This window comes from Streptomyces sp. NPDC104367 (assembly GCF_055583825.1).
Window position 1 is genome coordinate 1 of the sequence record NZ_JBVJND010000008.1, and the last position, 115,343, is coordinate 115,343.

Below are 115,343 nucleotides of genomic sequence, written 5' to 3' on the forward strand. Positions count from 1 at the left end.
ACGCCCGGTTACATTCCGAACCCGGAAGCTAAGCCTCACAGCGCCGATGGTACTGCAGGGGGGACCCTGTGGGAGAGTAGGACGCCGCCGAACAAATATTGGGAAAACCCCCGCATCTTTGATGCGGGGGTTTTCTGCGTTTACGGGTCTGTTCATGGAAAAGCGGCAGGCCCGTCGAGCGGGCCTGCCCTGGAAATCAGAGCCGGCCGGCCGCCTTCAGGGCCAGGTAAGCGTCAGCCAACGCGGGTGCGAGATCGTCGGGCGTCGCGTCCACGACCGTCACACCGTGCCGGCGCAGTTGCTCCGCGGTCCGGTGCCGTTCGGTCTGGGCCTGTGCAGCTGCCGCGGCCTCGTACACCGCGTCGGTGTCGCCGCGTGCCGCCGCCATACGGGCGATGTGCGGGTCGGCCACCGAGGCGAGCAGAACCGTGTGGCGCTGGGTCAGTTGCGGGAGCACCGGAAGCAGGCCCTGCTCGACCGGGGCCGCGTCGAGCGTGGTGAACAGGACGATCAGGGAACGGCGGGGAGCCGTACGCAGCGCCGTGCTCGTGAGGCCGCGCGCGTCCGTTTCGACGAGCTCGGGTTCGAGCGTGGCCATCGCGTTCACCAGGGACGGGAGCATGTCGCCCGCGGTGCGGCCCTGGACGAGGGCGCGGACCCGGCGGTCGTAGGCGAGCAGGTCCACGCGGTCGCCCGCGCGTGACGCGAGCGCCGCGAGGAGGAGCGCCGCGTCCATGGAAGCGTCCAGGCGCGGGGCGTCGCCGACTCGGCCTGCGGAGGTGCGGCCGGTGTCGAGGACCAGGAGGATGTGCCGGTCGCGTTCGGGACGCCAGGTGCGGACGGCGACCGTCGACTGCCGTGCCGTCGCGCGCCAGTCGATGGAGCGGGTGTCGTCGCCGGGAACGTACTCGCGCAGGCTGTCGAACTCGGTTCCCTCACCCCGGGTCAGGACGCTGGTGCGGCCGTCGAGTTCACGCAATCGGGCGAGTTTCGACGGCAGGTGCTTCCGGCTGGTGAACGGGGGCAGAACCCTTACGGTCCAGGGCACTTGGTGGCCGCCCTGGCGGGAGAACAGGCCCAGGGGACCGTAGGAGCGGATGGTGACGCGGTCCGCCTGGCGGTCGCCGCGGCGGGTGGGACGCAGCCGGGTCGTGACGCGTCGGCGTTCGCCGGGCGGGACGCTCAGGCGGTGCCGTGCGGCCTCGGTCTCCGTGCCGGGCTGCCAACTGCTGGGCGGCCAGCCGTCCCTGAGCCTGGCTCGGAGGAGGCGCCGGGACGGGTTGCTCACCGTCAGGGTCACGTCGGCGCTCTCGCCGAGGCGGGCGGACGTGTCACCGGAGCGGGCCAGCGCGAGGCGTCGTACCGGGGCCGCCAGGGCGTAGTCGCAGGCACAGGCCAGGGCCAGTGGGCCGTTGAAGGCGAGGATGCCCGTCCAGCTCGGTTCCCAGATGCCGATGGGGATCGATCCGAGGGCCGCGACGAGGGCGGCGCGTCCGGTGAGGGGCATCAGCGGGGGACCGGGACGTGGGCGAGGATCGCGTTGATGACCGAGTCGGCGGTCACGCCCTCCATCTCGGCCTCGGGCCGGAGTTGGACGCGGTGGCGGAGCGTGGGCAGGGCGAGGGCCTTGACGTCGTCGGGGATCACGTAGTCGCGGCCGGTCAGCCAGGCCCAGGCGCGTGCGGTGGCCAGCAGGGCGGTCGCGCCGCGCGGGGAGACGCCGAGGGTGAGGGAGGGCGACTCGCGGGTGGCGCGGCAGATGTCGACCACGTAGGCGGTGATCTCCGGGGAGACGGTCGTCTTGGCGACCGCCGCGCGGGCGGCTTCGAGGTCCGCCGGGCCCGCCACGGGGCGTACGCCGGCGGCGCGCAGGTCGCGCGGGTTGAAGCCCTCGGCGTGGCGGGTGAGGACGTCGATCTCGTCCTGGCGGGAGGGGAGCGGGATCGTCAGTTTGACCAGGAAGCGGTCGAGTTGGGCTTCGGGCAGCGGGTAGGTGCCCTCGTACTCGACGGGGTTCTGGGTGGCGGCGACCAGGAACGGCTCGGGGAGCGGGCGGGGGGTGCCGTCGACCGTGACCTGGCGTTCCTCCATGGCTTCGAGGAGGGACGACTGGGTCTTGGGCGGGGTGCGGTTGATCTCGTCCGCGAGGAGGAGGTTGGTGAAGACCGGGCCGGGCTGGAAGGAGAACTCGGCGGTGCGGGTGTCGTAGACGAGGGAGCCCGTGACGTCGCTCGGCATGAGGTCGGGGGTGAACTGGACTCGCTTGGTGTCCAGTTCGAGCGCGGAGGCGAGGGTGCGGACGAGCAGCGTCTTGGCGACTCCCGGGACCCCTTCGAGCAGGACGTGGCCGCGGCACAGGAGGGCGACGACGAGGCCGGTGACGGCGGGGTCCTGGCCGACCACGGCTTTGGCGATCTCGGCGCGCAGGGCTTCCAGGGAGGCCCGGGCGTCGGCCGGGTTCCCGCTGGTCCCGGCGTTGTCAGTGGTCGGGTCCATCATGGACGGCGTACCTCTCTTTCGAGGGCGTCGAGTTGGTCGGTGAGGGCGATGAGGGCCGAGTCGTCGCCGGGTGGCGGCCCGAAGAGCAGGGCGTGCAGGGACTGTCCGTCGCCGTGCAGGTGGGCGGAGAGGGCGGGGAGCAGGGCCTCGGGCGCGTGCGCCTGGGTGACGGGGACGCCTACGAGGGGGGCGAGGCGGGTGCGGGCGGTGGAGCGGAGCGCGGCGGCCGCGCGGTCGCGGGCGTTGGCCTTGCGGTAGAGGCGGGCGCGGCCTTCGACGGTCTCGGAGGCGCGGATCGCCACGGGGAGTCTCTCGGGCACGAGCGGGCCGAGGCGGCGCGCCCGCCAGCAGGCGGCGAGGGCCGCGGCCAGGAAGAGCTGGAGCGTGCCCCAGAGCCAGCCGGAGGGGAGCAGGTCGAAGAGGCTCTGCTGGTCGTCCGTGCCGGTGGTCGAGGAGTCGGAGAGCGAGGGGAGGTACCAGACCAGATGGGGGCGGGAGCCGAGGAGCTGGAGGGCGAGGGAGGCGTTGCCCTGCTCGTCGAGACGGTCGTTGAGCAGGATGTCGGGCGCGCCGAGGACGACGGTGTCGCCGCCTCCGGAGGCGGCCGGGACGCGGATCAGCGTGGCCAGGCGCTGGCTGGGGTAGCAGGAGTCCGCGTTCAGGTGGGTGGTGGTGTAGCGGATGCCGCCGGTGTCGGCGCTGCCCGCGCGCCGGGCCTCGGCCAGGTCGCAGTGCGGGGCGAGCGTGGACCTGAGGCTGGTGGCGGGGTCGGCGGTGACGCCGGGGACGAGTCGCTCGACGGACGAGCTGCCGGCGGCGACCAGGACGGTGCGGCCGCCCGATCCGGCCGTCGAGGCCCGCAGCCGGGTCTGCTGGCGCGGGGTCAGCAGGTCGGGGACGGCGACGAGCAGCGTGGTGTCGCGGCCGGCCGCGGCGCGGGCCGCGGAGAGGGTGGTGACCACGCGGGTGTCCACGCCCCGGTCGGCGAGGAGTTCGGCGACGGCGCGGCTGCCGTACGGGTCGGCGGAGCGCGGGTCGAGGTCGCCGTGCCTGGCGTCGGAGCGGATGGCGGCGATGGCGACGGCTCCGGCCAGGAGGAGCACCGCGGCCAGGACGATGCCCCGGGTGCGGGTCCACACCTGGCGGCCGGTGGGCGCGGTGGAGGTGGTGGGGGCGGCCGGGAGCGTGGTGCCGGTGGTCATTCGGCGGCTCCCGGGCGGGTGTGGTGGGCGGTGCCGGCCAGGACCGGCTTGGCGCGTTCCAGGTCGCGGTCGAGTTCGGCGACACGGTCGTACGACGTCCGGGTCGCCCTGCGGCCGCCGTACGTGACGTCGTCGAACTCCCGGGCCGCGGCGCGCAGCCGGTCGGTGTGCGCGGGCAGGGCGCGGCCCGCCTCGGCGGCGGCCTCGTCGGCGGTGCGGCCGGGGCGGACGTCGAGCAGGGCGCGTTCCTCTAGGGCGCGGACGATGCCGCGCATGCGTTCCTGGAGGGCCTGGTTCCAGTGGCCCTGGGCGGCGTGGGCCTCGGCGGCCGCGCGGTGTTCGGCGGCGCTGCGGGGGCGGTCGTCGAACAGGGCCGGGGTGGAGACGGGCTGCCGGCGTGGGCTGCCCAGGCGCCACCACAGGGCGGCCAGGACGGCGACGACGGCCAGCACCACGGCGACGAGGCCCAGCGTGCCGCCCGGTGTCGCGGACGCGGCGGCGGAGAACAGGCGGTCGACCCAGTCCAGGACGGCGCTCAGGGCGCGCTGGAACAGTCCGGGGTCGTTCTCGTGGTACATCCGCTTGGACAGTTCGCGCCGGGCCGCCTCGCGCGCGGGGTCGCGTGGGATGGTCACGGGCGGTTCGTCGCCCGATCCGGTCAGCGACAGTAAGCCGGTGCCCTGGGCCCGCAGCAGGCCGTGTACGGCCTCGGCGGCGGTGTGCGGCAGGGCCGTCGGCACCGCTGTGAGAACTCCCCCCGTCAGGCTCACCCCGTCAGCTCCCCGGGACGGGGCCGGGGGTGGCGGTGCCGTGGTCCTCGACGCCGGCGGCGCGGGCCAGTTCGAGGTCGAGGGCCTCGCGGCGGATGCGCTGGTCGATGTAGAGGAGCACGGTGACGCCCGCGTTGATCGGGAAGGTGAGCATGGAGCCGATCACCGCGCCGATCCCGCTGATGACGAGGAACGTCCAGCCGACGTCGCCGCTGGTGTTCTCCAGGAAGCCGGAGAAGCTGTCGCCGCCGAGGAGCGCGGCGAGCACGGTGAAGGGGATGACGGCGAGCGACGAGACGATGTTGGCGATGATCGTGGCCAGGATCTGGATGCCGAAGACCCGCCACCACGAGCCGCGGACCAGCTTGGCGGAGCGGCCGAGGGACTTGATGATGCCCTGCTTCTCCAGCATCAGGGCGGGCGAGGCCAGGGAGAAGCGGATCATCAGCCACACGGCGACGACGAACGCGGCGAGGATGCCGAGGACGAGCAGGCCGGCGATGGCGTCGTCGGGGCCTCCGGCGATCGCGACGACGATGCCGGGGAGTGCGCCGACGAGCAGGACGCCGAACGCGATCAGCCCGGTCAGGACGATGAGGCCGAACAGCCTGACGACCTGCGGGCGGGCGTCGCGCCAGGCCTCGCCGATGGTCACGGACCGGCCGAGGACGGCTCGGCTGGTGACGGTGGTGAGCAGGGCGGTGGCGATGATGGTGCCGACCATGGTGATCAGCAGGACGGCGCCCGAGCTGACCATGACCTCGCCCGCGGCGCGGCTCACCTCGCTGAGGGTGGCGCTGGGGTCGCTGAGGACGTCGGTGGTCTCGGTGTCGTTCAGGACGAGGCCCTGGAGCAGGATCACCGCGACCTCGGTGACGACGGCGACCGTCAGCGAGATGCCGAGGACCGTGCGCCAGTAGGCGCGCATGGTGGAGACGGCGCCGTCGAGGATCTCGCCGACGCCGAGCGGGCGCAGCGGGATCACGCCGGGCTTGGCCGCGGGCGGGGGACCGCCCCAGCCGCCGCCCCAGGCTCCGTATCCGCCGGGCGGGCCGTAGCCGCCGGGGCCACCGGGGCCGCCGTAGCCCCCGCCGGGGGGCCGGCCGCCCCAGCCGGGGCCGGGGGGCGGTGGCGGCGGTGCCTGGCCCGGTGCCGGGGCGCCGGTGGGCGCGGACCACTGGCCGGGTGGCGGCTGCTCCTTCGACCAGTTCGGGCCGGCGCCCTGCGGGTCGGGGCCCGGCTGCTCGGCGGGGACGGGGCGGTCGGCGGGTTCGGACGCGCCGGGTTCCCGCCCGTCGGACGGGGCGGATCCGGGCGAGGCCCAGCCCGGAGTGTCGTTCATCGAAGCTCCTTCACGGTGCCCGTCCGCGGTCGCGGCAGCAGGTTGGCTGCCATCGTGCCATGGGGCCGTCGCCCGGTGACCGGCCGCGGTATGGGCGCTGCACCTTCAATTGTCCGCGGGATACGGGGCAGACTGACCGCATGGCTGATCAGTACGCGCAAACCGGCGAGGACAAGAGGCCGACGGGGATACCTGCCCTGCGATGGGAGGAGCCGCCGGAAGGTCCCGTGGTGGTCCTTCTCGACCAGACCAGACTGCCGGCCGAAGAGGTCGAGCTGGTGTGCACGGACGCGTCGGCGCTGGTGGAGGCGATCCGGTCGCTCGCGGTGCGCGGTGCGCCGTTGCTCGGGATCGCGGGGGCGTACGGGGTCGCGCTCGCCGCCGCGCGGGGCTTCGACGTGGACGAGGCCGCGACGGCGCTGGCGGGTGCCCGGCCCACGGCCGTGAACCTGTCCGTCGGGGTGCGCAGGGCCGTGGCGGCCTACCGGGCCGCGGCGGGCGGGGGAACCGGCACCCGGGCGGCGGCCGCGGCCGCGCTGGACGCGGCGCGGGCGCTGCACCGGGAGGACGCCGAGGCCAGTGTCCGGATGGCCGGGCACGGGCTGGCGCTCCTGGAGGAGCTGCTGCCCGGCGGCGGGCACCGGATCCTCACCCACTGCAACACCGGTTCGCTGGTGTCGGGAGGGGAGGGCACGGCGTTCGCGGTGGCCCTCCGCGCGCACCGGGCGGGGCGGCTGAGGCGGCTCTGGGTGGACGAGACGCGTCCGCTGCTGCAGGGTGCCCGGCTCACGGCGTACGAGGCGGCGCGCAGCGGTATGGCGTACACCCTGCTCACCGACAACGCGGCCGGTTCGCTGTTCGCGGCGGGCGAGGTGGACGCGGTGCTGATCGGGGCGGACCGGATCGCGGCCGACGGGTCGGTGGCGAACAAGGTGGGCAGCTATCCGCTCGCGGTGCTCGCGCGGTACCACCATGTGCCGTTCGTCGTGGTGGCGCCGGTGACGACGGTGGATCCGCAGACACCGGACGGGGCGTCCATCGAGGTGGAGCAGCGCCCGGGGTACGAGGTGACCGAGATCGCGGCGCCGCAGGCTGCGGGAGCGGGGAGCGGGGTTCCGGTGGCACCGCTGGGAACCCAGGCCTACAACCCGGCGTTCGACGTGACGCCGCCCGAGCTGGTGACGGCGATCGTCACCGAGGAGGGTGTCGTCTCGCCGGTCACGGCCGAGGCCCTCGCCGAGCTGTGCGCCAGGTCGCGCCGGGCGGTCACCGGCTGAGGTCCGCGGGCGCCGCAGGCTTCGCAGGTTCCGCAGGCCGGGCCACGTCGGTGACGCAGCGTGTCCGCCGGGTGTCCGAGCGTCCCCCTGGGCTCCGTTCGGCGCGGCGGACTGCCCTCACCGGCGTCAATGTCGGAGGACGGGGCAGACAGTGACCGTCCGGTACGACTAAGGTCACAGGCCGGTGAGCCTGATCACCTGCGCCACCTTCACTGTTATGAGAATGGGATGATGTCGTTTATGAAGGGACGAGTCCTTGTCGTCGACGACGACACCGCACTGGCCGAGATGCTCGGCATCGTGCTGCGTGGTGAAGGTTTTGAGCCGTCTTTCGTAGCCGACGGTGACAAGGCGCTGGCCGCTTTCCGGGAGACCAAGCCCGACCTGGTGCTGCTGGACCTGATGCTGCCCGGCCGGGACGGTATCGAGGTGTGCCGCCTGATCAGGGCGGAGTCCGGGGTGCCGATCGTGATGCTCACGGCGAAGAGCGACACCGTCGACGTGGTCGTGGGCCTGGAGTCGGGCGCCGACGACTACATCGTGAAGCCGTTCAAGCCGAAGGAGCTGGTGGCCCGGATCCGGGCCAGGCTGCGGAGGTCGGAGGAGCCGGCGCCGGAGCAGCTCGCCATAGGTGACCTGGTCATCGACGTGGCCGGGCATTCGGTGAAGCGGGACGGGCAGTCGATCGCGCTGACCCCGCTGGAGTTCGACCTGCTGGTCGCGCTCGCCCGCAAGCCGTGGCAGGTGTTCACGCGTGAGGTGCTCCTGGAGCAGGTCTGGGGCTACCGGCACGCGGCGGACACCCGTCTCGTCAACGTTCACGTCCAGCGGCTGCGCTCCAAGGTCGAGAAGGACCCGGAGCGGCCGGAGATCGTGGTGACCGTCCGTGGTGTCGGATACAAGGCCGGACCCAGCTGACATGTCCGGTGACAGTGCCGCTTCGGCCCCCGGCCGGTCCGGGGACCGTCCGGAGCGGCCTGTCGGCGGGAAGAGGCCCGGTTCGGGCTGGCGGCTGCTCTTCGAGGGCGGTCTGCTCCAGGGCGGCGTCCAGGGCAGCCCGGTGCTGCGCCTGTTCGTGCGCTGGGTGCGGCGGCCGCTGCTGCCGGTCATGCGGCTGTGGCGGCGCAACATCCAGCTCAAGGTCGTCGTCACGACCCTGCTGATGTCGCTGGGCGTCGTACTGCTGCTCGGCTTCGTCGTCATCGGGCAGGTGCGCAACGGCCTGCTGGACGCGAAGGTGAAGGCCTCGCAGAGCCAGGCCACCGGCGGGTTCGCCGTGGCCAAGCAGAAGGCCGACGAGGCCGCGAGCGGCACCGGTGACACCACCGAGACGGCGGACGGGCGGCTGTCGCAGAACCTCACCTCGTGGATGAGCGACCTCGTGGAGTCCCTGTCCAGCGGTGGCCAGGGCGCCTTCGACGTGGTGACGCTGCCCGCGGGCGACAACAACAGCGGCGGCGGCCGAGGCCCGCGTGCCTCCGGCCAGGTCGACCCGACGGCCAGCGTCCCCGACGACCTGCGCACCCGGATCAACGGCAGCACGACGGCCGCGCAGAGCTACACCCGGATCATCTACAAGGACAGCGACAAGGAGTCGCAGCCCGCGCTCGTCATCGGCAAGCAGGTCAACGACCCGAACAACGACCCGTACGAGCTGTACTACCTCTTCCCGCTCACGCAGGAGGAGAAGTCCCTGAGCCTGGTCAAGGGCACGCTGGCGACCGCCGGCCTGTTCGTCGTCGTACTCCTCGGGGCCATCGCCTGGCTCGTCGTACGGCAGGTCGTCACGCCCGTGCGGATGGCGGCCGGGATCGCCGAGCGGCTGTCGGCGGGGCGGCTCCAGGAGCGGATGAAGGTCACCGGCGAGGACGACATCGCGCGTCTGGGCGAGGCCTTCAACAAGATGGCGCAGAACCTCCAGCTCAAGATCCAGCAGCTGGAGGACCTGTCGCGGATGCAGCGCCGGTTCGTGTCCGACGTCTCGCACGAGCTGCGCACGCCGCTGACGACCGTGCGGATGGCGGCCGACGTCATCCACGAGGCCCGCGAGGACTTCGACCCGATCACCGCGCGGTCCGCGGAACTCCTCGCCGACCAGCTGGACCGGTTCGAGTCGCTGCTCGCCGACCTGCTGGAGATCAGCCGCTTCGACGCGGGCGCGGCGGCGCTGGAGGCCGAGCCGATAGACCTCAGGGAGGTCGTGCGGCGGGTGGTCAGCGGGGCCGAGCCGCTCGCGGAGCGCAAGGGCACGCACATACGCGTGGTCGGCGATCTGCAGCCCGTGGTCGCCGAGGCGGACGCCCGGCGCCTGGAGCGGGTGCTGCGCAACCTGGTCGTCAACGCCGTGGAGCACGGCGAGGGCAAGGACGTCGTCGTCAAGCTGGCGTCGGCCGGCGGCGCGGTCGCGGTCGCGGTGCGCGACTACGGGGTCGGGCTCAAGCCCGGCGAGGCGACCCGGGTCTTCAGCCGCTTCTGGCGGGCGGACCCGGCACGCGCGCGTACCACCGGCGGTACGGGACTGGGGCTGTCGATCGCCCTGGAGGACGCGCGGCTGCACGGCGGCTGGCTCCAGGCGTGGGGGGAGCCGGGCGGCGGCTCGCAGTTCCGGCTGACGCTGCCGAGGACCGCGGACGAGCCGTTGCGGGGCTCGCCGATACCCCTGGAGCCCAAGGACTCCCGGCGCAACCGGGGGCTCGACGGCGCCGGTCTGCCCAGTGGCGGCGAGGGCAAGCGGGCGACCGTCCCGGTGCAGCCCGGCGGCCAGACGTCGTCGCTGGCCCCGATGACGCAGCGGCTGCCCGCCGCGACCCCGACCGCCGATCCGACCGCGCTGCCCGGCAACGGCGCGCGCGTGGTGCCCCGGCCCACCGGGGGCGCACGGCGCCAGGAGAGCACGCCCGAGACCGGCACGGCGAACGACGGGAGCGTCGCCGGGCCGGAGGAGTCGAACAAGCCAGGGGAGGCATTTCGTGGGCGCTGACCGCGAGGGGAGCGCCCGGCGCAGACCGGTGCGCGCGGTGGCGTTCGCCGCCTGCGGGGCCGTCCTGCTGACGGGCTGCGCCTCCATGCCGGACAGCGGCGACATGCGGGACGTCGAGTCCACGCCGCGGCAGGACACGCAGGTGCGGGTCTTCGCCATGCCGCCGCAGCAGGACGCCTCGGCCACGGAGATCGTGCAGGGCTTCCTGGAGGCGCTGACCAGCGACGATCCGAACTACGACACGGCGCGCAAGTACCTGACCACGGCCGCCGCGAAGACCTGGCGGCCCGAGTCGCAGGCCACGGTGCTGTCGAACGGGCCGAGCATCCAGACGGACCCGCGCCCGGCCGGCCGCGAGGACACGGACAGCATCACCTACTCGCTCCAGGGCAGCCGGGAGGCGACCGTCGACGCGGAGCAGGCGTACACGCCCGCGGACGGGTCGTACCGCCGGACGGTGCACCTGACGAAGGACGACAAGAGCGGGCAGTGGCGGATCGACTCGCTGCCCCAGGGCGTCGTGATGGGAAAGTCGGACTTCCAGCGCAACTACACGTCCGTCGACAAGTACTACTTCGCCTCGGGCACCTCGGCCGGGGAGACCGGGCAGCCGGTCGCGGTCGCCGATCCGGTGTTCGTGCGCAGCCGGGTGGACCCGACCACGCAGCTGGTGCGTTCGCTGCTCAACGGCCCCACCGCCTGGCTCGGCCCGGTGGTGCGGTCGAGCTTCCCGACCGGCGCGGCGCTGCGGAAGGGCGTGTCCGGGCTGACCCCCGACGACCAGAACCGGCTCACCGTGCCGCTGAACCTCAAGGCCTCCAGGATCGGCCTGAGCAGGTGCAACGAGATGGCGACCCAGCTGCTGTTCACGCTGCGGAACCTGACCCCCACGGTGGACTCGGTCGCCCTGCAGTCCGTCAACGGCACCCGGATGTGCGACGTCGACGAGGACCAGGCCGTGACGACCGCCTGGCGTGCCTCCGACAAGCGGCCCGACTACCTGTACTTCCTCGACAGCAAGCACCGGCTGGTCCGGATGACGACCACCGGCACCGGCACCAGCGCGGTCGCCGTACCCGGCCCCTTCGGCGCGGGCACCAAGGCGCTGCGGTCGGTGGCGGTCGCCCGCGACGAGCGCACCGCGGCCGGGGTCGGCAGCGACGGCAAGTCGCTGTACGTCACCTCGCTCGCGTCGGACGGCGCGCTCGGCGACGCCGTGCTGACCAGTCACGGCGCGAGTGACGCCGACCGTCTGACGGCCCCGAGCTGGGACGCCCGCGGCGATCTGTGGGTGGCCGACCGCGACCCCGACAAGCCGCAGCTGTACATGCTGGCGCAGGGCGTGGGCGAGCCGCTGGCCGTGCAGATCCCCGAGCTGAACGGCCGCGTCGAGGACGTGCGGGTCGCCGCCGACGGGGTGCGGATCGCCCTCGTCGTGGAGAAGGACGGCAAGCAGTCGCTGCTCGTCGGGCGGATCGAGCGCACCAGGTCCGACGACCAGCAGGAGGTCTCGGTCCTCGAACTGCGTTCCGCCACGCCCGGCTCCGAGGAGGTCACCGCGATGTCCTGGGCCGGGGACAGCCGGCTGGTGGTGGTCGGGCGCGAGCAGGGCGGGGTGCAGCAGACGCGGTACGTCCAGGTCGACGGCTCCACGCCGGACGGACCGGCGCCGGCCGCCCTGACCGGTGTGCTGGCGATCGCCGCGTCCGAGGACGACCGGGTGCCGCTGGTCGCCGACTCGCAGGACGACGGGATCGTCCGGCTGCCGTCCGGGGCGCAGTGGCAGAAGGTGATCAAGGACGGCTCCGCGCCGGTCTACCCGGGCTGAGCGCGGCGGTTCCGCGGGCGGCCGCGCTCCGGGCGGCCGTTCTCGCGGCAACCGCTCCCCGGGCGCTGTTCTCCGCTGGGGCGTCGGCTGCTTCATCCATGTGGGTGATGCGCGGTGCGGGGTGGCCGGAGTTGTCCACAGGCGGTTCTCCACAGGGGTGGCCGGTCCGGTCGGGCGTTGGCACAGTGGGCGCATGCGGGGGTGGTGGCAGGACCTCACCGACCTGGTGCTCCCGGCCGAGTGCGGAGGCTGCGGGACGCCTCGCACGGTGCTCTGTGCCGAGTGCCGTGCCGCCCTGAGCGGGGCCGTACCGCGCCGGGTGCGGCCGGTGCCGGAGCCGCCGGGGCTGCCGGCGGTGTACGCGGCGGCGCCGTACGCGGACGAGGTGCGGGCGGCTCTCCTCGGTCACAAGGAGCGCGGCGCGCTGGCGCTCACCGGGGCCCTGGGCGCGGCTCTGGCGGGCGCGGTGCGGGCCGGGCTGCTGGACGGCGGCGGGGACGGCGGCGGGCGGGCCGGCACGCCTGTGCTGCTCGTCCCGGTGCCGTCCGCGCCCTGGGCGGTGCGGGCGCGGGGACACGATCCGGTGCGGCGGACGGCTCTCGCGGCGGCCGCCGGGCTGCGGCGCGGCGGCACGCCGGCCCGGGTAGTGCCGGTGCTGCGGCAGCGGCGGGCGGTGGCCGACCAGACGGGGCTCAACTCGCGCGAGCGGCTGGCCAATCTCGCGGGCGCGCTGGAGGTGACGGAGGCCGGTGTCCCGCTGCTCGCCGGTGGCCGGGTCGTCCTCGTCGACGACCTCGTCACCACGGGCGCCTCGCTGGCGGAGGCGGCGCGTGCGGTACGGGAGGCGACGGGGGCCGCGCGGCCCGGGACGGCGGCAGCCGGAACGGGGGCAGCCGGAACAGGGGCTGTGTATCGGCGCGATGCCTGGGAAGGAAGGGAGGAACGGACGGCCGGAGCGAGGGAACGACAGGCGAAGTGGACACGGGACGCGGCGGGAATCGTCGAGGCGAGCGCTCTCACGTGGCCGATCCGTGCGGCCGTGGTCGCTGCCACGCCGGATTCTTTCGAAAAGAACCGGAACTGACCGTGAAGTTGCGTCGTTGCAGCTAGTGACAGGGTCAATTCACCTGAATGGAGGTACGCATCAGTAGAGGGTGACGACATCCGTCCAGGCGAGATATGTTCGGTTGTGAGGGAAAGCCGCAGGCCATACCTCCCATATCCGAATGCCGTGGCGCGGGTTTTCCGCAATCATCACGGTGCTGGGGTGCAGATCTCGCCCATGGGGGAGGAGGAGGTGAAGTCACCGAGTCCGAGGCTCCGGGGATCACCGGAGTCGGGTGTGCAAAAGGGAGATGCTCCGCCTGTGGAGCGGAGCGATCCGGGAACGGAGTTCTGCGTGGACATCGTCGTCAAGGGCCGCAAGACCGAGGTGCCCGAGCGGTTCCGCAAGCACGTGGCCGAGAAGCTGAAGCTGGAGAAGATCCAGAAGCTCGACGGCAAGGTGATCAGCCTCGACGTCGAGGTGTCCAAGGAGCCCAACCCCCGACAGGCCGACCGTTGCGACCGAGTGGAGATCACGCTCCGCTCCCGCGGTCCGGTGATCCGGGCGGAGGCAGCGGCCAGTGACCCGTACGCGGCACTCGACCTGGCGGCGGAGAAGCTGGACGCGCGGCTGCGCAAGCAGCACGACAAGCGGTACTCGCGACGCGGCGCGCGGCGGATCTCGGCCGCCGAGGTCCCCGACCACGTGCCCGGCGCGGCGACGCTCGACGTGAACGGCACCCCCGTCCACGCCGACGACATGGACGCGGTCCCCACCAAGAAGATGGGCTCCCTGGAGGTCCAGGGCGAAGGCCCCCTCGTCGTCCGCGAGAAGACGCACGTCGCCGCCCCGATGAGCCTCGACCAGGCCCTCTACGAGATGGAACTGGTCGGACACGACTTCTACCTGTTCGTCGACTCCGAGACCAAGGAGCCGAGTGTCGTCTACCGGCGGCACGCGTACGACTACGGCGTGATCCACCTCAACACGGACCCGATGGTCGCCACCCCGGCGCAACCGCCCGCGGCGGGAGGCACGCTGGGCGGCTGACCCGGTCGGCAGACGGCTGAGCCCGTGCCCCTGGAAGCGTGTGTGCGCCCCCAGGGGCACCGGTGTGCGACCACTTCGCGCCCCACTCTGTCACCGCGGTGTCGTCCGGGCATGGAATCATGGCCTCACCGGCCCAACCGGTGGGCCGCTGCCTTGGGTTGGCGATGGCACAGGACCACAGGCCACAGCCTTCAGGGGGAGGAACGATGGCGGACAGCTTCGGACCGATGCGACACGGGGACGCCGACGGCGGCGTCGTCGGCATGGGCCCGGACGCGGGCGGCACCTCACGCGCGGAGCCGATCAGAGTCCTGGTCGTGGACGACCATGCCCTCTTCCGCCGCGGTCTGGAGATCGTGCTGGCGGCCGAGGAGGACATCCAGGTCGTCGGGGAGGCGGGCGACGGCGCCGAGGCCGTGGACAAGGCCGCCGACCTGCTGCCCGACATCGTGCTGATGGACGTCCGCATGCCCAAGCGCGGCGGTATCGAGGCCTGCACCTCCATCAAGGAGGTCGCGCCCAGCGCGAAGATCATCATGCTGACGATCAGCGACGAGGAGGCCGACCTCTACGACGCGATCAAGGCGGGCGCGACCGGATACCTCCTCAAGGAGATCTCGACCGACGAGGTGGCCACCGCCATTCGCGCGGTCGCCGACGGGCAGTCGCAGATCAGCCCGTCCATGGCGTCGAAACTCCTCACCGAGTTCAAGTCGATGATCCAGCGCACCGACGAGCGCCGGCTGGTGCCGGCGCCGCGGCTCACCGACCGCGAGCTCGAAGTGCTGAAACTCGTCGCGACGGGGATGAACAACCGCGATATCGCGAAGGAGCTGTTCATCTCCGAGAACACCGTGAAGAACCACGTGCGCAACATCCTGGAGAAGCTCCAGCTGCACTCCAGGATGGAGGCGGTGGTCTACGCGATGCGGGAGAAGATCCTGGAGATCCGCTGACCCCGGTCAGCGCAGCGCGGCGATCAGGGCGCGGGTCACCTCCCGGACGAGGGGCTCGCGCAGCTCGGGGGCGTCCACCCGCTCCACCCGGACCGTCATGCAGTCCACCCAGCTCGCCGCCTCGACCAGTGCCTCCGCCACCGCCGGGACCGCCTTCGGACCGTCCAGGGTGACCTGCCGGGCCACCAGGACCCCGCCGGCCTCGCGCGCCGGGTCCACCCGCCCCACCAGACGCCCGCCGGCCAGCACCGGCATCGCGAAGTAGCCGTGCACCCGCTTCGGCTTCGGGACGTAGGCCTCCAGGCGGTGGGTGAAACCGAAGATCCGCTCGGTGCGCGCCCGGTCCCAGATCAGGGAGTCGAAGGGCGACAGCAGGGTCGTGCGGTGCCGCCCGCGCGGGGGCGCGGCCAGGGCCGCGGGGTCCGCCCAGGCCGGTTTCGACCAGCCCTCCACCTCCACCGGGACCAGGCCCGAGTCGGCGATCACCGCGTCGACCTGCTCGCCCTTGAGCCGGTGGTAGTCGGCGATGTCCGCGCGCGTGCCCACCCCCAGCGACTGCCCGGCCAGAGCGACCAGGCGGCGCAGGCACTCGGCGTCGTCCAGCTCGTCGTGCAGCAGTTCGGCCGGGACCGCGCGCTCGGCGAGGTCGTACACCCGCTTCCAGCCGCGCCGCTGCACGCACACCACCTCGCCGTACATCAGCGCGCGCTCCACGGCGACCTTGGTGCCGGACCAGTCCCACCACTCGCTGGTCTTCTTCGCGCCGCCCAACTCCGTCGCGGTCAGCGGTCCTTCGGTGCGCAGCTGCTTGATGACCTGGTCGTAGACGCCCTCGGGGAGTTCGTGGCCCCAGTGCGGGCGGCCGCGGTAGGCCCGGCGGCGGAACGCGAAGTGCGGCCACTCCTCGATGGGGAGGATGCAGGCCGCGTGCGACCAGTACTCGAAGGCGTGGGTGTCCTCCCAGTAGGCGGCCTCGACGGTCCTGCGGCCGACCGAGCCGAGGCGGGCGTACGGGATGAGCTCGTGGGAGCGGGCGAGGACCGAGATGGTGTCGAGCTGGACCGCGCCGAGGTGGCGGAGCACACCGCGGACACCCGAACGGCGGTCGGGGGCGCCGAGGAAGCCTTGTGCCCGCAGGGCGATGCGGCGGGCTTCGTCCGCCGAGAGGGCGGTGGTGGGGCGCGGCAGGGTCGTCATGGCCGGGACGATAGACGGTGCCACTGACAGTCCGGCGTGAGCTGCGGACTCATTCCTGCGAGGGGGCCGGCAGATAGGGCGCGGCCGAGGGCAGGCCCAGGTCCGAGGGGAGCAGCGAGCCCACCCAGCAGTCGCGTCGTACGCCCTTGTTGTTGAGGCAGGAGCGCAGGGTGCCCTCGACGGTGAAACCGGCGTGCTCGGCGACCGCGCGGGAGGCGTGGTTGCCGACCTCGGCACGCCATTCGACGCGGTCGATCGACATCCGGGTGAAGGCCCAGTGGGCGGCCGCGAGGGTGGCCTCGGCGGTGTAGCCGTGGCCGCGGTGCTCCTTGGCGGTCCAGAAGCCGACCTCGGCCGCGCCCAGCGAGCGCATGGTCAGGGCGAGCATGCCGGCCAGCGCGCCCGCGGGCACGAAGACGCCGAAGGTGAACATCGAGCCCTCCAGCCAGCCGTCCGGTACCACCTGCTCGGTGAAACTGCGGGCGTGCTCCGGGAGGTAGGGCGAGGGAATCGTCGTCCAGCGCTGGATGTCGGGATCCTGGGCGGCCGCGTACACCGCTTCGGTGTCCTGCGGGCCGACCGTGCGCAGCAGGAGACGGGGGGTGGTGAGCGTGACGGGTTCCATCGGCCGATTCTGCTCGGCCGGGCCCCGGACACGCCATCGGATTCGCGTTCCGTGAGCGCGTGATCACATTTCGCGCAATTCCTCGGTCCGGTGCGGCACTATCCGCGGGCCCCGGCCGTTGTCCCGTGTGAAGCGACAGGCTCCCGGAGCCCCCGGGAAAGAGGCGGAGGGTCCTGGGGTCGACAGGCCTCCCGGGGCGGCCGTGTCCTCGCATACGATGGCCGTTGCTCAGTACGTCAAATGGAAACCGACCGTCCCAGGCCCGACCGGCAAGGAGACAAACCCCCGTGTCCGTCCTCTCGAAGATCATGCGTGCAGGCGAAGGCAAGATCCTGCGCAAGCTGCACCGCATCGCGGACCAGGTCAACTCCATCGAAGAGGACTTCGTCGACCTCTCCGACGCCGAGCTGCGGGCCCTCACCGATGAGTACAAGCAGCGCTACGAAGACGGCGAGACCCTCGACGACCTGCTCCCCGAGGCGTTCGCGACCGTCCGCGAGGCCGCCAAGCGCGTCCTCGGCCAGCGTCACTACGACGTGCAGATCATGGGTGGCGCCGCCCTCCACCTCGGCTACGTCGCCGAGATGAAGACCGGTGAGGGCAAGACCCTCGTCGGCACCCTGCCCGCGTACCTCAACGCGCTGGCCGGCAAGGGCGTCCACCTCATCACGGTCAACGACTACCTGGCCGAGCGCGACTCCGAGATGATGGGCCGCGTCCACAAGTTCCTGGGCCTCGAGGTCGGCTGCATCCTCGCCAACATGACCCCGGCCCAGCGTCGCGAGCAGTACTCGGCCGACATCACGTACGGCACGAACAACGAGTTCGGTTTCGACTACCTGCGCGACAACATGGCGTGGGCCCAGGACGAGCTCGTCCAGCGCGGCCACAACTTCGCCATCGTCGACGAGGTCGACTCCATCCTGGTCGACGAGGCCCGTACGCCGCTGATCATCTCCGGCCCGGCCGACCAGGCCACCAAGTGGTACGGCGACTTCGCCAAGCTGGTCCTGCGCCTGAAGAAGGGCGAGGTGGGCAACCCGCTCAAGGGCCAGGAGGAGACCGGCGACTACGACGTCGACGAGAAGAAGCGCACCGTCGCCATCCACGAGGCCGGTGTCTCCAAGGTCGAGGACTGGCTGGGCATCGACAACCTCTACGAGTCGGTGAACACGCCTCTGGTGGGCTACCTGAACAACGCCATCAAGGCGAAGGAGCTCTTCAAGAAGGACAAGGACTACGTCGTCCTCGACGGCGAGGTCATGATCGTCGACGAGCACACCGGCCGTATCCTCGCCGGCCGCCGCTACAACGAGGGCATGCACCAGGCGATCGAGGCGAAGGAAGGGGTGGACATCAAGGACGAGAACCAGACGCTCGCCACGATCACCCTCCAGAACTTCTTCCGCCTCTACAAGCGCCACGACCACAACGGCAAGGAACAGCCCGGCCTGTCCGGCATGACCGGTACGGCCATGACCGAGGCCGCCGAGTTCCACCAGATCTACAAGCTCGGCGTGGTCCCGATCCCGACGAACAGGCCGATGGTCCGCAAGGACCAGTCGGACCTGATCTACCGCACCGAGGTCGCCAAGTTCGAGGCGGTCGTCGACGACATCGCGGAGAAGCACGAGAAGGGCCAGCCGATCCTGGTCGGCACGACCTCCGTCGAGAAGTCGGAGTACCTCTCGCAGCAGCTCTCCAAGCGCGGTATCCAGCACGAGGTGCTCAACGCCAAGCACCACGAGCGCGAGGCGTCGATCGTCGCGCAGGCCGGCCGCCGGGGCGCTGTGACGGTGGCCACCAACATGGCCGGCCGTGGTACGGACATCAAGCTCGGCGGCAACCCCGAGGACCTCGCCGAGGCGGAGCTGCGCCAGCGCGGCCTCGACCCCGAGGAGCACATCGAGGAGTGGGCGCACGCGCTGCCGGCCGCCCTGGAGAAGGCCCAGCAGGCGGTCAAGGCGGAGTTCGAGGAGGTCAAGGACCTCGGCGGGCTCTACGTCCTCGGCACCGAGCGGCACGAGTCGCGCCGGATCGACAACCAGCTGCGCGGCCGTTCCGGCCGTCAGGGCGACCCCGGTGAGTCCCGTTTCTACCTCTCCCTCGGCGACGACCTGATGCGCCTGTTCAAGGCCCAGATGGTCGAGCGCGTGATGTCCATGGCGAACGTGCCGGACGACGTGCCGATCGAGAACAAGATGGTCACCCGCGCGATCGCCTCCGCGCAGTCGCAGGTGGAGCAGCAGAACTTCGAGACGCGCAAGAACGTCCTGAAGTACGACGAGGTGCTCAACCGCCAGCGCGAGGTCATCTACGGCGAGCGCCGCCGCGTCCTGGAGGGCGAGGACCTCCAGGAGCAGATCCACCACTTCATGGACGACACGATCGACGCCTACGTCGGCGCGGAGACCGCCGAGGGCTTCCCGGAGGACTGGGACCTCGACCGTCTGTGGGGCGCGTTCAAGCAGCTCTACCCGGTCAAGGTCACCATCGACGAGCTGGAGGAGGCGGCCGGCGACCGCGCGGGCCTGACCGCCGAGTACATCTCCGAGTCCATCAAGGACGACGTCCACGAGCAGTACGAGTCGCGCGAGACGCAGCTCGGCTCCGAGATCATGCGTGAGCTGGAGCGCCGGGTCGTGCTGTCGGTCCTGGACCGCAAGTGGCGCGAGCACCTCTACGAGATGGACTACCTCCAGGAGGGCATCGGCCTGCGCGCGATGGCCCAGAAGGACCCGCTGGTCGAGTACCAGCGCGAGGGCTTCGACATGTTCACCGCGATGATGGACGGCATCAAGGAGGAGTCCGTCGGCTACCTGTTCAACCTGGAGGTCCAGGTCGAGCAGCAGGTCGAGGAGGTCCCGGTCGAGGACACCGAGGAGCCCGTGGAGGGCGTCCAGGACGCGGTGCCGGCCCAGGCGGGGTCCCGTCCCGAGATCCGGGCCAAGGGCCTGGAGGCGCCGCAGCGCCGGGGCATGCACTTCTCCGCGGCCACCGTCGACGGCGAGGGCGGCCTGGTCGAGGGCGACTTCATGTACGACGACGAGGAGCCGGCCCGCTCCGAGGCCGACGGCCTCACCCGCGCCGAGCGCCGCAAGCAGGCGAAGGGCAGCCGCCGCCGCCGGAAGTGACGGCGGCACGAACACGGCAACCGCAGGGCCGGCCACCCCCGAAGACGGAGGCGGGCCGGCCCTGCGGCTTCCGCCCACCGACCCCACCCCACCGCCCCGCTCCGCCCACCGACCCCACCGCCACACGACGCTGGCGGGGCGTCGGAAGCGGCTGGCATGTCTCGCCCACCGACCCCACCCCACCTCACCGCCACACGACGCTCCGGCCCCGAGGTCTCCCCGACCGGGGGCACGACCCAGGCCGTAGGCCCGGGCTTGGACCTACGGCCTGGGGCCGGTTTGAGCGGCGGGGCGGCTCGGTCAGTCGGTCTGAGGGCCGCCTGGCCTGCTTGGTGGGCCCGTCAGGGGGTCTGGGGGCTGCGGGGGGCGCCCAGTTCCACCGCGGTGCAGCGCCAGCGGAGGTCGGGGCCCTGTTCGAGGCGGAAGGCCATGGCGCGGAGCTGTTCGCCCGCGGCGATGCGGGCGAAGACCTCCAGGGCGCCGGCGCGGGGGACGTAGTAGCCGATGTCGCGGACGACCGGGTCGGTGCCGCGTGTGCGCAGGGGGCCGCGTTCGGCGAGGCGGGCGAGGTCGTCGTAGGCGGCGCCCGCCGTGTGCCGGAGCATCCAGTGGACCGGTCGGCGGCCGCTCAGGACGGCCAGCAGGCGCTCCGCGAAGAGGTCGGTGGGCCGGGGGCCCGTCGGCGACGCCGGAGGCGCGAGCGGCCTGCGGGACGTGGGCGCGCCGGGGCGGCGGGAGTCGCGGCGGCCGGGCGGGCGGGCGCTCGGGCGGAGCTGGGCGGTCCTGGTCATGACCTTGTTCATGGGGGTCCCCGTTCGGCGGGCCCGGCGGGTACCGGGCGGTAACTTGCGGTTGGGGATCTTGTACGGGGGCGGCGGTGACGGCGGCAAGGCGACGGCGGTCCGTGTCGAGGCCCAGGAGAGTTCACCTATCCGAGTGGTCGGGGGGACCGGAATCCGCCTGGGCGGGCGGCGGCACCGGGTGAATCCGGGGGCGCCGGGTGGACGCCCCCGACGTCACCGCCCGGGACCCGAAAGGGGACGCCCGCACGTATCCTGTAGGCCCTCCGGAAGCGTCCAGGAAAGAGCTGCCAGCCATGCGCGTCTACGTCCCCCTGACCCTCCCCGGACTCGCCGAGGCGCACCGGACGGGCGAGCTGGGGACCGGCCCGTTCGTCGCGTACGCCGTGACGCCCGCGCTGCGCGAGTGGTACCTCTCCGACGACATAGAGGAACTGGAGTACGCGGCGCTCAACCGGGCCGCGCTGGGCTCCCTGCGGCGGCTGGCGGCCGACCCGGGCGCGCAGCGCCGCCGGGTCGTGGTGGCCGTGGACGTACCCGACGGCACGGCCTCTGCCGACCCGGACCGCGGGCTCGACCCGGCCGCGCTCGGCGAGGTCCGGGTGACCGGGACGGTGGCGCTGGCCAGGGCGGCCTCGGTGCACGTCGACTCCGACGACGCTGAGGAGGACGTGACCGCGGCGGCCGGGGCGCTGGCCGCGGCGGACGGCGGGGACGACGACGCGCAGTTCGTCGTGGACGGGGCCGAGGACCACGAACTGCTCTGGTACGCCACGCAGGAGATCCCGAACCTGGTCGGGCTCGGCTGACCCTCTCGACTGCCCCCGGCAGGTTCCTCCGACAGGCCCCCGCACACCCCGGTGGCCGCTGTGACCTGCGGTGATGTCCCGGCTGACTTGATTGTCGGCGGCGGCGGGTAGCGTTTTGGCATGGGGAAGCACGAAAACGCGCACATCGTCTGGGACTGGAACGGGACGCTGTTCCACGACAACGAGGCGATCATCGGGGCGACGAACGCGGCCTCGGCCGAGCTGGGCCTGGCACCGATCACGCTGGAGCAGTACCGCGCGCTGTACTGCGTGCCGGTGCCGAGATTCTACGAGCGGCTGATGGGCCGGGTGCCCACCCAGGCCGAGTGGGAGGCCATGGACGTCATCTTCCACCGGTACTACGCCGAGCACCGGGGCCGGTGCGGGCTGACCGACGGGGCGGCCGAGCTGCTGGCCGGGTGGCGTTCACAGGGGTGCAGCCAGTCGCTGCTGAGCATGTACGTCCACGACGAACTCGTGCCGCTGGTAAGGGGGTTCGGAATCGAGCCGCACTTCGTCCGGGTCGACGGGCGGGTCGGGCCGTCCGGGGGCAGCAAGGCCGAGCACATGGTGCGGCACCTGCGGACGCTGACCGGCGTGGAGCCGGGGCGGACCGTGGTGATCGGGGACGCGGCGGACGACGCGGTGGCCGCGCGGGCGGCGGGGGCCAAGGCGGTGCTCTACACCGGCGGCTCGCACGGCCGGGCGAGCCTGGAGGAGGCCGGCGTACCCGTGGTGGACTCCCTGGCGGAGGCCGTCGAGGAAGCACAGCGGCTGGCCGCCTGAGCCCCGCCGCCACGGACGCCACATCGCCGGCAGAGGTACCGCCGGCCGGGTGGACGGCGGTACGGGGGCGGCGGCGGGAGTGGTGGCGGTGCCGTCGTCCCTGTGCAGAGTGTCAAAGTTCCACCCCCTGTTTTGTACACATACGGCTCATGACGGCCCCCCCTTCGGGAGCGATAGCCTGGTGGCGTGATCAGCGCGATAGTTCGCGGGGGCGCCGTCGCCCCTGCCCTGCGCCCGGTGAGCACGGAGCACCTCCGTGACCGGGCGGCGGTCGCTGGTCTTCTCGGGCGGAGGGCATCGAAGAAAGCCCTGGCAGCGGTGACGCCGAGAGCGACGTCACACCCTCGGGGCGCGTCGAGAATGGCCGAATACCCCCCGCTCATCTCACCTTGCGGCATAGCGTCGAAGACGACCGGACACCCCGGCCGTGGCGTCGAGCCGCAGGGGGAAGATCCCGTACTTCCTTCTACGTCACGCAATGGCGCGCGACAGGAGCCAGAGGACAATGCAGACCAAGCTGGACGAAGCCAAGGCCGAGCTGCTCGATCGGGCCGCCCGGGTAGCTGAGAACAGCCCGGCAGGGGGGCACCTACCGACTGGGACGGCGGGGGAGGCGGACCAGGAGTCCGTGTTCGCGTTCCTCCAGCGCTACTACCTGCACACCGCGCCGGAGGACCTCACCGACCGCGACCCGGTCGACGTCTTCGGCGCCGCCGTCTCGCACTACCGTCTCGCCGAGACCCGCCCGCAGGGCACCGCCAACGTCCGGGTGCACACCCCGACCGTCGAGGAGAACGGGTGGACCTGCAGCCACACCGTGGTGGAGGTCGTCACCGACGACATGCCCTTCCTCGTCGACTCGGTCACCAACGAGCTGACCCGGCAGGGACGCGGCATCCACGTCGTGATCCACCCCCAGTTCGTCGTCCGCCGCGACCTCACCGGCAAGCTCCTCGAGGTGCTGCCCACCCCGGCCCCCGGCGCGGAACTGCCCCACGACACGCACATCGAGTCCTGGATCCACGTCGAGATCGACCGCGAGACCGACCGCTCCGACCTCAAGCAGATCACCGCCGACCTGCTGCGCGTCCTGTCCGACGTCCGTGAGGCCGTAGAGGACTGGGAGAAGATGCGGGAGGCCGCCGTCCGGATCGGCGAGGGCCTCGCCGACGAGCCGGTCCCCGGCGACCTGTCGCGCCCCGAGGTCGACGAGGCCCGCGAGCTGCTGCGCTGGCTGGCCGCCGACCACTTCACCTTCCTCGGCTTCCGCGAGTACCAGCTGCGCGAGGACGACTCGCTGGCCGCCGTGCCCGGCACCGGCCTCGGCATCCTGCGCTCCGACCCGCACCACGCCGTCGACGAGCGCCACCCGGTCAGCCCCTCCTTCGAGCGGCTCCCCGCCGACGCCCGCGCCAAGGCCCGTGAGCACAAGCTCCTCGTCCTGACCAAGGCGAACAGCCGGTCCACCGTGCACCGGCCGTCGTACCTCGACTACATCGGCGTCAAGAAGTTCGACGCGGACGGCAACGTGGTCGGTGAGCGGCGCTTCCTCGGCCTGTTCTCGTCCGCCGCCTACACCGAGTCGGTGCGCCGGGTGCCCGTCATCCGCCGCAAGGTCGACGCAGTCCTGGACCGCGCCGGGTTCTCGCCCAACAGCCACGACGGCCGCGACCTGCTCCAGATCATGGAGACCTACCCGCGCGACGAGCTGTTCCAGACCCCGGTCCCCGAGCTGGAGTCGATCGTCACCAGCGTCCTCTACCTCCAGGAACGCCGCCGGCTCCGCCTCTACCTGCGCCAGGACGAGTACGGCCGCTACTACTCGGCCCTCGTCTACCTGCCCCGCGACCGCTACACCACCGGCGTCCGGCTGCGGATCATCGACATCCTGAAGGAGGAACTCGGCGGCACCAGCGTCGACTTCACGGCCTGGAACACCGAGTCGATCCTGTCCCGGCTGCACTTCGTGGTCCGGGTCCCGCAGGGCACCGAGCTGCCCGAGCTGTCCGACACCGACAAGGACCGCATCGAGGCCCGCCTGGTCGAGGCGGCCCGCTCGTGGGCGGACGCCTTCGCCGAGGCGCTCAACGCCGAGTGCGGCGAGGAGCGCGCGGCCGAGCTGCTGCGCAAGTACACCAGCTCCTTCCCCGAGGGCTACAAGGCCGACCACACCCCGCGCGCGGCGGTCGCCGACCTCGTCCACCTGGAGCGGCTCACCGAGGAGGCGGGCAACGACTTCGCGCTCAGCCTCTACGAGCCGGTGGGCGCCGCCCCCGGCGAGCGCCGCTTCAAGATCTACCGCAAGGGCGCGGCGATCTCCCTGTCGGCCGTGCTGCCGGTCCTCAACCGGCTCGGCGTCGAGGTCATCGACGAGCGGCCGTACGAACTGCGCTGCGCGGACCGGACGACCGCGTGGATCTACGACTTCGGGCTGCGGATGCCGAAGGCGTCCGGCGCCGGCAGCGGCGACTACCTGGGCGACGACGGCCGCGAGCGGTTCCAGGACGCGTTCTCGGCGACCTGGACCGGCCTGGCCGAGAACGACGGCTTCAACGCGCTGGTGCTGAGCGCCGGGCTGAGCTGGCGGCAGGCGATGGTGCTGCGCGCGTACGCCAAGTACCTGCGGCAGGCCGGTTCCACGTTCAGCCAGGACTACATGGAGACCACCCTCCGCAACAACGTCCACACCACGCGGCTGCTGGTCTCCCTGTTCGAGGCGCGGATGTCGCCGGACCGGCAGAAGGCCGGCCTGGAGATCACCGACGCCCTGCTCGAAGAGCTGGACGCGGCGCTCGACCAGGTCGCCTCGCTCGACGAGGACCGCATCCTGCGCTCCTTCCTGACCGTCATCAAGGCGACGCTGCGCACCAACTTCTTCCAGGAGACGGCCGGCGGCAAGCCGCACACCTACGTCTCCATGAAGTTCGACCCGCAGGCCATCCCCGACCTGCCGGCGCCCCGCCCGGCGTTCGAGATCTGGGTGTACTCGCCGCGTGTCGAGGGCGTGCACCTGCGGTTCGGCAAGGTCGCGCGCGGCGGTCTGCGCTGGTCCGACCGGCGCGAGGACTTCCGTACCGAGATCCTCGGCCTGGTCAAGGCGCAGATGGTGAAGAACACCGTCATCGTGCCGGTCGGCGCCAAGGGCGGCTTCGTCGCCAAGCAGCTGCCGGACCCGACCGTGGACCGGGACGCGTGGCTGGCCGAGGGCATCGCCAGCTACCGGACGTTCATCTCGGCGCTGCTCGACATCACCGACAACATGGTGGCCGGCGAGGTCGTGCCGCCGCAGGACGTGGTCCGGCACGACGAGGACGACACCTACCTGGTGGTCGCCGCGGACAAGGGCACGGCGACGTTCTCCGACATCGCCAACGAGGTCGCCGGCAGCTACAACTTCTGGCTCGGCGACGCCTTCGCCTCCGGCGGCAGCGCGGGCTACGACCACAAGGGCATGGGCATCACCGCCCGCGGCGCCTGGGAGTCCGTGAAGCGGCACTTCCGGGAGCTGGGCGTCGACACCCAGACCGAGGACTTCACGGTCGTCGGCATCGGCGACATGTCCGGTGACGTGTTCGGCAACGGCATGCTGCTCAGCGAGCACATCCGCCTGGTCGCCGCCTTCGACCACCGGCACATCTTCATCGACCCGAACCCGGACGCGGCCACCTCCTACGCCGAGCGCCGCCGCCTGTTCGACCTGCCCCGCTCCAGCTGGGGCGACTACGACACGGACCTGCTCTCGGCGGGCGGCGGGATCTTCCCGCGCAGCGCCAAGTCCATCCCGGTCAACAGCCACATCCGCGAGGCCCTCGGCATCGAGGAGAGGGTCGCCAAGGTGACCCCGGCCGACCTGATGAAGGCGATCCTCGCGGCACCGGTCGACCTGCTGTGGAACGGCGGCATCGGCACCTACGTCAAGTCGTCCGCCGAGTCGAACGCGGACGTCGGCGACAAGGCCAACGACGCCATCCGCGTCGACGGCGCCGACCTGCGCGTCAAGGTCGTCGGCGAGGGCGGCAACCTGGGCCTGACCCAGCTCGGCCGGATCGAGTTCGCCCGCCAGGGCGGCAAGATCAACACCGACGCCATCGACAACAGCGCCGGCGTGGACACCTCCGACCACGAGGTGAACATCAAGATCCTGCTCAACGGCGTGGTCGCGGACGGCGACATGACGGTCAAGCAGCGCAACAAGCTGCTCGCCGAGATGACCGACGAGGTCGGTGCCCTGGTGCTGCGCAACAACTACGCGCAGAACGTGGCGATCGCCAACGCGCTCGCCCAGTCCGAGGACATGCTCCACGCCCAGCAGCGCTTCCTGCGCCACCTGGTGCGCGAGGGCCACCTCGACCGGGCGCTGGAGTTCCTGCCCACCGACCGCCAGATCCGCGAGCGCATCAACGCGGGGCACGGCCTGACCGGTCCCGAGACGGCCGTCCTGCTGGCCTACACGAAGATCACGGTCGCCGACGAACTGCTGGCCACCACCCTGCCGGACGACCCGTACCTGAGCAGCCTGCTGCACGCGTACTTCCCGACGGCCCTGCGCGAGCGGTTCTCCGACGCGCTCGCCGGCCACCCGCTGCGCCGGGAGATCACGACCACCGTCCTGGTCAACGACACGGTCAACACGGGCGGTACGACGTATCTGCACCGGCTGCGCGAGGAGACCGGGGCCTCCCTGGAGGAGATCGTCCGGGCGCAGACCGTGGCCCGCGCGATCTTCCGGTCCGCCTCGGTGTGGGACGCGGTCGAGGAGCTGGACAACAAGGCCGGCGCGGCCGTCCAGACCCGGATCCGGCTGCACTCGCGCCGCCTGGTCGAGCGCGGCACCCGCTGGCTGCTCAACAACCGTCCGCAGCCGCTGGAGCTGGCCGAGACCGTCGAGTTCTTCTCGGAGCGGGTCGAGCAGGTCTGGCAGCAGCTGCCCAAGCTGCTGCGCGGCGCGGACCTGGAGTGGTACCAGCACGTGTACGACGAGCTGTCCGCGGCCGGTGTCCCGGACGAGCTGGCGACCCGGGTGGCCGGCTTCTCCTCCGCCTTCCCGGCGCTGGACATCGTGTCGGTGGCCGACCGGATGGGCAAGGAGCCGCTGGACGTCGCCGACGTCTACTACGACCTCGCCGACCGCCTCGGCATCGCCCAGCTGATGGACCGCATCATCGAGCTCCCGCGGGCCGACCGCTGGCAGTCGATGGCCCGCGCCTCCATCCGCGAGGACCTGTACGCGGCCCACGCGATGCTCACCGCGGACGTGCTCGCCGTCGGCAACGGCAGCTCGACCCCCGAGCAGCGCTACCAGGCGTGGGAGCAGAAGAACGCGGCCATCCTCGGCCGGGCCCGGGCCACCCTGGAGGAGATCCGCGGTTCGGACTCCTTCGACCTGGCCAACCTGTCGGTGGCCATGCGGACGATGCGCACGCTGCTGCGGACGCATTCGTAGCCGTAGCGCGTGAAGAACGCCCCGGGCCGGTGCCGGCCCGGGGCGTTCTTTTTCTTACCGATGCCTACCGGGCGCGCGGTGACGGACGCGAGCCGCGCCGTGCAGGGACGGCGCGGCTCGTGGTGGTGGATCCGTGTGGGGCCGGGTCGGCCTGGTCGACCCGGGGCGGCCGGTCAGGAGGGCTGGGCGACGACCTTCGGCTTGGGCTTCGGCTTGGGCTTCGCCTTGTCGGACCTGTCGCCGGTGAAGGCCTCGTACTCCGCGAGGACGTCCTCGGTCGGCCCGTCCATGCGCAGCACCCCGCGCTCCAGCCACAGCACCCGCTCGCAGGTGTCGCGGATGGACTTGTTGTTGTGGCTGACCAGGAAGACCGTGCCCGCGTGCTGGCGCAGTTCGCGGATGCGCTCCTCGGACCGCATCCGGAAGGACGCGTCGCCGGTGGCCAGGGCCTCGTCGATGAGCAGGACGTCGTGGTCCTTGGCGGCGGCGATGGAGAAGCGCAGCCGGGCGCCCATGCCGGAGGAGTACGTCCGCATCGGGAGGGTGATGAAGTCGCCCTTCTCGTTGATGCCGGAGAAGTCGACGATGTCCTGGTAGCGCTCCTTGATCTCCTCGCGGGACATGCCCATGGCGAGGCCGCCGAGGTAGACGTTCTTCTCGCCGGTCAGGTCGCCCATCAGGGCCGCGTTGACGCCGAGGAGAGAGGGCTGGCCGTCGGTGTAGATGGCGCCGTTCTCCACCGGGAGCAGGCCGGCGACGGCCTTCAGCAGCGTGGACTTGCCGGAGCCGTTGGTCCCGATGAGTCCGATCGCCTCACCCTTGTAGGCGACGAAGGAGACGTTCCTGACCGCGTGCACCTTGCGGACGCCCGCCGCGTTCTCGGCCCGCTTCTTGCCGCGCAGCATCCGGTTGAGGGCGGCGGTGGCGGAGCCGCGTCCGGCGCCGGTCCCGTTGACCCGGTAGACGATGTCGACGCGGTCGGCGACGACGGTGGGGATGCGGGTGTCGCTCACGTTCTCAGCCACGGCCGTACGTCTCCTCAGCCTTCCAGAAGTAGATGAAGCCGCCGCCGCCGACGACGACGGCCCAGCCGGTCGCGATGATCCACACGTGGGGCGGGAGCTGGGCGGCGTGGAAGCTGTCGATCATGGAGTAGCGCATCAGGTCGATGTAGACCGCGGCCGGGTTGGCCTTGAGCACCGGCGCGACCCAGCCCGGCAGGTCCTGGTGCTTGCCGGTCAGCTTGTCGATGCTCCACATGACGCCGGAGATGTACATCCAGGTGCGCAGCACGAACGGCATCAGCTGGGAGATGTCCGGTGTCTTGGCGCCCCAGCGGGCCATGATCAGCGACATGCCGGTGTTGAAGGTGAACTGAAGGATCAGCGCCGGGACGGCCAGCAGCCAGGAGGCCGCGACCGGCACCCCGAAGCAGAGCAGGATGACGATCAGCGCGCACATCGAGAACAGCAGCTGCTGGAGCTGCTGGAGGCAGAAGGAGATCGGCAGCGCGGCCCGCGGGAAGTGCAGGGCGCGGACGAGACCGAGGTTGCCGGCGATGGCACGGGTGCCGGTCATGATCGAGCTGGAGGTGAACGTCCAGATGAACACGCCCGTGACCAGGAACGGGATGTAGTCCGGCACGCCCTTCTTGGTGTCCAGCAGCACGCCGAAGATGAAGTAGTACACCGCGGCGTTCAGCAGCGGGGTCATGATCTGCCAGACCTGGCCGAGCTTCGCCTGGGCGTACTGGGCGGTGAGCTTGGCGGTGGCGAAGGCGGTGATGAAGTGGCGCCGCGCCCACAGCTGGCGGACGTACTGCGGCAGGGAGGGACGGGCGCCGCTGACCGAGAGTCCGTGCCGGGCGGCGAGTGCCGCGAGGTCGTCCTCGGCCGTGACCGGAGCCGAAGGCGGTGTGTGGAGAACCTGGGTCACATCCGCTGCTTTCACTCGGGGGGTGGGGGTGCGGCGTCCGGCTGGGCGCCGGGCCCGTCATCCGATGTTTGCTTACGCTTCTCTTCACGTTTTCTTACGTCGGAACGGGACCGTATCGTCGCAACGGGAGCGTAGGCGGAGTGGGCGTCGGAACGCAACCGTTTCGTCGTGACGGATGGATGTGTGCCGTGACACTTCCGACGTCGGGGCGCTACCGATTCGTTGCGGAGGGGGAACCGGGGGAGCCGTGGGGCACGTGTTCGGTACGGCGGCGGCCGGACACCCGTTCAGCGCGGCCCGGCTGCGGCGATCGGGTGGTGATGGGTGGTGATTCGTCGGGACGCAACCGTTTCGTCGTTACGCCCCTATGCTGGGAGCATGACGACGAACGCCGAGGAGTCCCAGACGCGTCCGCGCCGACGAGCCCCCGCCGGGGCCGCCGTCCTGCGTGAGGACGTGACCGAGGCCATCCGGGCCGCCGTCTTCGAGGAGCTCGCGGCGGTCGGCTACGCCAGGATGTCCATCGAGGGCATCGCCCGGCGTGCGGGTGTCGGCAAGACCGCCGTCTACCGCCGCTGGCGCTCCAAGCTGCACCTGGTCCTCGACGTCGTCTCCGCCCTCGCCGTGATGGGCCTGCCGGTCCCCGACACCGGTTCCCTGGAGGGCGACCTGCGGCTGCTGTACGAGGTCACCTCGCGCGCGCTGCGGCACCCGGTCGCCTCGCAGATCATCCCGGACCTCCAGGCCGAGGCGGCCCGCAACCCGGAGATGGCCGAGGCCGTGCAGAAGACGCTCCGGGAGGGCCAGGAGGGCGTCGCCAGCAAGATCATCGAGGCGGCGCGGCAGCGCGGTGAACTCGCCGCGAACCTCGACGAGGACCTGGCCATGGACCTGATCTCCGGGCCGCTGTACTGGCGCTCGGTGGTGATCCGTTCCCCGAAGCTGCCGAAGGGGTACCTGGGATCGCTGGCCCGGGGGACGGCGGAGGCGCTGAAGGCGCTCCGGTGAACCTCCTGGCGGGTGATGTCACAGGCGGGACCGCCGTCTCGTCGTAGGGGGTGCACGCATCCCCTACCGAGGAGTGGACGATGAACCTCGCCCTGTGGATCGCCGCCGGACTGCTCGCGGCGGTGGCCCTGACCGGCGGCGTCACCAAGACGTTCGTGCCGAGGGAGAAGCTGGCCGCTGCGCACGGCGGCGGCTGGACCGGTGAGGCCGGCGACGGCTTCGTGAAGGCGCTCGGCGTCCTGGAACTCCTCGCCGCGGCCGGCCTGGTGCTGCCCGCCGTCGTCGGCGTCGCTCCGGTACTGGTGCCGGTGACCGCCGTCTGCTGGATCCTGCTGATGGTCGGCGCGATGATCACCCACGGCCGGCGCGGCGAGCGGGCGTTCGTGGCGCTGAACCTGGTCTACCTGGTGCTCGCGCTGGTCGTCGCGGTCGGCCGGTTCGGACCCGGGTCCTTCTGAGCCGTGGGCCCAGGGGTGCCGGAGGGGACGGTCAGGGGTATGGGGAACGCCGGGTACACGGACGGCACGGGGCGACACGGGCGACGCTGGGTACACGGACGGCACGGGCGACATGGGGGAGCGGACATGAACAGGACCGAGGAGTTCCAGGAGCTGCGGCCCCTGCTGTTCTCGATCGCCTACCGGATCCTGGGCAGCGTGAGCGAGGCCGAGGACGCGGTCCAGGAGACCTGGCTGCGCTACGAGGGGTCGACGGCGGAGGTCAGGTCGCCCAAGGCGTTCCTGTCGGCCGCGGTGACCCGGATCTCGATCGACGTACTGCGCTCGGCCCGCGTCCGGCGCGAGGCCTACGTCGGCCCGTGGTTCCCCGAGCCGCTGCTCGCCGACCCCTACCAGGACCCGGCCCGGTCGGCCGAGCTGGCCGACTCGGTGTCGATGGCGGCGCTGCTGCTCCTAGAGCGGCTCAGCCCGCTGGAGCGGGCCGTCTTCGTGCTCCGCGAGGTGTTCGACTTCGGCTTTCCCGAGATCGCCTCGGCGGTGGGCCGCTCGGAGTCCGCCTGCCGCCAGCTGGCGGTGCGGGCCCGGCGCCACATGGCCGAGGGCCGCCCCCGCTTCGAGGCGGACCGCACGGAGCGCGACGCGCTGGCCTCCCGCTTCTTCGAAGCACTCCACGCGGGCGACCTGGCCGGTCTCCAGGACCTGCTCGCCGCCGACGTGTCGCTGGTCGGCGACGGCGGCGGCAAGGCCCCGCGGCTGGCCCGCACGGTCGCCGGCGCCCCGAACGTGGCCCGGCTCCTGGCCGCCGTCTTCCCGGTGCTGCCCCGGATCGAGGTCACCTGCGAGCGGCACGAGGTCAACGGGCAGCCGGGCGCCGTCTTCCGCGACCGCGACGGCCGGATCCTCCAGGCCCTCTCCCTCGACATCCTCGACGGCCGGGTCCAGGCGATCCGCCTCGTCCTCAACCCCGACAAACTCACCCACATGGGCCCGGTCGCCGACGCCTGGGCCCTCTCGGAGGAGGTCCGGCAGGCCCGCCGCGGTGCGCGCGGGGAAGGGGAATAGGGCGCTTCAGTGGATCTTCGCGGCGCCCTGGGGCGCCGTGGCGGTGTCCCGAGCGCCCCAAGGCGCCCGCGGCGGTGTCCCGCGGTGCGGGGCGGGTCCGGGGCGGTCAGTTCCTCGCCGCCTCCGGGTGCAGGCGCAGCCAGCCCTCCCAGGCCGAGGTGATCATGTCCTGGACATCGTGCCTGGCCTTCCAGCCGAGTTCCGTCGCGAGGCGGTCGGCGGAGGCGACGACACGGGACGGGTCGCCGGGGCGGCGGGGGGCGACGGCCGGGGGGAGGCCGTAGCCGGTGACGGCGTTGACGCGGTCGATCATCTCGCGGACCGAGACGCCCTCCCCGCGCCCGACGTTGAGGGTCAGGTCGCGGCCCGGCGAGGCCTCCAGGGCGCGGGCCGCGGCCACGTGGGCGTCGGCCAGGTCCGCCACGTGGATGTAGTCGCGGACGCAGGTGCCGTCCGGCGTCGGGTAGTCGTCGCCGAAGATCTGCGGCGGCATGCCGCGGGTGAGCCGTTCGAAGACCATGGGGACGATGTTGGAGACGCCCACGTCGGCCAGCTCGGGGCCGGCCGCGCCCGCCACGTTGAAGTAGCGCAGCGAGGCCGTCGACAGGCCCGTCGCCCGGCCCGTCGCGCGCACCAGCCACTCACCCGCCAGCTTCGTCTCGCCGTACGGCGACATCGGTACGCACGGCGTCTGCTCCGTCACCAGGTCGACGTCCGGCATGCCGTAGACGGCGGCGGAGGAGGAGAACACGAACGACGCGACCCGGGCCCGCGTCACCTCCTCCAGCAGCACCCGCAGGCCCTCGACGTTCTCGTGGTAGTAGTGCAGCGGGAGCTGCACCGACTCGCCCACCTGCTTCTTCGCCGCCAGGTGGACCACCCCGGTCACCTCGTGCTCGGCCAGCACGCGCGCGACGCGCCCGCCGTCCAGCACGGAGCCGGACACCAGCGGTACGTCCTGCGGCAGACGCTCGGCGATGCCGGTGGACAGGTCGTCGTACACCACCGTCCGCTCGCCCGCCTCCGCCATCGCACGTACGACATGCGCCCCGATGTAACCGGCGCCGCCGGTGATCAGCCAGGTCATGAGTGGCCGTCCCCTCGTCAGTTGGCCCGTGGTGTCCGTCAGTCACCTTTCAGTGAAACAGGTGCCGCTGACAAACGAGGACGGGCGAGGTGGCTCCCCGTGACCGAGGGGGTGCGCGGGGTGGTGTGCGGCCGGCGCGTGGCGCGCCACAGGCGGGTGAACGACAGCACGGTGGCGGTGACCAGCAGGCCGTTGCGGGCCAGCATCAGCAGGCAGCCCGTCCAGGTGCAGCCGACGACCTCGCCGTAGAACGTGGGATAGACCACGGCGCTGACCGCCGTGGCCGTGACGACCAGGGCGGCGGCCGGGCGCTGGGTGGTCTGCCGTGAGGTCAGGCAGACGGCGGCCAGACCGAGCAGCCAGATCATGTACTGCGGGCTGATCACCCGGCTGGTGACGGTGAACAGCAGCACCGCGCTCAGCGCCGCGTCGTACGGGGTGGCCTCGGTCCAGCGTCGCGCCCGTACCCGCCACAGCACCAGGAGCGCGAGGGCCGCCGCGGTGAGCGCGAGGGAGGCGGTCGCCACGGCGTGCACGTGCGGGCCGACGAGTTCGATGGCGCCGTACCGGTAGCGGGTCGTCCCCCGCCAGCCGGCGTGCCGCGCGAGGCTGAGCGCGGTGCCGCCGAGCGACTCGATCTGCACGCCCCGGCCGCCCTGCTGGCGCAGGAAGGCCAGCGGGGCGCGGAAGGACAGCAGGAACCCGGCGAGGGTCACCGCGCCGGTCAGGGCCGCGGTGAGCCACGCCGAACGGGTCGGACGGCCGCGCGGGACGCCCAGCAGCACCAGCGCCGGCCACACCTTCACCAGCGCGCCCAGCGCCGCGAGCGCCCCGCACGCGCGCGTGGAGCGCGACAGCGCCAGCAGGGAGAGCACGGCGAAGGCGGTGACCTCCACGTCGTAGCGGGCGAGCGGGAGGTGCAGCAGGAGCGGGAGGCCGCCGGTCCACACCGTCGCGCCCAGCAGGGTGCGGCCGCGGCGGCTGCCCGCGCGCGCGAGCGCCGCCGTGACCAGCGCGTCGGCGGCCAGGGTGAGCGCCACGAACGCCCGGAAGTAGCTGAGCCCCGGCACCAGCCCCGGCGCGAGCAGCACCGCGCCGGCGCCCGGCGGGTACTGCCACAACGTGTCGTGCGCCGGGAACGCGCCGTGCGACAGCACGCCGTACCAGTGGAAGTACAGCCGCCAGACTTCGCGCGCGACCGCTCCGTGTCCCAGGAGTCGCTCGTTGTTGTGGGCGAGGAGCCAGAGCATCAGCGCGCGCGTGGCGATCCAGAGGGCGGCGAGACACAGGAGGCGCGGGAGTCGAACGGACGGGGCGAACGGGACGCGGGGGACCGGGAAGTACGGGCGGCGATTCATCAACGGCGAGCGTAAGCCGCCCGGATGGTGTATCCATGCCGATACGCCGTCAATACCCGGCAAAGGTTGGCTAATCGCAAAAGATCGGGCCGTGGTGAGCATCGGGCCTCTTGTAAGGGCACATCCGCAAGCAACGCGAACAACGCGTACAACGCGAGCGACGGACGCCGTCCGGCCGACTCCGCCGGGCCGGCCGGCGCACCGCGCCCGCCGCGTCGCCGTCGTGGCCGTCCCGGCCGCGGTCATGCTCGCGGTCGGGCTCTGGCGGCTGGACCGCGGCGGCATGTGGCGCGACGAGGCCGTCACCTACCAGGTCGCCCGGCGCACGGTGCCGCAGATCTGGCACCTGCTGCACGGCGTCGACGCGGTGCACGGCCTGTACTACCTGCTGATGCACCTCGTCCTGGCCGCCGATCCCGGCCGGCCCGGCGAGGTCGTCCTGCGGCTGCCCTCGCTGTGCGCGGCGGCCGTCACCGCGGGCCTGGTCGCCGCGCTCGGCGCCCGGCTCGCCCGGCCGCGCGTGGGTCTGTGGGCCGGACTGCTGTACGCGGTCACGCCCCTGGTCGGCCACTACGCGCAGGAGGGCCGCTCCTACGCCCTGGTCGCCGCCGGCGCGACCGGCGCCACGCTGCTCTTCGTCCGGGCGGCGCGGGAGGGCGGCCGGCGGGCCTGGGCGTGGTACGCCGCCGTCCTCGGACTCACCTGCTGGCTGCACGAGTTCGCGGTGCTCCTGCTGCTGGCGCACGCGGGAACTCTCGCGCTGGCCCGTTCGTCGGCAAGGGTGTGGCGGGGGTGGGGCTGCGCGGCCGGGGGCGTGGCGCTGTCGCTGCTGCCGATGGTCGTCGTCTCGCACGCGCAGTCGGCCCAGGTGGCGTGGTTGCGGGAGCCGGACACGGAGACCGCGCAGGAGCTGCTGCGCCAGTACCTCGGGCCGAGTGACGGGGTGTACTGGGTCTGCCTGGCGCTCGCCCTGCTGGGGCTGGCCCGGCTGGTGGGCCGGCGCGGCGAGGTGACCCTCGCGGCGGTCGCCCTGCCGCTCGCGGTGCTGCCGCCGCTGGCGCTGATGCTGGCCTCCCAGCTCACTCCGCTGTACGTCGACCGCTATGTGCTGTACGCGCTCGCCGGGGCGCCGCTGCTCGCCGCGCTCGGGGCGGACCGGGTCGCCGGGGTCCTCGGCCGCCTCTGGTCCCACGGCACGGCGACGGCACCGAGGTCGCCCGCGCTGACCCTGGCCGGGGTGCTGGCGGTCGTCCTCGCCTTCACCCACCAGGTGCCGCTGCTGCGCCAGGACCGGCTGCCGGGCACCCGGCCCGACGACCTCGGCGCGGTCGCCCGGGCCGCGGCGCGGGTGCTGCGGCCCGGCGACCCGGTCCTGTTCCTGCCGGCCCACGCGCGCGGCACCGAGCTCGCGTACCCGGAGGGCTTCAAGGGCGTGCGGGACGTGGCGCTGGCCGAGCCGGGGCCCGCCTCGGGGACGCTGTACGGGCGTGAGGTGGGCGCGGGGACCCTGCGGCGGCGGCTGGCGGGGGCCGACGAGGTGTGGGCGGTGGTGGAGAAGTACGCGCTGGTGAGCGGGTACCGGCCACGGCTGTCGACGGAGCGGGCGAAGGCCGCCGTGCTGAACCAGCAGTTCGTGCTCCGCCAGGAGCTGGTCGTCGACGGGGTCGCGCTGCGGCTGTACGTCCGGCCGGTCCGGGGCGAGGGCGCGCTCTAGCCGGCCGGGCGGGTCCGCCGGGTGTCCGGCGGACCCGGCGCAGCGGCCGGTCTAGCGGGACCCCTCCTCCAGGGCCGCCGCGTCCAGCGTCCCCGTCAGCCGGTCCAGGCGTTCCTTCAGCTCGCGGATCTCGTCCACCTCGAAACCCGTCGCCGCCACGATCCGGCGCGGCACCTCCAGCGCCCGCTCCCGCAGCGCGTCCCCCTCCGCGGTCAGCCGGACCTCCACCGAGCGCTCGTCGCGGGCGCTGCGCTCGCGGCGCACCAGGCCCGCCGCCTCCAGGCGCTTGAGGAGCGGGGAGAGGGTGCCGGAGTCCAGGCGCAGGTGCTCGCCGAGCTTCTTGACCGGCAGGTCGCCCTGTTCCCACAGCACCAGCATCACCAGGTACTGCGGGTAGGTGAGCCCGAGGTCCTTGAGGATCACGCGGTAGACGCCGTTGAAGGCGCGGGACGCGGCGTGCAGGGAGAAGCAGATCTGGCGGTCCAGGCGGAGCCACTCTGGCCCGGGGGCGGGGGTCGGGGTCGTCGCGGTCATGGACCGAGCGTAGCGCTTGCGAGCCATTTAGTTGTGCGCAATTTAATTGTGTGCTCTACTTATGGCCGTGGGGCGGCCGGAACGGGGCCGCCGGCACAACGGACTCCGAGAGGGATGGTCTTCCATGGACGCGCTCTACACCGCAGCCGCCACCGCCACCGGCCGGGAGGGACGGGCGGTCAGCTCGGACGGGCAGCTGGACCTCACGCTGGCGTTCCCGCCCGCGCTGGGCGGCAACGGCCAGGGCACCAACCCCGAGCAGCTCTTCGCCGCCGGTTACGCCGCCTGTTTCGCCAGCGCCCTGGGCGCCATCGGCCGCCAGGCCAAGGTCGACACCGGTGAGATCTCCGTGACCGCCGAGGTCGGCATAGGCAAGGACGAGACCGACGGCGGCTTCGCGCTCAAGGTCACCCTGCGCGTCGAACTCCCGGAGAACCTCGCCGGCGAGACCGGCGAGAAGCTCGTCCACCAGGCCCACGCCTTCTGCCCCTACTCCAAGGCCACCAAGGGCAACATCCCGGTCGACCTCGTCATCGAGTAGTCCGGACCGCCGGGGGCGTGTCCCCCGTCCGGGTGAGCCGCGCCAGCACCTCCCCCGTGCGCCGGCTCCAGTCCACGACCACCGCCTCCCCGGGCAGCCGCTCGCGCCGCGTCAGCAGCAGCCAGCGCGCCCGGGAGCGGTGGTCGTGCCCGTCGCGGCCGTCGCTCAGTTCGATGCCGTAGCCGGGCAGCAGGCGGACGGCGTAGTAGGCGTCCGTGCGCACCGGCTCGCCCGGGCCGATGTGCCGGGCCGCCCAGTCGTACGAGGGCCAGCGCGGCGGCTGCGCGAAGCCCACCGGGTCCACCGAGCGCGGTACGACCGCCCCGGCCTGCGCGGTCAGGAAACCCAGGCAGGCCCCGCAGGCCGCGGCCCAGCCCAGCACCCGCCGCCGAAGCGGCCAGGGGCGCGCCGCCGCCAGCTCCACCGCCAGCGCGCACTGCGGTGCCAGCAGGGCCGGGCCGAGCAGCCCGCCGAGACGGCCGTACGCCATCGCCAGGCACTCCAGGGCGAACAGCAGTACGAGCGGATCGCGCCAGGCGGCGAGCACGGCCGCGGTCTTGCCGACGGCGCGCCCGGCCGCCCCGCGGGCCCGCAGCCACAGCGCCGGCACCCCCAGCGACAGCGCGAGCCAGCACCGGCCGGGCGTCACCCCGTACGGCTGCTGCAGCACGCGCGCGTGCGGTCCGAGGACGACCAGCGCGGCGGCCACCGCGCACAGCAGGGCCCAGCGCCCCCACACCGCGCCCCGCCACCCCCGCTGCCGGCCCGCCGCGAAGGCCACCGCCCCGGCCGTCGCGCCCACCCCGGTCACCGGGTCGACCAGCGCCACCACGCCGTACAGCACCCCGAGCGCCGCGTACCCGGACAGGCCGCGCAGTCCGCTCGGGCCGACGTAGCGCACCCGGCGCGGATCGCTGGCCCGGGTGCCGGTCAGGGCCCAGGCCCAGAGGGCCAGGCCGAGGGCGCACGCGGACGGGTAGCCGAGGCTGCCCGTCAGGGGGAGCAGCGCGACCGAGCCGGTGCCCGGGCCCGGTGCCGTGCCCCACAGGACGGCCGTGAAGGCCAGCGCCAGCACCGGTGCCCAGGGGCGCGGGGTCAGCACCCGCACCAGACGGCCGAGGCCGGTCAGCAGCACCAGCAGGTTCAGCGGGCCGCACACCCGCAGCACCTGCCAGCCGGTCAGCCCGGTCAACCGGGCCAGGGCGCCCTGCGCGAGGACGTAGGGGGAGACGGCGGCGCCCGCCGGGCCCCGCAGCCCCGTCCGCAGCAGCCCTTCCACCGCCGCCGCGTGCTGCCCGGCCTCGCAGCACGGCGGCACCCGCCAGTACGCCAGCGTCATCAGCAGCCAGAACAGCAGGCCGAAGACCTGGTACGGGGTGAACCGCCGGACGCGGCCGCCGCGCAGGGCGGTGGAGCCGCGCCCGGCGGGCCGGACCAGGGTGCCGGCGCTCACCGGCGGGAACGGAGGGGGCGGACCATTTGCCGAGTCTTCCCGTCCGCCACCACGACCTTGCCGCACCGCACCTGATCGAGTGAACCCGCCGGCGTCCGGCCGTCACCGTCCGGCCGTCACCGTCCGGCCGTCACCGTCCGGCCGTCATCGTCCGGCCGTCACCGTCCGGCGCCCACCGTCCGGGGAGCCGCCTGGGCCGGCACCGGCGCCTCCGTCCCCCGGCGCAGCAGCGGTTCGAGCAGCAGTGGTGTCCCCACCACCGGCAGCAGCCATGCCAGCACGATCAGACGGGCGCCCCAGATGTTGATGTCGGGGTGCCCGGCCTGGGTGAGGACGCCGGTGGCCGCCGCGGCCAGCAGGAAGACCCCGAAGGCCGGCCGGCGCACCGCGCCCGCCGCCCCGGCCGCCAGCGCGCCGAGGAACAGCGGCTCCGTCAGCTGCCGGCGCAGCCACTCCACCCAGAAGCCCAGCTCCAGATGGAGGAACTCGCGCCAGGGACGGACCCGGTCGGGACGGGTGTAGTGGCCGGTCAGCAGGTCCTGCATGCTCTCCGCCTCGGACGGGTAGCGCAGCAGCCGGGCCAGCAGCAGCGTGCCGACGACCGCCACGCACCCCGCGACCGCGACCGCCGCCGCCCCGCGGCCGGGCGCCCGGCCCCGCCGGTGCCGCCACAGCGCGACCACCGCCCCCGCGGCGGCCAGGCAGCCGCCCAGGAACAGCGCCTGGGAGTGCTTCACGGCGAACAGCGCGAGCAGCGCGCCCGCCACCAGCGCCGTGCCCGCCCGCGGCCGCCGGTCCAGGGCCAGCGCGCAGCCCCACACCGCCGTCAGGGTCAGCGCCAGCATCAGGCCCTCGGTCATCGGCCGCATCGCGGTCGTGCCCACCGGCAGCACGTAGTACAGGGCCTGCCCGGTCAGCGCGAGCGGCACCGGCACCGACAGCGTCCGCAGGACCAGGAAGACCAGCGCCCCGCCCCCGGCCGCGACCAGCACGCTCGCCAGCCACACCCCCCACGTCACTCCGAACACGGTGACGAAGGGGAGCAGGAACACCGGGTAGCCCGGCCGCACCTCGAAGATCGCCCGCAGCCGGGGGCCGACGAAGGGCACGATGTGGCCGTCCGTCTGCCCGGCCGCCAACCGCCGTTCCACCCGCCGCAGTTCGGCCGAACGGCACTGGGCGAACACCCGCGCCGACGGGCTCGGCGCATGGAAGCGCAGCACGTCCACACCCTGCGCGCGCTCCGCCAGCGAGGCCCTGCCCGCGCACGCCCAGTCGACGGTCTCGGCCGCCGCCTGCCGCTTGCCGGCCCCGCCGAGCGTCAGCGCGTACGACACGTAGTTCTCGGAGTCGGGAGTGTCCCGGCCGGTGACGGCGGCCAGCTGGCACACCGCGAACACGGCGGCCAGCAGCAGCACCAGCACCCGGGCACGCGCTGCGGGCACGGTCGCGGCGGCCGTGGCCGTCCCGCCGCTCATGTCGACGCCAGCAGGTCGCGGGTGCCGGCCGGCCCGGGAACCAGGCCCGGCAGGGACGCCGGCTCGCCCAGGAGCAGGGTCCGTACGACCCGTTCGGCGGCCCGTCCGTCGTCGAACTCGCAGAACCGGGACCGGAAGCCGGCCCGCAGCCGTGCCGACTCCTGGTCCCGCCAGCCGCCCGAGGCGAACAGCCGCGCCAGCTCCCGGTAGGAACGGGACACATGGCCCGGCGCCTCGGCGGTGATGTCGAGATAGGCGCCCCGGCTCGCGGTGTACGACGGCCAGTCGTCGGCGTGCACGACGATCGGCCGGTCGAGGTTGGCGTAGTCGAACATGACGGACGAGTAGTCGGTGACCAGGACGTCCGAGGCCAGCATGACCTCCTCGACGTGCGGCTCGCCGGTCGCGTCGACCACGATCCCGCGCCGGTGCAGTTCCGCGAGGCCGGTGCCGCGGGCGGGACCGGCCGCCAGGGCGGGATGCAGCCGGACCACCAGCGTGTGGCCCGCCCCGAGGTCGGCGGCGAACCGGGCCGGATCGATCCGTTCGACGTGGCCGCCCCGGACGTAGTCGCGGCGGGCCGGGGCGTACAGCACGACGGTGTGGTCGGCCGGGATGCCGTACCGGGCCCGGAAGTCCGTCCGGCCGCCCGCGACGAGCACGTCGTTGCGCGGGCTGCCGGTGCGGGCCGAGGCGAAGTGGCAGGGGTAGGCCCGCTCCCAGACCAGCTCGGAGTGGCGGTTGGCGACCAGGCTGTGGTCCCAGCGGTCGGCCCGGCGCAGCATCTGCGGCACGTCGAAGCCGAGCCGGGCGCCGGGCTTGTCCAGCAGGTCCGCGCCCAGGTACCCGAGCGGGGTGCCCTGGTGGGTGTGGATGTGCACGCTGCCGGGCCGTTTGACCAGGCTCCCGGGCCAGTTGACGTCGTTGACGAAGAACTTCGCGCGGGCGGCGAGCCGCAGGTACCGCGGCGAGTCCAGCAGCACGTGCTCCACGTCCGCGGGCAGCCCCGCCGCCACCTCCGCGTCCCGCACCACCCACACCCCGCGCAGCCCCGGGGCGATCTCCCGGGCCTTGCGGTAGACGGCCGCCGGGTCGCCCAGCAGCCCCTGGTGCGAGGAGGCCGAGTACAGGACCAGGTTCTCGTCCGGCCGGCGCGTCCCGCGCAGCCCGGTCAGCGTCCGCCGGGCCCGGGCTCCCGCGGCCCGGCGCACCCTGAGCGCCTGCCGTCCGCCCTCCCGGCCGGCCCGCGCGGCCTGCCGCCGCAGCAGGTACACCGGGTAGGGGCCGCCCAGCACCCCCAGGACGGCACCCTCGGGGCGCAGCGCCCGGTACAGCTCCGCCGTGCGCCGGAAGAACTCGCCCCTGGCTGCGGGCGGCAGCCGGTCCGGTTTGGCGAGGATGTCCAGGCAGTGCTCGCCCATCTTGCGGTGCAGGTAGGGGCGCCAGCCGTCCAGCTCCGGGCGGGAGTCGACGAACGCGAAGACCCGCCTGTACTGGTCGTGGATGTCGAAGTGCTTGCGGCTGGTGGTGGACAGGATGTTGCCCTGGCGGCGCTGGCGGTAGTTCAGGCAGATCCGGTCGAGCGTGGCGATCCGGTCCGCGCTCAGCATGACCGGGAACGTCCAGGGGGTGTCCTCGTAGTAGCCCGGCGGGAACCGGAAGCCGTTCGCCGTCACGAAGTCCCGCCGGTACACCTTGTTCCAGACCACCATCAGCAGGTCCAGGATCTCGGGGTGTCCGGCCGCGGTGAACACCTCCGGGGTGGTGCCGAGGACCTCGGCGAGCGCGTTGCGCCGGGTCCCGCCCCACCAGTAGGTGCGGGCGTAGTCGAAGACCAGCACGTCCGGGTCGCCGCTCTCCGCCAGCCGGTCGGCGATCGCGCGCAGCGCGCCCGGGACGAGGGTGTCGTCGCTGTCGAGGAAGAGGAGGAAGTCGCCCGAGGCGTAGGGGAGTCCGGCGTTGCGGGCGCGGCCCAGGCCGACGTTCTCCGGGAGGTGCAGCACCCGCACCCGCGGGTCGCGGGCCGCGTACTCGTCGAGGATCTCCCCGCAGCCGTCCGGGGAGCGGTCGTCGACCGCGATCACCTCGATGTCGTCGAAGGACTGCTCCAGCACCGAGTCCAGGCACTCGCGCAGGAAGCCCTGCACCTTGAAACAGGGCACGATCAGACTGAACCGGGGCACGCTCAGCTCCTCACCAGGGTCGCGGCCGGGGCGGGCAGCCGCTCCGCGAGCGGGATCACCGCCGGGATCTCCTCGGGCGGACGGCCCAGGAACACCCGCCGTACCACCCGCTCGGCGGCCAGCCCGTCGTCGAACTGGCAGAAGCGGGTGCGGAACGCGGTCCGCAGCCGCCTGGACTCCCGGCCCGCGTAGGAGCCGTCGCGGAAGATCCGGGCCAGTTCCTCCGGGGTGCGGGCGACCGGGCCGGGCGGCTCGGCCATCAGGTCGAAGTAGACGCCCCGGGTCTGCCGGTAGACGTCCCAGTCGTCGGCGTACACGACGATCGGCCGGTCGAGGTTGGCGTAGTCGAACATGATGGACGAGTAGTCGGTGATCAGCGCGTCCGCCGCGAGGCACACCTCCTCGGCGGAGCGGTGCGCGGTGACGTCGATGACCCGGCCGCCGCCCGCGGGCCGGCCCCGGTCGTAGAAGTAGTGCGCGCGCAGGAGTACGACGACGTCCTCGCCGGCCGCCTCGCAGAACGCCTCCAGGTCGAGGCCGGGCTCGAAGCCGGTGTGGTGGTCGCGGTGGGTCGGCGCGTACAGGACCGCCCTGCTGCCGTCCGGGACGCCCAGCAGACGGCGGGCGCGGACCACGTCGTGGGCGGAGGCCGCGTAGTAGATGTCGTTGCGCGGATAGCCGTACTCCAGCGCCTCGTACGAGCCGGGGAAGGCGCGCTCCCACATCTGGGTGGAGTGCCGGTTGGACGAGAGGTTGAAGTCCCAGCGGTCGACACGGCCCAGCAGCTTGGTGAAGCTGCCGGTCTGCGCGGCGACCACCGGGTACGTCGACTGGTCGACGCCCATCTTCTTCAGCGGGGTGCCGTGCTGGGTCTGGAGGTGCACGCTGCCGGGCCGCTTGACGACCCCCTCGGCGAAGTTGGCGTTGTTGACGAGGTACTTGGCGCGGGCCAGCACCTCCCAATAGCGGTGGCTGCCGATCACCGCGTACTCGACGTCCTCGGGCACGGTGTGTTCCTGGCCGGCCTCGACCAGGAACACCGAGCGGATGTGCGGGGCGAGCTGGCGGGCGGCGGCGTGGATCGCGGCCGGGTTGCAGGTGTAGCCGCGCCCCCAGTAGGCGCAGTACACGGCGAGGTTGCGGTCCAGCGGGCGGCGCAGGGCGAGGGCGTAGCGCAGCCGGGTGAGCGGCATGCGCGGGCGGGGCAGCCGTTCGGCCGCCCGCACGGCCACCCGGTTGGCGCCGCGCAGCGCCCGGAACGCGGTGTAGGCGCCCGCCGCCAGGAGCCGGTGCTGGACGCCGAGGCTGCCGCCCGGCATCCGGAACCCGGCCGGCCGGTGCGCGCGGTGCAGCCGCCCGGCCCGCCGGAAGAACGCCCGGTGCCCGGACGGCAGCCGCTCCGGGCGGGACGCCGTCTTCAGCACCGGCCCGAAGAGCTGCTCGAACAGCGGCCGCGCCCGGTCGCCCGGCAGCCCGGCGGCCGCCCGCAGCACCAGCTCCACCTGGTCGAGGAGTCCGTGCTGGTGCGGCCCGGGAAGGTTCGGCCGGCTGCCCTGCCGGCGCAGCCGGTGCCGTACGACCACCGGGCGCAGCACGGCGATCCGCGCGGCGGCGACGGTGGTCAGGCCGCCCCAGCCGACGTCCGTGAAGGGGCCGTCGGGGAAGAGCAGCCCCTGGTCGGTGACGAAGGCACGGCGGTAGGCGGCGCTCCACGCGGGCAGGGCCACCCCGGTCAGCCCGGGTGCCTCGGCCGGGGCGAAGGCACCCTGCGGGGCGCCCGCCAGCAGGGGGCCGGCCGGGGTGCTGGGCTCGCCCTCCCACCAGGGCGTCCGCTCGTGCCCGAAGTACAGCACGTCCACGTCGCCGGTCTCCGCCAGCCGTGCGTCGAGCAGCGCCAGCGCACCCGGGGCCAGTACGTCGTCGCCGTCCAGGAAGAGGAGGTACGTGCCGTTCGCCGCCCGCAGCCCGGTGTTGCGGGCCCCGCTCAGCCCGGCGGAGGGCGGCGAGTGCACCGGGGTCACCCGGGGGTCCCGCCGGGCGTGGCCGGCGGCGACCGAGGCGGCCGGGGCGTCGGGCGCGTCGCAGACCGGGATCAGCTCCAGGTCGCCGAAGGACTGGGCCAGGACCGAGTCCAGCGCCTGGGACAGCCGGCCGGCGACCCCGTGGGAGGGGACGATGATGCTGAAGCGGGGCATGCTGCTCTTTCTCAGGTGTGCACGCGGCCCGGCCGCCCCGCCGGCCGCCAGGTGGACGGCCGGGACGGAGTGGGCCGCGAGGTGTTGGGGGGCATGGAGGAACTCCCTGGAAGGCAAACGGCGGTCAGCGGCTCTCGGTGACGGGCAGATGGCCGGAAGGTTGCGGAACGGTGGCCGGCGGGGAGTCGGCCGGCCCTGCCGCGGCCGAGGGAACGGGGTGCCGTTCGCCCAGCGGGACCACCGGCGGCAGCCCGGCCGGCTCGCCGAGCACCACGTGCCGCACGACCCGCTCGGCGGCGCGCCCGTCGTCGTACCCGCAGAACCGCTCGCGGAACACGGCGCGCAGCTGGGCGGAGCGGGAGCCGCGCCAGCGGCCGGAGGCGAAGACGTCGATCAGTTCGTCCTCGGTGCGGGCCACCGCGCCCGGCGGGGCGGCCCGCAGGTCGAAGTAGGTGCCGCGGGCCGCGTGGTAGGCGTCCCAGTCCTCGGTGTGCACGACGATCGGGCGGTCGAGGTTGGCGTAGTCGAACATGATCGACGAGTAGTCGGTGATCAGCGCGTCCGAGGCGAGGCAGAGCGCCTCCACGCCCGGGTGGCCGCTGACGTCGATCACCCTGGAGCCCGTCCCGAGCGGGCCGTCGTGCCAGTAGTGGGCGCGGGCCAGGATCACGAAGCGCGGGCCGAGGCGGCGCACGATCCGCTCCAGGTCGAGCAGGGGCCGCTGGGTGCGCCGGTAGTCGCGGTGGGTGGGCGCGTACAGGAGTGCGACGGTGTTCTCCGGGATGCCGAGCGAGGCGCGGATCCGGGTCACGTCGGCCGGGGTGGCCTGCTGGAAGACGTCGTTGCGCGGGTACCCGTAGGCGAGGGTCGTGTAGCGGCCGGGGTAGACGCGCTCCCAGGTGAGGGTGGTGTGCCGGTTGGCGGACAGCAGGTAGTCCCACTTGTCGACCCCCGCGAGGAGTTCCCCGAAGTCCGTGTCACCGGCCGCCGCCGGGTGCTCCTGGAGGTCCAGGCCCATGTGCTTGAGCGGGGTGCCGTGCTGGGTCTGCACGAACACCTGGCCGGGGCGCTTGCGCAGCCTGCGGTCGAAGTTGACGTTGTTCACCAGGTACTTGGAGCGGGCCAGCGCCGTCCAGTAGGCGAAGCTGCCCGGACGCAGCCGGCGCGGGCCCGGCGGGATCGTGTGCTGGTGCTCCGGGCGGGCGATCCAGGCGGTGCGGATGTGCGGGGCGTGGCTGCGGAACGCCTCCTCCAGCGCGCCCGGGTTGCAGCCGTGACCGCGGTTCCAGTAGGCGGCGAAGACCGCGCGGTCGGCGCGCAGCGGGAGCCGCAGCTGGACGCGGTAGTGCAGCTGGAGGAGGCCCGAGCGCAGGCCCCGGACGGACTTGACGGCCGCCTTGAGCGCGCGGCGGCGGACCGACACCGCCAGCTGGAGGCCGCGGTAGGTGCGGTGCAGGCCGTGGTGGACCAGACCGTGGCGCAGCCGGGTGCGCCACGGGACCGGGCCGCCCCGGGCGCGGTGCCGGCGGCAGTGGGCACGGGCCCTGCGCAGGAACTCGGCGCGGCTGCCCCGGGGCAGCCGGTCCCGCTTGGTGAACACCGTCGAGAAGTGGTCGGTCATCCGGCGGAACAGCACCGGCCGCCAGCGGGCCAGCGCGGGCCGCTCCTCGATGAACGCGAAGACCCGGTCGTACTGTTCGAAGATGTCGAAGTGCTTGCGGCTGGTGGTGGACAGGATGCTGCCCCGCCGCCGCTGCCGGTAGTGCACACAGACCCGGTCGAGGGTGGCGATCGACCCGGCGGTCATCAGCACCGGGTAGGTCCAGGGGGTGTCCTCGTAGTAGCCGGGCGGGAAGGCGAAGCCGTTCTCCTCGACGAACTCCCGCCGGTACGCCTTGTTCCAGGCCACCATCAGCACCCGCAGCAGACCGGCCCGGTCCTCCAGCCGGAACGGCGCCGGACCCTGCTCGGTCAGCTGCGCGGCCTGCTTGTTGCGCTCGGCCCGGCCGTTCCAGAACGTGCGCGCGTAGTCGTACACCAGGATGTCCGGCTCGCCGGTCTCCTTGATCCGGTCCGCGACCGCCCGCAGCGCGTCCGGTGTGAGGGTGTCGTCGCCGTCCAGGAAGACCAGGTAGTCGCCGCGCGCCAGCGTCGTGCCCGCGTTGCGGGCGCCGCCCAGGCCCCGGTTCTCCGCCAGGTGCACGGGCCGGACCCGCGCGTCACGGGCCGCGTACTCGTCGATGATCGTGCCGCAGGCGTCCGGCGAGCGGTCGTCCACCGCGATCAGTTCGAGGTCGGGGTACGACTGGGAGAGCACCGAGTCCAGGCACTCGGGAAGATACGCCTGGACCTCGTACGCGGGGACAATGACACTGAACCTGGGCAAGGGGCATCCATGGGTCGCTCGGCGCGGGCGTTCTGCCCGGGAACGGCCAATGGAGTGATTTGGTTACGGTTCCGTACGTCATGCGGGTCACGTTCCGCGCACGGGCGCGGTCACTTGACCGCGCCCGCCATCACCCCGGTCACGAACTGCCGCTGGAACGCGAAGAAGACGGCCAGCGGGACGACCATCGAGATGAACGCGCCGGGGGCCAGGACGTCCACGTTGTTGCCGAACTGGCGTACCTGGGTCTGGAGCGCGACCGTGATCGGCTGCGTCCCGGACTTGGTGAACACCAGCGCGACCAGCATGTCGTTCCACACCCACAGGAACTGGAAGATGCCCAGGCTCGCGATGGCCGGTCCGCCGAGCGGCATCACCACCCGCGTGAACAGCCGCAGTTCACCGGCGCCGTCGAGCCGAGCCGCCTCCAGCAGCTCCCGCGGGATCTCCGCGAAGAAGTTCCGCAGCAGGAACACCGCGAACGGCAGCCCGAAGCCGACGTGGAAGAGGACCACCCCGAGGACCGTGCCGAACAGGCCGATCTTCCCGAAGAGTTCGGCGATCGGGATCAGCGCCACCTGGACCGGCACGACCAGCAGGCTGACCACGACCAGGAACCACCAGTCGCGGCCCGGGAACTCCATCCACGCGAACGCGTAACCGGCCAGCGCCCCGATGACCACCACCAGGACCGTCGCCGGGACGGTGATCAGGACCGTGTTCCAGAGGGAGTGGGTGATGTCGCCGTTCTCCAGGAGCTTCGTGTAGCTCTCGAAGGTGAGCTGGGACGGCTTGCCGAGGACGGTCCACCAGCCGCTCGCGCTCATGTCCTCCGGCGAGCGCAGCGAGGAGACGAGCAGTCCGAGCGTCGGCACCAGCCAGAACAGGGCGACGACGATCAGGAAGAACCGCACCAGACCGCTGTTGAGCTTCTCCAGTACCCAGCTCATCGCCGCTCCTCCCGCCGCAGCCGACGGACGTTGAACCACATCACGGGGATCACCAGGAGCAGCAGGAACACCGCGATGGCGCTGGCGATGCCCGGCTGCCCCTCCGAGAAGCCCTTGCGGTACAGCTCCAGGGCGAGCACGTTCGCGTCGTCCTGCGAGGAACCGGGCGCGATGATGTACACCAGGTCGAAGACCTTGAGCACGTTGATCATCAGGGTGACGGTGACCACCGCGAGGACCGGTGCCAGCAGCGGCACGGTGACCTTGCGGAACACCTGCCACTCGGTCGCGCCGTCGACCCGCGCCGCCTCCAGGAGTTCCCGGGGCACACCCGCCAGCCCGGCCGCGATCAGGACCATCGCGAAGCCCGCCCACATCCAGACGTACGACCCGATGACGGCCGGGGTGACCAGCGTCGGGCCGAGCCAGTCGACGCCGCTGTAGGGCTGCCTGAAGTTGCTCGCGGGCAGCCGGAGCCGGGCCCCGTCGGCGGCCGCGGGGAGGGTGAAGGTGCCGTCCGCCGCCGCCTCGGCCGACGCGACCACCTCGCCGTTCCTCACCGCCTCGATCCGCATCCCGTCGTAACCGAGCTCCGACGGGTCGGGGCTGCCGAGCTTGCCGACGCCCTTGCCGCGGGTGAAGTCCTGCCACGTGGTGCCGGTGACCTTCCCCGGGTCGGGCCGGGCCGTCACGGCGCTCTTCGCGCCGTCCGGCATCTGGTCGGGGGCGACCCCGACGAGGGGCAGGAGGACGGTCTGCCCGGTGTGGACGGCGGCCGTGGTGATGAAGCCGCCCTGGTCGGGTTCGAGGGGCGACTCGCGGCCCGGGTGGGCGTTCGGGAACGCGGAGGACCGGGCGAAGGTGTCGTGGACGCCGACCCAGACCGCGTTGGCGACGCCCTTGTCCGGGTCCTGGTCGTAGACGAGCCGGAAGATGATGCCGGCGGCCAGCATCGAGATCGCCATCGGCATGAAGACGACCAGCTTGAACGCCGTTCCCCAGCGCACCCGTTCGGTCAGCACCGCGAAGATCAGGCCGAGCGCGGTGGAGACCGTCGGGGCGAACACCACCCAGATGACGTTGTTCTTCAGGGCGGTGCGGATGCCGTCGTCCGTGAAGATCGCCTTGTAGTTGTCGAAGCCGGCGAAACCGTCGCCGGAGGCGTTGGAGAAGCTGCGGACCAGCGAGTACCCGATCGGGTAGACCACGAGCGCGCCGAGCAGCACCAGGGCGGGCAGGAGGAAGAGCGCCACCACGGACCTGCGGGTGCCGGTCACGCTCCTGCGGCGACGGGGAGCGGCGGGGGCCTCGGCGGCCCCCGCCGTACCGGGTGATGACATCGCCGGGTCAGCTTCCGCTGCCGTAGGCGGCCGCCGCGTCCTTCTCCAGCTTCGCCTGGGTGCCCGCGACGTCCTTCGGGTTCTGCAGGAAGTCCTGGAGGTCCTTCCACTCGCCCTTGCCCGGGGTGCCGCCGAAGGCCTGCGGGGCCTGGTCGGACATGTCGAAGCGGAAGTCGTCGCCGGAGGCGATCAGGGCCTGGGCGATCTTGCGCTGCACCTCGTTCGGGTACGCGGAGTCCGGCACGCTCTTGTTCGGCGAGAGGTAGCCGCCGAGCTTCGCCTGGATCGTCGCCGCGTCCGGGGAGGCCAGGAACTTCGCCAGCGCCTGGGCGCCCTTGGAGTCCTTGAAGACGACCGCCGCGTCACCGCCGGAGACCACGGGCGCGGTCGAGCCCACCGCCGGGAACGGGAACACCTTGGCGTCCGTGCCCACCTTCGCCTTGGTCTCGCCGATGTTGACCTGCACGAAGTCGCCCTCGTAGACCATGGCCGCCTTCGGCTGTTCGCCGCCGGTGAAGGTCTGGGTGACCGAGGCCGGGAACTCCGTCTGCAACGCGCCGGCCGCGTCGCCCGCGACGTACCCCTTCTTGCCCCAGATCTGGGCGAGCGTCGTCAGCGCCTGCTTCACGGACGGGTCGGTCCACTTGATCCTGTGCTGGGCGAGCTGGTCGTACTTCTCCGGGCCCGCCTGGGAGAGGTAGACGTTCTCGAACCAGTCGGTCAGGGTCCAGCCGTCCGCGCCGCCCACCGAGAACGGCGTGACACCCGAGTCGTAGACCGCCTGCGCCGTCGTCAGCAGCTCCTGCCAGGTCTTGGGCTCGGTGGCGCCCGCGTTCTCGAAGACCTTGGCGTTGTACCAGATCAGCGACTTGTTGGCGGCCTTGTAGTAGACGCCGTACTGCTTGCCGCCGACCTTGCCGATGTCCTGCCAGCCCTGCGCGTAGTTCTTCTGCACTTCCTTGACCGTGTCGGCGCTCAGCGGCTTGGCCCAGCCCTTCTGCACCGCCTGCTTGATCGCGCCGGGCTGGGGCAGCAGCGCGATGTCCGGCGGCTGGCCGCCCGCGATCTTCGAGCCGAGGAAGTTGATGATCGGATCCTGCGCGGGCACGAAGGTGACCTTCGCGCCGGTGCGCCTCTCGAACTCCGCGAGCACCTGCTTGAAGTTCTTCTGCTCCTGGCCCGTCCAGACGGCCGCCACCTCCAGGGTGGTTCCGTTCAGCTTCGGGAGGGTCAGGCTGCTCGTCCCGGTGGTGCCGGTGCTGCTGTCGCCGCCGGACTTCTTGTCGCCGCCCCCCGAGCAGGCGGTGAGCGCGAGGGCTCCCGCGAGCAGCGCGGCGAGTGTGGTGGGGGCCCTGTGTGTCCGGATGGTGTTGCTCATGACGCGCATCACTTCCCCGTTCGTCGTTCCTCATTGAACGTCAGAACTCTGTCCCGTGCGCTCCGGTCTACGCGGGCACCGGGCACCCGGCAAGTAGGCCGACAGGTCAGCGCCGGGGATCGTGATCACCTCGTGATCGAAGAACGCCGGCCGGCGGGGGACCGGCCGGACCCCGGGGCGGCCGGTCACAGCAGCGAGGGGACCTCCGCCGCCGAGACCTCGCGGGCCGCCCGCTCCACCGCGCTCGCCAGCAGGGCCAGGTCCGTCGGGCCGTTGCCCAGTTCGCGGACCGGACGGCGGGCCGGGGGGTCGCCCATGCGGTGCCAGTCGAGCGCCACGACCGTCGGGCGCTGGGTCGCGGTGCGGGGGATGCGGCCCGTGACCCGGCCCGCCTGGAACGCGGTGCCGCGGCCGTCCGGCGTGACCAGCCGGCCGCGGCCCGGGGCCGGTTCGTCGGGGCCGCTGGCCGGGGCGTCCAGGGTGACGCGCAGGGTGGCCTGCCGGGCGGGTTCCGTCTCCGCCGTACGGCCGCCGGTGCCGGACGCCGCGATCAGGTGCACGCCGAGCCGCTCGCCCTCCTTGGCCACCGCCTCCAGCGCCCGCATCACGGACCCGGCGGCCGGGCGGCCCGGCGAACCGAGCGCCGGGGAGACCAGGGCGTCGAGGTCGTCGACCACGACCACCAGCCGGGGCAGCGGCGGGGGCGGAGGCGTCTCGGCGCGGGCCCGGGCCGCGGCGCCGCCCGACGGGCGCAGCCGGAGCGTCGAGCTCGGCGGGGCCTCTATGTCCCCGGCACCAGCGGCGGTGCCCCGGCCGCGCTGGGGGACGATACGGCCCGAGATCTCCCGCTGAGCGTGCCAGTCGGTGAAGTCGGAGCGGCCCAGCAGCTCGGCCCGCCGCTTCAGCTCGGCGCTCAGCGACTGCGCGAACTCCCGCATCCGGACCGGGTCGTTCGCGGTCAGGTGGGTCGTGACGTGCGGTATGTCCGTGCAGACCCGCAGGCCCTCGGCGTGCCCGGCGCCGGTGCCGACGCCGTCCCGGCCGTCGACCAGCACCATCCCGAGCCGGTCGGGGCGCTCGGCGGAGGCCAGCGAGGCGACCATCGCCCGCAGCAGCTCCGTACGGCCTGCGCCGGAGGGGCCCTCGATCAGCAGATGCGGTCCCTCGGCGGCCAGGTCGGCGGTGAGCGGGCCGCGCGGTCCGGCGCCGAGCACCGCCCGGGCCCGGCCGCCCAGCGACTCGGCGTCGTCGGCCGCGTCCGCCCAGCGGGCCATCAGCGAGGCCGGGGTGGCGCGGGCCAGCCCCAGCTCGTCCAGCAGCCGGGCGGACTGGGGGAGCGGGGCGGCCACGCGCGCGTGCCGGTCGGCGGCCGGGCCGTCGGGACGCAGCGGGGCCAGCGCCCTCGCGAACCGTTCGGCCCAGGCGGGCGAGACCGCGTCCACCGAGGCGAGGGTGCCGGGGCCGACCGGGCCGGTGGAGACCCGCATGAGGTGCAGCGCCGTCGCCACGTCCCCGCCGAGCAGGGCCACCGCCCCGCACTCCCGGAACGTCGGGGTCACCGCGCACGCCTGCTCGTAGGTCTCCTCGACCGGTCCGGCGGGGGACAGGGGCGCGGTCTCCGCCAGGCAGACGACATGGACGCCGGCCCGCGGGCCGGCGACGGCCAGCCGGGCCACCGCGTCGCGCAGCGCGGAGCCGCCGGGGTCGCCGTCCACGACGACGACCGAGTACGGGCCCGGGAAGCCGCCGTCGCCCGCGGCACCGAGGTCGCCGCGCGCCCAGGACGGGCGGTGGGAGTCCTCCGGGGGCGGGACGTCCGCCGTGCCGGTCAGGGCGGGCCGGTCGGACGGGGTGGCCGGTCTGCGGGGCGCCGCCAGGTCCTCGACCCTGCGCAGCAGCTCCTCCACCCGGGCCGCCGCCTGCTCGCGGTCGTAGGCCAGCAGGAGGCGGCAGTCCTGGCCGTGCCCGGGGCGGACGTGCGGGAGCCAGCCGAGCCAGGACCACTCCGCGGTGCGCTCCTCCAGGGGGCGCGCCCGGTCGGCGCTGATCAGGACGATCTCCAGCAGGTCGGGCGAGTGCAGTGCGGCCAGCTGGGCGAGGACCGCGCGGGCGAGCCCGGCGAGGCGGGTGCGCGGGCCCGCGAGGCCCAGGGCGCCGGCCTCGCGCAGGCCCGCGGTGACCGGGACGGCGGGGAGCAGACCCGAGCCGTCGGGTGTCGGGCGGTCCGCCGTACCGAGGCGGACCGTGAGCGCCTCGGGGTGGCCGGGGCCGCGCTCCCAGAGGCGGGGGCCGGGGCCGAGCGCGGTGAGCAGCAGGGCGGCGGGGTCGGGCCAGGTCTCGGGCTGGGCGGGCGGGTCGGCCTCGGCCGGGCCGCCGTCCTGTGCCGTGGTCTCGCCGTCGGCGGCGGACAGGGGCTCACCGCGTCCGCCGGCCAGCCGCCGGGCCCAGGCGCCGATCCCGCCGCGCCTGCGGGCGCCGGGCAGGGCGGGCGCCTCGGTGCCGCGCAGCGGGGTGCCCTTGCGCCGGGCCGCGGGGGCGGCCGGGTCGTCGAGGTGCGCGGAGGAGGCGTCGCCGGCCGGGTGGCCCGCCGGGGCCGCCCCGGACGGGGCCTGACGCGCCGCGTCCGCGCGAGAGGCCGCCGGCCCACGAGCGGCGGACCCCGGGGCCGCGGAACCGGGCGCGGTGGAGCCGTGAGCGGTGGCGCCGGACGCGGGGGAGCCGTGGGACGAGGAGCCGTGGGACGTGGAGTCGTGGGCGGCCGGGCCGTGCGTGGGGGAGCCTGGCCGCGTGGAGCCGTACCCCGTGGCTCCGTGCGCGGTGGCGCCGGGTTCCGTGGAGCCGTACCCCGTCGTTCCGGGGCCGGTCGAGCCGTACCCGGTCGTCTCGCGCGCGCCGGCGCCGGGGTCCGTGGAGCCGTACCCCGTCGCTCCGGGCCCGGTCGAGCCGTGCGCGGTGGAGCCGTGGCCTGTCGGGCCGTACCCCGTCGTTCCGTGTGCGGTGGTGCCGGGGTCCGTGGAGCCGTACCCCGTGCCGCCCTGCCCTGTCGCTCCGCGGCCGGTGGAGGCGGGGTCTGCCGAGCCGGGGCGGGGGTTCTTGTGGTTCGGGGCGGTGCCCGGGGTGCCGAGGACTCCGGAGCGGCCGGCGTGGGTGTCGCCGGAGCCGCCGCGCGGGCCGGGCATCCCGGCGGCCGTCCCCGCACTGCGGTGGCTCTCGATCCGCGGCGCGTCCCCCTGCGCGGGCACGACCGGCGGCTCGGACCGGCCGGGCCGCCGGTCGCCGGGCGTCCCGCCCGGGTCCGCCCAGCCCGCGGTGCCGTAGGAGTGCCGGGTGCGGCCGGCCGGACCGCCGTCGGTGGGCGCGGCGGCCGCCGGGGCGTCGCCGTAGCCGCCCTGCGGCTCCTCGCCGTCGGCCAGCACCCGCACGCACCCCTCGCCGTCGGGGGCCGTGCCCACCCGGGCCCCCGGCCCCCCGGACGGCGTAAGCCTGAGGGCCGATTCCCCGATGCGCAGCAGGGCGCCCGCGGTGAGGCGGACCGGACGGTCGGTGACGCGGGTGCCGTCCAGGGCGGTGCCGTTGGTGGAGTTCAGGTCGGCGACCGAGACGCGGCCGTCGGCGGCGACGGTGACCGCGCAGTGCAGCCGGGACACGTCCGGGTCGTCGAGCGGGACGTCGGCGTCGGCGGAGCGGCCGATGGTGATCTGGCCGCCGTGCAGCAGGTGCACCCCGCCCGCGTCCGGCCCGGCGACCACGTGCAGCTGGGTCGGGGCGTCGTCCAGCTCGGGATGCGGCTCGGGGGCCGCGGGCGCGCCCAGGGACAGCACGGCGCCGTCGACCAGCGGGGGCTCGCCGAGGACGCGGCGCCGGGCGTCCAGCCGCTCCGCCCCGGCGTACAGCACGACGGGGGCGCCGCTCTGCTCCCGGCCGCCCAGGGTGCCGTCGCCGGTGACCGCGGCGGACAGCGCGGAGGCCACCGCGGCGAGGTCCGTGCCCACCGGCGCCGTCACCAGCACGTCGCGGCTCACGGCCCGGCCCCGCTGCGCGGCAGGGCCCAGCGGGTCTACGACGGTCAGCCGGATCTGCATCGCCGTCAGCGGTCCCTTCTGCGCGGGCGCGGACTTCCCCCCACCACCACTAGCGCGTCGGCCAGTTCAGCTGTCGCACGCATCCTCGCACCTGCCACCGACAACGCGCCCACGACCCGATGGTAAGTGATCTTGATTGGTCGGCTCTGCCCCCAAAAGTGCCTGACCGGTGGCGCGTGGACGATCACTTGAGATCGGTCACGTCCGGCTCCGGCAACCGGTGGACCGAAGCGAGCGTCTTTCCATCGAACGCGTGCGGGAACGCCAACGTATGGGGATACGTCCGGAACGCTTGTCGGCTGCCTGCCGGGCAGGGGAAGGCACAGCCGGACGACACCCGGCCCCGGGTGCCACGGCACTACAGTGGGTCGGACATCAGGGTCGGAGACACCAGCAAGCAGCTTAGGGAGCGCATGACGTGCGGCCGGTAGGCAGCAAGTACCTCCTGGAGGAGCCGCTCGGACGCGGCGCCACCGGTACCGTCTGGCGTGCCCGCCAGCGGGAGACCGCGGGCGCCGAGGCAGCCGTGCCCGGCCAGCCCGGTGAGACCGTCGCGATCAAGGTCCTCAAGGAGGAGCTGGCGAGCGACGCCGACGTCGTGATGCGCTTCCTCCGGGAGCGCTCCGTCCTGCTCCGGCTGACCCACCCGAACATCGTCCGGGTCCGCGACCTGGTCGTCGAGGGCGATCTGCTGGCCCTGGTCATGGACCTGGTCGACGGCCCCGACCTGCACCGCTACCTGCGTGAGAACGGCCCCTTCACGCCCGTCGCCGCCGCGCTGCTCACCGCCCAGGTCGCCGACGCGCTCGCCGCCAGCCACGCCGACGGCGTGGTGCACCGGGACCTCAAGCCCGCCAACGTGCTGCTCGCGCACCACAACGGCCAGATGCACCCGCTGCTGACCGACTTCGGCATCGCCCGCCTCGCCGACTCCCCTGGTCTGACCCGCACCCACGAGTTCGTCGGCACGCCCGCGTACATCGCCCCGGAGTCCGCCGAGGGCCGCCCGCAGACCTCCGCGGTCGACGTCTACGGCGCCGGCATCCTGCTCTACGAGCTGGTCACCGGCCGTCCGCCGTTCTCCGGCGGCAGCGCCCTGGAGGTCCTCCACCAGCACCTCAGCGCCGAGCCGCGCCGCCCCTCGACCGTCCCCGACCCGCTGTGGACGGTCATAGAGCGCTGCCTGCGCAAGAACCCCGCGGACCGGCCCAGCGCCGAGAACCTCGCGCGGGGCCTGCGCGTCGTCGCCGAGGGCGTCGGCGTGCACGCGAACTCCGCGCAGATCGCCGCGGCCGAGGGCGTCGGCGCGCTGCTCGCCCCCGACCCGGCGCCCGCCGCCGTACCGGGCGCGCCCGGGGCCGCCGACCCGACCCAGGTGCTGCCGAACACCGGCGCGCCGGCGGCCGGCTCGCCGATGGGGGCGTACGATCCGAACGCCGCGACCAGCGTCCTGCCGCACACCGGCGGCCCGGTGGGCGCCGCCGACCCGACCGCCGTGCTGCCGAGCACCGGCGCCGCCGACCCGACGGCCGTCATGCCGCCGATGCCCCAGGGGCAGCCGGGCGGCCCGCAGCCCGAGCAGCCGCACCCCTGGCAGACCCAGCTGCGCGCGGCCCGCGACCGCAACGAGCAGACCCAGGTCCAGTACCTCGACCCGAACGAGGACCCGCTGCGCCGCCGCCCGCAGCGCCAGGCGGCCCGCCCGCAGCAGCAGCCGCAGCAGCCCCGCCAGGCGCCCCAGCAGCAGCCCGTACGCCGTCCCCAGCCGCGCGGGCAGGGCGGCCAGGGCGGTCAGCAGGGCGGGTACGGCCGGCCCCAGCAGTACGCGCCGGCGCCCCAGCAGCAGCCCCGGCAGCAGCCGCAGCGCCACGCGCCGCCGGCGGAGCCGCAGCGGGCCCCGCGCGAGCCGCGGCAGCGCAGCGCCAACCCGATGAAGATCCCCGGGCTGGGCTGCCTCAAGGGCTGCCTGTTCATGGTCGTCGTCCTGTTCGTCGCGGGCTGGCTGATCTGGGACCTGACCCCGCTGCACACCTGGGTGGGCCAGGGCAAGGGCTACTGGCACCAGCTGAGCGACATGGTGAGCACGGTCAGCGGCTGGATCTCGGACCTGGGCAACGGTTCGGGCAGCGGAAACTGACCGCGAGTTTGGGGACTTGTCGACATCTGGCGGGTGATTTCCGCCTCCGTGGTGAAGGTTGGCTCATCGGACGCGTACTTTTGTCGGCAACACGCGTCGGTAGGAGCAGTCTTGGCACGGAAGATCGGCAGCCGGTACACCGCCAACCAGATCCTGGGACGGGGCAGCGCCGGCACGGTGTGGCTGGGCGAGGGGCCGGAGGGGCCCGTCGCCATCAAGCTGCTGCGCGAGGATCTCGCGTCCGACGAGGAACTGGTGGGCCGGTTCGTCCAGGAGCGCACCGCGCTGCTGGGCCTGGAGCACCCCAACGTCGTCTCCGTCCGTGACCTCGTCGTCGACGGCAACGACCTCGCGCTCGTCATGGACCTGGTCCGGGGCACCGATCTGCGCACCCGTCTGGACCGGGAGCGGCGGCTGGCGCCCGAGTCGGCCGTCGCGATCGTCGCGGACGTCGCGGACGGACTGGCGGCGGCGCACGCGGCGGGCGTCGTGCACCGGGACGTCAAGCCCGAGAACGTCCTCCTGGACATGCAGGGCCCGCTGGGCCCCGGCGGCTCCCACCCCGCCCTGCTGACCGACTTCGGCGTCGCGAAGCTGATCGACTCCCCGAAGCGGACCCGCGCGACGAAGATCATCGGTACGCCGGACTACCTGGCACCGGAGATCGTGGAGGGCCTGCCGCCCCGCGCCTCCGTGGACATCTACGCGCTCGCGACCGTCCTGTACGAGCTGCTGGCGGGCTTCACCCCCTTCGGCGGCGGCCACCCGGGCGCGGTGCTGCGCCGCCACGTCACGGAGACGGTCGTCCCGCTGCCGGGCATCCCCGAGGAGCTCTGGCAGCTGCTCGTCCAGTGCCTGGCCAAGGCGCCGGCCTCCCGGCTGCGGGCGTCCGAGCTGGCGGCGAGGCTGCGCGAGCAGCTGCCGACGCTGGCGGGCATGCCGGCGCTGGACGTCGACGAGCCGGACGCCGAGGACGGCGCGGCGCCGGACGAGACGGAGGCCCCTGCGGCCGCCCCGGCGGCGGAGGAGCAGCGGGTACGGCGCCGGGGCGCCGTCTCCCTGGTGCCGGGCGCGAAGCCGGACTCCAACCGGGACACGCACACGTCGATGCGGGTGCCGGGCGCGGACGAGCTGGCGGGCGGGGCGCGGGGCACGGCACGGGTGCCGAGGGCGACGGGCGCCCCGAGGCCGGGCTCGGCCCGCAACCGGGCGGCGGCCCGGCGCCGCCGGGTGACGTTCGCGGTGGCGGGCGCCGCGGTGGCCGCGGCGGTGGGCATAGGCGCCTGGTTCGCCACGTCCGGCGACGACGCGCCGCCCCAGGACACCCACAGCACCTCCACCCCCTGACCGCGGTCCCGTCCCCGGGGTGGGTGGGCAGGCGTCCGCCGGCTGAGCGAGCCGTTACGCTGGAGGCGTGGCAGTCGTCGATGTTTCCGAAGAGCTCAAGTCCCTCTCCTCGACCATGGAGTCGATCGAGGCCGTTCTGGACCTCGACAAGCTGAGGGCAGATGTCGCCGTGCTCGAGGAGCAGGCGGCCGCGCCGTCCCTGTGGGACAACCCGGACGAGGCGCAGAAGATCACCAGCAAGCTGAGCCACCTGCAGGCCGAGGTCAGGAAGGCCGAGGCGCTGCGCGGGCGGATCGACGATCTTGCCGTGCTCTTCGAGATGGCCCAGGAGGAGGACGACCCGGACACCCTGGCCGAGGCCGAGTCCGAGCTCACGGCCGTCCGGAAGGCGCTGGACGAGATGGAGGTCCGGACGCTGCTCAGCGGTGAGTACGACGCCCGCGAGGCGCTCGTGAACATCCGCGCCGAGGCCGGTGGCGTCGACGCCGCCGACTTCGCCGAGAAGCTCCAGCGCATGTACCTGCGCTGGGCGGAGCAGCACGGCTACAAGACCGAGGTCTACGAGACGTCGTACGCGGAAGAGGCCGGCATCAAGTCGACCACCTTCGCCGTGCAGGTGCCGTACGCCTACGGCACCCTCTCCGTGGAGCAGGGCACCCACCGGCTGGTGCGGATCTCGCCCTACGACAACCAGGGCCGCCGCCAGACCTCCTTCGCCGGTGTCGAGGTGCTCCCCGTGGTCGAGCAGACCGACCACATCGAGATCGACGAGTCCGAGCTGCGGGTGGACGTCTACCGGTCCTCCGGCCCCGGCGGCCAGGGCGTGAACACCACCGACTCCGCGGTGCGGCTCACCCACATCCCCACCGGCATCGTCGTCTCCTGCCAGAACGAGCGCTCGCAGATCCAGAACAAGGCGACCGCGATGAACGTCCTCCAGGCCAAGCTGCTGGAGCGGCGCCGCCAAGAGGAGCAGGCCAAGATGGACGCCCTCAAGGGCGACGGCGGCAACTCCTGGGGCAACCAGATGCGGTCGTACGTGCTGCACCCGTACCAGATGGTCAAGGACCTGCGCACCGAGCACGAGGTCGGCAACCCCGAGGCCGTCTTCAATGGCGAGATCGACGGCTTCCTGGAGGCCGGAATTCGCTGGCGCAAGCAGCAGGAGAAGTAGTTTTGTCGACTTGCCCATGATGGGCCGCACCATCCGGAACTGCCGCCCCCGAGGCGGCAGTTCTCGTTTGTCTGGGTTTTACGTCACACTCACACACTTCAACTCCCGGCATTCGCCCCGCAACTGGACATCGCGTACGCAACGGCCTTGACGATGCCTTGAAAAATGGGAAGGGTGAAGCGTGGCATGCGTATCTCTGGGGCGCATGTGAACCGGGGGGACTTGGAACTGCCTTGACCGCCCCCGTCGATCACGGTCTGCCCCATGCGCCGCTCCATGACTATCAGCTACTGGGGGTAGCAACCAGATGACCAAGAAGACGCGGATCCGTATCGCGCGGATAGCCGCCGGTGCCGTGATCGCCGCCGGCGCCTCGCTGACGGCCGCCGGCGCGGCCTCCGCTCTCTCCATCGGCGTCGAGGCCGACGAGAGCGGTCTCACGGCCACCGTCAGCACCGACGACGACCCGTCGGACGACCCGACCGAGATCCCGACGGCCTCGGCCGAGCCGACCGAGACGGCGACCGACGAGCCCTCCGAGGAGCCGACCGAGTCGACCGAGCCGACCGACGAGCCCACCCAGCCGACCGACGAGCCCACCGAGCCGACGGACGAGCCCACCACCGACACCCCGACCGACGGCAGCACCGGCTCCAGCGGCAGCGGGGGCAGCACGGGCGGCAACAGCAACACCGACACCGACGGCAACTCGGGCACCTCCGCGCAGGAGGCGGGTACCTCCGCCCTCACCGACACCAGCTCGGACAACACCCAGGCCCAGGGTGGCGGCGACGAGCTCGCCGAGACCGGTGCCGGGCAGACGGCCTTCCTGATCGTCGGTGCCGCCACGATGATCGCCGGCGGTATCGGCTTCCGCATCCTGCCGCGCCTCATGGCCGGCCGGGGCGGCGCCGTCGCCTGACGGCAGGCGACCACGCACGCACGGAGCGTGGTGCACGACATACCGCGAAGGGCCCGGAGCAGTCGCTCCGGGCCCTTCGTCCGCTCGGGAGGGGCGCCGTCGGGTGCCCCGGTGTGAGGTTCGCTACGCGGTCTGGTGCGCCAGCAGCGCCACCGCGGCGATCAGCACCGCCAGCAGGCCGATCAGCGCCATCGGGTTCAGACCGCCGAGGAAGCTCTCCTGCTGAAGACGCTCGCGGCTGGCGCGGCACACATGGCACCGGCCCTCGTTCACGGGCGCCGCACAGTTCGCGCACACCAACCGGTCGTACGTCATGTGCTCGCCCTCCTTGCACCGGCCATTACCAAGACAACGCTCCGCGGAACGAGAACGTTCCCCTCCCACTGTGCCAGGTTCCCCGGGAAAGGGCGCGGCCGTCCGCGGACCTCGGCCCCGCGCGGGCTCCCGGGGCACACCTGCCCGGAATAAAACCGCACAAGCCTCACTCAACCGTGACCGGCGCCTGCGCTTCCTCGCCCGGTTCGCGTATGGTCACGCTCATCTACCCCCGGCGACCCGTGGTGCATCCGTGATCCGATTCGACAATGTCTCCAAGGTCTACCCCAAGCAGACCCGCCCCGCACTCAGGGATGTGTCCCTGGAAGTGGAGAAGGGCGAGTTCGTCTTCCTCGTGGGGTCCTCCGGCTCCGGAAAGTCCACCTTCCTGAGGCTGGTCCTCCGCGAGGAGCGGACCAGCCACGGCCAGGTGCACGTCCTGGGCAAGGACCTCGCACGCCTCTCCAACTGGAAGGTGCCGCAGATGCGCCGCCAGCTGGGGACCGTCTTCCAGGACTTCCGACTGCTGCCGAACAAGACGGTGGCGGAGAACGTGGCCTTCGCGCAGGAGGTCATCGGCAAGTCCAAGGGCGAGATCCGCAAGTCCGTGCCCCAGGTGCTCGACCTCGTCGGCCTCGGCGGCAAGGAGGACCGGATGCCCGGCGAGTTGTCCGGCGGTGAGCAGCAGCGCGTGGCCATCGCGCGCGCCTTCGTGAACCGGCCCAAGCTGCTGATCGCGGACGAGCCGACCGGAAACCTCGACCCGCAGACCTCCGTCGGCATCATGAAGCTGCTCGACCGGATCAACCGGACGGGCACGACCGTACTGATGGCCACGCACGACCAGAACATCGTGGACCAGATGCGCAAGCGCGTCATCGAGTTGGAGCAGGGCCGCCTCGTACGCGACCAGGCCCGCGGCGTCTACGGCTACCAGCACTGAACGCCATCGACCCCGCAGACGTCCACGGAAAGGCATAACCCGACGCCATGCGCGCCCAGTTCGTACTGTCGGAGATCGGTGTCGGTCTCCGCCGCAATCTGACGATGACCTTCGCGGTCGTCGTCTCGGTCGCCCTGTCCCTGGCGCTCTTCGGTGGCTCGCTCCTCATGAGCGACCAGGTCAACACCATGAAGGGCTACTGGTACGACAAGGTCAACGTCTCGATCTTCCTCTGCAACAAGAGCGACGCCGAGTCCGACCCCAACTGCGCCAAGGGCGCGGTCACCGAGGACCAGAAGAAGCAGATCAAGACCGACCTCGGCAAGATGTCGGTGGTCGAGAAGGTCACGTACGAGTCCCAGGACCAGGCGTACAAGCACTACAAGGAGCAGTTCGGCGACTCGCCGCTGGCCGACTCCCTCACGCCGGACCAGATGCAGGAGTCGTACCGGATCAAGCTCAAGGACCCGCAGAAGTACCAGGTGGTCGCGACGGCCTTCGACGGCCGTGACGGGGTCCAGTCCGTGCAGGACCAGAAGGGCATCCTCGACAACCTCTTCGGTCTGCTCAACGGCATGAACTGGGCGGCCCGGAGCGTGATGGCGCTGATGCTGGTCGTCGCGCTGATGCTGATCGTCAACACCGTGCGCGTATCGGCGTTCAGCCGCCGGCGCGAGACCGGCATCATGCGCCTGGTCGGCGCCTCGGGCTTCTACATCCAGGCCCCGTTCATCGCCGAGGCCGCCGTCGCCGGTCTGATCGGCGGCACGGTCGCCTGCGGATTCCTGGTGATCGCCCGCTACTTCATCATCGACCACGGCCTGGCCCTCTCCGAGAAGCTGAACCTGATCAACTTCATCGGGTGGGACGCCGTGTTGGCGAAGCTCCCGCTCATCCTCGCGACGAGCCTCCTGATGCCGGCGCTGGCCGCTTTCTTCGCGCTGCGCAAGTACCTGAAGGTGTGACGCATGCCAAGAGGGCCGTACGGGCAACCGCCCGTGCGGCCCTTTTCGTTGTCCTAGACTCACCGGCATGTCAGGCCGAGAGCTGTTCTGTCAGCCCCGCCGGGTTCGCCGGGCGGCGGCTCTGACGTTGGTGTTCGCAGGACTCCTGGTGACCGGCGCGGCCACCGGCGCGTTCCCCGACCCCGGGCGGACCGACCGGAAGAGCCCGCACGGGACGGCCCGTTCGGCCACCGGGCACGAGGACGTCGCGAAGGCCGCCGCCGAGGCGATGGCCGACGGCAAGTCCCCCATGGAGGCCGCTGAACGCGCCGTCAGCCGCAGCGGGGACCGCTGGGCGGCCGTCTACTCCGAGGGCGAGTACCAGGAGTTCGAGGAGGCGCTCGACGGCCAGTACACCGGCGTCGGGCTGTGGGCCCGGCGCGAGCGGGACGGGCGGATCGAGGTGACCAGGGTGCAGACCGGGTCGCCGGCCGCCGCCGCGGGGGTGCGCAAGGGCGACCGGCTGCGCAGCGTGGACGGCGAGGACGTGGACGGGCGGCCCGTCACCGACGTCGTCTCGTTACTGCGCGGCGACGCCACCGACGCCCGCGCCGGGACGACCGTCACCCTCGGCCTCCAGCGCGGCACGCGCGCGTGGAGCGAGACGGTCCGCCGGGCGCTGCTGTCCACCGACTCGGTGGCCGTCCGCAAACTGCCCGACGGCATCACCGTCATCAGGATCTCCGCCTTCACCAAGGGGTCGGGCGACGTCGTGCGCACCGCGGTCCGCCAGGCCCCCGCCGGCACCGGGATCGTCCTCGACCTGCGCGGCAACTCCGGGGGACTGGTCAGCGAGGCCGTCACCGCCGCCTCCGCCTTCCTCGACGGCGGCCTGGTCGCCACCTACGACGTCGACGGCGCCCAGCGCGCCCTGCACGCCGAAGCCGGCGGCGACACCGAAAGACCCCTGGTCGCGCTGGTCGACGGCGGCACCATGAGCGCGGCCGAGATGCTCACCGGCGCCCTCCAGGACCGCGGCCGCGCGGTCGTCCTCGGCTCCCGCACCTTCGGCAAGGGCTCCGTCCAGATGCCGACCCGGCTGCCCGACGGCTCGGTCGCCGAGCTCACCGTCGGCCACTACCGCACCCCCTCCGGGCACACCGTCGACGGGCGGGGCATCACCCCCGACCTGGAGGTGGGCACCGGCGCGCTGGAGCGGGCCGAGACGGTCCTCAGCGGTCTGGGCGACCCGTCGTGACCGCCTGCTAATCCGCTTCCCTCACACCCCCTCCGTAGTGCGAAAATGGAGGGCACTATGGCCAAGGGAATGTACGTACCGAAAGAGTCCCAGCAGAAGCAGCAGGGGACGGCCGCCAAAGCCAGGGACGGCGAGAAGGGCGGCAAGCGCAAGATCGTCGCGCAGAACAAGAAGGCGCGGCACGACTACGCGATCATCGACACCTTCGAGGCCGGCCTGGTGCTGTCCGGCACCGAGGTGAAGTCGCTGCGTCAGGGCCGGGCCTCGCTGGTCGACGGCTTCGTGCAGATCGACGGGAACGAGGCGTGGCTGCACAACGCCCACATCCCGGAGTACAGCCAGGGCACCTGGACCAACCACTCGGTGCGCCGCAAGCGCAAGCTGCTGCTGCACCGGGAGGAGATCGACAAGCTGGAGGTCAAGGCCCAGGAGACGGGTCACACGATCGTGCCCCTCGCCCTGTACTTCAAGGACGGCCGCGCCAAGGCCGAGATCGCGCTCGCGCGCGGCAAGAAGGAGTACGACAAGCGGCAGACCCTGCGTGAGCAGCAGGACACCCGGGAGGCCGGGCGCGCGATCGCGGCGGCCAAGCGCAGGCAGCGGGGTGTCTAGGGACGCGGGAATGTAGTGGCACCGGCGTGCGTCGGTCACGTACGATGGCACCAACACCGGGGGAAGCCGGTGTGAAGATTGAAAAGTCAACATGGGGATGATCGGTTTCGACAGCGGATGTCGAGGCAGGGGAAGCGTGTCGAGAAAGCGGCCATGATCTCGTAAACCACAGGCCGAAAACAATAATCGCCACTTCCAAGCGCGATTCCTCCCAGCAGGCCTTCGCCCTCGCTGCCTGATCTCAGGTAGCGACAGCGAGCCTCCTATACGGGAGTGTCAGCCCGGGGCTGTTCCCGACCCGGATCCTGGCATCAGCTAGGGGACTAAACCTTGATCCCGGTCACGGGGTGAAGAGGGAAATCTAACAGTGACTGAGCCCGTCGGCGACTTGTTCGCGTGATCGCCGGGGCTGAGAAAATCACAGCGAACTGCACACGGAGAAGCCCTGGTTCCGCACCGTTGGACGCGGGTTCGATTCCCGCCATCTCCACGATCAGAGGAGCCCCGCTCCTCAATCCCATGTGGGCGAAGGCCCCGGCGCTCGGCAAGAGCACCGGGGCCTTCGTCATGCCCCGCCGGCCGGCGCCCTCACGCCGGCCGGGGAGCCGTGCTCTCGCGTTCGGTCAGCCGGGGCGCGAGCAGGGTCGCGTCCGGCACCTCGCCGTCGCCGTCCAGCTTCCGCATCAGCAGCTCCGCCGCCCGTTCGCCGAGCTCCGCGGCCGGCAGGGCCACCGAGGTCACCGGGACCCGGAGCCCCGCCGCCAGTTCGCCGGGGCAGATCGCGGTGACCGAGAGGTCGGTGGGCACACGCAGGCCGAGTTGCTCGAAGGCGTCGATCAACGGCTCCAGGACCGCCTCGTTGTGGACGACGACCCCCGTCAACGCCGGTTGCTCGCGCAGCAGCTGCTCGGCGATCCGGCGGGCCGCCGCCGGGGTCGCCTCGCACGGGTGGACGGAGGACGCCATCGCGTTGCGGTCCGCGGCGGCCGTGAAGCCCTGGACGACCCGCTGGGCGAACGCGGTCTCCCGGACGTACACCTCGGGCGGCGAGCCGACCAGCGCCACCACCCGGTGCCCCAGCCCCGCCAGCCGCTCCACACACAGCTCGCCCGCTGCCCTGAAGTCCAGGTCGACACAGGTCAGGCCCTCGGCGGCGGCCGGGAAGCCGATCAGCACCGACGGCCGTTCCAGCGCCCGCAGCAGCGGCAGCCGGGGGTCGTGGAGCTGGACGTCCATCACGATCAGGGCGTCCACCAGTGCCGTGTCGGCGACCCGGTGCAGCCCCTCCTCGCCCTCCTCCTGGGTCAGCAGCAGCACGTCGTGGTCGTAGCGGCGCGCCGTCGTCACCACCGACACCGCGAACTGCATCACCACCGGCACATGGATGCCGGTGCGCAGCGGGACCACCAGGGCGAGGACGTTGGAGCGGCTGCTGGCCAGGGCGCGGGCGCCGGCGTGCGGACGGTAGCCCAGCTCGCGGATGGACGCCTGGATACGGCGCCGGGTCTCGTCCGAGATCGGGCGCTTGCCGCTGAGCGCGTAGGACACCGTGCTGGGGGAGACCCCCGCGTGCCGCGCCACGTCCGTGATCTTCACCATCAGCCCAGCTCCAGGCAGAGGAACCCGGTGCCGGCGTCCGCGCGCGCCGTCCGCTCCCCGGCCGCCAGGCTCCACGGCGCCGCCGGGTCACCGCACGAGGCCCGCAGGGTGTCGCCCTCGCGCACGACCGTGAAGGTGACGTCCCCGACCGGGACCGTGACCTGCCCGCCCCGCTCCAGGCCGAACACCCGCAGGGTGACCCCGTCGGCGTGGTCGTAGTCGGGCCGGTCCGCCACCGCGCCCACCGGGATCACGGACCCGGGCCGCACCAGCAGCGGCACGCTCAGGAAGTCGTGGCGCTCGCGGGCCCAGCGGGGGCCGGTGACCGTGCGCCCGGTCAGGAAGTGGGTCCAGACCCCCTCGGGGCAGTAGTACGACACCTCTCCCTCGTCGTCGAAGACCGGCGCCACCAGCAGATCCGACCCCACCATGTACTGCCGCTCCAGATGCGCGCACCCCGGGTCGTCCGGGAACTCCAGCACCATCGCCCGCATCATCGGCACCCCCTGGGCGGAAGCGGTGCGCGCGGCCTCGTACAGGTACGGCATCAGGCTCAGCTTCAGCCGGGTGAAGTGCCGCAGCACCGCCACGGACTCCTCGTCGAACAGCCACGGCACCCGGTACGAGGAGGAGCCGTGCAGCCTGCTGTGCGAGGACAGCAGCCCGAAGGCCAGCCACCGCTTGAACAGCGCCGGTGTCGGGGTGCCCTCGAAGCCGCCGATGTCGTGGCTCCAGTAGCCGAAGCCCGACAGGCCCAGCGAGAGGCCGCCGCGCAGCGACTCGGCCATCGACTCGTAGGTGGCCTCGCAGTCGCCGCCCCAGTGCACCGGGAACTTCTGGCTGCCGGTCGTCGCGGACCGGGCGAAGACCACCGCCTCGCCCTCGCCGCGGTGCTTGCGCAGCACCTCGAAGACGGTCCGGTTGTACAGGTAGGTGTAGTAGTTGTGCATCCGCTCCGGGTCCGAGCCGTCGGACCAGGCCACGTCCACCGGGACCCGCTCCCCGAAGTCGGTCTTGAAGCAGTCGACGCCCTGGGCGAGCACGGCCTCCAGCTTGGCCGCGTACCAGTCGCGCGCCGCCGCCGACGTGAAGTCCACCAGCGCCATCCCCGGCTGCCACAGGTCCCACTGCCACACGCTGCCGTCCGGCCGGCGCAGCAGGTGTCCCAGCGCCTTGCCCTCGGCGAACAGCGGGGAGCGCTGGGCGATGTACGGGTTGATCCACACGCACACCCGAAGCCCGCGCTCGTGCAGCCGCCCCAGCATCCCCTCCGGGTCCGGGAAGACCCGCGGGTCCCAGCGGAAGTCGCACCAGTTGAACTCCCGCATCCAGAAGCAGTCGAAGTGGAAGACGGAGAGCGGCAGTTCGCGCTCCCGCATGCCGTCGATGAACGAGGTCACCGTCTTCTCGTCGTACGACGTCGTGAAGGACGTCGACAGCCACAGGCCGAAGGACCAGGCGGGCGGGAGGGCCGGGCGGCCGGTCAGGGCCGTGTACTTGCGCAGGATGTCCTTCGGGGTCGGCCCGTGGATGACGTAGTACGTCAGCTGCTGGGACTCCACGCTGAACTGGACCCGGGACACCGCCTCCGAGCCGACCTCGAACGACACCTTCCCCGGATGGTCGACGAAGACGCCGTAGCCCGCGTCGGTGAGGTAGAACGGCACGTTCTTGTAGGCCTGTTCGGTGGCCGTGCCGCCGTCGGCGTTCCAGACGTCCACGACCTGGCCGTTCTTGACGAGCGGGCCGAACCGCTCGCCGAGACCGTAGACCGAGGTGCCGACGCCGAGGCCGAGTTGCTCGCGCAGGTAGTGGGCGCCGGTGCGGGTGTCCCGCATGATGCCCATGCCCTTGGGCCCGCTGGAGGTCAGGGTGCGGCCGCCGGAGCGGAAGTCGAGTAGCCAGGGCGCGGTCCGGCTCAGCCTGAGCGTCAGCGACCCGGAGGTCAGGGTCGCGTACTCGTCGTCGTACGACACCTGGGAGGCGAAGTCGGCCTTGTGCAGCTCGAACCGCGGGCCGCGGGGCCGCTCGCCCTCGAAGTGGGTGAAGGTGACGCCGATGACGTCGGGCATCGGCGTGTGCGCGCTGATCGTCACGACCGGTCCCTTCAGCAGGTCGCCCCGGTGGCGGATGGGCTGGGTCGGCGCGTGGATCTCCAGCGCGCCCTCCTCGGCCGTGACGTCGAGGACCTCGACCGGGTGGGCCGCGCTGACGCCCTCGCGGAGCAGCCAGTAGCCGTCGGTGAACTTCACTCACGTACCTCCTACTTGACGGCGCCCACGGCGATGCCCCGGGTGAGCGTGCGCTGGAAGACGAGGAAGAAGACGATGGCCGGGAGGACGCCGAGCAGGGCGGCCGCGTTGGTCATCGTGGCGTCCATCAGGCGCTGGCCCTGGAGGACGCCGAGGGCGACGGACACCGTCTGGTTGTCGTTGGAGATCAGCATGACCAGCGGGAGCAGGAACTCGTTCCAGGTCCAGATGAAGAAGAAGACCAGCAGCACGCCGAGGGTCGGACGGCTGACCGGGACGACGATCCGGACCAGGATCTGCCACTTGTTCGCGCCGTCGATCCGGGCCGCCTCCAGGATCTCGCGCGGGAACCCGCCGAGGACCGAGGAGAGCAGGTACGTCCCGAACGCCGACTGGATCACCGTGAACACGATGATCACGCTGAGCCGGGTGTCGTACAGACCCGCCTGCTTGCTCAGGTAGTAGAGCGGGTAGACCAGCGCCTCCTGCGGGAGCATGTTGGCGAGGACGAAGAACGCGAGCACCCAGGTGCGGCCCCGGATCCGGCCGATGCCGATCGCGTACGCGTTGAGGACGGAGAGCACGGTGGCGAGCAGGGCCACCGAGCCGCTGATGACGGCCGAGTTGACCAGCTTCCGGCTGTAGTCGACGCGCTGCCAGAAGCTCTCCAGCCCGTCGAGGTAGAGGCCGTGCGGCAGGCTCAGCGGACCGTTTCGGGAGTACTCCGCCGGGGACTTGACCGCGTTGACCGCCACGATCAGGAACGGGACGACCATGAAGAGGGCGGCGAGGCAGAGGGCGAGGAGGACGGGGTAGCGGCGCAGGGCGGTCATGTGTCCTCCGTGCGGCTCTGCAGCCTCAGTCCGATCAGGGACAGGGCCAGGATGATCACGGTGAGCACCGTGGAGATCGCCGCGCCGTAGCCGACCTGGGTCTTCTCGAAGAACGTGGTGAAGGAGAAGTAGGACGGGACGTCGGTGGCGCCGCCCGGGCCGCCCTTGGTCAGCACGTACACCGCGCCGAAGACCTTGAGCGCGGCGATCGTGCACCAGGTCAGGACGACGTACACCTCGGGGCGGATCTGCGGCAGCGTGATGTGCCAGAAGCGGCGCCACCAGCCGGCGCCGTCCAGCTCGGCCGCCTCGTACAGCTGGGGGTCGACGCGGCCGAGCCCGGCCATGAAGACGACCAGCGGGAAGCCGATCTGCACCCAGACCAGCACGCCCATCACGGTGTACAGGGCGAGGTCGGGGTCGCCGAGCCAGTCCTGCTGCCAGCCGCCCAGCCCGACCGCCTTCAGCAGGGCGTTCAGGGAGCCGTTGTCCGGGGCGAGGATCCAGCTCCAGACGATTCCGGCGACCGCGACCGGCAGCACCTGGGGGAGGTAGAAGCAGGCGCGCAGGACGGCCGCGGTCCGGCTGCCGAAGTGCTTGCCGACGTAGTCGAACAGGGCGGCGGCCAGGACCAGTCCGAGGGCGGTGGGGAGCGCCGCCATCGCGACGACCATGAAGAGGCTGTGCCGGAACGACGCCCAGAACTCCGCGTCGTGCAGCAGCTCGCGGTAGTTGGCGAGGCCGGACCAGTGCGGGCTGCCCACGCCCTGCCAGTCGGTGAAGCCGATGCCGGTGTTCATCAGGAAGGGGACGATCACGACGGCGAGGAACGCGAGGGCGCCGGGCAGCAGGAACAGGGCGTAGGAGTCCCGGGCCCGGCGCGGGCGGTCGGTGGGGCCAGGGCGGCGCCCGTGGTGCGTGGTGCGCCGCCCCTCGAAGGCGACCGTCACTTGGAGCCCTTGTCGTACGCCGACTGGAGGTTGCTCAGATAGGCGTCCGGTTTCTCGCTGCCCGTGATCAGCTTCTGGGTCTCGGAGACGAGGGTGTCGTAGAAGCCGGCGACCGGCCAGTCGGGGTAGAAGGCCAGGCCGTCACGGTCGCTGAGGGTGTTGAAGTCGGCGATGAGCTGCTTGGACTTGGGGTCGGTGACGGCGCTCGGGTCGGCGGCCACCGGGACCCCGCCCTTGTTGCCGAGCAGGTTCTGGATCTTCTTCGACATGGTGATGTCGATGAAGTCGTAGGCCAGCTCCTTGTTCGCGGAGTTCTTCGGGACCACCCAGAGGTTGCCGCCGGAGCCGAGGTTGAGGTCCGAGCCGGGCCACAGGAAGCTGCCCCAGTCGAACTTGGCCTCGGACTGGAAGCGGCCGTACCACCAGCTGCCGGAGAACAGGATCGGCGACTTGCCCTGGATGAAGGAGACCCCGGCCTGCTCGGCGGTCGTCCCGGAGGACGTCTTGGCGATGTAGCCCTTCTTCACCCAGTCGGCGAAGGTGTCGGCCGCGTACGTCCAGGCGCTGTCGTGGAAGTCGACCTTGCCCTTGTACAGCTCGTAGCTGTCGACCCACGAGCGGTCGGCCTTGGAGAGCGCGAGCTGGTAGAGGTACTGCTGGGCCATGTACTCGGAGCCCGCGTTCGCCAGCGGCGTGATCTTGTGCGCGGCGAACTCGGCCATCGCCGCGGTGAGGTCGTCGAACGTCTTCGGCTCGGCGATCCCGTACTTCCGGAACAGGTCCTTGTTGTAATAAACCATCGCGTACTCGGCGTAGTTGGGCACTCCGTACCACTTGCCGGAGCCCATCACGCCCTCGGCGTCGTACTGGCTGGTGGTGCGCACGCCCGCGCTGAGCTTCTTGTCCCAGCCGCGCTTGGCCGCCTCGGCGGTCAGATCGGTGAGCAGGCCCTGCTTGGAGAGCAGGCCGGCCGTCGCGTTGCCCTTGTTGTACTCCATGATGTCGGGGGCGTCGGAGGAGTTCAGGACCATCTGCGCGGTCTTCTGGATCTGTTCGAAGCTCTTCTCCTCGTACTTCACCTTCACGCCCGGGTGGCTGGCCTCGAACTCCTTGATGGCCTCGTTCCAGGCGATGCCCATCGCGCTGGTCGGGCCCTCGTAGTGCCACAGTCGCAGGGTCTTGCCGTCGGACGTGCTGCCGCCCGAGCCGCCGCAGGCGGTCAGCAGCAGCGATCCGGAGATGATCGCCGCGGCGGTCGCCCTGCGCCTTCGTGCCGTCGACATCCAGTGCCTCAACATCCAGTGCCTCCAAGGGAGTCGGATGGATGGTGCTCGTACCGAACCTGGCCGTCCCGCGTCGAATCGGTTCGATGCGAGGCGTCGAAGCGCTTCGACGGGTGAAGGTAGGTGCGGGCTGTGAGGGCGTCAATGGGTGCGGCGGGAATTGGGGCAAGCGATTCGACTGACGGTGTTGACCGCGAGCGCCGTGAGCGCCGCCGCGACCGGGGTGGCGAAGGCGGCCGCCGGCGTCAGGTGCTCGGCCGCCCAGCCGCCGAGTGCGGAGCCCGCCGCGATACCGGTGAGCAGCGCGGTCACGACCAGGCTCATCCCCTCGTTGAGGCGGTCCCCTGGGGTGCGGTCCTGGACCAGGGTCATCGCGGTGACCATGGTCGGGGCGGTCGCCATGCCGGCCGTGAGCAGCGCGGGGGCGAGGGCCCACAGGGTGTGGACGGTGCCGGCGGCGAGCAGCGGCAGGGCCATCAGGGCGGCCATCGCCGACAGGCAGACGGGCAGCCTCCGTTCGGCCGGGCCGCCCGGCCGCACCGCCCCGTACAGCAGGCTCGCGGCGCAGGAGCCGGCCGCCTGGAGGGCGAGCACGGCACCGGCCGCGGAGCGGTGGCCCTGGGCGTCGGCGTAGGCGATGGTGACGACCTCCATCGAGCCGAACACCGCGCCGGTCGCGACGAAGCAGACCAGCAGGGAACCGATGCGCAGCGGTGTCCGCGCGGTGCTCCGGGTGCCCCGCGGCGGCGGCTCGGTCGCCCGCTGCGCGGTGAACAGCAGCGTGCCGGTGAGCAGCAGCACCGCCCCGGCCAGCGTGCCGGCCTCCGGGAAGAAGGTGCCGGTCAGGAACGAGGCCAGCACCGGGCCGAGCATGAAGCACAGCTCGTCGGCGGCCTGTTCGAAGGAGTTCGCGGTGTGCAGGGCGGCCGGATCGTCGCGCAGCAGGTGGGCCCAGCGGGCCCGGGACATGCCGCCGAGGTTGGGGGTGGAGGCGGTGGCCGCGTAGGCCGCGAACAGCGTCCAGTCGGGGGCGCCGTGGCGGACGCAGAGCAGCAGGGCGAGGCTGCCGAGCACGGCGGCGACGGTCGCGGGGACGGCGACCCGGGCCTGCCCGTACCGGTCGACGAGCCGCGCGACGGCGGGCCCGGCCAGCGCCGTCGCCGCGAGACCGGTGGCGGTGACGGCACCGGCGAGGGCGTACGAGCCGCGCGAGCCGGCGATCATCACGACCGCGCTGATGCTGAACATGCCCATGGGGAGGCGGGCCAGCAGGTTCCCGGCGGTGAAGGCGCGGGTGCCGGGGCGGTGGAAGAGCCTGCGGTAGGGGCCGGGCGGGCGGGAGCGGAAGCGGGGGCCGAAGTCGACGATGACGAGGGCGTCGGCGGTGAGCGTGTGCTGGGTGCGCGGAGCGTCGGGCCCGGTCGGTATCGGCATACGCCCCACGGTCGCTCCGGCCGGCCCGCCCGGTCCAACACCTGCCCGGGGCGCATTGACCCGCCGGTGTTGTGAGTCGGGCCGGGGGGGTGTTCTGCGGGCGGTTGGTGCCCACCGGACGGTGCCTTCTAACGGTGCTCGCCGGGCGGTGCCTTCGAGCGGTGCCCACTGGGCGGTGCCTTCGAGCGGTGCTCGCCGGGCGGTGTCCTTCGGTCGGCTTTCGGGCGGTGCGTGTCGGGGGCGTGCGCTGGGCGGTGTCTCTTGGGCGGTGTGTGTCTGGCGGTGGGTGCTGGGCGGTGCGTGTCGGGCGGTGGGTGCTGGGGGGTGTGCGCTGGGCGGTGTGTGTCGGGCGGTGTGCTGGGAGCGGCCGGTGCTCTCCGGCAGGGGGCCTCGGGGCCCGGTCGTGGGTCGGTGGGGTGCGGGTAGGTTCGGGCGGTGTCCGTTTCTCCCGCTCATCTCGACCCCCGGCTGCTCCGCGTCTTCGTCGCCGTCGCCGAGGAACTGCACTTCACCCGCGCCGCCGCCCGGCTGTACGTCGCGCAGCAGGCGCTCAGCCGTGATGTGCGGCGGCTGGAGCGCGAGCTCGGCGCCGAGCTGTTCGTGCGGACCACCCGGCAGGTCACCCTGACCCCCGACGGTGCCCGCCTGCTGCCGTACGCCCGCCGGGTACTGGCCGCCCAGGACGCGCTGCTCGCCGCGTTCGGACAGGCCCGGCCGCTGCTGGTGGACCTCAACTCGCCCGGACTGGAGACCGGCCGCCGGGTGCTGTACCGCGCCCGCGAACTCGCCCCGGACCACGAGCTGATGGCCCGCTACGAGAGCGGGCTCACCCGAGCGGCCGCCGAATTCCTCTCCGGCCGGCTCGACATGTCCTTCGGACGGTTCGCGGGACTGGACCCGGCGCTGCGCTCCGGCCTCGAACACATGCCCGTCAGATTCGAACCCATGGCCGTAATTCTTCCCTCGGACCACCCGCTGGCGGCCCGGGACACGGTGCCGTTGGCCGCGCTGGCGGGCGAGACGGTGTACGCCGGCGCGGGCAACGAGCGCACACTGGAATGGACTGACCTGGCCTTCTGTCTCTTCGAGGGGCGCCGGATCACCGTCGCGCCGCCCCTGCCGCTGGCCGTCGGGGAGGAGGAGTTCCAGCGAGTCATGGCCAAGGACCGGTATCCCGTCCTGGCGGTAGTGGGATTTCCGGCCATACCTGGAAGCGTGTCGCGGCCACTGGTCGATCCGGTCCCGTTGTCCCCCGTGTCGCTCGTGTGGCGAAAGGGGCTGGTCCATCCGGGAGCCGACGCGCTGCGGCGGGCGGCCGCCGAGATCGGGCGGGCGGAAGGGTGGCTTCGACGGCCGGCCGACGGTTGGATTCCGGCCAGCGATCAACAGGTGATGGACGGCCACAAATGACACATCGGAAACACGGCCCCTCCCCGTGCGCTAGCTTCGGGGACCCGGGCACGGAGAGCTGGAGGGGGCGCTCGGAGCGGGTGGGGGCCCGTTCTGTCGACGTGTGCTCGGGTCCGTCGGCGCGCCCGGAACAGTCCCGTGGGGGGATGTACGCGCGTGAAAAATTGGCGAGAAGAGACCCAACCGGAATTGCCCGAGGCCGTCCAGGACGCCCGGGACGTACCGATGGCCGGGGGCGACGAGCAGGAGTACGCCGGGGACGGCCCGGGGGGTGACCGGCCCCGGACGGACGGCTTCGCGGAGACGGAGTTACTGAAGAGCGTCGGTCCGCCGCGTGACCCCTGGAGCGTCGTCGACGACGGGCGCCGGGTGGACCGTGGCACCGCGGGGGGTGGCACCGGGGCCGCCCCGGTCGCCGCCCACGACCCGGCCGAGGTGACCGTCCAGAACGACATCGGCGGCGTACGGCTGCGGCCGCCCGGCACGGTGGACGCCTCCGCCGACGCGCCGCCCGTCTTCGTCGACGAGTCGGGGCGCCGCAGCCGCCGCTTCCGCAGGCTCGGCATGGCCCTCGGCCTCGCCTGCGCGGTCTACGCCGTCGTCATCGTCGTCACCCTGCTGTCCGGCAGCTCCGACGCGCCCTGGCTGCCGGTGCCGGGCCAGAACGACGACAAGCCGGCCGGGAAGGTCGAGAACTCGCCCCGGCCCGCCGACTCCGCCCGGACCTCGGACGACGGCGACACCTCCTCGGCGGCCGGTCCGGTCGCGAGCGACGGTACGACCCCGTCGGCCGGCGCCTCGCCGCAGGCGTCCGGCACCGGCGGGAAGGGCACGGCGAGGCCGAGCACGTCGGCGTCCGCGAAGCCGGCGGCGCCCTCGGGCGTCACGGGGGCCGGTTCCTCGCCGCAGGCCGGTCCGACCGGGGACGCCTCGCCGTCGTCGGCGCCGTCCTCGCCCGCCGCCACGCCCTCGCCGGACTCCTCGCCCTCGGCCTCGCCCAGCGAGTCGCCCGCCCCGACCGGCGGTCCGGGACCGGCCCCGGGCACGGTGGCCGAGGGTCCGGCGAGCCCGCCCGCGGTCGCCGGTGAACCCCGGTCCGCGGCCTCCCGCCCGGGGTCCGCCGCCGTCCGGCCCGTCCTCTGATGGCGCTGAGGACACCCCGGAACCGCCGCCGGCTGTCGATGCGGCTGACGCTGCCCGTGCTGGTCCTCGCCGCGCTGATGGCGATGCTGATGCTGCGCGGCTACGTGCACAGCGAGATTCTCGCCGACCACCGCGTCCGCCCCGAGGCCGCCGCCGACCGCGTCCCCGGGAGGATCCTGGACGGCGGCCCGGTCATCGACACCCGCGGCGGCCGGACGACCTCGCTGCGCATCCCCGACCACCGCCTGGTCCTCACCTTCGACGACGGCCCCGACCCGACCTGGACCCCGAAGGTCCTGGACGTCCTGAAGAAGCACCACGCGCACGCCGTCTTCTTCGTCACCGGCACCATGACCTCCCGCTATCCGCAGCTGGTCCGGCGCATGGTGGCCGAGGGACACGAGGTCGGCGTGCACACCTTCAGCCACCCCGACCTGTCGTACCAGTCGACGAAGCGCATCGACTGGGAGCTGTCCCAGACCCAGCTGGCGATCACGGGCGCGGCCGGCATCCGCACGTCGCTGTTCCGGCCGCCGTACTCCTCCTTCGCCGACGCGATGGACGACCGCTCCTGGCCGGTCACCGAGTACATCGGCAGCCGCGGCTACATCAGCGTCGTCAACGACACGGACAGCGAGGACTGGCGCAAGCCCGGCGTCGGGCAGATCATCCGCAACGCCTCGCCGCACGGCGGCAAGGGCGCGATCGTCCTGATGCACGACTCCGGCGGCGACCGCCACCAGACGGTCCAGGCCCTGGACCGCTTCCTGCCGCTGCTTCAGCGGCGCGGCTACACCTTCGACAACCTCACCGAGGCGCTGAACGCGCCGAGCGCGCTCACCCCGGTCACCGGCCCCGACCTGTGGCAGGGCAGGGCGTGGATCCTGCTGGTCCAGGCGGCGGACGGCATCACCGGCGTCCTGGTGGTCGCCCTGGCGGTGATCGGCGCCTCGGTGCTGGCCCGCTTCGCGCTGATGCTCTGGCTCTCCCTCGTCCACGCCCGCAGGGTCCGCCGCAAGGACTTCGGCTGGGGACCGCCGGTCACCGAACCGGTCTCCGTCCTCGTCCCGGCCTACAACGAGGCCAAGTGCATCGAGAACACGGTCCGTTCACTGACCGCGAGCGAGCACCCCGTCGAGATCCTCGTCGTCGACGACGGCTCGTCGGACGGCACGGCCCGCATCGTGGAGGAACTCGGCCTGCCGAACGTGCGCGTGGTCCGGCAGGTGAACGCGGGCAAGCCGGCCGCGCTCAACCGGGGCCTGGCCAACGCCCGTCACGGCATCGTCGTGATGATGGACGGCGACACGGTCTTCGAACCGGCCACGGTCCGCGAGCTGGTGCAGCCCTTCGGCGACCCGAAGGTCGGCGCGGTGGCCGGCAACGCCAAGGTGGGCAACCGGGATTCGCTGATCGGCGCCTGGCAGCACATCGAGTACGTGATGGGCTTCAACCTCGACCGCCGCATGTACGACGTGCTGCGCTGCATGCCGACGATCCCCGGCGCGGTCGGCGCCTTCCGCCGTACCGCCCTCGAACGGGTCGGCGGCATGAGCGACGACACGCTCGCCGAGGACACCGACGTCACCATGGCACTGCACCGGGACGGCTGGCGGGTGGTGTACGCGGAGAAGGCCCGCGCCTGGACCGAGGCCCCGGAGTCGGTCCAGCAGCTGTGGTCCCAGCGCTACCGCTGGTCGTACGGCACGATGCAGGCGATCTGGAAGCACCGCCGGGCCGTGCTGGACCGGGGCCCGTCCGGCCGCTTCGGCCGCGTCGGCCTCCCGCTGGTGTCGCTCTTCATGGTCCTCGCCCCGCTCCTGGCGCCCCTGATCGACGCGTTCCTCGTCTACGGCATCGTCTTCGGCCCGACCGAGAGGACGATCGGCGCGTGGCTGGGCGTCCTGGCCGTCCAGGCCGTCTGCGCCGCGTACGCCTTCCGCCTGGACCGCGAACGCATGACCCACCTCGTCTCGCTCCCGCTCCAGCAGATCCTCTACCGCCAGCTGATGTACGTCGTCCTGCTCCAGTCCTGGATCACCGCCCTCACCGGCGGCCGCCTGCGCTGGCAGAAGCTGCGGCGCACGGGGGTGGTGGAGGCACCGGGCGGTGTCCCGGCGGCCGGCGGCGAGGGGAGGGCGGCGGGATGACGCACGCCGAGACGAAACCGTCGGCCGGGGCCCCGGCCAGGACGCCGTCCAGGGACCGCTACCTGGACCTGCTGCGTTCCCTGGCCCTGTTCCGGGTGGTCGTGTACCACCTCTTCGGCTGGCCGTGGCTCACGGTCCTCTTCCCCTCCATGGGCGTGATGTTCGCGCTGGCGGGCTCCCTGACGGCGCGCAGCCTGAGCAGCCGTCCGGCGGCGGACGTGATCCGGGGCAGACTCCGCCGCCTCCTCCCGCCGCTCTGGGTGTTCGCCGCGGTCCTGCTGCCGTTGATGCTCGCGGCCGGCTGGCACCCGCTGTCGGACCCGGACCTCGGCGGCGGACTCCCGGGCGCGGCCCAGCTCCTCGACTACCTGGTCCCGGTCGGCGCCCCGCCGTACCCCGAGCACCTCGGCTCGGACTCCGGCCTGTTCGACGCGACCTGGGCACAGGAGGCGGCGGGACCGCTGTGGTACCTGCGCGCCTACCTCTGGTTCGTCGTGCTGTCGCCGCCGCTGCTGTGGGCGTTCCGCAGGGCGCCGCTGCCGACCACGCTGGCCCCCCTCGCCCTGACGGCGCTGCTCGCCACCGGATGGATCTCCATCCCGGGCGAGACGGGCAACGCGGTGTCCGACTTCGCGGTGTACGGCGGCTGCTGGATCCTCGGCATCGCGCACCACGAGGGCGTCCTGGCCAGGGTCCCGCGCTACGCGGCGGTCTCGCTGTCCTTCCTGCTGATGTCGGCGGCGCTGTGGTGGGCGTCGGGCCACCAGGGCCCCGACGGGTGGGACCTCAACGACATCCCTCTCGCGCAGGCGTACTGGTCGTTCGGCGCGGTGGTCCTGCTGCTCCAGTACTCCCCGTCCTGGCAGGAACTCCCGGGCCGACTGCGCCGCTGGGACCGCCTGATCACCCTCTCCAACAACCGCGCGGTGACGATCTACCTCTGGCACAACCTGCTCATCATGGCCACGGTCCCGATCGTCGACCGCGCCTACGACCTCCCCTTCATGGAGTCCGACCGCGCGGCCGCCCTCCTCGACTCCACCTACGCCTTCTGGATGTTCGTGACGGTCTGGCCCCTCATCGCCCTCACCATCCTCACCTTCGGCTGGATCGAGGACGTGGCGGCGAGAAGAGGCCCACGGCTGTGGCCGGACGGGGGCCGGCGGGGGAGGGGGCGCCGACGCGCGTGACCCAGGCGTCGGGCCCTGCACCGCTCCACTGCCGGTCGGCTCAGCCGCGGCGTCGCCGCAGGACCCGCCAGGCATCGCCGATCGCGTCCTGGACGCGATGCCACCAGTACTCCAGTTTGTCGCGCACGGTCACGTACACCCACAGGCGTTTGAACCACGGCGGCAGATCCCGGAAGGGGACGAAGGCCAGCGTGTCCCTGATGGGGTACTCGGCGACTCCGCCGAGTCCCTCGGCCCGCAGAGCCGTGAACAACTCGGGGGTCAAAGCGCCGTTCAGCCGTGCCGCGTGGCCTGTCGCGACGAAGGCGTTCATGCGCTGGAGCCTGTCCGGCAACCGCATCGCCTTCACGATCCGAGGCGACGCCTCCTCCAGCGGACAGTGGAACGCCAGCCCGATCACCGCTATACCGAGATGAGGCTCACCGCGCTCGAACGCGGCATCCCACTCCCCGGGGTCGTCGAAGGCCAGCAGACCCTGGCCGTTCCGCCAGTCCCACTCGGACACCATGCTTGATCTTCCCCTCGCCCGTCACTTGTCGCACTTGGGCGGGAGCACCCGCTGCTTCTTCTTGTTGTCGATCATTCCGGCCCTCACAAGCCTGGTCAGAGCGTTCTCCTTGACACTTTTCGACGGGTAGGAACCCTGCACGTGACCGTGGTAGATCTCCTTGATGATATTGCCGTCCTTGTCGGTGACGTACTCGTGCCGATCCAGAACCACGATCTCGTTGTTGACGTGATCCACGCCGAGCCGCCGGAAGTCGGCTGGGTTGTCAGGGTCGCCCAGGTGGATGGACCGGTCGAGTGCGGCCTGCCCATTGCTCGGGGCGCGGCCGACCTCGCCCTTGGCCGATGAACTGCTGTTTGAGCCGTGCTTGTTGTACGTAGAGTCGTCGTAGATCCGAACCGGCTCGGTGCTGTCGCCCTCCAGACCCAGCGGGTCGGTCCAGCGCAGTGGGTTGTCCACATAGGCGTGGTGGTTCGGAGCGGGGACCAGTCCCAGCGGGTCGGGTGAGAGGTACTGCGCGGTGTCCGGGTCGTAGTACCGGGCCAGGTTGTAGTGCAGGCCGGTCTCGGGGTCGCGGTACTGACCCGGGAACGCCAGCGGGCACAGGCCGTCGTCGTCGGCCAGGGGCCGTCCCCACAGGCTGGTGGCGGCCCGCCAGGCGATCGTGCCGTCCTCGTCGACGAGTTCGCTGGGCGTCCCCACCGAGTCGGTGACGATCGCGTAGAACCGCCTGCTGACCTCGTGCGCGTCGAGGACACCGCGTCGCCCCCGCGTCTGGGCCGCCGCCCGGTGGGTACCCGGGTCCCAGTCCCACGTGTCGGTCTCCACCACACCGTCCCGGAGCGCCTGCTGCTCCGCGAGGTTGGCTCCGTCCCAGGTGAAGGCGGTCTCGTCGACGGCCGAGCCGTCCTCGTGCACCCGCCATTTGGCGGTACGCCGACCGAGGACGTCGTAGCGGTACCGCCATACGCCCCGGTCGGGAGTGGCGGCCTCGACGAGCCGGTCGTCGGCGTCCCAGGCGTAGGTCCAGATCCGCCGCAGCCCGGACAGCGTGCGCCGGATCATGCGGACCACGCGTCCTTGGTCGTCGTGCTCGTACGTGGTGCGGCCCGCCGACGTGATCTTCGTACCGGAGCGTCCGACCGGGCCTTGCGCGTCCTGTCCCGCGGTCCCGGGATGGTTCGCGGTGGTCAGGTTGCCGAGTTCGTCGTACGCGTAGGTCTCGGTCCAGTTCGCGGCGGACACCCGGGTGACGCGGCCGGCCCGGTCCAGGTCGAATCTCCGGCTGCCGGCCAGCCTGTCGTCGACCGAGGTGAGGTGTCCGTCGCTCCGGTAGGTGTAGGAGCGGGCCTGCAGCACGCTGGTGGCATCAGGGCCGGCCGCACCGGTCCCCGAATGGACGACCTGCTCCACCAGGCGGTGTCCGGCGTCCCAGGACTGGGTCAGCGAGGCGGCGCCGGGCAGCCCGCGGGTGGTTTCCCGGCCGGCCGCGTCGTGGGTGAAGGTGAGCTCGCCTGCCGCGGTCACGAGTGAGACGGGCAGCCCCACGGAGTCGTAGGACCACTGCGAGGTGGCGCCGGACGGGGTGGTCCGCCGCACCCTGCGGCCCAGCGGGTCGTACGCACTGGTGACCGTGCGGCCGTCGACGCTTTCGGTGAGCACCCTGCTCACCGCGTCGTAGCCGAAAGCGACCACGCTGTCCGGGCCCGCGGCCTCGACCAGCCGGCCGACCGGGTCGTAGCGCAGGGAGACGACGGCGCCGCCGTCCGTGCGGGTCTCCACCACGCGTCCGGCGTCGTCACGTGTCATCCGGACCGTCTGCCCGATGCCGTTCCTCCGCTCGGTCTGCCGGCCGGTGGGATCGTGGGCGTAGGCGAGCGTCCGGCCGTCGAAGTCCGTCTCGCCGACGAGACGGCCCGCCGCGTCGTACTGGTAGCTCCAGATGTCGCCGAGCGGATTGGTCACGCCGGTCAGTCGTAGTTCGGCGTCGTGGGTGAAGCGGTAGCGGGTGCCGTCCGGATCGGTCCTGGTGCTGGGAAGATCGAACGCGCCGTACTCGAAGGCGGTGGTGGCCCCGCCGCGGTCACGGTGCTCGGTGAGGTTGCCCTGCGGGTCGTACGACCACGTTTCCCGGCCGCCGTCGGCGTGCTCGCGCCACAGCAGCCGGCCCTCCGGGCTCCATCCCTGGCGGAGGGTTCCGCCGACCGGGTCGTCGATCCGGACGATGCGGCCGAACGCGTTCCGGTGCACGGTGACGGTGCTGCCGCGTGGGTCCACCACCCGGACGGGCAGCCCCGCTTCGTCGGTCTCGAAACGGAAGGTGTTGCCGAGCGCGTCGGTCCGTTCGGTCCGGTGCCCGCGCCCGTCATAGGTGTAGCGGCTCACCGCACCGAGCGGATCGGTGCTGGTGAGCAGGTTGCCTCGGCCGTCGTACGTGCACTCCCAACGCGCTCCGTCGGCTTCCGTGACGGCGACGGGCAGACCGTCGTCGCTGTAGGCCACTTCGATGACGGTGCCGTCCGGCCGCTCCATCCGGGTCGGCTGACCTTGGGCGTCAAGAGTGAGGCCGGTGGTGCGGCCCAACTGGTCGGTGCGTGCGAGCAGCCGTCCGAAACGGTCCCACTCGGAAAGCTCGGTGTGCCCGAGCGGGTCGGTCACGGCGACCGGTTGGTAGAGCTCGTTGTAGCGGTACGTCGTGGTCTGGCCGAGCGCGTCCGTGTACCGCGTCTCACGCGCTTCGTCGTCGTACTCCACGGTGCAGGACAGGCTGCCGTCGGCACCCTCGCCCCGGACACAGCGGTCCAGCCCGTCGTAGCCGAAGCGGTAGTGGTAGCCGTTGCGGTCGGTCCACGACGTGATGCGCCCGCCGGGGTCGTAGGCGAGGCTCATGGGCAGCTCGCCCGAGTCGTGGACGCCGGTCAGATCGCCGCAGGAGCTGTAGTCGAAGCGACGCAGGACAGTACCCCCAGGCCCGTCCTCAGGATTGCGCAGGCGCAGCGCGGTGACGCGCCCGCCGGCAGTGTCCACATGGAGGTGGCGGCCGCCCGAGTCACGTACGGCCACCGGTGTGCCGTCGGGATCACGGTCGAAGTCGATCCGGTAGCCGTTGCGGTCCGTCATCGCCGTGAGAAGCAGGGTGAACGGCTCGTCGATCGGTCCGGGCCGTTGCGGCGGGGCGAAATGACGGGTGATGTCGGTGAGCGGGTCGGTGATCCGTACCGGGGCACCGGAAGTGCCGTCCCAGTCCAGCGGCCACCGCGGCCCCTCCGCCGGCAGTACCGACGCCCCGGGTTCCGGCACGGGATAGACGAGGATCATGCCGTCCTCGGTCGCGAAGACGGCGCCTCGGTCGTCCAGCTCCAGACGTTCGTCGAGTGTGCAGGCCCACGACGAGCCGAAGGAGCGGCCCGCGCGGTACGTGGACAGGTGGGTGCGCCGTAGGAGAAGTGGGAGCAGCCCGGACAACTCGACATCGGTCTCGGCCATGTACATCTCGCCGGAGACCATGTCGATGGGGTCGCCGTTGAGGCATCGCCCCTTGCCCGGCTTGCTCTTGGCGAGCGCATCGTCGGCCTCCTTGCGCAGCCCTTTCTTGCCGAGGCTCTCCGCCATGGCCTTGAGGCCGCCCTTGAGGAACTTCATCTCCTTGACGCCCTTGGCGAGTTTGCCGAGCGAGGTGATGCCCTTGCCGCCGGGTATGCAGTCCATGGCGGCGAACGCCACGTCCCACAGGGACGCCTGTCCCTTGGAGTATTTGTAGAGGGTGTCGGCGAGGACGACGAGGGCGGCGATGAGGACGATCGCGCCGAGGACGGGCCCGCCGATGATCATCGCGATGACACCGACGACGGCGACGACGACCTTGCAGACGGTGACGATGGTGTCCCAGTTGTCCTCGAACCAGTGGCCGACGTCCTGCCACCAGTGCCGGTTCGGGATCCCCGCGTCGGATGCCTCGTCGATCTTCCGTTTCGCCTCGCCCGCCGCGTCGTCCCGCATCTTGCGGGCGTCCTCGGCCATCTTCTTCGCCGCGTCCAGCGCGCTCTGCGCGGTCGTGACGTCCGACTGGGCCTTGGTGTGCGCGGACTTGGCGCTCTGAACGTCCCGGGTGGCCGCCCGCACCTTCCCCTCGTCCGGCTTGTCGCCGTCCGATTTGCTGCCGGTGGGGTCGTCCTTGTACTTGTCGGCTTCCTTCGTCGCCCGCGACACCCACGAATCGGCCGAGGAGAGACGCGACTTGGCCGACGACAGATCGGACTGGGCGTCCTTCGCCTTCGCCAGGGCCTTGTCCGCCAGTGCCTGGGCGCGCTCCAGCTTCGGCCAGTAGTCGGCGAGGGCGTCCCCGCACAGCTCGTAGGACTTCTTGAGCTTCTTCAGGTTCTTGGGGACGTCCTTGAACTGGTCCTTGAAGACCTCGGCGGACTTGCCCGCCCACTGGAGCAGGGTGTCCTCGCCGGCCATGCCCCTGACCAGGCGCAGGGCGTCGGAGACGTCGTCGGCGAAGTCGTGGAGCTGCTTGGCGAGGGTACGGACGCGTTGCGGGTCGCCCGGAGTGGGGTCCTTGTCGAGGTCGAGAGGATGCCAGTCCGCCGGTCGGTACCCCGCCATGATTCCGCAACCCCCGTCACGTACTCACCGTCAACAACACCGCTCTCGGGCGAAGCTACAGGTCACTCTTTGCAAGGGCCAAGCCTGTTGCCGTCGGCGGCTGTCGTGATGTCACAGGAGCGCACCAATGCCCGCCGTCAGGGCGTCAGTTGGCGCCGTGATGTCCCGCTTGTCGGTGCTTTGCGTGGGTGGGGTGTGGCCATTCGCTCTGGTGCCGTCGGTGTCCTCCCGGATACCGTATCGGCTGCTTTCGTCGCTATCACCCGCCCCGTCAGGAGCCCACCGTGACCCGCCGTTCCCGCCTGTTCACGACAGCCACCGCCGGTGCGACGGCCGCGCTTCTCCTCGCAGGCTGCGGCGGAGGCGGCAACGACAAGTCCGACTCGAACGGCAAGATCGCGGGTGCGGACACGGGGGCTTCGTCCTCGGCTTCACCGACCGCTTCGGCTTCGGAATCCGGGGCTACGGGACGTCCGAAGATCACCTTCCCGTCCTACGCCACAAATGTTTTCGAGGATCAGAAGTCCGGCGACGGCACGAAGGATGCGGTTCTCGCGGACAGCGCCCTGAGCGTCAATTCCATGGACGATGCGATCTTCCAGGGGAGCACGAGCACGAAGGCCCTGGGCTTCTACAACGCGGACAAGGCCCTTGGTGCCGCGATCACCTATGTACAGGGGTACATCGACAAGGGTGACACCTGGATCGGCAAGACCCGTTACTTCGACCGCAAAGTGACGCTGTCCGGGGCCAAGGACGCCTACGTCACCTACTGCTCCGACGAAAGCAAGTCGTTTCTCAAGAACAAGAAGACCGGCAAGGTGAAGAACACGCCGACGACTGCGGACAGTTACGTGCTGTACCACACCAAGCTCACGAAGAACTCCATGGGTGTTTGGCAGACTACCGACATTGTTTCGAATCGGGGGGACAAGTCATGCCAGCCGTAAGGCAAGTGGCGAGAGGTGCAGCGATCTTCTCGCTTGCGTGGATTTCGGTGTTCGTCTCGCAGACCGCCTACGCCGGTGGGCGAGGTGACGACGGGACCGTGACCACGGAGACGCAGGAGCACGGCGACTCCTCCGACGACGGCACCCTGTCCTCGACAGTCGGCGCCATCGTCTACGACCGTTCCAAGAACGGCTCCGGCGCCTCCGTCGGACCGGTCGCCGCCACCACGTCCTGGACGCCACCGGCCTGCTGGTACGCGCCCAAGTACAGCCCGGCCGCTCTTCAGGCGTATCTGGAACCGATCTGGGCGGCCGACTCGACAGGATATGAGTGGGACGCCGAGCAGCGCGATCGTTACGTCGACGGTCACCCGTACACGGACTTCAACAAGGACAAGACGGGCAAGGGTTACTGGTGGGACTCGTACGTCAACAAGTCCTTCCCGCCCGGCTGGGACAAGTGCGACGAGCCCTATTTCTGGGTGGACACCGGCGACGCCCCGCCCGCCGACATCCCGAACACCATCTCCACCAAGATCCTCGGTGAGCTCGCCTATGACGAGATCCGTGTCCCCACCACCGAGGTGAGCCTGAAGCCCGCTGGGACGACGAAGGTCAATCTGGCCACCTGGGCATGGCTGGACAAGGCGACGTTCAAGCCGGTTTCCGTCACCGCCAGTGTTCCGGTGCTCGGTGTCTCTGCCACGACCACCGCCGAACCCGTCTCCCTCAAGATCGAGCCCGGTACGTCGGACGCGGTCACCTACCCGGCGTCGGGTGTCTGCGCGATCGACAACGGGAGTATCGGCGAGGAGTACACCGCGGGCGACGCGGGCAAGACGCCGCCCTGTGGGGTGAAGTACCTGCGCTCGTCCGGCAGCGGGTCCTATCAGCTGCGGGCCACGATCACCTGGAAGATCAGCTGGACCGGCAGCGACGGGAACGGCGGTGACCTGCCGGACGGTACTTTCGGCCGGCCGCAGGACGTCATCGTGCAGGAGATCCAGTCCGTGAACAGGTGAGGCAGGGAGAGGGTTTGACCTCTTGCTCCCCGCGCCGTCTGTTCGAATCCTTTGCGTCAGTTGGAAGACCGGCAATGCCACATGGGACGCCGCAAGGCACGGTGTCCCTAACCTGATCAGTCAATACTCTCCATCGCGTTCCATACCGAGGCGGAGTCGTACTGGGACACGTGCTCACTCAGGTATGTGTCTGTCTCGGGCAAGAGCGACTCCGAGGCTGTCGGCTGTATCGGAGTGGGCGGCCCGGATTCAGTGCTTGAGTCGTTCCGCGTGGGAGACGAAGCGGGCCCAGGTGGAGGGTGTGACGGTGAGGTGGGCGCCAGTGGTGTCCTTCGAGTCGCGGAGGTGGACGGCGTGGGGTGTGGTTGCCATTTCGACGCAGTTCGAGCCGTCGCCGCTGAAGGTCGACTTGCGCCAGTGGAGTATGTGCATGGGTTGGCTCCTCAGAGGTCCAGAACTCGTCGATTCATGAAGTCGCGTGTGTCGGCCGGTGTGAGCGCACAGGCTTCCATGCGGCCCAGCACGGCTCGGTACTTGCTCAACTGGGCTTCTGCGTCGAGGAACTCGCAGGCGCCGTGATGGGAGTCCAGTTGAACGGTGTCGAGCTGCGCCACGGGACCCTCCACGTAGTCGAAAGACTGACCGGTGGTGGGGAAGTTGTCGACGCCGAAGGGGATCACCCGGATGGTGACGTGGGGAAGTTCGCTCATTTCCAGCAGGTGCTTGAGCTGGCCTCGGGCGACGGCGGGGCCGCCGAAGCCCATCCGGAGCGCGGCCTCATGGATTATCGCGGTGTACGGGGGCGGGTCTGCCCGGTGCAGGATGCCTTGCCGTTTCACCCGATGTGTGAGGCGGTACTCGATCTCGTGCTGACGCATCGGAGGGACCACCGAGCGAAAGAGCGCACGGGCGTGGTCGGTCGTCTGGAGGAGTGCCGGGATGTGGATGAGCAGTGCCACCCGGAGCGCGGAGGCGTGGTGTTCCAACTCGGCCAGGTCGACCAGCGCCACGGGCACATGCTCGCGGTACTCCTCCCACCACCCACGATTGCGTCGGCCTGTCATCGAGGCCAGCGCGTCCATGAGTGCCTCGTCGGAGCAGGCGTAGGAACTCGCCATGGAGCGCAGCCGATCCGCGCTGACGGGCGTGCGGCCTGTCTCGATCATGCTCACGCGTGCTTGATTGACGCCCAGGAGCTCGCCGGCGCCCGTGGCGGTGAGACCGGCTCGTTCTCGCAGTTTGCGCAGTTCCGCACCCAGCCGTCGTTGCCGGAGCGTGGGGCTGTCGGTGGACGGCACGCCGTCTCCTTCCTTGTGTGAGGCGGCCCGGCAGTCCCTCACATGAGTGAACCATGGATGCATCTATGTCTTTTGGTTAGATGCATCTAACCATCTGTCCTACGGTGAGAACACACCGCCCAACTCCTCGCGCCCATAAGCCGGAAGCGCACCTCCCCAGGCAGAGCCACCGCTCGGCGGGGTTGTGGGGCGGACCCGACCCCTCTCTCCCTCGAAGGTTCCCGTGGGCACCGTATCCCTGCCCGACACCTGGGTGTACGCGCTTCGCCTGCCTCATGATCCGCGCGCGGCACGCGTCGCACGTATGACCGTACGGGCGGTGCTGAGCGGTCATGGCAGACCAGAAGTACTGGACGTCGTCGAACTGTTGACGTCCGAGCTGATCGGCAACACCTACCGGCACACGAGTGGCCCGGCCTCTCTCCGGCTGACCGCCCTCGCGGACGGTCGGCTGCGGGTCGGTGTCTGGGACAGTCACCCGCGCATTCCTGCCCCGTTCGGTGAGTCGCCCGGGGACCGCGTCAAGCTCGTCCCGGCGGGAGCCGAAAGGGGCCGTGGGCTGCACCTCGTGCAGGAGTACGCCGACGCATGGGGCGGCTGGACCGTCGGTGACGGCGGCCCACTGGACCGTGGTGCCGGGAAGCTGCTGTGGTTCGAGGTGGGCGGACAGACGACCGAGGGGGCGCGGAAAGCCGTTTCATGACGTCGCGAGTGCGCCCCGCGCCCGTACCTCTCACCCGACCTCCCCCCAGGGTGAGAGCAACGTTCCCTTCCGGTCACCCACAGGCACAGTGCGGAAACGACGCGTCCCTACCTTCGGGCTCAGTCACTCATCCGAAGTCGGAAAGACCGAGTACACGGAGCACCGTGGAGGCGTCATGACAGCCCCAGCCCCTACCTCACGCAGCCGCTGGATCCAGGAGTGGGATCCGGAGGACGACGCGTTCTGGAACGCGACCGGCGAGAAGGTCGCCCGCCGGAACCTGATCTTCTCGGTCCTCTCCGAGCACATCGGGTTCTCGATCTGGACCATGTGGTCCGTGCTGGTGCTGTTCATGGGCCCGGAGTACGGGCTCACCCCGGCCGACAAGTTCCTGCTGACCTCGATGGTCACCCTCGTCGGCGCGGTCGTCCGGGTGCCGTACACCTTCGCCGTCGCGCTCTTCGGCGGCCGCAACTGGACGATCATCTCCGCGGGGCTCCTGCTCGTCCCGACCGTCGCAGCCTTCACCGTGATGGAGCCGGGGACGTCGTTCGGCACGTTCCTGCTCGTCGGGCTGCTGGCCGGCATAGGCGGCGGCAACTTCGCGTCCAGCATGACCAACATCAACGCCTTCTTCCCGCTCCGGAAGAAGGGGTGGGCGCTGGGGCTCAACGCGGGCGGCGGGAACATCGGCGTGCCCGTCATCCAGCTGGTCACCCTCGCGATCATCGGAGCGAGCGGCGGCCCGCGCGTGCTGCTCGGCATCTACATCCCGCTGATCCTCGTCGCCGCCGTCCTCGCCGCGCTCTTCATGGACAACCTCGCCACCGTGAAGAACGACACCGGTGCCGCGATCGACGCCGCGAAGGACGCCCACACCTGGATCATGTCCTTCCTCTACGTCGGCACGTTCGGATCGTTCATCGGGTACGCCTTCGCCTTCGGCCAGGTGCTCCAGGTGCAGTTCGGGCGGACCCCGCTGCAGGCCGCCTACCTCACCTTCATCGGCCCGCTGCTCGGCTCCCTCATCCGGCCCGTCGGCGGCTGGCTCGCCGACCGGTACGGCGGTGCGAAGATCACCCTGTGGAACTACGTCGGCATGGCCGCGGCCACCGGCCTCCTCATCGTCGCCAGCATGCAGAAGTCGCTGCCGCTGTTCGTCACCGTGTTCGTCGTGCTGTTCTCGCTCAGCGGGCTCGGCAACGGGTCGACGTACAAGATGATCCCCGGCATCTTCCAGACCAAGGCCCTCGCCAAGGGGCTGGCCGGGGACGAGGCCGCGGCCTACGGGCGGCGGCTGTCCGGGGCCTCCATGGGGCTCATCGGGGCCGTCGGCGCGCTCGGCGGCGTCGGCATCAACCTCGCCTTCCGGCAGTCGTACCTCTCCTACGGCAGCGGCACCGGAGCCTTCGTGGCCTTCCTCGCCTTCTACGGTCTGTGCTTCGCCGTCACCTGGGCCGTATACCTTCGCCGACCCGCCACGCAGGGGCGGTCCACAGCCGCCACCGAGACAAAGGCGCAGCTCAGCTACGCCGAGGTGTGACGTAACACTGGTGACATCAACCCGAACCGAGCCTGTCACGGACCGTTGACAGGCTCGTTCGGCATGCGGGTCAGCTAGGAGAGCAGCCATGTACGAGCAACAGCAGCGACCGGATCCCGGTCAGCACGGTCCTCTCGCGGGGTTCACCGTGGGGGTCACCGCCGCGCGCCGCGCCGACGAACTCGGGGCCCTGCTCCAGCGCCGGGGGGCCGCCGTGCTGCACGCCCCCGCCCTGCGCATCGTGCCGCTCGCCGACGACGGCGAACTGCTGTCCGCCACCAAGGAGATCATCGACCAGGCGCCGGACGTGGTGGTGGCGACCACCGCCATCGGGTTCCGGGGGTGGGTCGAGGCCGCGGACGGATGGGGCTTCGGCGAGCTGCTGCTGGAGCGGCTGCGCAACGTCGAGCTGCTCGCGCGCGGGCCCAAGGTGAAGGGCGCGATCCGGGCCGCCGGGCTGACCGAGGAGTGGTCGCCGTCCTCCGAGTCGATGGCCGAGGTGCTCGACCGGCTCCTGGAGGAGGGCGTCGAGGGCCGCCGGATCGCCGTACAGCTGCACGGTGAGCCGCTGCCCGGGTTCGTCGAGGCGCTGCGGGCCGCGGGCGGGGAGGTGCTGCCGGTGCCGGTGTACCGGTGGATGCCGCCGGAGGACCTCGGGCCGGTGGACCGGCTGCTGGACGCCGTGGTCTCCCGCTCGCTGGACGCCGTCACCTTCACCAGCGCGCCCGCCGCCGCCTCGCTGCTGTCCCGCGCCGAGCACCGGGGGCTGCGGGACGAACTGCTCGCCGCCCTGAACCACGACGTCGTACCCGCCTGCGTCGGCCCGGTCACCGCGCTGCCGTTGCAGGCCCTCGGCGTGGACACGGTCCAGCCGGAGCGCTTCCGGCTCGGTCCCCTCGTACAGCTGCTGTGCCAGGAACTGCCCTCGCGGGCGCGGGCGTTGCCGGTCGCCGGGCACCGGGTGGAGATCCGGGGGCACGCGGTCCTGGTGGACGGCGCGCTGAAGCCGGTGCCGCCGGCCGGGATGTCCCTGCTGCGCGCGCTCGCACGGCGGCCGGGCTGGGTGGTCGCCCGCGCCGAGCTGCTGCGCGCGCTGCCCGGCGCCGGGCGCGACGAGCACGCCGTGGAGACGGCGATGGCCCGCCTGCGCACCGCCCTGGGCGCGCCGAAGCTGATCCAGACCGTCGTCAAGCGCGGCTACCGCCTCGCCCTGGACCCGGCCGCGGACGCGAAGTACGCGGACCTCTAGCGGGCATCGCCACCTCGGCGGCACGAGGCGCGCCAGCGGGCACTTCCACCTCGGCGGCACGAGGCACGAGGCGCGCCGGTACGCCGACGCGCTCGACCACGACGCGCTCGACCACGTGGAGTCCGTGCGGCGGTTCTTCGGCACCGGGGACGGGCGGTGTGGCTGAGCGGCCGCTACAGCTGCTGTCGGCAGGGGCTGCCCACAACGGCGTACGACGGCGTGGCGGGCGGTTTCCACAGGCATCCACTCGCGTCCGTCGCCTCCCGTCGGTGACCACGCCGTCCCGGTCCGTCAGGTTGAAGTGATCCTGCCACCACTCGGTGGCCGACTCGGTCTCCGGGCCGAACGAGCCGTCGATCTGGTTCTTCCGGAAGGGGTGCAGGTCGCCGTCGTCGTCCTGCCACAGGGCCTTGTCCGCCCACAGGACGGTCTGCCACAGGGCCGTCGCGTTGCTGTCGGTGTAGTCGTCGACGCCGATCTGCTCCTCGCCCTGCCAGTCGTCGGCGGCGGGGCCGTTGCCGTCGATGCCGTGGTACGGCGCCGACGCGGCGCTCGCCACGGGCGCCAGGGCCAGACCACCGGCGCCCAGCAGTACGGCCGCCGCCATCGCGACGACCCGGGTGCGCATGCTCATGTACCTCGTCCTCTCTGAACCGCCGTCCCCCGGCGGGGTCCCCCTGGGGCGGCTCGCCGTGCTTTCGCAGGAGACAGCGTCACGGCCGCGGGCGGGCGGCGGCGAGGCCTGCCGGGGTCCCCGGACCGAACGGGGACGACCCACCCCGCACGCACCGGCGTCCCCGGCGGGCGCGGGCCGGACGGGAACCTCGTGGAACACCGGCACGAGGGCTTCCGGCCGCCCGCCGGGCCGGGCACTGTGAGATGACACGGTTCCCCGGCGGTCCTCCCGTCCAAGGCGGTGACAGGCACATGGCACTGGGTACGGCCACGGCCCCGTACGAGCTGCGTTTCGACGCCGGGCGGATCTGTCTGGATCTGCTCGCCACCACGCATCCCGGCGAACGGCTCGACGCCCTCGAACCGCTGCGGGCCTGGATCACCGGATCGGGACTGGTCCCGCCGGGCACGCCGCTGGCGCACGCCGACGCCGGCTGGCTCGCCGCCTTCCGTGAACTACGGTCACACGCCGCCCAGTTGGTGCACGAGCGCGGCGGCGGCCGGAACACCGCGACGCCGTCACCGTCGTACGGCCCCGCGCTCGCCCGGGTCAACGACCTCGCCCGCGCCGCCGCGCCCCCGGCCCCGCGCGCCGTGCCCGGCGAGGACGGTTTCCTCGTAAGGGAGTTGGCCGGACCTCCGGAGTGCGCCGCGTTGCTCGCGGCGGTCGCCCGGGACGTCGTGGAACTGCTCACCGACCCCGTCGCGCGGGCGGCGATCAGGGAGTGCGAGGGCGACAACTGCCCTCTGGTGTACCTGGACACCTCCCGGGGGCGCCGGCGCCGCTGGTGCTCCAGCGAGGTCTGCGGCAACCGCGAACGGGTCGCCCGGCACCGGCGCCGTGCCGCGCTCGCCCGCGCCTGAATCCTCCCCTCTACCCGCGTCCCGCTCCCCTCTACCCGCGTCCCGCTCGCCTCTCCCCGTGTCCCGCTCGACTTCCGTCCCCTCAACTCCTGTCCCATTCACGGCATCTGTCGGATCTTCATCGAAGCTCCCGCGAAGTGATTTCGACAACACTCCGTTTGGTGACGGCCGCGTACGGGCAGCCCCGGCGCCGTCGACGCTGTGTCGGAAATGTAAAGATCACGCGGTGGGAATGTGTGCTCATGTCCCGGTCGTCATGTCAGATCGCGGAAAAATGCGGGGTCTTGTTGAACGCACCGCGAGCCACTCCCGTACCGGTGGGGGAGCGACCGACTGGGGGAACCCCCGGACACCGGAGGTGGGCGTGCGCAAGGATGCGGCCGTGGCCAATGAACGTGGATCGAGGGCCCGACATCGCATGTCCCAGCCCTCGGAGCCTGATGAGGAGCTGATGCGTGCCCTCTACCGAGAGCACGCCGGACCACTCCTTGCGTATGTCCTTCGGCTGGTCGCCGGTGATCGGCAACGCGCCGAGGACGTCGTGCAAGAGACACTCATCCGTGCCTGGAAGAACGCCGGCCAGCTCAATCGAGCGACCGGATCGGTACGCCCCTGGCTGGTGACGGTCGCTCGCCGCATCGTCATCGACGGTCACCGCAGCCGGCAGGCCCGGCCGCAGGAGGTCGATCCGTCGCCGCTGGAGGTCATCCCCGCGGAGGACGAGATCGACAAGGCGCTGTGGCTGATGACGCTGTCCGACGCGCTCGACGACCTGACCCCGGCCCACCGGGAGGTGCTCGTCGAGACGTACTTCAAGGGGCGTACCGTCAACGAGGCGGCCGAAACGCTGGGTATACCCAGCGGCACCGTGCGTTCGCGGGTGTTCTATGCCCTCAGGTCGATGAAGCTGGCTCTGGAGGAGCGGGGGGTGACGGCGTGATGAGTGTGTACGGGGGGCACGGCGGATTCGGCACAGGTGGTTCGGGTATGTCTGGAGCCATGCAGGAATCTCCGGTGCCCAATGAGCACGAGACTGTCGGCGCGTACGCGCTCGGGATTCTCGACGACGCCGAGGCAACCGCTTTCGAGATCCATCTGGCCGGGTGCGAGTGGTGCGCCCAGCAGCTCGACGAGCTGGCCGGGATGGAACCGATGCTGGCCGCCCTGGCCGACCTGCCCGGCTCCGGGAGCACACCCTCCATCGGCGAGTCCCTGTCCGCCCGGCCCAGCCCGCGGATGGCCGAGAAACTCGTCGTCGAGGTCGCCGAGAAGCGGAAGGTCCGCAGTCGTCGCAGCCTCTTCGGGCTGGCCGCCTCGGTCGTGCTGATCGCCGGCGGCACCGTGGCGGGCGTGGCGCTGAGCGGCTCGGACAGCGGCACCGGCACGGAAGCCGCCATGGGCCCCGCCCAGGCCGCCTTCCAGACGATGTCCGACAAGAAGTCGGCCACGGACCCGACGACGCACGTCAGTGCGACCGTCGCCGTGGAGAAGAAGGACTGGGGCACCCACGCGGTCCTCCAGCTCAAGAACGTCACCGGCCCGAAGAAGTGCTCGCTCATCGCCGTCGGCAAGAACGGCGAGCGCGAGACGGTGACCTCCTGGTCCGTTCCGAACTGGGGATACGGCATCACCGACGCCAAGACGGAGAAGGCCAAGCAGCCTCTCTACGTGCACGGCGGCGCCGCCTTCACCCCCAGCCAGATCGACCACTTCGAGGTCATGACCTTCGACGGCAAGAAGCTCGTCTCGGTCAGCGCGTAGCTTCGGCGGGCCCCCTTCGCGTACGGTTGACGGCTGCCCAGCACGTCAGAAGGGGGCCCGGTGGCCGCTCAGGCTCAGCAATCCGCGGTCGGCTCTCACGGTTCGGAACAGGACTCCGCCCAGGACTCCGTTCGGGACCGTGAGATCAGCGTCGAACAGGTACACCTCGACCGGGTGTACCGACGCCTCGAGGAGAAGATCCACGAGGCGGAATTCCTGATGGACGACGCGGCCAAGCGCGGTCAGGTAGGCACCCCCGGTGCGCTCGCCGAGCGGGACGCGCAGGTCTTCCGGGCGGGGATCCACCTCAACCGGCTCAACAACGAGTTCGAGGACTTCCTCTTCGGCCGGATCGACCTGCTCCTCGGCAAGGACGGCAAGAAGGGCCCGGACGGCGCCTACACCGCCGTCGAGCCCGCCGAGGGCGCGGTCCGCGCCGACAACACCGCCGACATCGCCGAGACCCTGCACATCGGCCGCCTCGGCGTCCTCGACCAGGACTACGCGCCGCTGGTCATCGACTGGCGCGCCCCTGCCGCGGCGCCCTTCTACAGGTCCACTCCGGTGGATCCCGGGCGTGTCGTACGACGCCGGGTCATCCGCTCCAAGGGCCGCCGCGTCCTCGGCGTCGAGGACGACCTGATGCGCCCCGAGCTGACCGCCCTCCTCGACGGCGGCACGCTCCCCGTGATCGGCGACGGCGCCCTGATGGCCGCCCTCGGCCAGGCCCGCAGCCACACCATGCGGGACATCGTCGCCTCCATCCAGGCCGAGCAGGACCTCGTCATCCGCGCCCCCGCCGCCTCCGTCACCTACGTCGAGGGCGGCCCGGGCACCGGGAAGACGGCCGTCGCCCTGCACCGCGCCGCCTACCTGCTCTACCAGGACCGCCGCCGCTACGCGGGCGGCATCCTGATCGTCTCCCCGACCCCGCTCCTGGTGGCGTACACCGAGGGCGTCCTGCCGTCCCTCGGCGAGGAGGGCCAGGTCGCCATCCGCGCCATCGGCTCCCTGGTCGACGGCGTCGAGGCGGACCTCTACGACACCCCGGCCACCGCCCGCGCCAAGGGCTCCTCGCGGATGCTCCGGGTGCTGCGCAAGGCCGCCCGCGGCGCCCTGGAGCTGAACGGCTCACCGGAGCGGCTCCGGGTCGTCGCCTTCGGCCGCCGGCTGGAGCTGGAGGCCGAGGAGCTGAACCGGGTCAGGCACAACGCGCTGGGCGGCACGGCCCCCGTCAATCTGCTGCGCCCCCGCGCCCGCAAGCTGCTGCTGGACGCCCTGTGGCACCGCTCCGGCGCGGCCGGCCGGCACACCGACCCGGAGCTCGCCGCCGAACTGCGCGCCTCCTTCGACGAGGACATCCTCACCGAGGACCCCTTCATCGAGTTCCTCGACGCCTGGTGGCCCGAGCTCACCCCGCGGACCGTCCTGACCGCGATGGCCGACGAGCGCCGGCTCGGCCGCTGGGCCCGCCGCGTCCTCAACCCCGGCGAGGTCCGCAGGGTGGCCCGCTCCCTGAGACGGGACGGCCACACCGTCCACGACATCGCCATGCTCGACGAGCTCCAGGCCATCCTCGGCGCCCCCGCCCGCCCGCGCAGGAAGCGCGAGGCGGACCCGCTGGACCAGCTCACCGGCCTGGAGGAGCTGATGCCGGTGCGCGAGGAGTCCCAGCGCGAGCGCGCCGAACGGCTCGCCCAGGAGCGCGTCGAGTACGCCCACGTCATCGTCGACGAGGCGCAGGACCTCACGCCGATGCAGTGGCGGATGGTCGGACGCCGGGGCCGGCACGCCACCTGGACGGTCGTCGGCGACCCGGCCCAGTCCTCCTGGTCCGACCCCGACGAGGCGGCCGAGGCCCGCGACGAGGCCCTCGGCAGCCGCCCGCGCCGCCGCTTCGAGCTCACCGTGAACTACCGCAACCCCGCGGAGATCGCCGAGCTCGCCGCGAAGGTCCTGGCCCTCGCCATGCCCGGCTCCACGTCCCCGTCGGCCGTCCGCTCCACCGGCGTCCAGCCCCGCTTCACCGTGGTGGGCGACTCGCTGGAGAAGACCGTGCGGGCGGAGGCCGAGCGGCTGCTGGACCTCGTCGACGGCACGGTCGGAGTGGTCGTCGCCATGGACCGGCGCGCGGAGGCCGCCCGCTGGCTCGCCGGACTCGGCGACCGGGTGGTGGCCCTGGGCAGCCTGGAGGCCAAGGGCCTGGAGTACGACGCGACGGTCGTCGTCTCGCCCGCCGAGATCGCCGACGAGTCCCCGGCCGGCCTGCGGGTGCTCTACGTCGCCCTCACCCGGGCCACCCAGCAGCTGACGGTGGTCTCGGGCGAGCGGGACGAACCGGACGCGGCCGGGGTGCCGGACCTGCTGCGGGACTGAGAGCCACCCGTTCGGCGGTTGGTTTCCTGTGAAGTCCGCGGACGGGAATGGCCGTACGGGATCTGTTTGTTAGCCTTGTCGTGACACCGGCCCGATCCAAGCCCCCGGGCCCAACCTTCGTCGCCGAGAGCGACCACTTGCCGCGAGGCGAGCATGGCGGGTCGGTGTCACAAGCGTTCGAGAGGCCCACGTCACCGTGTGACGTGGGCCTCTTCCGCGTGCGAACAATAGGCACGAAACCCGGCCCGGCTAACGCCTACCCGGCGGTAGGTGCGACGATCGGACGGCAAAACCCGCGACACGGTGAAAGCGAAGGAAGTCGGCCATGGCAACGGCGCCCAGCGTCTCCTACTCGATGACCATCCGGCTGGAGGTGCCCGCGAGCGGAACCGCCGTCTCGCAGCTCACCACCGCCGTGGAGTCCTCCGGGGGCTCGGTGACCGGCCTCGACGTCACCGCGTCCGGCCACGAGAAGCTCCGTATCGACGTCACGATCGCGGCCAGCTCGACCGCGCACGCCGACCAGATCGTGGAGCAGCTCCGCCACATCGAGGGCGTCACCCTCGGCAAGGTCTCGGACCGTACCTTCCTGATGCACCTCGGCGGCAAGATCGAGATGCAGTCCAAGCACCCCATCCGCAACCGTGACGACCTCTCCATGATCTACACCCCGGGCGTGGCCCGCGTGTGCATGGCGATCGCGGAGAACCCCGAGGACGCGCGCCGCCTGACCATCAAGCGCAACTCCGTTGCGGTCGTGACGGACGGTTCGGCGGTGCTGGGCCTCGGCAACATCGGCCCCAAGGCCGCCCTCCCCGTCATGGAGGGCAAGGCGGCCCTCTTCAAGCGGTTCGCCGGCATCGACGCCTGGCCGCTGTGCCTCGACACCCAGGACACCGACGCGATCGTCGAGATCGTCAAGGCGATCGCCCCGGGCTTCGCCGGCATCAACCTGGAGGACATCTCCGCGCCCCGCTGCTTCGAGATCGAGGCGCGGCTGCGCGAGGCCCTGGACATCCCCGTCTTCCACGACGACCAGCACGGCACCGCGATCGTCGTGCTCGCCGCGCTGACGAACGCACTTCGCGTCGCGGGCAAGGCGATCGAGAACATCCGGGTCGTCATGTCCGGCGCCGGCGCGGCCGGTACGGCCATCCTCAAGCTGCTGCTCGCGGCCGGCGTCAAGAACGCCGTCGTGGCCGACATCCACGGTGTCGTGCACTCCTCCCGCGAGGACCTGGTCGCCACCCCGGCCGACTCCCCGCTGCGCTGGATCGCCGACAACACCAACCCGGAGAACCTGACGGGCACCCTGAAGGAGGCCGTGCGCGGCGCCGACGTCTTCATCGGCGTCTCCGCCCCGAACGTCATCGACGGCGACGACGTGGCCGCCATGGCCGAGGGCGCCATCGTATTCGCACTCGCGAACCCCGACCCCGAGGTCGACCCGGCGGTCGCCCGCCAGACGGCCGCCGTGGTGGCCACCGGCCGCTCCGACTTCCCGAACCAGATCAACAACGTGCTGGTCTTCCCCGGCGTCTTCCGCGGTCTGCTGGACGCCCAGTCCCGCACGGTCAACACGGACATGATGCTCGCGGCCGCGAAGGCCCTCGCCGACGTGGTCACCGAGGACGAGCTGAACCCGAACTACATCATCCCCAGCGTCTTCAACGAGAAGGTCGCGGGCGCGGTGGCGGGCGCGGTACGCGAAGCGGCGAAGGGCGCCTGAGTAATCCCGGGCAAACGGTTGTGAAACTTGCCACGCTTCGGATCCGGCGCGTCGTGAAACCCCTCCTTCGGCCCAGTCGTAGGGTAGGCGCGGCACGTGGATTGGCGTTCCCGCCGCAGGTGGGGGCAGGATGCGTCCCGGCCCAACATGCGGCTCCGCCGCGTGGCACGCCTCAATGGCAAGAAGAACACGGGAGTAACAACATGAACCGCAGTGAGCTGGTGGCCGCGCTGGCCGACCGTGCCGAGGTGACTCGCAAGGACGCCGACGCCGTGCTGGCCGCGTTCGCCGAGGTCGTCGGCGACATCGTCTCCAAGGGCGACGAGAAGGTCACCATCCCCGGCTTCCTGACCTTCGAGCGCACCCACCGTGCCGCTCGCACCGCGCGCAACCCGCAGACCGGCGAGCCGATCAACATCCCCGCCGGCTACAGCGTGAAGGTCTCCGCGGGCTCGAAGCTGAAGGAAGCCGCCAAGGGCAAGTGACCCTGGCGTCCGTAGGCCACGGGACGGCGTACGGCTCGTAACACCACGATGGGGCGGCCCCTCTCCACAGGGGCCGCCCCATCGTCGTACGGCGGGAACCCGCCGGGCACCCGGCCCGGCGGCGCCGCCACCGGTCAGCCGAGCGCCTTGCCCGGCAGCTCCACCTTGGCGCCGAGCTCGACGAGCTTCTCCATGAAGTTCTCGTAGCCGCGGTTGATGAGGTCGATGCCGTGGACCCGGGACGTGCCCTGGGCCGCGAGGGCGGCGATGAGGTACGAGAAGCCGCCGCGCAGGTCGGGGATGACCAGGTCGGCGCCCTGGAGCTTGGTGGGGCCGGAGACGACCGCGGAGTGCAGGAAGTTGCGCTGGCCGAAGCGGCAGTCGGAGCCGCCCAGGCACTCGCGGTAGAGCTGGATGTGCGCACCCATCTGGTTCAGCGCCGAGGTGAAGCCGAGCCGGGACTCGTAGACCGTCTCGTGGATGATCGAGAGGCCGGTGGCCTGGGTCAGGGCGACCACCAGCGGCTGCTGCCAGTCGGTCTGGAAGCCCGGGTGCACGTCCGTCTCCAGCGCGATGGACTTCAGCTGGCCGCCCGGGTGCCAGAAGCGGATGCCCTCGTCGTCGATCTCGAAGGCACCGCCCACCTTCCGGTAGGTGTTCAGGAACGTCATCATCGAACGCTGCTGGGCGCCCCGGACGTAGATGTCGCCCTCGGTCGCCAGCGCCGCCGACGCCCAGGACGCCGCCTCCAGCCGGTCCGACAGCGCGCGGTGGGTGTAGCCGCCGAGCTTGTCCACGCCGGTGATGCGGATCGTGCGGTCGGTGTCGATCGCGATGATCGCGCCCATCTTCTGCAGCACGCAGATGAGGTCCTCGATCTCCGGCTCGACGGCCGCGTTCGACAACTCCGTGACGCCCTCGGCGAGTACGGCCGTCAGCAGCACCTGCTCGGTGGCGCCGACGGACGGGTAGGGCAGCGCGATCTTCGTACCGCGCAGACCCTTCGGGGCCTCCAGGTACTGGCCGTCCGCGCGCTTCTCGATGGTCGCGCCGAACTGCCGCAGCACGTCGAAGTGGAAGTCGATGGGCCGGCCGCCGATGTCGCAGCCGCCGAGGCCGGGGATGAACGCGTGCCCGAGCCGGTGCAGCAGCGGGCCGCAGAACAGGATCGGGATCCGGCTGGAACCGGCGTGGGCATCGATGTCGGCGACGTTCGCGCTCTCCACGTACGTCGGGTCGAGCACCAGCTCACCGGGCTCCTCGCCCGGGCGCACCGTCACCCCGTGCAGTTGCAGCAGGCCGCGGACGACCCGCACGTCACGGATGTCCGGAACGTTGCGCAGCCGACTGGGCGCACTGCCCAGCAGGGCGGCGACCATGGCCTTCGGTACGAGGTTCTTCGCACCGCGGACCCGGATCTCGCCCTCCAGCGGGGTGCCGCCGTGGACAAGCAGGACATCGTCGTTGACGGTCATGGATCTCGCGTTCCGTGGAGTTGGGCAGGGCCGGAGAGACAGAGTAATCGCCCACCGGCCCCCTGCCGTAAGCCCAAGGACCACCCAGCCGCGTCATAGCTGTGTCACAACACGAACTGTTCGCTGTCGGGTACATGGGGTCACTGCCCGTCACCGTGCGCCGGGGACGCTCCCTTCCGCCCTGAGCTGCATTCACCCGCGGGCCCTGATTGGCTCCCCACGGGAGCGGAAGATGCGGGATCATGTCTGGCATGACCGAGGTGTCCTCGCTCACAGGGCGGCTGCTCGTGGCAACGCCCGCCCTGGCGGACCCGAACTTCGACCGTGCGGTCGTGCTCCTTCTCGACCACGACGAGGAGGGCTCCCTCGGTGTCGTCCTCAACCGGCCCACCCCGGTGGACGTCGGCGACATCCTGGAGGGCTGGGCCTCGCTCGCCGGCGAGCCCGGGGTCGTCTTCCAGGGCGGCCCGGTCTCCCTCGACTCGGCGCTCGGCGTGGCGGTCATCCCCGGCGGCGCGAACGGCGACCGGGCCCCGCTCGGCTGGCGCCGGGTGCACGGCGCGATCGGCCTGGTCGACCTGGAGGCCCCGCCGGAACTGCTCGCCTCGGCCCTCGGCTCGCTGCGGATCTTCGCCGGTTACGCCGGCTGGGGCCCCGGCCAGCTGGAGGACGAACTGGTCGACGGCGCCTGGTACGTCGTCGAGTCCGAGCCCGGCGACGTCTCCTCCCCGTCCCCCGAAAGACTCTGGCGCGAGGTCCTGCGCCGCCAGCGCAGCGAACTCGCGATGGTCGCCACGTACCCGGACGATCCGTCGCTCAACTGATGGATCACCCGTTCGGGTGCCGGTGCGGATGTTCGGGAGCGACGTCGTTCCCGGCCGCACGGCGTCCGTGGTGTGAAGCTCGTGACGCAGGTCAGACTCCTGCCGACGCCGGAACAGGCGGCCGCGCCGGAGACGACCCTGCGTCGCTGCAACGAGGCGGCGCCCTGGGTCAGCGCGGCCGCCTTCGAGGCGGACGTGAAAGAGAACGTTCCGCTGCGGAAGCTGGTCCACGGCGAAGTGAGGGCACGGTGGGGTCTTGGCTCGCGGGCGGCGCAGCACGTGATCAAGAAGACGTGCGACGCCTGCACCACGCTGAAGGCGGGTGTGAGGGCCGGGTGCCTGGGCGGGCCGGGCTCCAGACGGCGCCGGAAGGCTGTGGAGAAGCCGATCGTCTTCCGGGCGGACGGCGCACAACCGTACGACGACCGGATGCTCTCCTGGCAGTTCGACGGCTCCCGCAACATCCGCGCCAGAGCGTGGGAGTTGTGGCGAAGCGGGGCGAGGTCAACCGCCCCTGTCCCGTCGCCGCTGCAGCGGGGTGGGCCTGGACGCAAACACGGTGCCGCGGCCGGCGGCGCCCGTTGTGCAAGCCTGGGAGCCATAGTTCCCGGCGGTTGATTACCCTTGGCGGCATGAGCACTCTTGAGCCCGAGCGCGGGACTGGTACGGGGACCCTCGTAGAACCGACGCCACAGGTGTCCCACGGCGACGGCGACCACGAGCGCTTCGCCCACTACGTCCAGAAGGACAAGATCATGGCGAGCGCCCTCGACGGTACGCCCGTCGTGGCGCTGTGCGGCAAGGTGTGGGTGCCGGGCCGCGACCCGAAGAAGTACCCCGTGTGTCCCATGTGCAAGGAGATCTACGAGTCCATGGGCGCCGGCGGTGACGGCGAGGGCAAGGGCAAGGACAAGTAGCACCGGCCGGGTGCTGCTGGGCTCCGGGCGCGCTTCGGCGTGCTCCGGGGCCTTTGTCGTGTCCGGGTCCTTCGTCGTGTCCGGGCGCCGCGCGGAGCCCGGCGGCATCCGGACATGGAGTGGTCGGGACCTGTTGCCGAAGTGTTCACCCAGTCCCTAACCTCGATGGCGTTGTGCAGGGCGAAATCGTCGTTGCGTATGCTGCAACAAGATGGTGGAGGCTGCGAGGTGTCCACCGCGATCCGGCGGGTGTTCGGGCGGCGGGAATTCGGCCGTCACTTCGCCGGACGGATGTTCCCCGAGGGGGTGTCGTGATCGTTCAGGAGCCCGTCGCCTTTCTCGCCCGGACCGCGGTGACGCGATTCCGGTTCCGCTTCCGGACCGCCCCGCCGATCGTGTTTCCGGCGGCCCGGACAGGGCTTCCCGAAACGCGTGCCGCAGGCGCCGCGGGAGGCCGCGGACAACGCCGGAGCGAGTGGCACGCGCTTTCCCCGGCGGGCCCTTTTCCGGTGCCGCCGGTGTTCTCCGTACTCGTACAGCGACGCCTTGTCCCGGGGCCGGGCGAAGCGGTTAGGAGCTGACGTGACTTCAGGGACGGATCTGATTCCGGCGCCGCGCGCCGTCGACGGGCCGACGGGAAGCGGCGTCCTTTTCGACGAGACCACCACCGTGTGGGCGGAGCCCGGAACGGAAGGCACGGAACGCTGGCTGCGTTCCGCGCTCGGCGCGGCTCTCGGACTGCCGCTGCGGCCCGGCTCCGAGAACGACCGCGACGGCGTACGGCTGCGGCTGGACAGCTCGCTGGCGCCCGAGGCGTACCGGCTCCGCGCGCTCGCCGGCCAGGGCGTCGAGATCCGCGGCGGCGGCCCCGCCGGGGTCTTCTGGGGTGCCCAGACCCTGCGTCAGCTGCTCGGACCGGACGCCTTCCGGCGCGCGCCCCTGCGCCCCGGCACCCGGTACGCGGTCCCGCGGCGGGTCGTCGAGGACGCTCCCCGGTTCGGCTGGCGCGGCCTGATGCTCGACGTGGCCCGGCACTTCATGCCGAAGGAAGGCGTGCTGCGCTATCTCGATCTGATGGCCGCGCACAAACTCAACGTCCTCCACTTCCATCTGACGGACGACCAGGGCTGGCGCGTCCCGATCGAGCGCCACCCGCTCCTCACCGAGGTCGGCTCCTGGCGGGCCCGCACCAAATTCGGCCACCGGGCCTCGCCGTTGTGGGAGGAGAAGCCGCACGGTGGCCACTACACCCGGGACGACATCCGGGAGATCGTCGCCTACGCGGCCGAGCGGCATATCACGGTCGTCCCGGAAATCGACGTACCGGGACACTCGCAGGCCGCCATCGCCGCGTATCCGGAACTCGGCAACACCGACGTCATCGACACCGCCTCCCTGACCGTCTGGGACTCCTGGGGGATCTCTCCGAACGTACTCGCCCCCACTGACAACACCCTGCGCTTCTACGAGGGGGTGTTCGAGGAAGTGCTGGAACTGTTCCCGTCGGTGTTCATTCATGTCGGCGGCGACGAATGCCCGAAGGACCAGTGGCGGGCCTCGCCGGCCGCGCGGGCGCGGATGACGGAACTCGGACTCGCCGACGAGGACGCGCTGCAGTCGTGGTTCATCGGCCACTTCGCCAAGTGGCTCTCCGCGCGCGGGCGCAGGCTGATCGGCTGGGACGAGATCCTGGAGGGCGGGATCGCCGAGGGCGCCGCCGTGTCGTCGTGGCGCGGTTACGGTGGCGGGATCGCGGCCGCGCGGGCCGGGCACGACGTGGTCATGTGCCCCGAGCAGTACGTGTACCTGGACCACCGTCAGGCGGACGGCACCGACGAACCCGTACCGATCGGCTATGTACGCACCCTGGAGGACGTGTACCGGTTCGAGCCCGTTCCGCCGGGGCTGGACGCGTCCCGGGCGCGGCGGGTGCTGGGCACCCAGGCCAACCTCTGGACCGAGGTGATGGAGGACCACGCGCGCGTGGACTACCAGGCCTTTCCCCGGCTCGCCGCCTTCGCGGAGGTCGCCTGGAGCGCCCTGCCGGCCCCGGCGGAACGGGACTTCGCCGGGTTCGAGCGCCGGATGGCCGCCCACTACCGCCGGCTCGACGCCCTGGGCGTCGGTTATCGGCCGCCGTCGGGACCGCTGCCCTGGCAGCGGCGGCCCGGTGTGCCCGGCCGTCCGATCGACGGCCCGCCCCCGAACCGGTAGCCGTCGCGCGCCCCCGAACCGGTGGCCGTCACGAGGCCTCGAACGCGTAAGGGAAAAAGACCTCAAGGGTCACCGAAGAGTGTCAATCGGCATGCACCGGGGATGCGGTACGAAAACGGTCCATGTCGCCGGTGAGGTGGGCGAATGCCTCCTAGCGGACCCGTGCGTTCGAGGCTTGCGAAGATGTGCCAGAGTTGCCACGTCCGCCCTGTGAGCACGTACCGTACGGCCACACAGGTGGGACCAGGTGGGGCAGCGGGAAGGGGCAGCCGGTTTTGACCACGCACGCACCGCAGGCGGCGCAGGCCGTCACGCTGCCCACGACGCTGAACGAGGCCGTGGCGGCCCTCACCGCCATGCCCGCCGCGGTCCCCGTCGCGGGCGGCACCGACCTGATGGCCTCCGTCAACTCCGGGCAGCTCAGGCCCGCGGCGCTGGTCGGCCTCGGCCGGATCAGCGAGATCCGCGGCTGGCAGTACCAGGACGGCAACGCGCTGCTCGGCGCCGGACTCACGCACGCGCGGATGGGCCGCCCCGACTTCGCGGCCCTCATCCCGGCGCTCGCCGCCGCCGCGCGGGCCGCCGGCCCGCCGCACATCCGCAACGCGGGCACCCTGGGCGGCAACATCGCCACGGCCGCGCCCACCGGCGACGCGCTGCCGGTGCTGGCCGCCCTGGAGGCGACGCTGATCATCGCGGGGCCGGGCGGGTCCCGCCGGGAGATCCCGGTGTCGCACCTGCTGGCCGGTGTGGAGATGCTCCGCGCGGGCGAGCTGATCGGCTTCGTGCGGGTGCCGCTGCTGCACGCCCCGCAGGTCTTCCTGAAGGCGACGGGCCGTACCGGACCGGGCCGTTCGGTGGCCTCCGTGGCGCTCGTCCTGGACCCGGCGCGGCGCGGGGTCCGGTGCGCGGTCGGGGCCATAGCGCCGATGCCGCTCAGGCCGCTGGACGCCGAGCAGTGGGTGGCCCGGCTGATCGACTGGGACAACGACCGCGCGCTCGTCCCGGAGGCGCTGCACGCCTTCGGCGAGTACGTCGCGGCCGCCTGCATCCCCGACCCGGTCCCGGAGCCCGACGGTTCCGTGACACCGCTTCCGCCCGCCGTACTGCACCTGCGGCGCACCGTCGCCGCGCTGGCCCGACGAGCACTGGGGAGGGCGCTGTCGTGACCGACGACCAGCACGCGGAGGGCGCGCCCTCGGGCGGCGGCCGCTGGGACCCGCTGCCGCAGGGCGACTACGACGACGGCGCGACCGCGTTCGTGAAGCTCCCCGAGGGCGGCATCGAGGCACTGCTGGCCGGTGACAGTCCGCTGGCCGCGCCCGGACACGGCTACGTGCCGCCGCAGATCGCGGTGGCCCCCGGCACCGAGACCTGGGGCGCGCCGGCCGACGGCGCCCAGTGGCCCGACCCGAACGCGGTCCCCCAGGGGCAGCCGGTCGACGACCGGTTCACGTACAACCCCGCCGCGACGCAGCAGTGGGGGTACGAGGAGCAGCCGCCGGTCGGGCCCGGTCACGATGTCACCGGGCAGTGGTCGATCCCGGTCGCGAGTGGTGACCTTCCGGACGAATCCGGTGAGTTCACCACGTCCGCGCTGATGGAGCAGTGGGGCGGCACACCGCCGTCGACCCTGCCGGGCGGAGCCGCCGCGCCCTGGGCGACCGAGACGCAGGGCTGGGAGCACCCCGGGGAAGCCCCTGGGCAGCCCGCTGAGGCCCCTGCGGGGCACGGTGGCACTCCGGTCGCCGATGCGCCCTCCGGGGCCCCTGGTGCGCCGCCTGCGGCCGGGCGGGTCCCGGCGGACGAAGTGCGCGATCCGGCCGAGACCACCCTGCTCCGCACGATCGGCGAGCCGCTCCGGACCGCCCAACCGGCCCGTCCGGGCGGCGAGTCGGCCGAAGCCGCCGCGCCCGGCGGCCCCGACGGACCCCACGCGGCGCGGCCGCACCCCGCCCCCGAACCGCACCCCGCCCCCGAACCGCAGGCCGCCGACGCCGAGTCCGGCCCCCCGGACGCCCACGAGCCCGGCGACGGGACCGGCGCGGACGGCGTGGAGGCCACGGACCCGGAAGCCGAGCCCGAGCCCGAGCCCGAGGCGGTCGACGACCACCCCCTCGCCTCCTACGTCCTGCGCGTCAACGGCGCCGACCGCCCGGTCACCGACGCCTGGATCGGCGAGTCGCTGCTCTACGTCCTGCGCGAGCGCCTGGGCCTCGCCGGCGCCAAGGACGGCTGCTCGCAGGGCGAATGCGGCGCCTGCAACGTCCAGGTCGACGGCCGCCTGGTCGCCTCCTGCCTGGTCCCCGCGGTCACCGCCGCCGGCAGCGAGGTCCGCACCGTCGAGGGCCTCGCCCAGGACGGCAGCCCCTCCGACGTCCAGCGGGCGCTGGCCAGATGCGGAGCCGTCCAGTGCGGCTTCTGCGTCCCCGGCATGGCGATGACCGTCCACGACCTGCTGGAGGGCAACCCGGCCCCGACCGACCTGGAGGCCCGCCAGGCACTGTGCGGCAACCTCTGCCGCTGCTCCGGCTACCGGGGCGTGCTGGACGCCGTCCAGGAGGTCGTCGCCGAACGCGAGGCGCACGCCGCCGCGGACTCCGAGACGGACGGCGACGAGGCCCGTATCCCCCATCAGGCGGGACCCGGCGCCGGCGGTGTCAACGCGTCGGCGTTCGACTCCCCGGGCACCTTCGGGGCGGGCATCCGGATCCCGCACGAGCAGCAGTACGACCAGGTCCCGCAGGAGCAGCAGTACGACGACCGGTCGTACGGCGGCAACCAGTCGTTCGGGGGCGACCGGACCTTCGGCGGCGACCAGACGTTCGGCGACCAGAACCACGGCTACGACGACCAGTCCTACGGCCCGGACGGAGGCCAGGCGTGACCAACGAGACCGTCGCCACGACCGCCGCCGAGGAGACCGCCGCCCCCGAGCCGCCGCACGGCCTCGGCGTGTCGCTGCCGGCCGCCGACGCGCGCGCGAAGACCGAGGGCACCTTCCCGTACGCGGCCGACCTGTGGGCCGAGGGCCTGCTGTGGGCGGCCGTGCTGCGCTCCCCGCACCCGCACGCGCGCATCGTGTCGATCGACACCAGCCACGCGCGCGAGATGCCCGGAGTGCGGGCCGTCGTCACCCACGAGGACGTGCCCGGCACCCCGCGCCACGGCCGGGGCACCCCGGACCGCCCGGTGTTCGCCTCCGAGGTCGTACGGCACCACGGCGAGCCCATCGCCGCCGTCGCCGCCGACCACCCGGACACCGCGCGGATGGCCGCCGCCGCCGTCATCGTCGAGTACGAGGTGCTCGACCCGGTCATCGACCCCGAGCAGGCGTTCGAGGCCGAACCGCTGCACCCCGACGGCAACCTGATCCGGCACATCCCGCTCCAGCACGGCGACCCGGAGGCGGTCGGCGAGGTCGTCGTCGAGGGCCAGTACCGCATCGGCCGCGCCGACCCCGCCCCCATCGGCGCCGAGGCCGGCCTCGCCGTGCCCCGCCCCGACGGCGGCGTCGAGCTCTACCTGGCCTCCACCGACCCGCACACCGACCGCAACACGGCCGCCGCCTGCTACGGCCTGTCGCTCGAACAAGTGAAGATCGTCGTCACCGGCGTGCCGGGCGCCACCGCCGACCGCGAGGACCAGGGCTTCCAGCTGCCGCTCGGCCTGCTCGCCCTGAAGACCGGCTGCCCGGTCAAACTCACCGCCACCCGCGAGGAGTCCTTCCTCGGCCACGCCCACCGCCACCCGACGCTCCTGCGCTACCGGCACCACGCCGACGCCGAGGGCAGGCTCGTCAAGGTCGAGGCGCAGGTCCTGCTGGACGCGGGCGCCTACGCCGACACCTCCGCGGAGTCCCTGGCCGCCGCCGTCTCCTTCGCCTGCGGCCCGTACGTCGTCCCGAACGCCTTCATCGAGGGCTGGGCCGTACGCACCAACAACCCGCCCTCCGGCCACGTCCGCGGCGAGGGCGCCATGCAGGTCTGCGCCGCCTACGAGGCGCAGATGGACAAACTGGCCAAGAAGCTCGGCCTCGACCCGGCCGAGATCCGCCTGCGCAACGCCCTCGCCACCGGCGACGTCCTGCCCATCGGCCAGACCGTGACCTGCCCGGCACCGGTGGCCGAACTCCTCCAGGCGGTAAGGGACTTCCCGCTCCCGCAGCTGCCCAAGGACACGCCCGAGGACGAGTGGCTGCTGCCCGGCGGACCCGAGGGCGCGGGCGAACCGGGCGCGGTGCGCCGGGGCGTCGGCTACGGCCTCGGCATGGTGCACATGCTCGGCGCGGAGGGCGCCGACGAGGTCTCGACCGCCACGGTCAAGGTCCACGACGGCATCGCGACCGTGCTCTGCGCGGCCGTGGAGACCGGCCAGGGCTTCACCACGCTGGCCCGCCAGATCGTCCAGGAGACCCTCGGCATCGACGAGGTGCACGTGGCGCCCGTCGACACCGACCAGCCCCCGGCCGGCCCCGGCTGCCGCGGCCGCCACACCTGGGTCTCCGGCGGCGCCGTCGAACGCGCGGCGAAGATGGTGCGCACACAACTGCTTCAGCCCCTCGCCCACAAGTTCGGCATGTCCACCGAGCTGCTCCAGATCACCGACGGCAAGATCACGTCGTACGACGGCGTCCTGTCGACCACCGTCACCGAGGCGATGGACGGCAAGGAGCTGTGGGCCACCGCCCAGTGCCGCCCGCATCCGACCGAGGCGCTGGACGCCGACGGCCAGGGCGACGCCTTCGTCGGCCTCGCCTTCTGCGCCATCCGCGCGGTCGTCGACGTCGACATCGAGCTGGGCTCGGTGCGGGTGGTGGAGCTGGCCGTCGCCCAGGACGTCGGCCGGATCCTCAACCCGGCGCAGCTCAACGCCCGTATCGAGGCAGGCGTCACCCAGGGCGTGGGCATCGCGCTGACGGAGAACCTGCGCACCCCGCGCGGTCTCATCCGCCACCCCGACCTCACCGGGTACGCCCTGCCCACCGCCCTGGACGCGCCGGACATCCGGATCGTCAAGCTCGTCGAGGAACGCGACGTGGTCGCGCCCTTCGGCGCCAAGCCGGTCAGCGCGGTGCCGGTGGTGACGTCCCCCGCGGCGATCGCCTCCGCCGTCCGCGCGGCGACCGGCCGCCCGGTCAACCGCCTCCCGATCCGGCCCCAGGCGGCGGTGGTCACCAGCCAGTGACGCTGCGCGGGGTCGTCGTGGTGACGGGCGTGATGGCCGCCGGGAAGTCGACGGTCGCGCAGGCGCTCGCCGAGCGGCTGCCGCGCGCCGCGCACGTCCGCGGGGACGCCTTCCGGCGCATGATCGTCTCGGGCCGGGAGGAGTACACCCCCGGCCCCTCGGCCGAGGCCACGGCCCAACTCCGCCTGCGGCACCGGCTGTCGGCGGCGACGGCGGACGGCTACGCGGAGGCGGGCTTCACGGCGGTAGTCCAGGACGTCCTGCTGGGCCCGGAGCTGCGCGCCTACGTCGACCTGATCCGTACCCGCCCGCTGCACGTCGTGGTCCTGGCGCCGGACCCGGAGACGGTGGCCCGGCGGGAGGCGGGCCGGCCGAAGACGGGTTACGGGGCCTGGACGGTGGCCGGTCTGGACGCGGAACTGAGGCGGCACACCGAGACGTTGGGTCTGTGGCTGGACACATCGGCGCTCACCGTGGAACAGACGGTGGAAGCGATTCTCTCCGGGACGGAACGGACGAGGGTCGCCTGACGTCTCTTCAGCGGGGCGTTGTCAGTGGCGCGGCGTAGTGTTCCGGTCAGTGGGGGACACGGCTTCACCGGACTTTCCGCACGACTTTCCACCCGGCTTGTCATACGACGTGAACTTGCAGAACTCTTCGATCGCGGGGGCAGCGATGAGCACCACCGGCACCACCGGCAGCGGTACGGCGGCTATCACGCTGACCGAGGCCGACCTGGACAGGTACATCACGCACGAACCCACCCGCGTCTGGCTGGCCGGGGCCGCGCTGCCCGACACCGGCGGCCTGCTCACCTTCGAGCCGCTGCGCACGGCCGGCCTGCGCACCCTCGCCGACGTCACGGACGGCCCGTCGCGGCTCGCGGAGGAGCTGAGGGACCGGCTGGTGATCGGGCAGCTGCTGGCCCCGGCGGGGCTGGACCCGGAGTCGATCCTCCTCGACGGCGGCACCGGCGAGATCTCCACCGCCCGTCTGCTGCACCCCGCCGACCCGCGCCCGCTCGCGCCCTCGCTGGAGACGCTGCTGCGGTTCGCCGCGGTCACCGAGGAACTGACGGGCCTGCGCGGCCGGTTCGCGGCCCTCGCCGGGACCTACGGCACCAAGACGGCCACCGAGGCCTCCCGCAGGCTCCTGGACCTCTTCGAGCAGGACACGGCCGGCCGCGTCCCGCCGTACTGGAAGGCGACCGCCCTGATCCGCCCCCTCAGCCTGATCGCGGGCCCCGGCACCGCCTCCGGGCTCACCCTCGACCTGCCGGCCCGGCTGCTGGACCAGGAGTTCGGGCAGGGCCGGGTGGCCCGCTTCGAGGAGGTCGACTTCCCGCCGACGCTCACCCACGAGCCGACCCGCCGCTTCCTGCGCGAGACCGGCCTGCCGGAGGACGCGGTGGTCTTCCACCTCGACCCGGACGCCCCGCTCCCCACCCTCACCGAGTTCTTCACCGACATCCACCCGGGCGGCTTCCCCCTGGACGCCCTCCCGGCCCACGCCGGCCACCTCATACGCCTCGGTCACCTGGTCGAGGACAACAGCCTGGTGGTGGACGGCACCACGGGCGCGGTCCTCAACTTCTCCGAGCCCGAGGCCACGCTCTACCCCCTCAACACCGACATCTCCACGCTCGCCTACACGCTCTGGCTCCTGCACCACGAGCGCACCATCGACGAGCACCTGCACCACGAGCTCACCACCGACGCCTACGACCAGCTCGCCGCGACCATGCTCCACACCCTCGCCGCGATCGACCCCACCCCCACCACCACGGACGCCGACTGGCACTACTGGACGGAGCTGTTCCAGGACGAGGCGGGCGGGGTGCTCTGAGCGGCCCCGCTCACCGCGGCCGCCCGGCCCCACCGTCCCCCTCCCGGCCCGGCTCCGGGCCCGAGGCCGGCTCCGGGCCCGAGTCCGGCTCTGCCTCCCGCTTCCGCTCCGGCTCCCGCTCCGGGCCGCCGCGCGGAATCCGCCTCAGGTCGGTGATCAGCGAGTCCAGCCAGGACACGGACGCGTAGTACAGCAGCGGCGCGCCCGGCGGCTCGGCCGCGGTTCCGTCGGGGGCGGGGGCGATCAGGGGCACCCGTTCCTGCGCCGGGGTGTCCGCGCCGGGATCCAGCGCGGCCGAGACCAGCAGCATCCGCGCCGACACCCGCTCCCCGAGCGTGCCGACCGAGTCCGACGCGGCGGGGCCCAGTGCGGCGGGCGGCGGGTCCAGCAGCCGCGCGGAACCCCACAGGGTGTGGTGGCCGGCCATCAGCGCGGCCTGCCAGTCCACCCCGCGCAGCGCCACCTCCCGGGCCGGGCCGCCGAAGGGCGTCGGCTCGCTCTGGAACTGCGCGTAGGCGGACTCGGCGAGGATCACCGCCCGTTGCAGCGACCGGTGCCCGGACACCCCCGACGGGACGGCGACCGCGCCGCCGCCCGCCACCGAGGCGCTGGTCGCCACCACGATCTCGGCCGCCCTGCGCAGGAGTTCCGCCGCCGCGTGACGCAGCTCGTCATGGGCCCCGCGCGGCCAGGCCAGCAGCCCGAAGACGGCACCGATGGCGCTGCCGACCAGCACGTCCAGCATCCTGACCTCCGCCAGGTGCCAGGTCGGCGGTGCCAGCTGGGCGAAGACCAGGGCCACCAGCACGGTGAACATGCCCTGCGCCCAGCCGACGCCCTTGACCGGCCCGACCGTGAAGGAGAACAGCATCCACACCGGCAGGACCACCGCGTAGACCGTGGTGTCGGTGCCGGCCAGCGTCAGCACGGCGGCGGTGACCACGGCCCCGGCCAGGGTGCCGGCGAGCGCCCGCCGGATGGTGCTCCAGGTCTCGTCCATGGTGGTGCGGGTGAGGGTGAGCGTCGCCAGTGTGGCCCAGAAACCGTGGGGCAGCGTGTCGATGCCGGCCACCAGCCGGGCCGCGGTCAGGGCCAGGGCGATGCGCACCGCGTTCTGGAAGCACACCGACCGGCGCCCGGCGTGCCCCCGCACCCGGTGCCACCACAGGAGCGGCGCCCAGGTCCGCGCGTACCAGAAGCGCCCCCGCGACACGTCCACGACCGCGTGCCGCCCCCGCACCGCCAGCTCGGCCGCCGTGGCCATGGTCGACGCGGCATCCGCGACCTCCAGCACAGCGGCGTGCCTGCGCAGCACGGCGGCCGGGATGCCCGCAGCGAGCCCGCCCGCCCGGCCACCCTCCGCCCGGCCGTCCTCTGTTCGGCCACCCTCCGCCCGGTCGTCTCCCGCCCAGCCGTCTCCCGCCCAGCCGTCTCCCGCCCAGCCGTCCCCCGCCCAGCCGTCCCCCGCCCAGCCGTCCCCCGCCCAGCCGTCCCCCGCCCGGCCGTCTCCCGCCCAGCCGTCCCCCGCCCGGCCGTCTCCCGCCCGGCCGTCCTCCACGCCGCCGTTCCCCGTGCGGCCGTTCCCGGGGGCCGTCGGGTGTCCGGAGAGGGCGGCTAGGTGTGCGCGGGCGGCGACCAGCTCCTCGGCGGCCGCCGAGGCCGGCGGGCCCGCCCTGAGCCGTCCCGCGGTGGCCGCGGCCACCGCGGCCACCGCCCGCAGCACGGCCGCGGCCTCCGGCCGCGGGGCCTCGTCCGATGCTCCCGACAGGTGTCCGAGACGGCTGAGCAGGGTGCGGGCGGCGAGGCCGGTGTGGGCGAGGGCGCGGTCGCGCACCCCGGGTCCGGCCGGCCGCTCCGCCTCCGGCACGTTCAGCGTCCGCAGCGCCCGGCTGTCGTCCATGCCCGCCCGGACGTCCGCCTCGCGCAGCACGTACGGCGGCTCCAGCAGCAGCTCCGCGCACCGCCCGGCGGTCCGCGCGGCGCAGGCGGCCCGCTCCCGGTACGGCGGCGGACCTGGCTCGGGAAAGACCAGCGCCTCGACGACGACGAGGAGCACCAGTCCGGCGGTCGTCCCCACCAGCCGCTCGCCCAGCGTGCCGGGGGCGTACGGCGGGAACGACGGAAGGATGTACAGCAGTTGCAGCCCCGGCGCGGCCCCGGCCAGCCGCGGCCCTCCGATCGCGGAGAAGGTCAGCGCGAAGCCGACGACGAGCATGCCCGCCACGGCGCTCCACGTCCGCACCGACAGGTAGGTGCCGACGATCACCAGCACCCAGCACACCGGGAGCAGCCGCACCACCAGCGCGGCCCGCTGCCGCCCGGTCCCCGGGATCCGGGCGAGCCCGCCCAGGGCGACGGCCGCGAACAGCGCGTAGGTGGCGGCGACGGGCCGGTCGGCCCCGTACCGGAAGAGACAGAACCCGCCGGCGGCGGCCAGCGTCACCCGCACCGCCCGGCGGCCGGGGCCGGCGTACTCGCCAGGAAGACCCCACACCCCTACAGAATCGCCCACCCGCCCGCCCCCGGCACGTCGCCACCGGGCACGGGCTCGCACGTCTCTACCGGTCGAGAGTCGATCCACTCGTGTTCAATAGCGTTCACTTCCGCTCCATAATGAACGCATGCCGTGCTGGTTCGTTCATCCCCCAGAGTGGGGCCGTGATCCTCGGGGAGAACATGTTGTGCGCTCAAACCCCGGGTCGTACCATCACTCTTTCCGCGTGAATCTCCCGGTCGAAGTCACACAGGTAGCAGGGGGCGATGTGGCGCTTGAGATCGAGGCACGTTTCCGTGTCCAGTGCAGCCAATTGGAACTGATCGCGAATCGCCTGGGGCAGGATGGCGCCCTGGGTCTGTACAAGCTCGTTCCCTCCGAAATCAACCCTCACGAGGACACGTACTTCGACACCGACGAGCGCCTTCACTCTCGGGGCTGGTCACTTCGCATACGGCAGCACAAAGACGATGTCGTGGCGACCTTGAAGAGGCCTGTCGATAATGCGAGCGCCGGGAGCGCGGGCGTCGTGACGCGTGAGGAGCTGGAGAATCCGCGCAGCGGAACGTTCCTCGACGTGGTCGAGATGATCGGCTCCGCCCTTGCGGAAGCAGGGGTCATCACTGTCCCTCCGGAGAACATCACCGCGCGTGTTCTGCGCGACGGTGCTTTCGCCGTTCTTCGATCTCTCGGGTTGCGATCCCTTTTCACGGTCGCCACGAACCGTCGCAGCTGGTGTGTGAGATCAGGCGTCAAGGAGATCGCCGAAATCGTGCTCGACCAGTCCGATTACGTCGTCGGAGTGTCCGCGGAGCCCATTCGGGAATGCCGCATGGAGATCGAGCTCGGCAAGGACGGCGAGGAGCGGCATCTGCGTGAACTCGTGCACTCGGCAAGAGATGAATTCGACGTGGAGCCGGCTCATGAGTCGAAGTTCGAGCGCGGGATGGCGCACTATCGAACCGCTCACCTTCGTGACAAACTCGAAGCCAAAGTGAGGGTTGCGAAGAACGACGACTATGTGTCGATAATTCGCCGGATCGATCACGACAAACGATTTCTCTCGGACTACGCCTTCACACGTCTGAGCGTCGACCAGCGCATAGAGGACGTGTACTACGACACTCCGAACCAGGATTTACTCGACGCCGGCTGGTATCTCCGGATCCGCCGCGACCAGGGCAAGCGTCAGGCGACCTTCCGTCGGCTGACCGAGGACGCCAAATACGGGTCGATCCTGCAACAGGAAATCGTGTGCGTCGAGGGGAGCGAATCGTTCGCGGACGGTTGGGCGTCGATCATAGGGTGGCTCCAGGAGAAAGTCCATACGAATTCCTCCGGGCCCATGGCGACATTCGAGGACGTTCAGCACGCGCTCACGAATCTGGGCCTGGCCCCGACTCTGGAGGTCGATGTGCAGAGGTCCGCGTGGATCGTCAAGCGGGTCGATCAGCAGCATGCGAAGACGGTCGGCGCGTCAGGCAACTATGTCGCCAAACTCAAGTACGACAAGGTCACCTTCCGCCGGGCGGGCAGTAAGAACGGACTGCAGAGCTTCGAGTTCGAGGTGACGGGAGTCGAGGACGAGAGCGGCGCGTCCCAGGACCTGCAACTGGACGGCTATCAGTCGTTCCTCCTGTCCTTCGTCGAAGCGTGCACCCACATCACCGGCACCGACGGCGTGCGCTACGAGACCTTCGCCAAGTACTTCCAGGGCATGAGGGATCTCGGGATCATGAAGAGCGAGCCGGAGTGGATGCGTGACGGCCGGCTGGCGCTGCACACCACGCTCGTGCGAGCGCCGTCCGACGAGGCGCGGCAGACCGAGAAGACCA

General features: G+C 72.1%; 85 protein-coding genes, 1 rRNA gene and 1 other RNA gene (1 of these 87 running past the window's edge). 51 read left to right on the top strand and 36 right to left on the bottom strand.

Annotation, left to right across the window (positions count from 1 at the left end; translation table 11 throughout):
• Positions 1–93, top strand: a 5S ribosomal RNA gene (gene rrf, locus ACZ619_RS13810); the annotation flags it as partial.
• Between the two features lie 103 nt (positions 94–196).
• Here rrf and ACZ619_RS13815 read toward each other — a convergent pair.
• From ACZ619_RS13815 to ACZ619_RS13835, 5 genes are read right to left on the bottom strand one after another with little or no spacing between them, the layout of a single operon-like run.
• On the bottom strand, positions 197–1,507 hold the full coding sequence (locus tag ACZ619_RS13815; protein ID WP_469598233.1) for a DUF58 domain-containing protein: 1,311 nt from the start codon (positions 1,505–1,507) through the stop codon (positions 197–199).
• On the bottom strand, positions 1,507–2,496 hold the full coding sequence (locus ACZ619_RS13820) for an AAA family ATPase (protein ID WP_469598740.1): 990 nt from the start codon (positions 2,494–2,496) through the stop codon (positions 1,507–1,509). Before ACZ619_RS13820 ends, ACZ619_RS13815 begins: the two co-directional genes overlap by 1 nt.
• A complete protein-coding gene (locus ACZ619_RS13825) occupies positions 2,496–3,701 on the bottom strand; it encodes a DUF4350 domain-containing protein (protein ID WP_469598236.1) in 1,206 nt (401 codons plus the stop codon). Before ACZ619_RS13825 ends, ACZ619_RS13820 begins: the two co-directional genes overlap by 1 nt.
• Complete coding sequence (locus tag ACZ619_RS13830; RefSeq protein WP_469598238.1) at positions 3,698–4,471, bottom strand: DUF4129 domain-containing protein; 774 nt, start codon at positions 4,469–4,471, stop codon at positions 3,698–3,700. The genes ACZ619_RS13825 and ACZ619_RS13830 overlap by 4 nt, the downstream gene beginning before the upstream one ends.
• 4 nt (positions 4,472–4,475) lie before the next feature.
• Positions 4,476–5,813 carry a DUF7847 domain-containing protein gene (locus ACZ619_RS13835; protein ID WP_469598241.1) on the bottom strand — a complete coding sequence of 446 codons (1,338 nt, stop codon included), beginning with the start codon at positions 5,811–5,813 and terminating at the stop codon, positions 4,476–4,478.
• Positions 5,814–5,953: 140 nt separating this feature from the next.
• On the opposite strand from ACZ619_RS13835, the gene mtnA reads away from it, so the two are divergent.
• The 7 genes from mtnA to ACZ619_RS13870 all read left to right on the top strand — a co-directional run bounded on the left by mtnA (position 5,954) and on the right by ACZ619_RS13870 (position 14,949).
• Positions 5,954–7,090: an S-methyl-5-thioribose-1-phosphate isomerase gene (mtnA, locus tag ACZ619_RS13840; protein WP_469598243.1), complete on the top strand. Its 1,137-nt coding sequence runs from the start codon at positions 5,954–5,956 to the stop codon at positions 7,088–7,090.
• A 228-nt stretch (positions 7,091–7,318) separates the two neighbouring features.
• Positions 7,319–8,008, top strand: coding sequence for a two-component system response regulator MtrA (gene mtrA, locus ACZ619_RS13845; protein WP_015659998.1), 690 nt, complete (start codon positions 7,319–7,321; stop codon positions 8,006–8,008).
• 1 nt (position 8,009) lies between these two features.
• Complete coding sequence (mtrB, locus tag ACZ619_RS13850) at positions 8,010–10,070, top strand: MtrAB system histidine kinase MtrB (RefSeq protein WP_469598246.1); 2,061 nt, start codon at positions 8,010–8,012, stop codon at positions 10,068–10,070.
• Positions 10,060–11,898: an LpqB family beta-propeller domain-containing protein gene (locus ACZ619_RS13855; RefSeq protein WP_469598249.1), complete on the top strand. Its 1,839-nt coding sequence runs from the start codon at positions 10,060–10,062 to the stop codon at positions 11,896–11,898. The genes mtrB and ACZ619_RS13855 overlap by 11 nt, the downstream gene beginning before the upstream one ends.
• A gap of 193 nt (positions 11,899–12,091) precedes the next feature.
• Positions 12,092–12,982, top strand: coding sequence for a ComF family protein (locus ACZ619_RS13860; RefSeq protein ID WP_469598252.1), 891 nt, complete (start codon positions 12,092–12,094; stop codon positions 12,980–12,982).
• A 315-nt stretch (positions 12,983–13,297) separates the two neighbouring features.
• Entirely contained in the window at positions 13,298–13,993 is a 696-nt protein-coding gene (gene hpf / locus ACZ619_RS13865) for a ribosome hibernation-promoting factor, HPF/YfiA family (RefSeq protein WP_469598255.1), read from the top strand.
• A 206-nt stretch (positions 13,994–14,199) separates the two neighbouring features.
• A complete protein-coding gene (locus ACZ619_RS13870) occupies positions 14,200–14,949 on the top strand; it encodes a response regulator (protein WP_469598257.1) in 750 nt (249 codons plus the stop codon).
• Positions 14,950–14,955: 6 nt separating this feature from the next.
• Here ACZ619_RS13870 and ACZ619_RS13875 read toward each other — a convergent pair whose 3' ends face one another.
• Together ACZ619_RS13875 and ACZ619_RS13880 are read right to left on the bottom strand one after the other, a co-directional pair.
• A complete protein-coding gene (locus tag ACZ619_RS13875; protein ID WP_469598260.1) occupies positions 14,956–16,146 on the bottom strand; it encodes a winged helix-turn-helix domain-containing protein in 1,191 nt (396 codons plus the stop codon).
• Positions 16,147–16,195: 49 nt separating this feature from the next.
• Positions 16,196–16,771, bottom strand: coding sequence for a GNAT family N-acetyltransferase (locus ACZ619_RS13880; RefSeq protein ID WP_469598262.1), 576 nt, complete (start codon positions 16,769–16,771; stop codon positions 16,196–16,198).
• Positions 16,772–17,058: 287 nt separating this feature from the next.
• Between ACZ619_RS13880 and secA the strand changes: the two genes are divergently transcribed.
• Positions 17,059–19,905 (top strand): preprotein translocase subunit SecA, encoded by a 2,847-nt coding sequence (gene secA, locus ACZ619_RS13885; protein WP_469598264.1) that lies wholly within the window; start codon positions 17,059–17,061, stop codon positions 19,903–19,905.
• A 341-nt stretch (positions 19,906–20,246) separates the two neighbouring features.
• Here secA and ACZ619_RS13890 read toward each other — a convergent pair whose 3' ends face one another.
• Complete coding sequence (locus ACZ619_RS13890) at positions 20,247–20,708, bottom strand: Rv3235 family protein (RefSeq protein WP_469598266.1); 462 nt, start codon at positions 20,706–20,708, stop codon at positions 20,247–20,249.
• A gap of 293 nt (positions 20,709–21,001) precedes the next feature.
• Between ACZ619_RS13890 and ACZ619_RS13895 the strand changes: the two genes are divergently transcribed.
• The 3 genes from ACZ619_RS13895 to ACZ619_RS13905 all read left to right on the top strand — a co-directional run bounded on the left by ACZ619_RS13895 (position 21,002) and on the right by ACZ619_RS13905 (position 27,743).
• A complete protein-coding gene (locus ACZ619_RS13895; protein WP_469598268.1) occupies positions 21,002–21,514 on the top strand; it encodes a DUF6912 family protein in 513 nt (170 codons plus the stop codon).
• A gap of 120 nt (positions 21,515–21,634) precedes the next feature.
• Entirely contained in the window at positions 21,635–22,300 is a 666-nt protein-coding gene (locus ACZ619_RS13900; protein ID WP_469598270.1) for an HAD family hydrolase, read from the top strand.
• Positions 22,301–22,805: 505 nt separating this feature from the next.
• Positions 22,806–27,743 (top strand): NAD-glutamate dehydrogenase, encoded by a 4,938-nt coding sequence (locus tag ACZ619_RS13905; RefSeq protein ID WP_469598271.1) that lies wholly within the window; start codon positions 22,806–22,808, stop codon positions 27,741–27,743.
• 173 nt (positions 27,744–27,916) lie between these two features.
• On the opposite strand, the gene ACZ619_RS13910 is transcribed toward ACZ619_RS13905, so the two are convergent.
• Positions 27,917–28,768 (bottom strand): ABC transporter ATP-binding protein, encoded by an 852-nt coding sequence (locus ACZ619_RS13910; protein ID WP_469598273.1) that lies wholly within the window; start codon positions 28,766–28,768, stop codon positions 27,917–27,919.
• On the bottom strand, positions 28,761–29,678 hold the full coding sequence (locus ACZ619_RS13915; RefSeq protein ID WP_469598275.1) for an ABC transporter permease: 918 nt from the start codon (positions 29,676–29,678) through the stop codon (positions 28,761–28,763). The genes ACZ619_RS13910 and ACZ619_RS13915 overlap by 8 nt, the downstream gene beginning before the upstream one ends.
• Before the next feature lie 378 nt (positions 29,679–30,056).
• On the opposite strand from ACZ619_RS13915, the gene ACZ619_RS13920 reads away from it, so the two are divergent.
• The 3 genes from ACZ619_RS13920 (at position 30,057) to ACZ619_RS13930 (ending at position 32,206) form a co-directional block, all read left to right on the top strand.
• Positions 30,057–30,686, top strand: coding sequence for a TetR/AcrR family transcriptional regulator (locus ACZ619_RS13920; RefSeq protein ID WP_469598277.1), 630 nt, complete (start codon positions 30,057–30,059; stop codon positions 30,684–30,686).
• Positions 30,687–30,766: 80 nt separating this feature from the next.
• Positions 30,767–31,144: a DoxX family protein gene (locus tag ACZ619_RS13925; protein WP_469598279.1), complete on the top strand. Its 378-nt coding sequence runs from the start codon at positions 30,767–30,769 to the stop codon at positions 31,142–31,144.
• A gap of 126 nt (positions 31,145–31,270) precedes the next feature.
• On the top strand, positions 31,271–32,206 hold the full coding sequence (locus tag ACZ619_RS13930) for an RNA polymerase sigma-70 factor (RefSeq protein ID WP_469598281.1): 936 nt from the start codon (positions 31,271–31,273) through the stop codon (positions 32,204–32,206).
• Between the two features lie 106 nt (positions 32,207–32,312).
• Here the strand turns inward: ACZ619_RS13930 and galE are convergent, their stop codons facing one another.
• Both galE and ACZ619_RS13940 read right to left on the bottom strand, forming a co-directional pair.
• The gene (gene galE, locus ACZ619_RS13935; protein WP_469598283.1) at positions 32,313–33,293 is read right to left on the bottom strand and encodes a UDP-glucose 4-epimerase GalE; all 981 of its coding nucleotides are present in this window, start codon (positions 33,291–33,293) and stop codon (positions 32,313–32,315) included.
• Between the two features lie 38 nt (positions 33,294–33,331).
• On the bottom strand, positions 33,332–34,651 hold the full coding sequence (locus tag ACZ619_RS13940; protein ID WP_469598285.1) for a glycosyltransferase 87 family protein: 1,320 nt from the start codon (positions 34,649–34,651) through the stop codon (positions 33,332–33,334).
• Between the two features lie 223 nt (positions 34,652–34,874).
• Here ACZ619_RS13940 and ACZ619_RS13945 point away from each other — a divergent pair, with 223 nt between their 5' ends.
• A complete protein-coding gene (locus ACZ619_RS13945; protein ID WP_469598287.1) occupies positions 34,875–36,365 on the top strand; it encodes a glycosyltransferase family 39 protein in 1,491 nt (496 codons plus the stop codon).
• Between the two features lie 51 nt (positions 36,366–36,416).
• Here ACZ619_RS13945 and ACZ619_RS13950 read toward each other — a convergent pair whose 3' ends face one another.
• Positions 36,417–36,899, bottom strand: coding sequence for a MarR family winged helix-turn-helix transcriptional regulator (locus ACZ619_RS13950; protein ID WP_469598289.1), 483 nt, complete (start codon positions 36,897–36,899; stop codon positions 36,417–36,419).
• Positions 36,900–37,023: 124 nt separating this feature from the next.
• On the opposite strand from ACZ619_RS13950, the gene ACZ619_RS13955 reads away from it, so the two are divergent.
• Positions 37,024–37,440 (top strand): organic hydroperoxide resistance protein, encoded by a 417-nt coding sequence (locus ACZ619_RS13955; protein WP_469598291.1) that lies wholly within the window; start codon positions 37,024–37,026, stop codon positions 37,438–37,440.
• Here the strand turns inward: ACZ619_RS13955 and ACZ619_RS13960 are convergent.
• From ACZ619_RS13960 to ACZ619_RS14000, 9 genes are all read right to left on the bottom strand, one after another.
• Entirely contained in the window at positions 37,430–38,893 is a 1,464-nt protein-coding gene (locus ACZ619_RS13960; protein WP_469598293.1) for a hypothetical protein, read from the bottom strand. The genes ACZ619_RS13955 and ACZ619_RS13960 overlap by 11 nt on opposite strands.
• 158 nt (positions 38,894–39,051) lie before the next feature.
• Entirely contained in the window at positions 39,052–40,371 is a 1,320-nt protein-coding gene (locus tag ACZ619_RS13965) for a hypothetical protein (protein ID WP_469598295.1), read from the bottom strand.
• The gene (locus ACZ619_RS13970) at positions 40,368–42,554 is read right to left on the bottom strand and encodes a bifunctional glycosyltransferase/CDP-glycerol:glycerophosphate glycerophosphotransferase (RefSeq protein WP_469598297.1); all 2,187 of its coding nucleotides are present in this window, start codon (positions 42,552–42,554) and stop codon (positions 40,368–40,370) included. Before ACZ619_RS13970 ends, ACZ619_RS13965 begins: the two co-directional genes overlap by 4 nt.
• Positions 42,555–42,556: 2 nt before the next feature.
• Positions 42,557–44,749 carry a bifunctional glycosyltransferase/CDP-glycerol:glycerophosphate glycerophosphotransferase gene (locus ACZ619_RS13975; protein WP_469598299.1) on the bottom strand — a complete coding sequence of 731 codons (2,193 nt, stop codon included), beginning with the start codon at positions 44,747–44,749 and terminating at the stop codon, positions 42,557–42,559.
• Between the two features lie 124 nt (positions 44,750–44,873).
• On the bottom strand, positions 44,874–47,135 hold the full coding sequence (locus ACZ619_RS13980; RefSeq protein WP_469598301.1) for a bifunctional glycosyltransferase/CDP-glycerol:glycerophosphate glycerophosphotransferase: 2,262 nt from the start codon (positions 47,133–47,135) through the stop codon (positions 44,874–44,876).
• A gap of 110 nt (positions 47,136–47,245) precedes the next feature.
• Positions 47,246–48,085 carry a carbohydrate ABC transporter permease gene (locus ACZ619_RS13985; protein WP_469598303.1) on the bottom strand — a complete coding sequence of 280 codons (840 nt, stop codon included), beginning with the start codon at positions 48,083–48,085 and terminating at the stop codon, positions 47,246–47,248.
• Complete coding sequence (locus ACZ619_RS13990; RefSeq protein WP_469598305.1) at positions 48,082–49,362, bottom strand: carbohydrate ABC transporter permease; 1,281 nt, start codon at positions 49,360–49,362, stop codon at positions 48,082–48,084. The genes ACZ619_RS13985 and ACZ619_RS13990 overlap by 4 nt, the downstream gene beginning before the upstream one ends.
• 70 nt (positions 49,363–49,432) lie before the next feature.
• The gene (locus tag ACZ619_RS13995; RefSeq protein ID WP_469598307.1) at positions 49,433–50,812 is read right to left on the bottom strand and encodes an ABC transporter substrate-binding protein; all 1,380 of its coding nucleotides are present in this window, start codon (positions 50,810–50,812) and stop codon (positions 49,433–49,435) included.
• Between the two features lie 176 nt (positions 50,813–50,988).
• Positions 50,989–54,885: an FHA domain-containing protein gene (locus ACZ619_RS14000; protein WP_469598309.1), complete on the bottom strand. Its 3,897-nt coding sequence runs from the start codon at positions 54,883–54,885 to the stop codon at positions 50,989–50,991.
• Positions 54,886–55,303: 418 nt separating this feature from the next.
• Between ACZ619_RS14000 and ACZ619_RS14005 the strand changes: the two genes are divergently transcribed.
• From ACZ619_RS14005 to ACZ619_RS14020, 4 genes are all read left to right on the top strand, one after another.
• Entirely contained in the window at positions 55,304–57,022 is a 1,719-nt protein-coding gene (locus tag ACZ619_RS14005; RefSeq protein ID WP_469598311.1) for a serine/threonine-protein kinase, read from the top strand.
• A 111-nt stretch (positions 57,023–57,133) separates the two neighbouring features.
• The gene (locus ACZ619_RS14010) at positions 57,134–58,369 is read left to right on the top strand and encodes a serine/threonine-protein kinase (RefSeq protein ID WP_469598313.1); all 1,236 of its coding nucleotides are present in this window, start codon (positions 57,134–57,136) and stop codon (positions 58,367–58,369) included.
• 67 nt (positions 58,370–58,436) lie between these two features.
• On the top strand, positions 58,437–59,543 hold the full coding sequence (gene prfB, locus ACZ619_RS14015; protein WP_469598315.1) for a peptide chain release factor 2: 1,107 nt from the start codon (positions 58,437–58,439) through the stop codon (positions 59,541–59,543).
• Between the two features lie 307 nt (positions 59,544–59,850).
• Positions 59,851–60,465 (top strand): hypothetical protein, encoded by a 615-nt coding sequence (locus ACZ619_RS14020; RefSeq protein WP_469598317.1) that lies wholly within the window; start codon positions 59,851–59,853, stop codon positions 60,463–60,465.
• Positions 60,466–60,588: 123 nt separating this feature from the next.
• Here the strand turns inward: ACZ619_RS14020 and ACZ619_RS14025 are convergent, their stop codons facing one another.
• Positions 60,589–60,780 (bottom strand): hypothetical protein, encoded by a 192-nt coding sequence (locus tag ACZ619_RS14025; RefSeq protein WP_469598319.1) that lies wholly within the window; start codon positions 60,778–60,780, stop codon positions 60,589–60,591.
• 253 nt (positions 60,781–61,033) lie between these two features.
• Between ACZ619_RS14025 and ftsE the strand changes: the two genes are divergently transcribed.
• From ftsE to ssrA, 5 genes are all read left to right on the top strand, one after another.
• Complete coding sequence (ftsE, locus tag ACZ619_RS14030) at positions 61,034–61,723, top strand: cell division ATP-binding protein FtsE (protein ID WP_020132390.1); 690 nt, start codon at positions 61,034–61,036, stop codon at positions 61,721–61,723.
• A 47-nt stretch (positions 61,724–61,770) separates the two neighbouring features.
• A complete protein-coding gene (gene ftsX / locus ACZ619_RS14035) occupies positions 61,771–62,688 on the top strand; it encodes a permease-like cell division protein FtsX (protein ID WP_469598321.1) in 918 nt (305 codons plus the stop codon).
• A 67-nt stretch (positions 62,689–62,755) separates the two neighbouring features.
• Entirely contained in the window at positions 62,756–63,925 is a 1,170-nt protein-coding gene (locus tag ACZ619_RS14040) for a S41 family peptidase (RefSeq protein ID WP_469598323.1), read from the top strand.
• Between the two features lie 69 nt (positions 63,926–63,994).
• Positions 63,995–64,537: an SsrA-binding protein SmpB gene (smpB, locus tag ACZ619_RS14045; protein ID WP_469598742.1), complete on the top strand. Its 543-nt coding sequence runs from the start codon at positions 63,995–63,997 to the stop codon at positions 64,535–64,537.
• 93 nt (positions 64,538–64,630) lie between these two features.
• Positions 64,631–65,030: a transfer-messenger RNA gene (ssrA, locus tag ACZ619_RS14050) on the top strand.
• Positions 65,031–65,125: 95 nt separating this feature from the next.
• Here ssrA and ACZ619_RS14055 read toward each other — a convergent pair.
• From ACZ619_RS14055 to ACZ619_RS14080, 6 genes are all read right to left on the bottom strand, one after another.
• Positions 65,126–66,136, bottom strand: coding sequence for a LacI family DNA-binding transcriptional regulator (locus ACZ619_RS14055; protein ID WP_469598325.1), 1,011 nt, complete (start codon positions 66,134–66,136; stop codon positions 65,126–65,128).
• Complete coding sequence (yicI, locus tag ACZ619_RS14060; protein WP_469598327.1) at positions 66,136–68,388, bottom strand: alpha-xylosidase; 2,253 nt, start codon at positions 68,386–68,388, stop codon at positions 66,136–66,138. Before yicI ends, ACZ619_RS14055 begins: the two co-directional genes overlap by 1 nt.
• A gap of 11 nt (positions 68,389–68,399) precedes the next feature.
• A complete protein-coding gene (locus tag ACZ619_RS14065) occupies positions 68,400–69,221 on the bottom strand; it encodes a carbohydrate ABC transporter permease (RefSeq protein WP_469598328.1) in 822 nt (273 codons plus the stop codon).
• A complete protein-coding gene (locus tag ACZ619_RS14070) occupies positions 69,218–70,171 on the bottom strand; it encodes a carbohydrate ABC transporter permease (RefSeq protein ID WP_469598330.1) in 954 nt (317 codons plus the stop codon). The genes ACZ619_RS14065 and ACZ619_RS14070 overlap by 4 nt, the downstream gene beginning before the upstream one ends.
• Positions 70,168–71,454 (bottom strand): ABC transporter substrate-binding protein, encoded by a 1,287-nt coding sequence (locus ACZ619_RS14075; RefSeq protein WP_469598332.1) that lies wholly within the window; start codon positions 71,452–71,454, stop codon positions 70,168–70,170. The genes ACZ619_RS14070 and ACZ619_RS14075 overlap by 4 nt, the downstream gene beginning before the upstream one ends.
• A 141-nt stretch (positions 71,455–71,595) precedes the next feature.
• Positions 71,596–72,888, bottom strand: coding sequence for an MFS transporter (locus ACZ619_RS14080; RefSeq protein ID WP_469598334.1), 1,293 nt, complete (start codon positions 72,886–72,888; stop codon positions 71,596–71,598).
• 435 nt (positions 72,889–73,323) lie between these two features.
• On the opposite strand from ACZ619_RS14080, the gene ACZ619_RS14085 reads away from it, so the two are divergent.
• From ACZ619_RS14085 to ACZ619_RS14100, 4 genes are all read left to right on the top strand, one after another.
• On the top strand, positions 73,324–74,298 hold the full coding sequence (locus ACZ619_RS14085) for a LysR family transcriptional regulator (RefSeq protein ID WP_469598336.1): 975 nt from the start codon (positions 73,324–73,326) through the stop codon (positions 74,296–74,298).
• Positions 74,299–74,487: 189 nt separating this feature from the next.
• Positions 74,488–75,441 carry a hypothetical protein gene (locus tag ACZ619_RS14090; RefSeq protein WP_469598338.1) on the top strand — a complete coding sequence of 318 codons (954 nt, stop codon included), beginning with the start codon at positions 74,488–74,490 and terminating at the stop codon, positions 75,439–75,441.
• The gene (locus tag ACZ619_RS14095) at positions 75,441–77,591 is read left to right on the top strand and encodes a glycosyltransferase (protein ID WP_469598340.1); all 2,151 of its coding nucleotides are present in this window, start codon (positions 75,441–75,443) and stop codon (positions 77,589–77,591) included. Before ACZ619_RS14090 ends, ACZ619_RS14095 begins: the two co-directional genes overlap by 1 nt.
• Positions 77,588–78,781 carry an acyltransferase family protein gene (locus ACZ619_RS14100; protein ID WP_469598342.1) on the top strand — a complete coding sequence of 398 codons (1,194 nt, stop codon included), beginning with the start codon at positions 77,588–77,590 and terminating at the stop codon, positions 78,779–78,781. The genes ACZ619_RS14095 and ACZ619_RS14100 overlap by 4 nt, the downstream gene beginning before the upstream one ends.
• A 40-nt stretch (positions 78,782–78,821) precedes the next feature.
• Here the strand turns inward: ACZ619_RS14100 and ACZ619_RS14105 are convergent, their stop codons facing one another.
• Positions 78,822–79,289: a hypothetical protein gene (locus ACZ619_RS14105; protein ID WP_469598343.1), complete on the bottom strand. Its 468-nt coding sequence runs from the start codon at positions 79,287–79,289 to the stop codon at positions 78,822–78,824.
• Between the two features lie 21 nt (positions 79,290–79,310).
• Entirely contained in the window at positions 79,311–83,897 is a 4,587-nt protein-coding gene (locus tag ACZ619_RS14110) for an RHS repeat-associated core domain-containing protein (RefSeq protein WP_469598345.1), read from the bottom strand.
• A gap of 284 nt (positions 83,898–84,181) precedes the next feature.
• Between ACZ619_RS14110 and ACZ619_RS14115 the strand changes: the two genes are divergently transcribed.
• Both ACZ619_RS14115 and ACZ619_RS14120 read left to right on the top strand, forming a co-directional pair.
• A complete protein-coding gene (locus ACZ619_RS14115) occupies positions 84,182–84,847 on the top strand; it encodes a hypothetical protein (protein WP_469598347.1) in 666 nt (221 codons plus the stop codon).
• The gene (locus ACZ619_RS14120; RefSeq protein WP_469598349.1) at positions 84,835–85,869 is read left to right on the top strand and encodes a hypothetical protein; all 1,035 of its coding nucleotides are present in this window, start codon (positions 84,835–84,837) and stop codon (positions 85,867–85,869) included. The genes ACZ619_RS14115 and ACZ619_RS14120 overlap by 13 nt, the downstream gene beginning before the upstream one ends.
• A 249-nt stretch (positions 85,870–86,118) precedes the next feature.
• Here the strand turns inward: ACZ619_RS14120 and ACZ619_RS14125 are convergent, their stop codons facing one another.
• On the bottom strand, positions 86,119–86,301 hold the full coding sequence (locus tag ACZ619_RS14125) for a DUF397 domain-containing protein (RefSeq protein WP_469598351.1): 183 nt from the start codon (positions 86,299–86,301) through the stop codon (positions 86,119–86,121).
• Positions 86,302–86,312: 11 nt separating this feature from the next.
• Positions 86,313–87,167 (bottom strand): helix-turn-helix domain-containing protein, encoded by an 855-nt coding sequence (locus ACZ619_RS14130; RefSeq protein ID WP_469598352.1) that lies wholly within the window; start codon positions 87,165–87,167, stop codon positions 86,313–86,315.
• Positions 87,168–87,390: 223 nt separating this feature from the next.
• Here ACZ619_RS14130 and ACZ619_RS14135 point away from each other — a divergent pair, with 223 nt between their 5' ends.
• From ACZ619_RS14135 to ACZ619_RS14145, 3 genes are all read left to right on the top strand, one after another.
• Positions 87,391–87,870, top strand: a complete 480-nt coding sequence (locus ACZ619_RS14135; protein ID WP_469598354.1) for an ATP-binding protein — start codon at positions 87,391–87,393, stop codon at positions 87,868–87,870.
• Positions 87,871–88,045: 175 nt separating this feature from the next.
• Positions 88,046–89,413, top strand: a complete 1,368-nt coding sequence (locus ACZ619_RS14140) for a nitrate/nitrite transporter (RefSeq protein WP_469598356.1) — start codon at positions 88,046–88,048, stop codon at positions 89,411–89,413.
• Positions 89,414–89,501: 88 nt separating this feature from the next.
• Positions 89,502–90,662 (top strand): uroporphyrinogen-III synthase, encoded by a 1,161-nt coding sequence (locus tag ACZ619_RS14145; protein ID WP_469598358.1) that lies wholly within the window; start codon positions 89,502–89,504, stop codon positions 90,660–90,662.
• Here the strand turns inward: ACZ619_RS14145 and ACZ619_RS14150 are convergent.
• The gene (locus tag ACZ619_RS14150; RefSeq protein ID WP_469598360.1) at positions 90,601–91,296 is read right to left on the bottom strand and encodes a peptidoglycan-binding domain-containing protein; all 696 of its coding nucleotides are present in this window, start codon (positions 91,294–91,296) and stop codon (positions 90,601–90,603) included. The two genes, ACZ619_RS14145 and ACZ619_RS14150, sit on opposite strands and share 62 nt — an antisense overlap.
• A 293-nt stretch (positions 91,297–91,589) precedes the next feature.
• Between ACZ619_RS14150 and ACZ619_RS14155 the strand changes: the two genes are divergently transcribed.
• The 6 genes from ACZ619_RS14155 (at position 91,590) to ACZ619_RS14180 (ending at position 98,552) form a co-directional block, all read left to right on the top strand.
• Complete coding sequence (locus ACZ619_RS14155; protein ID WP_469598362.1) at positions 91,590–92,201, top strand: CGNR zinc finger domain-containing protein; 612 nt, start codon at positions 91,590–91,592, stop codon at positions 92,199–92,201.
• A 418-nt stretch (positions 92,202–92,619) separates the two neighbouring features.
• A complete protein-coding gene (locus tag ACZ619_RS14160; protein ID WP_010039908.1) occupies positions 92,620–93,141 on the top strand; it encodes a sigma-70 family RNA polymerase sigma factor in 522 nt (173 codons plus the stop codon).
• Positions 93,141–93,962 carry an anti-sigma factor family protein gene (locus ACZ619_RS14165; RefSeq protein ID WP_469598364.1) on the top strand — a complete coding sequence of 274 codons (822 nt, stop codon included), beginning with the start codon at positions 93,141–93,143 and terminating at the stop codon, positions 93,960–93,962. Before ACZ619_RS14160 ends, ACZ619_RS14165 begins: the two co-directional genes overlap by 1 nt.
• A gap of 60 nt (positions 93,963–94,022) precedes the next feature.
• Positions 94,023–96,338, top strand: coding sequence for a HelD family protein (locus ACZ619_RS14170; protein ID WP_469598366.1), 2,316 nt, complete (start codon positions 94,023–94,025; stop codon positions 96,336–96,338).
• A gap of 325 nt (positions 96,339–96,663) precedes the next feature.
• Positions 96,664–98,067, top strand: coding sequence for an NAD-dependent malic enzyme (locus ACZ619_RS14175; RefSeq protein ID WP_469598368.1), 1,404 nt, complete (start codon positions 96,664–96,666; stop codon positions 98,065–98,067).
• A gap of 203 nt (positions 98,068–98,270) precedes the next feature.
• Positions 98,271–98,552 (top strand): HU family DNA-binding protein, encoded by a 282-nt coding sequence (locus ACZ619_RS14180; protein ID WP_067001509.1) that lies wholly within the window; start codon positions 98,271–98,273, stop codon positions 98,550–98,552.
• Between the two features lie 134 nt (positions 98,553–98,686).
• Here the strand turns inward: ACZ619_RS14180 and murA are convergent, their stop codons facing one another.
• On the bottom strand, positions 98,687–100,027 hold the full coding sequence (gene murA / locus ACZ619_RS14185) for a UDP-N-acetylglucosamine 1-carboxyvinyltransferase (RefSeq protein WP_469598370.1): 1,341 nt from the start codon (positions 100,025–100,027) through the stop codon (positions 98,687–98,689).
• A 251-nt stretch (positions 100,028–100,278) separates the two neighbouring features.
• On the opposite strand from murA, the gene ACZ619_RS14190 reads away from it, so the two are divergent.
• The 9 genes from ACZ619_RS14190 (at position 100,279) to ACZ619_RS14230 (ending at position 111,014) form a co-directional block, all read left to right on the top strand.
• Complete coding sequence (locus ACZ619_RS14190) at positions 100,279–100,851, top strand: YqgE/AlgH family protein (protein WP_469598372.1); 573 nt, start codon at positions 100,279–100,281, stop codon at positions 100,849–100,851.
• 72 nt (positions 100,852–100,923) lie between these two features.
• Positions 100,924–101,469, top strand: coding sequence for a hypothetical protein (locus ACZ619_RS14195; protein WP_469598374.1), 546 nt, complete (start codon positions 100,924–100,926; stop codon positions 101,467–101,469).
• Positions 101,470–101,483: 14 nt separating this feature from the next.
• On the top strand, positions 101,484–101,768 hold the full coding sequence (locus ACZ619_RS14200; protein ID WP_469598376.1) for a DUF3039 domain-containing protein: 285 nt from the start codon (positions 101,484–101,486) through the stop codon (positions 101,766–101,768).
• A gap of 582 nt (positions 101,769–102,350) precedes the next feature.
• Complete coding sequence (locus tag ACZ619_RS14205) at positions 102,351–103,982, top strand: beta-N-acetylhexosaminidase (protein WP_469598378.1); 1,632 nt, start codon at positions 102,351–102,353, stop codon at positions 103,980–103,982.
• Positions 103,983–104,257: 275 nt separating this feature from the next.
• The gene (locus ACZ619_RS14210) at positions 104,258–105,151 is read left to right on the top strand and encodes an FAD binding domain-containing protein (protein WP_469598380.1); all 894 of its coding nucleotides are present in this window, start codon (positions 104,258–104,260) and stop codon (positions 105,149–105,151) included.
• Complete coding sequence (locus tag ACZ619_RS14215) at positions 105,148–106,869, top strand: (2Fe-2S)-binding protein (RefSeq protein WP_469598382.1); 1,722 nt, start codon at positions 105,148–105,150, stop codon at positions 106,867–106,869. Before ACZ619_RS14210 ends, ACZ619_RS14215 begins: the two co-directional genes overlap by 4 nt.
• Positions 106,866–109,169: a xanthine dehydrogenase family protein molybdopterin-binding subunit gene (locus tag ACZ619_RS14220; protein WP_469598384.1), complete on the top strand. Its 2,304-nt coding sequence runs from the start codon at positions 106,866–106,868 to the stop codon at positions 109,167–109,169. The genes ACZ619_RS14215 and ACZ619_RS14220 overlap by 4 nt, the downstream gene beginning before the upstream one ends.
• Positions 109,170–109,171: 2 nt before the next feature.
• Entirely contained in the window at positions 109,172–109,699 is a 528-nt protein-coding gene (locus ACZ619_RS14225) for an AAA family ATPase (protein WP_469598744.1), read from the top strand.
• A 145-nt stretch (positions 109,700–109,844) separates the two neighbouring features.
• Entirely contained in the window at positions 109,845–111,014 is a 1,170-nt protein-coding gene (locus tag ACZ619_RS14230) for an SUKH-4 family immunity protein (RefSeq protein WP_469598385.1), read from the top strand.
• A gap of 10 nt (positions 111,015–111,024) precedes the next feature.
• On the opposite strand, the gene ACZ619_RS14235 is transcribed toward ACZ619_RS14230, so the two are convergent.
• Positions 111,025–113,508: an FUSC family protein gene (locus ACZ619_RS14235; RefSeq protein ID WP_469598387.1), complete on the bottom strand. Its 2,484-nt coding sequence runs from the start codon at positions 113,506–113,508 to the stop codon at positions 111,025–111,027.
• 226 nt (positions 113,509–113,734) lie between these two features.
• Here ACZ619_RS14235 and ACZ619_RS14240 point away from each other — a divergent pair, with 226 nt between their 5' ends.
• On the top strand, positions 113,735–115,343 hold the 5' portion of the coding sequence (locus tag ACZ619_RS14240) for a CYTH domain-containing protein (RefSeq protein ID WP_469598389.1). 368 nt of this gene lie beyond the right edge of the window; only the first 1,609 of its 1,977 coding nucleotides appear in the window; the start codon lies at positions 113,735–113,737; its stop codon lies beyond the right edge, outside the window.

What these genes read in the sequence shown, in the direction of transcription:
- ACZ619_RS14105 (WP_469598343.1), bottom strand. Translation starts at nt 79,289, where the DNA reads ATGGTGTCCGAGTGGGACTGGCGGAACGGCCAGGGTCTGCTGGCCTTC.
- mtnA (WP_469598243.1), top strand. Translation starts at nt 5,954, where the DNA reads ATGGCTGATCAGTACGCGCAAACCGGCGAGGACAAGAGGCCGACGGGG.
- ftsX (WP_469598321.1), top strand. Translation starts at nt 61,771, where the DNA reads ATGCGCGCCCAGTTCGTACTGTCGGAGATCGGTGTCGGTCTCCGCCGC.
- ACZ619_RS13820 (WP_469598740.1), bottom strand. Translation starts at nt 2,496, where the DNA reads ATGGACCCGACCACTGACAACGCCGGGACCAGCGGGAACCCGGCCGAC.
- ACZ619_RS13955 (WP_469598291.1), top strand. Translation starts at nt 37,024, where the DNA reads ATGGACGCGCTCTACACCGCAGCCGCCACCGCCACCGGCCGGGAGGGA.
- ACZ619_RS14165 (WP_469598364.1), top strand. Translation starts at nt 93,141, where the DNA reads ATGAGTGTGTACGGGGGGCACGGCGGATTCGGCACAGGTGGTTCGGGT.
- ACZ619_RS14230 (WP_469598385.1), top strand. Translation starts at nt 109,845, where the DNA reads ATGAGCACCACCGGCACCACCGGCAGCGGTACGGCGGCTATCACGCTG.
- ACZ619_RS13895 (WP_469598268.1), top strand. Translation starts at nt 21,002, where the DNA reads ATGCGCGTCTACGTCCCCCTGACCCTCCCCGGACTCGCCGAGGCGCAC.
- ACZ619_RS14155 (WP_469598362.1), top strand. Translation starts at nt 91,590, where the DNA reads ATGGCACTGGGTACGGCCACGGCCCCGTACGAGCTGCGTTTCGACGCC.
- ACZ619_RS13870 (WP_469598257.1), top strand. Translation starts at nt 14,200, where the DNA reads ATGGCGGACAGCTTCGGACCGATGCGACACGGGGACGCCGACGGCGGC.
- ACZ619_RS13995 (WP_469598307.1), bottom strand. Translation starts at nt 50,812, where the DNA reads ATGCGCGTCATGAGCAACACCATCCGGACACACAGGGCCCCCACCACA.
- ACZ619_RS14175 (WP_469598368.1), top strand. Translation starts at nt 96,664, where the DNA reads ATGGCAACGGCGCCCAGCGTCTCCTACTCGATGACCATCCGGCTGGAG.
- ACZ619_RS14150 (WP_469598360.1), bottom strand. Translation starts at nt 91,296, where the DNA reads ATGAGCATGCGCACCCGGGTCGTCGCGATGGCGGCGGCCGTACTGCTG.
- ACZ619_RS13875 (WP_469598260.1), bottom strand. Translation starts at nt 16,146, where the DNA reads ATGACGACCCTGCCGCGCCCCACCACCGCCCTCTCGGCGGACGAAGCC.
- ACZ619_RS14180 (WP_067001509.1), top strand. Translation starts at nt 98,271, where the DNA reads ATGAACCGCAGTGAGCTGGTGGCCGCGCTGGCCGACCGTGCCGAGGTG.
- ACZ619_RS14020 (WP_469598317.1), top strand. Translation starts at nt 59,851, where the DNA reads ATGACCAAGAAGACGCGGATCCGTATCGCGCGGATAGCCGCCGGTGCC.
- ACZ619_RS14110 (WP_469598345.1), bottom strand. Translation starts at nt 83,897, where the DNA reads ATGGCGGGGTACCGACCGGCGGACTGGCATCCTCTCGACCTCGACAAG.
- ACZ619_RS14160 (WP_010039908.1), top strand. Translation starts at nt 92,620, where the DNA reads ATGTCCCAGCCCTCGGAGCCTGATGAGGAGCTGATGCGTGCCCTCTAC.
- ACZ619_RS14000 (WP_469598309.1), bottom strand. Translation starts at nt 54,885, where the DNA reads ATGCAGATCCGGCTGACCGTCGTAGACCCGCTGGGCCCTGCCGCGCAG.
- ACZ619_RS13925 (WP_469598279.1), top strand. Translation starts at nt 30,767, where the DNA reads ATGAACCTCGCCCTGTGGATCGCCGCCGGACTGCTCGCGGCGGTGGCC.
- ACZ619_RS13900 (WP_469598270.1), top strand. Translation starts at nt 21,635, where the DNA reads ATGGGGAAGCACGAAAACGCGCACATCGTCTGGGACTGGAACGGGACG.
- ACZ619_RS13880 (WP_469598262.1), bottom strand. Translation starts at nt 16,771, where the DNA reads ATGGAACCCGTCACGCTCACCACCCCCCGTCTCCTGCTGCGCACGGTC.
- ACZ619_RS13975 (WP_469598299.1), bottom strand. Translation starts at nt 44,749, where the DNA reads ATGCCCCGCTTCAGCATCATCGTCCCCTCCCACGGGGTCGCCGGCCGG.
- ACZ619_RS14145 (WP_469598358.1), top strand. Translation starts at nt 89,502, where the DNA reads ATGTACGAGCAACAGCAGCGACCGGATCCCGGTCAGCACGGTCCTCTC.
- ACZ619_RS13905 (WP_469598271.1), top strand. Translation starts at nt 22,806, where the DNA reads ATGCAGACCAAGCTGGACGAAGCCAAGGCCGAGCTGCTCGATCGGGCC.
- ACZ619_RS13860 (WP_469598252.1), top strand. Translation starts at nt 12,092, where the DNA reads ATGCGGGGGTGGTGGCAGGACCTCACCGACCTGGTGCTCCCGGCCGAG.
- ACZ619_RS14065 (WP_469598328.1), bottom strand. Translation starts at nt 69,221, where the DNA reads ATGACCGCCCTGCGCCGCTACCCCGTCCTCCTCGCCCTCTGCCTCGCC.
- ACZ619_RS14095 (WP_469598340.1), top strand. Translation starts at nt 75,441, where the DNA reads ATGGCGCTGAGGACACCCCGGAACCGCCGCCGGCTGTCGATGCGGCTG.
- galE (WP_469598283.1), bottom strand. Translation starts at nt 33,293, where the DNA reads ATGACCTGGCTGATCACCGGCGGCGCCGGTTACATCGGGGCGCATGTC.
- ACZ619_RS14055 (WP_469598325.1), bottom strand. Translation starts at nt 66,136, where the DNA reads ATGGTGAAGATCACGGACGTGGCGCGGCACGCGGGGGTCTCCCCCAGC.
- ACZ619_RS13815 (WP_469598233.1), bottom strand. Translation starts at nt 1,507, where the DNA reads ATGCCCCTCACCGGACGCGCCGCCCTCGTCGCGGCCCTCGGATCGATC.
- ACZ619_RS13940 (WP_469598285.1), bottom strand. Translation starts at nt 34,651, where the DNA reads ATGAATCGCCGCCCGTACTTCCCGGTCCCCCGCGTCCCGTTCGCCCCG.
- murA (WP_469598370.1), bottom strand. Translation starts at nt 100,027, where the DNA reads ATGACCGTCAACGACGATGTCCTGCTTGTCCACGGCGGCACCCCGCTG.
- ACZ619_RS13825 (WP_469598236.1), bottom strand. Translation starts at nt 3,701, where the DNA reads ATGACCACCGGCACCACGCTCCCGGCCGCCCCCACCACCTCCACCGCG.
- ACZ619_RS14025 (WP_469598319.1), bottom strand. Translation starts at nt 60,780, where the DNA reads ATGACGTACGACCGGTTGGTGTGCGCGAACTGTGCGGCGCCCGTGAAC.
- ACZ619_RS13985 (WP_469598303.1), bottom strand. Translation starts at nt 48,085, where the DNA reads ATGAGCTGGGTACTGGAGAAGCTCAACAGCGGTCTGGTGCGGTTCTTC.
- ACZ619_RS14100 (WP_469598342.1), top strand. Translation starts at nt 77,588, where the DNA reads ATGACGCACGCCGAGACGAAACCGTCGGCCGGGGCCCCGGCCAGGACG.
- mtrB (WP_469598246.1), top strand. Translation starts at nt 8,010, where the DNA reads ATGTCCGGTGACAGTGCCGCTTCGGCCCCCGGCCGGTCCGGGGACCGT.
- ACZ619_RS14140 (WP_469598356.1), top strand. Translation starts at nt 88,046, where the DNA reads ATGACAGCCCCAGCCCCTACCTCACGCAGCCGCTGGATCCAGGAGTGG.
- mtrA (WP_015659998.1), top strand. Translation starts at nt 7,319, where the DNA reads ATGATGTCGTTTATGAAGGGACGAGTCCTTGTCGTCGACGACGACACC.
- ACZ619_RS14200 (WP_469598376.1), top strand. Translation starts at nt 101,484, where the DNA reads ATGAGCACTCTTGAGCCCGAGCGCGGGACTGGTACGGGGACCCTCGTA.
- ACZ619_RS13950 (WP_469598289.1), bottom strand. Translation starts at nt 36,899, where the DNA reads ATGACCGCGACGACCCCGACCCCCGCCCCCGGGCCAGAGTGGCTCCGC.
- ACZ619_RS13930 (WP_469598281.1), top strand. Translation starts at nt 31,271, where the DNA reads ATGAACAGGACCGAGGAGTTCCAGGAGCTGCGGCCCCTGCTGTTCTCG.
- ACZ619_RS14040 (WP_469598323.1), top strand. Translation starts at nt 62,756, where the DNA reads ATGTCAGGCCGAGAGCTGTTCTGTCAGCCCCGCCGGGTTCGCCGGGCG.
- ACZ619_RS14190 (WP_469598372.1), top strand. Translation starts at nt 100,279, where the DNA reads ATGACCGAGGTGTCCTCGCTCACAGGGCGGCTGCTCGTGGCAACGCCC.
- ACZ619_RS13920 (WP_469598277.1), top strand. Translation starts at nt 30,057, where the DNA reads ATGACGACGAACGCCGAGGAGTCCCAGACGCGTCCGCGCCGACGAGCC.
- ACZ619_RS13965 (WP_469598295.1), bottom strand. Translation starts at nt 40,371, where the DNA reads ATGAGCGGCGGGACGGCCACGGCCGCCGCGACCGTGCCCGCAGCGCGT.
- ACZ619_RS14120 (WP_469598349.1), top strand. Translation starts at nt 84,835, where the DNA reads ATGCCAGCCGTAAGGCAAGTGGCGAGAGGTGCAGCGATCTTCTCGCTT.
- ACZ619_RS14125 (WP_469598351.1), bottom strand. Translation starts at nt 86,301, where the DNA reads ATGCACATACTCCACTGGCGCAAGTCGACCTTCAGCGGCGACGGCTCG.
- ACZ619_RS14080 (WP_469598334.1), bottom strand. Translation starts at nt 72,888, where the DNA reads ATGCCGATACCGACCGGGCCCGACGCTCCGCGCACCCAGCACACGCTC.
- ACZ619_RS13835 (WP_469598241.1), bottom strand. Translation starts at nt 5,813, where the DNA reads ATGAACGACACTCCGGGCTGGGCCTCGCCCGGATCCGCCCCGTCCGAC.
- ACZ619_RS14075 (WP_469598332.1), bottom strand. Translation starts at nt 71,454, where the DNA reads ATGTCGACGGCACGAAGGCGCAGGGCGACCGCCGCGGCGATCATCTCC.
- smpB (WP_469598742.1), top strand. Translation starts at nt 63,995, where the DNA reads ATGTACGTACCGAAAGAGTCCCAGCAGAAGCAGCAGGGGACGGCCGCC.
- ACZ619_RS13890 (WP_469598266.1), bottom strand. Translation starts at nt 20,708, where the DNA reads ATGAACAAGGTCATGACCAGGACCGCCCAGCTCCGCCCGAGCGCCCGC.